Raw genomic sequence first — 115343 nt, forward strand, 5'->3', positions numbered from 1 at the left:
TCGTCGCGGCGCTAATCGCGCTGCTCCGAGGGCTTTCGCTTCACGATCTGGTCGCGGGCATCGGAAGTGGTTTGCAGAGTGTTGTCTTTGCTTCCGTCATTTTGATGCTGGCCGTCACGCTGGGTGATCTAACGCAAAAGATTGGCGGTGGCGCGTATTTGGTTGACTTCCTGGGGGATTCGATCCCTTACTGGATTTTACCAGGCGTGCTGTTTGCGATCTCAATTGGAATTGCCTTCTCGACCGGAACCAGTTGGGGAACGTTCGCCGTGGCGTTTCCATTGGCGATGCCGCTGGCGTTGGCCTTGGCGGCGAATCAAGGCTTGCAGAATGAAGTGCTTTATCTATCAGTCTGCTTTGCCTGCGTTCTGAATGGCAGTGTGTTTGGCGACCAGTGCTCGCCGATTTCCGATACGACCGTGCTGAGTGCGATGACGACTGGCGCCGACTTGATGGACCATGTCTCCACCCAGATTGTGCCAGCCACCGTAGCGGCGGTGTTGGCATTGATCTGCTGGACCTCGATTGTCGTCCTGTTTTGTTGATTCCTTTCTTTCCATCCCTGAACGAATCACGAAAGTTCCTATGTCTTTCCCACGTAACCTGATCTTTGTCGCGGTTTGGGTCGCGAGTATCACGACCGTCGTATCTCCATATATCACGCTGGCACAGGACCTCAAACGCCCACCACGTGAACCGGTCGATGTCGCCGAGAGCACCCAGGGAGTCGTCGTTTCCGACACGAAGGCTGCGTCGGAGATCGGCTCCAGTCTGCTCGCCAAAGGAGGCAACGCTGTTGACGCGGCGATTGGTGTGGCCTTTGCCCTGGAGGTGACCTGGCCGGAAGCTGGGAACATCGGTGGAGGTGGCTTCATGCTGGTGGCTCCGCCGGATGAAGAAGTGATGTGCATCAACTATCGCGAAAAAGCTCCGGCGAACGTGGATCCTCATAGCTTCTCGGAATGGACCCAGCATCGCCATATTCGCATGGCTGGCGTTCCCGGGACGGTTCGCGGGATGGCGCTAGCGCACGAGAAATATGGCAAACTTCCTTGGGCCGAGATTATCGCTCCTTCGATTGCCCTGGCCCGCGATGGAATCGAGGTCGACGCCTATCTCGCCTATTCCCTGAATTCAGTTTTGACGCTGGGCTACATCCAATCGGAACCACGCTTTGCCGAATTCCGCCGAGTGTATGGCAAGCCGGATGGCAGCTTGTGGAAGGCAGGCGATCGACTGGTTCAGCCTGACCTGGCCAAGTCATTGTCTTTAATCGCCGAGCAAGGTTCCCAGGTCTTTTACGAAGGGGAAATCGCGCAGCAGATCGCCAAGGAATCGGAAGCGGGCGGCGGTCTGATGGCGCTGAAAGACTTGAAGCAGTATACCGCTCAGGTACGCCCCGCCATGCACGCCAAGATTGGCGACTACACGCTGTACGGCGCACCCCTCCCCTCGTCTGGTGGCACCGTGGTGTTGATGCAAATGCAAATGCTGCAGGCACTCGACTTTCCGAAAGATACCCAGCAGTACTGGACGACCAAACAGGTTCATCTGATGACCGAGGTGATGCGTCGAGCCTTTCGCGAGCGTGCGGCGTGGCTGGGTGATTCCGACTTCGTCTCGGTTCCTGATCATCTTCAATCGAAGGCCTTCGCCGAGAAGCTGGCAGCCACCATCGATCCCAACCAGGCAACGCCCAGCGAGGCAATTGCGGGTTCGATTGCTTTGAGCGAAGGCCCGGCTGAGAGCATGGAAACAACCCACTTCTCGGTGATCGACAAAGATGGAATGGCGGTCAGCAACACCTACACGCTGGAAGGAACCTTCGGTTGCCGGATTGTTGTGAAGGGAACTGGCATCCTGCTGAACAACGAGATGGGGGACTTCAACTGGTACCCGGGCACCACGAATCGCGACGGCGATATTGGCACCTTGCCGAACCAGTTGGCGCCTGGCAAACGGATGCTTAGCTCGCAGTCGCCAATGATTGTTCGTGAAGATGGGCAGGTCAAACTGATCGTCGGCAGCCCAGGCGGTCGGACGATCATCAACACCGTCACCGAGATCCTGGTGCAAACGCTAATGCTGGGGCGTTCGCTGGAAGATGCTATCGATGGACCACGCTTCCATCATCAATGGTTTCCCGACACGATCCGATTTGAAACAGTCGACGAAGGTGTGTTCGACAACATCCGTCCCGAGTTGAAAGCAATGGGACACGATGCCGAAGACCGCACGGTTTGGCGACAAGGATCGGCCCACGGGATCGTCGTCAACCTTGATACGGGTGAAGCGAAAGGTGTCGCCGATTGGCGCCGGGGTGGCGCGGCCCGTGCGCCTGTGTCGGTGACTTCGCCATAGTCGTTGGCGAATCGGTCCCTCGTTCAAATCCTCTCCATCAGTTGGTTCAGAAAGCAATACGATCGGCCTTATTCTTTAATGTATCGGAGCAAGTGGTAATGAAACGTCCCGTTCCTGGAAGTCGCTCACGAAGTGCCTTCACGCTGGTCGAGTTACTGGTGGTGATCGCCATCATTGGGATTTTGATCGCTTTGCTTCTGCCTGCGGTGCAACAAGCGCGTGAAGCAGGAAGGCGAATGCAATGTCAGAACAACTTCAAACAGATGGGTCTGGCGCTGCATAACTATCACGATGTCTTTGGCGGATTGCCGGCGGCCTATTATCGTGACCCAGACTACTACAATCGAGGCTGGGGCTGGGGATCGATGATCCTACCGCAGTTGGAACAAGAGAACCTCTATAACGTGATGGAGGTCGCGCACGAGCGAATCCCTCGCGATCCCAATGTGAACACGCAAACGGTGCTCAATGCGTTCCGCTGCCCTTCCGACACGGGACCCGATCTGAATCCAGAGCGAAACGATCAAGGGATGTCGAACTATGTCGCCGTCCAGGGAGCCGATTCGGCCGGTGGCTATCGATCGAGTTCAGACGACCTCGGTGACTATGGCGGCTTCATGTTCCAGGTGAGTCACATCAAGTTTCGCGACGCGACCGATGGCCTGAGTAATTCGTTGGTCGTTGGGGAACGAAGCTATTGGAACAAGGCGCCTGAGCGACCTTGGCTTGGTGCCCAATGGGTGGGGGTAACGTACAACGCTGGCTATGCAGGCGTGATGCGCTGCTTGTGGAACAACGACGACTACCAGCTCAACGGCGAGGCTTCGTGGGCTTTCGCCAGCAATCATCCCGGCGGAGTGCAGTTTCTGCTGGGGGATGGCGCCGTGAAGTTTCTACCGGAAACGATTGACGGAACCACGCTGATTCGACTGGCTCAGCGAAACGACGGCGAAGTGATCGGTTCTTTCTAGCCTTGCATAAGAAGTCCCAGGCTCCTGGTCGCGTTCGCGCGGTTAGGGGTCTGGCTCTTTTCGTGATCTCATCCGGTAGAGATGGTCTTCGCTAAACTTTCACTAACACGCAGTGGCTTGTCAGCTTCTTTAGACTGCCCAGCATCCGCTCCTTAAACGTCAGGCTGCCTTCGAGCGGTCGCGCTTTGCAAAACACTCGCACAAAGTCTCAGCCATCTCTCCGAAACCGCTTTGCTGCTTCGGGTTTCATCGTATAATCTTGGCTGTTTCGATGGACCTTACGTCGCTAATGCACCTTGGAGTATGGACGCGATGCAGTCGACGTTCCCGGTTTTCGACCCTGCTTCCCCGCAGGCAGAGTCGATACGTGATCTGTTCGTGCAGGTGCTTTTCATCAGCGCGGGTATCTTCGGCATTGTTGCCGTTTTGATCTGTGTGGCGCTGTATAAGTTCCGTGCCCGCGAAGACGTTCCCAAGCAAGATTTCGGCAGTCATCGGCGTGAAATCGCCTGGATGGCTGGACCGGTCATCATTGTGCTTTGGATCGCCGCGATCAGTATCAAATTGATGCTGACCATCAACGCTCTGCCGGTTCAGTATGCCAAAGGTGGCGAACATTCCGACGACCGAGTCGACCTGATCGTGACCGGGCATCAATGGTGGTGGGAAGTGGAATATGTCGGGACCGACGTTGTCTCGGCTAACGAGATTCACATCCCCACCGGCAAGAAGCTGCGCGTCGAACTTCGCTCGGCAGATGTCATCCATTGCTTCTGGGTTGCGCAGTTAACGCGAAAAATGGACGCCATTCCGGGGCATACCAACTATGTCTGGCTCGAGGCCAACGGACCTGGTGTTTATCAAGGTCGATGTGCGGAATACTGCGGAACGCAACATGCCTGGATGAACTTTCTGGTAATCGCCCACGATCCGGATGACTACGAAGCTTGGGTGCAACGCGAATCGAGCGAGCCCGCGCCTCCCTCGAATGAGCTTGCCGAGAAAGGGAAAGCGGTCTTTATGGACCTGACTTGTTCCCAGTGTCATGCCATCTCTGGTACACCGGCCCAAGAAGATTTCGCCCCCAATCTGACCCACCTGGCAAGCCGCCGACAGATCGGCGCCGGAGTGATTGAAAACTCGAAAGAGAACTTACATACCTGGCTGGCGAATCCACAGGCGATCAAACCAGGCTGCAAGATGCCCAATTTCAAGCTTAGTGACGAGCAACTCGATCAGTTGGTTGCCTACCTGGAGACGCTCGAGTGAGTATGCCGCTAGTCGAAACTTCCTCCCCGGCGACAACTGACGAGGTTGAATCGGGACGATTGCTGTCGTGGGTAGGAACGGTCGACCATAAACGGATCGGAATCCTCTATATCTGCACGGCGACGATCTTTCTGGCCATTGGTGGCCTGGAAGCGCTGTTGATGCGGGTTCAGTTGTTGTTTCCCAACAACACGTTTCTATCGCCCGATTTCTTCAACCAGATGTTCACCATGCATGGCACCACGATGGTGTTTCTGGTGGGTATGCCGGTGCTGGTCGGCTTTGCGAACTACTTTGTTCCGCTGATGATTGGTGCCCGCGACGTCGCGTTCCCTCGTTTGAACGCGATGAGCTATTGGTTGCTGCCGATGGGCGGAATCCTGCTCTATTTCAGTTTCTTCACCGGCAAAGCACCCGATGCTGGCTGGTTCAGTTATGCCCCTCTCTCGACAAAGCCTTACAATCTGCAGGTCGCTCAGGACTACTGGATTATTGGCCTGCTTTGTTTGGGTGTTGGTTCGGTCGCGGCGGGTATCAATATTGTTGTCACGGTGCTGACGCTTCGCGCACCTGGCATGAGCCTGCAGCGCGTTCCGCTGTTTGTCTGGATGAGCTTCATGACCGCGATCTTAACGGTGTTGGCCTTGCCGGCACTGAATGCGGCCTTGGCGATGCTGCTGATCGATCGCTGGTTGGGAGCGGCTTTCTTCGAGCCTGATCGAGGTGGCTCGGCCGTTTTATGGCAACACTTCTTCTGGGTGTTTGGCCATCCCGAGGTTTACATTTTGATTCTGCCAGCGTTCGGCATGATCTCGGAAATTATCCCGACCTTTTCGCGGAAGCCAATCTATGGCTACGCGTTCGTCGCCGGTTCTAGCGCCGTGATTGTGTTGCTGAGCTACGGCGTATGGGCCCATCATATGTTTGCGGTTGGCCTGGGCATGGGGGCCGATATCTTCTTTGCTGTGGGCACGCTCCTGATTGCGTTGCCGACCGGGGTGAAGATCTTCAACTGGACCGCGACGATGTGGGGCGGCTCGATTCGACTGACAACCGCCATGATGTTTGCCGTCGCGTTTCTCTTGGAATTCGTGGTAGGTGGTTTGACAGGCGTGATGTTCGCCGCCGTACCGATCGACTGGCAGTTGACCGATACCTATTTCGTCGTGGGGCACTTTCACTATGTCCTGATTGGCGGGACCGTGTTTGGGGTGTTTGCCGCGACCTATTACTGGTTCCCCAAGATGACCGGCCGTATGCTAAGCGAGAAGCTTGGACAGTGGCATTTCTGGTTGTGGGTGTTCGGCTTGAATGCGACATTTATGTCGCAACACTTTCTTGGCGTGATGGGCATGCCGCGACGTGTTTATACCTATGCCGACAACCCCGGCTGGATGATCCTGAACATGTTCGCCACGCTGGGGGCGTTCGCGATGGGAGCCGGAACGCTGGTCTTGCTCTGGAATATCGGGATGAGTCTCCGACATGGCAAGATCGCTGGAGATAATCCCTGGGACGCCTTCACGCTGGAATGGGCGACCACTTCGCCACCCCCTGCGGACAATTTCAAAACTATTCCTGAAGTCAAAAGTCGTCGTCCGCTGTGGGATATGAGCCAGCCGGAACTGGCCGACTGGAAGCATGGCAAGACGCCCGAGGACAGCGGCCGTCGGCCCAGCAAAGCATTGGTTTGTGCCTGGGCGTTTGTCGCGTCGGAAGCGGTTTTCTTCCTGTTGTTGCTGGTCGGTTACGTCGTGTTCAATTCGCAGCACTTAGAGGGCCCCAACGCTGCGAACTCGCTGGACGTTGCCCGAACTGGGGCGTTCACGGTCTGCTTGCTGGCAAGCAGCCTTTCGTTCTGGTTCGCCGAACTGGCGTTGCATGCCGGCAAGATGGTGCATTTCCGGCGTTGGCTCGGAATGACGATCCTGCTCGGGGCGATCTTCATCGCCGGCCAGATCTGGGAATACACCGGCCTGATCATGAACGACATTACGGTCGACGAAAACCTGTTTGCCGCCACGTTCTTTACAGTGACCGGCTTTCATGGTCTGCACGTGATGGCCGGACTGGTCACGCTTTCCATTCTTTTGAGCCTGGCGATTCGCGAAGACTTCACGTCGAAGCAGATTCAAGTGTTTCGTGGAGTCGGAATTTACTGGCACTTTGTCGACGTCGTCTGGATTGCCGTTTTCTCGATCATTTACCTGGGGCTAATGCAATGATGGCGTTTCTGACCGATCCTGCCCTTTGGCATTGGACTTCGCGAATCTGGTTTGTCGTTCTGCCGCTGCTGGTCGTCGGCTTGTGGCTGCGTCCCAAGCCATTTGCCGCGCGGCAACTGTGGTTTCTCGCAGCATGCTTCGTACTGCTGATGGCGTTTGTGTCGCCGATTGGTGTGCTGGCTCGGGGCTATTTGTTTAGTGCCCACATGATTCAGCACTTGCTGTTGCTACTGATCATCCCCCTTTGCCTCATGTTAAGCCTTCCTCAGGGAGCGTTCGCCAGCATTGCGGAAAGCCCTCGAATGATGTCGCTGCGGAAGTGGTTCGCCCACCCGATGCTGGGCTGGGTTTTGGGCCTCGGGGCAATGTGGTTCTGGCATGTCCCTTCGCTCTGCAGCGCGGCAACGCAAAGCGATCTACTGGGCGTGATTCGTAGCGCGACCTTCCTGCTGGCGGGTTTGGCCTTCTGGTGGCCGATTTACGCCCCGCTGGAAAAGTATCGTCTCGATCCATTGACCTCGGTCGTCTACTTGTTTTCGGCCTGTTTGGGCTGCACGCTGCTGGGGATCTACATCACGTTTACCACGGTTTCGGTCTGCCCGGCGTTTGCCAATCCGGTCGATCGAATCGGAATCTTGACCGCCATTTACCAGGCCGGGCTCTCCCCAAGCGTTGACCAGCAACTGGGCGGACTGCTGATGTGGGTTCCACCTTGTTCGCTGTATGTATGTGCCATCGTCAGCGTGCTCTGCCGCTGGTATTCGGCGGAAAGCAGCATCCTGGAAACGAGCGGACCCAACGACAAGAACCTACCGGAGGCCTCGGCATGAGCGAATCGGAAGCAATTCAAGATGCCGAATTGCCTGCGGCATCCAGCGAAGAAATGGCCGAGATTCCACCGACTTATGCCCCAGCTGCGATGGCGCTGGGCGTGACGATGCTGCTGTGGGGCATCACCACGATGTGGATCATGTCGGCCGCAGGGTTCGCCGTGATGGTTTACGCACTCTGGAGTTGGATCATCGAGATCAGCCACGATTGGAAGAAGGAAAGCACCGGTGAGTGAGCAATCGGAACAACCTCAAACAGCCGGTGAAGACGATCGCCGCGGCTTCTTTGCGAAGGTCAGTATTATTCTGTCCGCCGTCATCGGGGCTGGAATCACGTTGCCCGGGCTCGGATTCGTGCTCGCGCCGGTCTTTGCGCGACCGAAGCAGTCGTGGCGCCGGATTGGCAAAGTCGACGACTACGAAATCGGCAAGACGGTCACGGTCGAGTTCCGCGATGATGTCTCGGTCAAATGGGCTGGCGTCACGGCGATGACCGGTGCCTGGCTGCGACGCGTCTCCGAGAAAGATTTCATCGCCTTTTCGATCAACTGCCGTCATCTCGGCTGCCCGGTCAACTGGGTTGCCGACGCCAAGCTGTTCATGTGCCCCTGTCATGGCGGTGTCTATTACGAAGATGGAGACGTCGCCGCTGGTCCGCCGCCGGAACCACTGGCTCGCTACGAAGTCCGCATCAAAGATGGCTTCGTCGAGATCGAAACCTCTTCCGTGCCTTTAACCACCAACGACCAGGTATAGCGATGATCGGCAAGATTTGGAGCTGGATCGACGATCGGACAGGATTTTCCGATGTCGTGATGCCCATTATGAAACACGTCGTGCCGGACGATGCGCGGTGGTGGTACGTCTTCGGTAGTGCGACCTTGTGCGCCTTCATCGTACAGGTCCTCACCGGGATCGCCTTGGCCATGGTCTATGTGCCCGGGGGCGATGCCGCCTACGAAAGCCTGAAATACATTACCGATGATGCCACGCTCGGATTCATCGTGCGTGGGATGCATTACTACGGTGCGACGGCGATGGTGATGATGGCGGTCATCCATATGACCCAGGTCTTTCTGCATGCGTCGTACAAATATCCGCGCGAAATGAACTGGATGAGCGGCGTGGTCTTGCTGTTCGTGGTGCTCGGCATGGCATTTACCGGGCAGCTTCTCCGCTGGGATGCCAATGGCGTATGGTCGGTGATGGTCGCCGCGGAAATGGCAGGCCGCGTTCCTTTCATTGGCGAATACATTGCCCATTTCATCCTGGGGGGCGAGACCGTCGGTGGTTCGACGCTAAGCCGCTTCTTTGCGATTCACGTCTTCATCTTGCCAGGGTTGATCTTTGCAGGCATCGGCTTGCACATGTGGCTGATCTTGCGGCATGGTATTTCCGAAATGCCGAAGAAGAACCAGCCGGTTGAACCAAAGACCTACAAAGAGAACTACGAGAAGCGTCTCCATAAGACTGGCGTCCCGTTCTGGCCCGACGCGATGTGGCGAGACGTGATTTTCTCGACCATCGTGGTTGGGGTGATCCTGGCATGCTCAGTTTTCATTGGTCCGCCAGCGCTGGGACCAAGTCCGGACCCTGCGAATATTCATGCCAACCCGATGCCGGATTGGTATTTCTGGTGGTACTTCGCCGTACTGTCGATGCTTCCGCCTGCCCTGGAAACATATATCATTCTCGGCTCGCCAGTCCTCGGTTTCGTGATCTTGTTCGTGCTGCCGTTGCTCTCGAACAAGGGACAACGAGCACCATCACAGCGGCCTTGGGCGGTCGGGACGGTCATCTTTGGTGCCACCGCTTTCATCGTGCTGACGATTTATGGCTATTTGAAGCCTTGGTCGCCTGACTTCGATGTGAAGCCACTTCCGCCCGAAGTCGTGAAATCGAACGATCCGAAGATCCAGGAAGGGGCATTGTTAGTTCACCAGAAGGGGTGTCTCTATTGCCACGATATCGATGGCTACGGTGGGCATCGCGGACCGGTCCTGTCCGACATTGGATCGCGACTTGATCGGGGTGAACTTGTGATTCGAATCTCGAACGGTGGTTACAACATGCCATCGTTCGCCGCATCGCTGACAGCGGTCGAGATGGACAAGATGGTCGACTTTCTGCTGACCCGGACCGACCATCCCCAAGAAGAAGAAAAGGCCGACAACTAGTCGGCCTTGGGGACGTTCAAAAGTTGGCAGAACGGCACTTCTAAGAAGTGCCGTTTTCATTTCTAGTCGAACATGATCGCACGCATCAGCAGATGAAACGATGCGTGCGTCCAGCCGCGGTAGTACGGCCGGAAGCCGAACAGGTGGATCGAACCTTCACCGCATTGCACGCGGGTCCATGCCATCTGTCCCTGAATTACTTCCGGCTTGGTCATTGCCCCGGAAAGAAGAACACGCCGCGACGCATAACGTAAAAGTGGTTCGACCTGATAGTCGGCGGCGTCGAGCTCTTCGCTTTCTTTGCTGGTCGTTTCTCTCCACGCTTTGGAATGCGTGAACATGAACGGGATCGTCGCGTTCAATCCATGCGTCAGTTCATGCTCTTGGACTTCCCCTCGCACGACACTGCCGCTGCAAGAGAATCCTTTGGCCTCTTCCGTGACGTCGATCAGCGGCAAGCGAAACAGATCGATCGCCCAGGGGGTCGCGCTTTCCATCACGATCAACTTGCCACCATCCCGCACGAATTCTTCCAACGCGACGGCGCCGTCGGTATCGAGACCACCAGCCATCGCCGCTGCGGTGCTGCTTTCGCTTCGTCCCTTTTCGACAATCGATGAGACGATATCTGGAATCAAGATGACATCGAAGTCGGCCCGCAGATTGCCTGCGCGAACCATCGAGTTACGCACTCGTTGATAAGGGGTCTCGAAGTAATCGAGCGTCCAGCGGAGCCACCCTTCGTCGATGCTGGCACGCCACGGAGCATAGACACCCACACGCGGCATTCGTTCGACACGGTTGGCAAGTTCTGGCTCAAGGCGCGGAGGGTTCGCGGCGATACTCTTTTCGTCCTTGAGCGCGACTTGAAACGGTTCTTCGCTCACCAGATGACGATTCAAGGCGGTCCATTGTCGGCTATCTCGCAGCGTCCAATCTTTCTGCGGATGAGCTTCCGCGAATGCCTCTGGCAGTTTGCCCGTTTTCAGCAGTGACAGTTCCCCTTCCAGCGGCTGAATGACCTCGACGACATGCAAGCCGAAGAGTGTCGGCAGCGACCAGCCGGATACGTCGTAAGGAGTCTCGCCCTTGGGGAACAGCTTCCACTCGAACAAGTCGTTTACCAGTCGCGAGTGGGGCTGGTCGCAGCGAACGACGATGGTGCCGGGTGCGTAGCTTCGTTCGTCGGCGGTCAGGACCGATTCGCTCGTGTGAAGTTCAACGCCCAACTGCTGAAGCGAATCGATCAGTCGCTGGACGGCGCCGATGTCTTCGTTGTCGGTCGTGATCAACCAGGCCTGACGCTTCGACTGTTCGTCGATCGTCGATGCTTGACGCGCGGCGGCCAACTTCGTTTCCAACCAGATCTTCGGTTCACGCCCAATGCTTCCCAGGAGCGAACGGGCAAACGACAACTCGTAGTTCACGATGTCGGCCTGCCGCCACCAGCCTCCTGGCCATGGCGCCACGAAGCGGTTCGAGGCCCGATACTCCGACCGACCAAGTGGATCACGCAGATCCGAGACTTTCAGAAAGACGGGCGAAGCATAGTTCACCGAAGCGGCTTCCGTCAGAATACCAACAATATTGGCACGCGCCGGGACCGAGCGATTCCCGCCATTCCACCAGTTATCGTAAGAGACGCCGGTTGCAATTCCGGTTAGTCCATCCCGTGTCATATCGAGCACCGCCCGGTTACCAATCGCATTCAACGCGGCGACAATCTGCGGATCGATGTTTTCGTTGAGCGGGTCTTTGTAGGGTGGGACGAAGAACCTTTCCCGTGTCGACCCTTGTTGATGGACGTCCCACAAGATTTGCGGATTCCATTCGTCGTACATTAATTCGGAAAGCAACTGCGATTCGACCTGGGTCAGGGCGAAGAAGTCGCGGTTGATATCATGCCCGGCGTACTTCTGATAGAGCTCGGGGAGCGACGAATCTTCGTATGGGGTACCGAGATTGTCCTTGTACCAATGGGCGACGTGATCGATGCCGTCGGGATTGAGGGAGGGGAGGATAACGGTTACCGCTTCGGATCGCATCGACTTCCAAGGCTCTTCCTGGGAGGTTGCCAGGTGCCAGGCAAGTTCCATTCCCATTTCGGTCGCCGCGGGCTCGTCTGAGTGCATCGTGGGGGTAATCATCAAGACCACCTTGCCCTCCGCTACTGTCTTGGCGAGTTGTTCCTCGGACTTGCCACGTGGGTCGGCGATCGTCTTGGAAGCCGCCTTGATCGCCGCAAGATTGGCCAGGTTAGCTTCCGAAGAGATCACCACCGAATAGAAACGACGGCCTTCGGTCGACTGGCCCACTTCGTTTATCTGCACGGTCGGAGCCGTCTTGGACAACTGCTGGTAAAATGACTCGACCGTCGTCCAATCGACCAGTTCAAAGTCGGCCGCTAACGGTCGCTCAAGAAACTGAGCAGGCGAAGCGGGAACCTGCGTGGGTTCCGGCTTCGCTGCCAAGGTGAATGTCGTCAAAGTAAGCGAGAATATCAACGCAAGCGTGCGGTTGGTTCGAATCATAAACTTTCATCCGAAAGGGGAAACGTATTGGATGGTTGGGGACGAGGCTACTGGTCTCCTCGCCCTGCCCAGCGGATCCCTTCCGCCATCAGAGATTCGGGGCCATACTTTTTCTCGGGATGAGGACTAAATGCCACGACGCGGCCTTTTCCATACATCGTGCGGACGATCGCATGCATGCCCACCATGGCTCCTTCGGGAGCACCTTTGGCGGCAATCTCCGAACCATAAGTCGCCAGGATCTCGTACCCTGGCAGGTCGGGGTCGTTCCCAGGGACGATCATGGGTCCCTGACCGTAGTAGACTTCCACCTGATCCTTTGGCATCTTCAAAGTCGAGCAGCCCGAAGGGGTCATCTCGAGCTTCACCATGCCGGTTCCGCGTGCCCAGTGCGCCAGATCCCAAACCTTGGCGTTCACGATACCGAGCGCCCATGGTTTGTACGTCGTGCTTAGGTAAGCCCCGGCACAGATGCCGACATAGCCGCCGCCTGATTTTACGTAACGTCGAACTTCGTCTCGTCCTGATTCTTCGAGGTTCTTGGCTTGTGCACTGGCCATTCCCCCAGGCATCACCAGTACGTCGAAGCCATTCATCAAGACACCATCGCGAATCTCTTGTGGCGTCACGATCGTCATTTGAAAACCATTTTCGGCAATCAAGAACTTGGCAAGATCCTTCGGTCCATTGGCGGTCCCGCCGGAGTGATCGTACACCGCAACCTTGACTGGCTCGATTGCGGTGATGGGCGTGGTTTCTTCTGCCAGGGTTGTGTTCGTCAGCGTGGCCATCAGGCAGCAAGCTGCGGCAAACACGGCCTTCATTCCAGGTAGGGTCATGAGTAGGTTCTCCAGGTGGGGACTATTCGCAGTCAACAGGTAGGTTCATCGTTCGGTTACCGATTCCGAAAGTTCGGTGGCGAGCGTGAAGTCAGGAAGTGGCGCCGAGGTTCGCGTGAGGGCTTCGTTCTTCGTTGCCAGGAAGGCAGCTCGCAGCGTGCCATAAGCAGTTTCCACTTGCTGCTTCTGAAAAGCAGTCAGTTCTTCGGCGGTGAATGGTGCGGTTTGCCATGTGTCACGTTGCTGTAGCGTTTCGGCGAGTAGCTGATCTTCAGTGGCCCACAGTTCCTTCCATAGATCAGGAAGAGCGTCACCTCGGAGGGTCTCTGCTTCCGGGATGTAGTTCCAGGTTCGCAGCGAGTTAGCCAGCTCGTTGATCGGAGCACCCCGTTTCCCGACGAGCTCCGGACTAAGGTCGGTTGTGGCCGCAAAACAAGGCACCGCGAGCGAGAAGACCGGCTCGCCGAGAATCGTCCACATCGTCGTTAGGCGAGGATCCTCACCCGGTAAGACGCCATGGAACACGGCCGCCGATACCGAAAATGAACGACTGATCGTGTTCGCTGTATCAATCTCGGGTGGTAGGCGATTCGCTTTCAGATTCACACTACCCGGCAGCGGCGCGAGTTTCGAGTCGCTCAGATCACGTGTGCAGTTCCGGAGAACATAGGCGACACTAATCTTGTCTCCGGCCAGCGGCTTAAGCAACGAACAAGCACGACGGTAACGGTCTTGCGAAGGTACTTCCACAAGCTGATCAGCGGTTGGGTCGATCGGCAGGTCCCGAACCGTTGTGGCGAAGTTGGCCCGGACAACAATTCCATCGGGGGCCGTATCGGCATCGTTGGCGTCGTACATCACGTGCGACTTCGGACCGACCTCGAACATCGCGGCGCCCCCTGCTCCATCGATCACGCCGAAGTTGCCGATGGTGGTACGCCCGGTTTCGTCCGTTTCCTCCAGCAACTGCTTGAACTCAGCGACCGTGGCACAAGTCTCGAGGGCACGCTTCATCAACCCTCCATTGCCGAGGCCGCTCTTCTTACCAGGGATAGCCAGGTCGCGTGCGACGGAGTTCTCGATGCAGAAGCCAGCTTCGTTGACTCCCATCCAGACCGAATTCGTCTTGCCAGCGTTGACGACACCGATCGCACGGTGCTTTCCTTCGGTTAGCTGCAAAATCTCTTGATGCGTCGTATCACGCGTATCGCGATTCTTCCACAAGATCGGGCGACCATCGCTGGTAGCGCGACCACTGATCACGGCCGTCGTGCACGCTTGGACGGGATTGGAAGAAATAAGCGGTAGCGTGGCGAAGGCGAGCGCAACTGCCGCCAGCATCGGCTTCAAACGGTAAGGCATGGCCAAGTCTCGTGGGTTCAGGAGGGAATGGAAAGGAGTGATTCAGGCATTCAACAACTTCATCAGTTCGTCCGTATAACGTCCGCCAGCGAATGCGCTTTCCGGTGCGACCTTGGCAATCTGTTGCATCTCGGCTTCACTCAATGTGAAGTCGAACGCTTGCAAGTTCTCGCGGAGGTACTTCACCTTCTTGGTCCCAAAGAGCGGAACCATCTGGGGTTGTTTCTTCATAAGCCAGGCCAATGCCAGTTGGGCAGGCGTACGGCCATGGGCATGGGCGACTGCTTGCAATTCCGCGAGCACTTCCAAGTTCTTTTGAAAGTTCTCGCCTTGGAAACGGGGAGAGTGACGACGGTAATCATCCTCTGCCAGGTCGTCGAACGACGTAATTTGCCCGGTGAGAAACCCGCGTCCCAGCGGACTACAAGCGACGAAGAGAATACCGTGCTGACGGCAATAGTCGATCACGCCGATGTCTTCGGCATCGCGACTCCAGATCGAGTACTCGGTCTGTAACGAGTCGATCCGGTGAACCGACTGGGCTCGCGTGAGTGTCGCCACAGATGCCTCGGAAAGGCCGAGGTATCGAACCTTACCAGCTTCCACCAGCTCTTTCATTGCGCCTACGGTCTCTTCGATCGGAACCGCACCATCTACGCGGTGCTGGTAATAGAGGTCGATGGTGTCGATGCCCAGTCGCTTGAGGGAACCGTCGCAAGAGGATTTGACGTAATCGGGACGACCGCATGTGCCCCGCTTTTGTTTGTCATCGGCGTCACGCAGGGTACCGAATTTCGTCGCAATGAAGGCCCGGTCACGTCGGTCGTGGATGGCGTCGGCGATCAGCCGCTCGTTGCTGAACGGACCATACATGTCGGCTGTGTCGAGAAAGTTGAGGCCTGCGTCGAGCGCTGCATGAATCGTGGCGATCGACTCTTGATCGTCCCGTTGGCCATACAGGTCGGTCATCCCGGCGCAGCCCAACGCGACGGCGGAGACTTGGCAGCGATCGATTCCGATGTGAGTAAACTTCATGGAAAATCTTTCTGGCGTCGCGTCCGGTGACCTACAAACGAGTGACGACATCCTTGACTATGCTGACCATTTGCTCGATCTGCGTCGGGGTCATCACGAACGGAGGTGCCAGGATGATCGTGTCGTTCGTCACACGAACCATCAGGCCAGCCTCGAACAGCTTTCTAAGAGCAGCGAAACCGCGCTGCCCGAAACGTTCCGCAGTGGCCAGGTCGATTCCTGCCAACAATCCGAAGCTGCGGATGTCGGTTACCAGTGGCAGCTCTTGCAGCGAATAGACCGCTTCTTGAAATGGCCCGATCAGGTCGGCGGCCTGCTCAAACAGACCGTCGGTCTCGAAGATCTCGATCGTTGCCAGGGCGGCAGCGGTTGCCACCGGATGGGCGGAATAGGTGTAACCGTGGAAGAACTCGATTCCGTTTTCAGGAGCCGCGCTCGCAATGGTGTCGTAGATATGCGTGCCCGCGGCGACGGCCCCCATCGGCATCGCCCCATTGGTCAGCGCCTTGGCCATTGTGATCAGATCCGGCTGTACGTCGAAAGTCTGGGCGGCGAATCGGTTGCCAGTTCGACCGAAGCCGGTGATCACTTCGTCGAAGATCAAGAGAATTCCATGCTGACTGGCAATCTGACGTAGACGCTGAAGATAGCCCTTCGGAGGAACCAGGATACCGACCGATCCAACCACCGGTTCGACAATCACCGCGGCAATGCTCTCGGCTCCATGCAAGTCAACCGCTCGCTGCAGGTCATCTGCCAGATCGTGTCCTGCATCGGCTTGGCCTCTGGTAAAGGTTCCCTTTTGACTCTGGGTATGGCGCATGTGGACCACTCCTGGCAGAAGTGTGCCGAAGCCTTCCCGGTTCTTTACCATTCCGCCACAAGATAGTCCGCCAAAGTTAACGCCGTGGTAAGCCAGTTCTCGAGAAACGAAACGTTGTCGCGACGGCTGACCATTCGCGCGGTGGTACGCGAGGGCCATTTTCATCGCGGTGTCGACCGACTCGGATCCGGAGTTGGCGAAGAAGATGCGATCGAGACCAGGCGGTGTCAACGAGGCAATCTTTTCGGCGAGACGAAATCCGCCAGGATGCGAGAATTGAAAGGGGGAGGTGTAGTCGAGCTTGCGGAGCTGTTCGCTGACCGCCTTGGCGATCTCTGGACGACAGTGGCCAGCCGGGACGCAAAACAAACCGGACGAGCCGTCGAGAATTCGCCTTCCATCAGGATCGATCAGGTGGACTCCTGCGGCTGAAGTGATCAACCGGGGGGCAGTCTTGAAAGAACGATTGGCCGTGAACGGCATCCAGTAGTTCTGCATTTCAAGATCCATCACCACGTTGCGAACCTCATCAATCGGGTTTCGGGTTGCACTTCGCATGGTGGACGACCAGAACCGTCCATCCATACATGCCAATTTAGCCACGGCAACCGAGAGGCTCTTGAACGAGGTCGACTGTTTTGTGCCTATTGCCGACACGTATCTAAAAATGGGAAAGAAGATCGCCAAGGGTTGCGAAAGCAAACAAGGCACAGCCGGCGCGGAATTACATACTGTCGTTCGAGAAAATAGGCACGAGAATGCTCCGTCAAGGGACGAATCGACGGGATGAGGTTAGCGCTGTTGGTCGCTTGGACTGACAGTTTTTGCAAAATGCCTGACACACTCGGATTCTTCCCATCGAATCCCGCATCATGGTGGTCTAATTGAACTCGCCCCAGAGGGCTGGCCACCGTGACTAATAAGCGTCTGCTCAAGACAAATTCAAGTTCGATGGTCGGCCTACGATACATCACCACCTACGAATCATGCCTTTGAAGAACGTATCATCCCTGCGGTGAGTGTTTGCCATTCCCCTTCGGCAAACGCACCGGCAACCAAACAGGTAGAACGATCGTTACCTTGGCAAACAAGATCATCTCTTGGGTCACCGGACGAACATCGGACCAAGCTTGCGAAAGGACGGAAGACAATTTCGCCGTCGAGCAATCACGACGTCCGATCGGTGGAAATGGTCTTCAAATTGAACATTGCGGCAAATCCTTTCAGGTCCATCACGACAATGTGCTGGTACTGAACGATATCAACCTGACGATCCACCCGGGTGAGTTCTTTTGCCTGGTTGGAGGAAGTGGCTGCGGTAAGAGCACGCTTCTGAAAATGATCGCAGGGCTTGAACAAGCAAGTTCCGGCACCATTCGCGTGGGCGGTCGCAAGGTGACCAAGCCGGGACTCGACCGCGGAATGGTCTTTCAAGAGCACCGATTACTTCCTTGGTTAACGGTCCGCCAAAACATCGATTTCGGGCTTCGCGAGTCGGTTAGTAATGGCCGTGAAGCGATTGTTCAAGAACATATTCGGCTGGTGGGTCTTCAAGGCTTCGAGAACGCCTTTCCTGGGCAATTATCAGGCGGAATGGCGCAACGAGTCGGGCTTGCCAGAGCACTTGTTAATCGGCCTGAAGTGCTGCTGCTGGATGAGCCACTAGGCGCTTTGGATGCCCTGACTCGGCAACAGATGCAGCACGAAATTCTGCGGATATGGGAAGCAGAAAAGACGACCATGGTCCTCGTCACGCATGACATTGACGAGGCACTCTTTCTGGCGGATCGCGTGGCGGTGATTGGTGACAAGCCAAGCGTTGTCCGCGACATATTCGAGGTCAATCTGCCCCGACCACGAAGTCGCGGCAACGCCGCTTACGATAGACTCCGGCAAGAGCTTTGGGACGCAATCTTTCGACCCAGTGCAACCAAAGTAGTTGCCACTGGTGCGGAAGCGTTCCCGTCCCATGAAACCGTGAAGACAAAAGCCTCTATCACGTGCCTGGTGAAGTAGGGAGACTCGCGCAATGCAAACCGAAATTTCACCACGCTGGCACTCAGTTGCTTGGATAGTCATCAGTTGTGCGGCCATTGCGATCGAAGGGTGTAGTCCCGCGACAATTGCCCCCGAAGATCAAACGGTCCGTGTCTGCTTACAACCCATTCCAGCATATGCCCCGCTATGGGTTGCCAAACGCAAAGGATGGCTGCAAGACGAACTCAGCGAAAAGGAGCTCGGAAGGGTCGAGTGGTCGACGATGCGGGACGGTCCGCTGCAAAACGAAGCCTTCGCTGCTGGTCTGATCGATGTGGCGCTTACCGCGGATACGCCAGCGATCATCGGACGATCGGCGGGACTCGAATTCAAAGTGGTCGGATTGATCGCAACTTGTCCGCAAAGCCTGGCCGTATTGGTTCCGAAAGACTCTAGCGTCAAGAACATGGCGGACCTGAAGGGTAAAAAGATCGCGGCCACGAAAGGATCATTCTGTCATCACTTGCTCGCGTTGGCTTTGCAGCGCGAAGGAATGAGCCTGGCCGACGTTCGCTTTATCAACATGTCGGGGCCGGAAATTAACACCAGCCTTCAGTCGGGGCATATCGATGCAGGCGTCACTTGGGAACCCTATATTTCGCAAATGATCGGAAGCGGCTCGGCGAAGGTGCTGCTCGACGGCACCGGCCTGAAGAATGGTAACGAAGTGATTGTCGCCACCAATCGCCTCATTGAGACTTCACCACAAGTGATTGATGCACTACTGGAAGTGGCTGAGCGTGGAAAGCTGTACATCGCGGAATACCCGTCCGAAGCCGCTTCACTCATAAGCGACGATGTCGGCATGCCTCCAGAACAGCTGGTCGGGATCTTCAGCAAGAACCACTACCTGCCACCGATCGACGTGGCGACGACCGATGAACTGGACGCCACGCAGGCGTTTCTGCATGACCTGGGCGTCAATCGAAACAAGGTTGATATCAACCAGTTTGTTGAAATGAAATTCCAGGACGACCATTCGTCCGAAGTCGAGGCAACCCCATGAAGAACATTGCCTGGCGAATCTGGTTGCCAGTGGCCGTGATTACTATCTGGCAGGCGTTGTCGAGTGGAGGCGTGATCACGCCGCTGCTTCTCCCGTCGCCGATCACGGTAGCAACGAGTGCCTTGGGACTGATTTTCAGCGGCGAACTGCTGCAACACATTGGTGTCAGTCTGATCCGAGTGTTTGAAGGCTTTAGCATGGCGGCTATCGCTGGCATTGCCCTCGGCTCGGCCATCGGGCTGTGGTCACGGTTCGATCAAACCTGTGATTGGCTACTGCAAACCCTCAAGCCCATTCCACCGATTGGCTGGTTTCCGCTGGCTGTGTTGTGGTTTGGTATTGGTGAAGTGTCGAAGGTGTTCATCATCTTCCTGGGGGCTTTCTTTCCGATTCTGATCAACGTGGTCGACGGTATCCGCCAGACCGACCAACGTTACATCGAGCTGGCTCGGGTGCATGAGATTGGCTGGTGGAAGTTCTTCTCGAAAGTGATCGTGCCTGGGGCACTACCATCGATCCTCACGGGGCTGCGAATTGGGATTGGCTTTGCGTGGACCTGCGTGGTCGCCGCCGAACTGATTGCAGCTGAGGCAGGCATTGGCTATTTGATCGTCGATGCCCGGCTTACCTTTCATGCCGATGTCGTCATTGTCGGAATGTTGACGATTGGCGTGTTGGGGACGCTCATGGATCTCGGGCTGCGGCAGTTGGATACGCGATTGGTGCGATGGAAGCAACCTCTGCGAACGGCGTCGATGTAGACGTGCAACAAATGAACCGATGCGGAACATCGGGAAGAGTTCTCTTGGAGACACGTGGTGATCGGATATAACAAAGCACAATACTCTCGGTTTCAGTCGCAGGGCACGCCCGACTCGGTTGGCTATATGTTGCCGTCACCGATCACGTTCCTGCTGTTGCCTGAATTCACGTCGATTGCCCTCTTTTCGGTTGTCGAGGCATTGCGTGTTGCCAATCGTTACACTCCAACTCAGTTCGAGTGGAACCTGACTTCGCTCGATGGCAAACCGGTGAGCGATTGCAACGGCATCGAAGTGTGCGTCAAGCAAAGCTTTGCTGATCTGGCCCAGCCACCTGGGACCGTGTTGATCGTCGGAGGCACCACGCCCGAGCGATATCGATCGCCGGAGTTGTTCTCGAAGCTACGTTGGCTATCAAGCCAGGGAACGCTGCTCGGCGGGATCGATACGGCCCAGCAGCTTCTGGCGGTTGGCGGATTGCTGGATGGCTACCGCGTGACGGTTCACTGGGAAAATGCTTCAGCATTTCGCGAACGGTTTCGCCAATCGGAGCTGACGTTGAACCTATTCGAGTTCGATCGCAATCGAGTGACGTGTGCTGGCGGTACCGCGGGCATTGATATGGTGTTACATGCGATCGAAGCAGAACATGGTCGCGACATCGCGATTCGAGTGGCAGAACATTTCATGCACGAGCGAATCCGTAACGGCTCGGAAGGCCAACGACTGAAGACCACCGATCGCTGGGACATCCATCACGTCAAGCTGATCAAGTCGATCGAACTGATGGAAGCCGAGCTTGAAGAACCGCTCAGCACGGCGGAACTTGCTTCGGCGGTTTGCTTGTCATCGCGGCAATTATCGCGACTGTTCAAAGAACATCTACAGGTCAGCCCAGGGCAGTTCTACCTGGAGCTCCGTCTGAATCGAGCTCACCAGATGGTGATTCATAGCGAGATGAGTGTGAATTCAATCGCGTTTGCATGTGGGTTTCAATCACAGTCGCATTTCTCGCGGGTCTATCGCGAAAAGTTCGGCGTGTCGCCGCGACAGACGCGCCGACGAGAGGTGAAACGCCAGTTTCCGACGATGCAGGCTCCCAATTAACGAGAATCGGCAGGCAAATGCAGCCTATGGGGCGAGTTGCGGCAGACGTACAGCAGGCAATCCGTCGCGATGCTGGGAGCGGTATTGAGCAGCCTTCGCTAATTCCGCTTCCCATCGCTGCTCTGCTTCCAGATTGTTCTCAGTCGCTTGCCAGGAGGAGACTGCTTTCGGCAAAAGCTCTTTTGTCAACTTTGCCATTACGGGGCGCACCTTCTCAGGCGGAAGGTCAGATGCCACGGCGAACACAATACGGGTCGCAGGGTCGACGTAGATCAATTGCCCACGCACCCCTTTCGCTGCGAACGACTTCTCTCCTTGGGCATCGGGAGCGGTCCACCAGAAATAGCCATAGCCAGTCCCCGTCTGGTCCGAAGTCGCTTCCCGGCACAAGGCAGCATCGAAGATCGTTTCGCCGTTCCATCGACCTTGCTGCAGATAGAGTTGGCCAAGCTTGGCCATGTCGATTGCCCGCAGGCGAAGGCCATACCCGCCTGGCGGATTTCCTTTTCCATCACGAAACATCCAAACTGCGTTGTGAAACTGTAGAGGTGTGAACAGCTTCTGTTCGGCAATCGTGACCAGATTGGCGTCGTAAGCTTCGTGAACGATGGCCGCAACTAACTGGGGATCGTTGTTGTTGTAGGCGAAGGAACTACCTGGACTGCGGTCGAGTGGTAAACCGAGCACGAACCGATTGCGATCAGGTGCATTGTGAACCTGATCGAAGAGCTGACGCAGCGGGTCGGCGTTGGGTCGATTACCACGGGTGACCGGAAATCCAGAGCTCATCGTCAGCAGTTGTTTCAACGAGATCGTTTGCTTGGGATCGGCGTCAACAACATTTTTCGATTGAGAAAGTAAGGTGTCCAGGGTGGCATCGACGCCTGGTACATCACATTCATGGATGGCAATTCCGGCCAGCGTCGCGGCGACACTCTTAGTCACCGAGAACGTGTTGTGGTTGTGCTCCCGGGTTACGTCGGCAGCGTACCACTCCATGACCAGCTTTCCGTCACGCAACAAAACCATTGCCCGAACATCCAGCTTCTCGCGACGAATCCACTGCGACATCTCGCATAGGACATCGCAATCAATCCCCGCGTCGTTTGGAGTGGTTTGAGGCAAATCGGTATCGTCCGCAGCTAGGTTATGGCTGGCCATACTTAAGAGGCATAGCAGAATCGCCCAACGCACTGTTCAGTTTCCTTTCATTGGTTGTCGTATTGAGCGTAGATGTTGCTTTCAGCTTACCTGGCCCATGTTACGGGCAATGCGCTGTGACGGTCAGGAATTGGCCCTTCTGGATGCGTCGTCTAGAAATGGGTAACGGAAAGTTCTTGAAAAACGCGTGAATTTGGAATTGAGGTAACGGCGGGTTCGATAGGCGCTTTTTCTCAGTCGACCCCTCGCTTCTTTGCGACGAAGGCACATTTGTATAGCAATTCGCGCAAAATGGATGGGGAACCTTGCTTGTTCTCGAACTATCCTGAAAACAATTGGGTGATTCCGTTAACCTGGATGCCTGATATCTAGAAGCCACTTGAATGACCCAATTGGGGAAGCCTCGATGAAGCCTTCGGTATTCCTGCCTGCCTTATTGCTCTTACTTGTTCCTGTTCTTAGTTTCGCCCAAGCTCCTCAGCAGACATCGCGTCACGAGGATGGTCTACATCGCCACCCGATCCGTGCTTATGCATTGACCGGCGGAAAAGTGATCACCAAACCAGGGAGCGAGCCGAAAGAGCTGATCATCATTGTCCGCGAATCGAAAATCGAGACGCTGGCGAAAGACGCGAAGATTCCGGCCGACGCGAAAGTCGTTGAACTGGATGGCAAGTTTGTCTATCCCGGTTTCATCGATAGCTATGCCGAGGTTGCTCTCGACCAGGCCGACAATCGCCCGGCCACGGCTTATTGGAACGATAACATCCGGGCCGACTTCGACGTCACCACGGTGCTGACCAAGGACCAGATTGGTGGCAACGATTTGCGGAAGCAAGGTTTCGTGGCGCGGATGATCGCCCCGCGCGATGGAATCATCCGCGGGCAAACGGCTCTGTATAGTCTCGATGGCGGATCGCTTCCCAATAGCCTTCTGGTGGACCGATATGCCTTGGCGATGGAGTTGACGCTGGCACGTCGACGCGGCCGCGGGATTTACCCGAACTCGCCGATGGGAGCGGTTGCCCTTTCACGCCAGGCCTTCTACGACGCCATGTGGTACCGCGACGCGATGCAGGCAGTGCAGAAGAATCCTGATTTGCTATTACCAGAATCGAACGTCACGCTGGCGGCCATGCAGCCTTACGCGACCGGCAAAGCGCCTGTGATGATCGAGACCTCCAACGAACAGTTTCTGATGCGAGCGGACGACTTCGCTCAAGAATTCGACTTGGATCTGATCGTGATCGGAAGTGGTCGCGAATATCGCCGCCTGGCCGATGTCGTGAAGACCAATCGCCCGATTGTTGTTCCCGTTGCGTTCCCTAAAGCCCCGAATGTGGCAACTCCCGAGGCCGCTGCTGACGCTTCGCTGGAATCGCTGATGCACTGGGACCATGCTCCTGAGAACCTGGCGCGGCTGGCCGATCAAGAGGTCGAGATCATGCTGACCACTTATCGTCTGGAATCGACGGGGCAGTTCCTGAAGAATCTGCGAACCGCCGTTGAACGTGGCTTCAACGAAGAAGCCGCGCTGGCCGCACTGACAACCGTTCCTGCCAAGCAGTTTGGTGTGCAGGATCAACTCGGCACGATTGAAGCAGGCAAGCTCGCCAGCTTCGTCGTTCTGGAAAAGCCGCTGTTTGAGAAAGATGCGGAAGTCACCGAAACCTGGGTCAATGGAGAGCGGTTCGAGCATCAAAGCGAACTGCCCGAGGCAATCGCCGGGGACTGGAAGCTAGAACTGGAAGGCGCGCCGAAAGACGCTGAAAAGCTTCTGCTGGTTAATATCAAGGGAGACAAGAACCTGAAAGGTTTTGTCCGACCTGGCGAAACTACGCCCAAGTTCAAAGACAAAAAGGAACTGAAGGACCTGAAGCTGGAGGATGGACGCGTTATCGCTACCTTCATCTCGGATGACTTCGGTGCGAAGGGGGTCGCAACGTTATCGATCCTGTACGAAGAAGACGTCGAAACGCTGCACGGCACAATTCGTTGGCCGGATGGGACCGCTTCGAGCGTGAAGATGTCGGCCTCCGGTATGGAAGAAGCCGAGAAGGAAGAAGAGAACAAGAAAGACGAAGAGCCAAAGAAGGAAGAGGAAAAAGAAAAGAAAGACGAGAAGAAGGTCGTGATGGCCTCTTATCCGATTCAATATCCGCTGGGCTCGTTTGGCCTGGAAACGGCTCCGAAACAGGAAGCCCTGGTCGCCTTCAAAGGAGCCACCGTTTGGACGTGCGGTCCGCAAGGGAAGCTCGAAAACGGCATTGTCCTGGTGAAGAAGGGAAAGATCGAAGCGGTTGGTGCCGATCTCGAGATTCCTGAAGATGCCGTTGTTGTCGACGCGACCGGCATGCATATCACCCCGGGTCTGATCGACTGCCATTCGCATATCGCGACGGATGGTGGCATCAACGAAAGTGGCCAGGCGATCACCGCCGAAGTGAGAATCGGCGACTTCATCGACGCCAACGACATCGACATCTACTGGCAACTCGCCGGTGGTTTGACAACCGCAAACATTCTGCACGGTTCGGCTAACCCCATCGGTGGTCAGAACCAGGTGATCAAGATGCGATGGGGTGCCAACTTCGACGAATTGAAGTTCAAAGGGGCTCCGCTTGGTATCAAGTTCGCCTTGGGCGAAAACGTCAAGCAGAGCAACTGGGGCGAAAACTACACCACCCGCTACCCGCAGACCCGAATGGGAGTCGAGCAAGTCTTCCGGGACGAGTTCCAGGAAGCCCAAGAGTACGCTGCCGCAAAGAAGGCTGCTGCCAAGGCAAAATCAGGTTTACCGGTTCGCGTAGACCTGCAGATGGAAGCGATTAGCGAAATTGTCGAGAAGAAACGTTGGATCCACTGCCACAGCTATCGTCAAGACGAAATTCTGGCGCTGCTACGGGTGCTGGATGACTTCGGTATTCAAATCGGCTCGCTGCAGCACATCCTGGAAGGTTACAAAGTGGCCGACGCCATGGCCGAACATGGTGCAACCGCCTCGACGTTCGCCGACTGGTGGGCTTACAAGGTCGAAGTCGATGATGCCATTCCATACAACGGAGCGATGATGCACGACCAAGGCATTGTCGTCTCGTTCAATTCAGACGACGCTGAGATGGGACGCCGGATGAATCAAGAGGCTGTCAAAGCAGTGAAGTATGGCGGCGTGTCGGAAGAAGAAGCTTTGAAATTCGTCACGCTGAACGCGGCGATCCAGTTGCGGATTGAAGACCGTATCGGTTCGCTCGAGCCTGGCAAAGACGCCGACCTGACCATCTGGTCAGGCGCACCGCTGTCGAACCTCAGCGTCTGCAAGCAGACCTGGATTGACGGTCGGAAGTACTTCGATAAGGACGACGAGCAAGCCCATCGCGATACCTTCGGCGAGATGAAGAACAAGTTGGTGCAGAAGATTCTCGATACCCGAGCCCCCATGATGAATCATGGAGAATCTGCCGAGGACCCGACCAGCCTCTGGCCTCGTCACGACGAGTTCTGTGGTCATCACGAGCATGAACACGAGCACGAGCACGAACACGAACACGAACACGAACATGAGCATCACCATGAGTAACCATCACGGTTTGCATGGCGTTCGTTTCCCATTTGTCTCCCACACTCACGTTCGAGTTTTAACTATGCGTTGTATTTCCTGCCTTCTCACTTCTGCTTTGCTGTTGTTCGTTACTTCGGCTGGTTTTGCATCGGATCAAATTCCTGGTGCGATGCCGAAGGGACCTGTCGCGATCGTTGGTGCAACATTGCATCCCGTGTCCGGGCCCGCCGTAAAAGGTGGAACGATCGTGTTCCAGGACGGAAAGATCACGGCGATCGGAAGCGATGTTGAAGTCCCCGCCGAAGCGACCGTGATTCAGGCTGCCACCCAGCACGTCTATCCTGGCCTGTTCGAGCCATACTCGCGCATCGGCCTGACTGAAATCTCTTCGGTGCGAGCCAGCAACGACTACCGTGAATCGGGCGAACTGAATCCGAACGTCAAAGCTCACGTGGCTGTCAATCCAGACAGTGAAATCGTCCCCGTCACGCGGACCAATGGTGTGCTGCTGACCATGTCTGCTCCGACCGGCGGTCTGATCGCAGGTCAAAGTGCCGTGATGCAACTCGACGGTTGGACTTACGAAGACATGACCGTGAAGCCGGAAGCGGCGATGATCGTCACCCTTCGCAGTCAACATCATCGTGAAGAACTCGGTGAGTTCCTCGAGGAATGTCGTCAGTACGCCAGCGCCAAAGAAGCCGGCATGCAAATCCGTCACGATGCACGTTTGGAGGCGATGGGCGAAGTCGTGGCAGGCAATCAGCCGATCATTATCGCCGCGGACCGCTGGGAAGACATAACCCGCGCCGTCGCCTTCGCTCGCGAGCAGAAGGTCAAGCTGGTGATCTTCGGTGGCTACGATGCTCCGAAGTGTGCTTCTCTTTTGAAAGATTACGATGTGCCGGTGATCGTTTCCTCGATTCATCGCCAGCCAATGCGAAAGGACGACTCGTACGACGCGGCCTATTCGCTGCCGAAGCGACTGAAGGACGCAGGTATCCTGTTCGCGATCTCGGGCTACGATCGTTCGGAAGCCTGGAACGTTCGTAACTTGCCTTACCACGCGGCCACTGCGGCGGCGTTCGGTTTGACCAGTGACGAGGCAATTGAAGCCATCACGCTTTCGCCTGCCAAGATCCTGGGTGTTGCCGATCGTGTGGGAAGCCTGGAAGTCGGCAAAGATGCGACGTTGATCCTTTGCAACGGCAACCCGCTGGAGGCACCGACGGAGATCGAGTCGGCCTGGGTCTTTGGCAAGGCAGTCGATCTGAACGACAAGCAGCAGATGCTGCGAGACAAGTACGAACAGAAGTACGAACAGTCGAAGAAGTAACGGCCGAAGACGGCGATTACAGCTTGCGGTCGGAAACGGCCTTTGACGATTGCAACAAGTGCTCGCGCCGCTCTGGCGCGAGCAACAGCAACCGCTCGAGCAGCATCTCGGCGACTGCTTCGCCTGCGATGATCGAAGGGACTTCTGCCTTCAGCGGATCGCGATTCGCTGTCGTGAAAAGCGAAACATCCGCGATCTGGCTGAGTGGCGAGCTCGAGAAGTTCGTCAGCGCTATCACGGTCGCGCCTTGGGCCGCGGCAACTTCGGCCGCATGCAGAATGTCCTTTGTGGCTCCTGACGAGCTGATGGCGAACAGCACGTCGTGCTTTTTCAGCAGTGTGGCATTCACCGCCATCACGTAGCCTTCGGTCGAGGGGCGCGCGTCAATTCCAATTCGGCTCAGCTTCCAGACCAGGCTCAATACCAGCGGAGCACTGCTGGCAACACCGACCACCAGCACCACTCTACCTGCCAGCAGGTTCTCAGCCGCTTGTTGCAGATGGTCGTCTTCCAACAGTCGGAGGGTATCGGCCAGTTCGTTTGTCAAACGGCGTTCTACCGCGCTGGAAGGTCGATCGTCGCTCCCCTGCTCCGCTCGAACGTTGGCCACCCCTTCGGTCGCGAGCATCAGCTTGAACTCTTGAAAGCCCTTGCAGCCAAGCTTCTGGCAGAACCGGATGATGGTGCCATAGCCGATGCCGCTATGGGCCACCACTTCGCTGATCGAGTGATATGCCGCTTCGGCGTGGCTTTCAAAGTACTCGCCGGCACGCTGCTCGGCGGCAGTCATTTCACCATGCATTCGCCGAAACTTCTTACGCCACGACGGATCGGGATTGCTGTTAGGAGAGGTGTTCATCGAGAAAGATCGATTCCGATCAGTGGAATTCTGACATCAAGGCGAAGCACGAACGAGCGGACTGGAAGTCCGGTCGAACAGGCTGCTTTGATAATCGTCTACAAATGGGATCCCATGTCCAGTGATCTGGATGAAATATCCGTTAAGAGTCTAGCTCGGATATCGCATCCAGTGACGTATGGGTGTATCTTGGCTTTTTGAATTATCAATCGTCACAATCCGGGATATTCGATTCGTATCGAATGGATAGGGAATCCAGTGGCGGTTTAGGCGGTCGATTTGTTCCCTTCCCCTGCTTGGAGATACTCCATGTTTGGTAACCCTGCCTGGGCGATCCGATTCCGATTGTTTGTTCTAGCGAGTTTAACGGCGATAATGACCCACGTTTCCACGTCCGATCTGCCTGCCGCTCCGGCGAAACCATCTGCGGTGACCGCCTACGTTTGGGATTATCAGGATGCGTGGACTAAGCAGACCGGTGCCACCCAGCTGCTGGTGGAAGCGGGTTTTGATGTTCAGCCACTGGCGAAGGATCAATCACCGTGGGGACTTTCGGGAATGATCTTCATTGGCAGCTTTGCCAGCGACGACCCGGCCTATGCCAAGTACATGGAGCAATACTCCGAGGACCTCTACAAGTTCGTTGACGACGGCAATCTGTTGGTTCAGATGACGCAGGCCGATCAAACCGAAAACCGTCCTCCGTTTCTACCCACGACGCTGGAAGCACGACGCTGCGATCGTGACTTTTCGGAACTCCATGTTCTCTCGAGCGCCAACACGCTCGTGAAAGGTTTCCCGGTTGAAAAGAACAAGGTCGCCTGGTCTGGTGAGCGACTTGGCTGGGAGACGTTCGATCGCCAGGGTGGTTTTCAGGTGATTCTCAGCTCGGATGGCAACGCAACCTATCCGGTTCTGATGGAAGGCGCCTATGGCCAAGGTCGCATCGTCCTGGCTGCGATGCACTTGGACAAGTTTCGGAATGCGGATGGCAAGAACGTGGCGACACCGCAGCGGCACGAACTGGCTCAAGCGTTCGCGAAGAATCTGCTACAGCATGCCAAAGATATCGACGCACGCAAAGCGAAAGCGATCGCCGTCACCCCTTCCCCGCGGGTTCAACGAAGCTTCGAGCAAGGATCTTGGACGCTGGCTTTGCTGCCCGATACCCAGGTCTATTCGGTCCGCTATCCTGGTCTCTATTCCGCTCAAACCGCCTGGTTGCGTGCCCATGTTGAAGAACGAAACATCAAATATGCCTTGCACCTGGGAGACATTACCGACAACAACACCGAGACCGAATGGCAACGAGCGGCCGAATCGATGAAGCTGCTTGAAGGTCATCTGCCTTATGTGATCGTCGGTGGCAACCACGATTACGGTCCTTCCGGCGACGCTTCGACCCGCGATACGTTTCTTAACCAATATTTCTCATTTGACGAAACCTCAGCCAGAGAAGGGTTTGGGGGAGCGTACGAGCAGGGCAAGCTCGATAACACCTACCATTTGTTTGAAGCAGGTGGTCATAAGTGGATTGTCGTCGCACTAGAATGGGCGCCTCGGGACGAAGTGGTTGCGTGGGCCAACCAGGTAATGGCGAAGCACGCGGATCGAAAGGGCATTCTGGTTACGCATGCCTACATGTTCTCGAACTCGCGTCGTTACGACCACACCGACAAGACTTCCCCTAACCACTGGAATCCGCACAACTACCGCACGCCTGGTAGTAAGAATGACGGCCAGCAGTTGTGGGACAAGTTGGTTCGCAAGCACAACTTTGTGTTCACGTTCAACGGTCACGTTTTGAATGATGGTACCGGATACCGGGCCGACAAGAACGACGCCGGGAACTACGTGCATCAGATGCTTGCGAACTACCAAATGCGAGAACTTGGGGGCGAAGGTTACTTCCGCCTGCTCGAGTTCACGCCGGATGGCAACACGGTGAACGTGCTGACCTACAGTCCGCTTTACGATCGATATCTTTTGGATCAAGACCAGACCTTCACGATTCGTTTGGATGAAGCCCCAGCCGATCAGCCATTACAGCGTGACGAGCCTGCGAGCGACGGAATCAAACCGCCAAAAAGTGAGTTATTGAAGGCTTCCAGCCAGACCTTGAAGGCAACGCAATGAGCCTGCTGAAATGGGAAACGTTCGTGACTTCTTCGTTAGCCATCTCGTTTCGCATTTTTCTGCACCTGATGCTGGGCGGCATCTCCCTGGTCGGAGTGGCCGCCGCGGCGGAAGACTCTTTGCGAGATGGTACGGCTCAGCGACCACTTCGCGTGATGCTCATTCCTGCTGATACGGGGGCGGATACGACTCTGGACGACTTTCGTCCTGTATTCAACGCCATCACGCGAAACGAAGACCTACACTTCGAGCTTCGCGTAGGTACATCGTACGGATCGGTCGTGGAAGGCCTGGTCGCCAAGCGAGTCGATATTGCTTTCCTCGGTCCGGTGACATTCCTCCAAGCGCAAAAACGGGGCGCCGCCGAACTGCTGGCGGTCGCTGTGAAAGAGAAGTCGAGTTCCTATCGGGCTGCCATCCTCACGCGTGCAGGCAGCGGGATCCATAAAGTCGAAGACTTGAAACAAAAGCGGATTGCTCTGGGGGATGTAAATTCCACGTCCAGCTTCCGCTACCCGCTGGCGATGATCGTTCGCGCTGGTGTCGATCCGGTGCTGGGGGTCAGCCAAATTTCGTTGACCGGAAGCCATAGCAATGCCCTTGCGGCGCTTCGCGAGGGACATGTCGACGCGGCTGGTTGTTCGCTGCATGCCTACGAGAAAGCCCTCAATAGCCACGCGATCGCTCCGGGGGAACTCTCGGTCGTGGCGGTCAGTCCTGCGATTCCGAACCCACCTCTGGTAATGCATCCTGAGTTGGAACCAACCGTCAAACAGCGTCTACTTGAAGCCTTCCGCACGATCCATGAGTCGCCCGATGTTCGGCCTGAGATGATTCGGGGTTACGGTGGCGATCAGTACGATCGCTTCGATGTGGATTTTCCTCAAAAGCAATTTGAGGAGGCAATCAACGATCTTGATCCGGTCAATCCAAGAATGATCGCTACCATTATCGAACGGGCCGCCGATCGCTAGTGTGATCTAATTTCAATCGCCGCCTTCACGTATCAGACGCTCGATGCTTTCTTTGATCTCTGTCAGCAAATCATTCGGTAGAAAGCAACAGTCCGTTCGCGCGGTGGACGATGTGTCGCTTCGGATCGAACGGGGAGAATTCGTGGTGATGCTCGGCCATTCCGGAGCGGGCAAGTCGACGCTGCTGAAGTTGATCAGCGGCCAGTTGCCGGCAGACCAAGGCCAGGTCGAGATCGACGGCGAGCCAATGCTGACCTGGTCGCGACAAAAGCTACAGCATCGCATGGGAGTCGTCCATCAACACTTTGCTTTGGTTCCGCGACTTAGTACGCTCGATAACGTTCTGCTTGGCCGTCTTCCCTGGATTCCCTGGTATCGTTCCATCTTCCGGCATTGGAGTATTGCCGATCGTGAGCTGGCCTGTCAGTGGCTGGAACGAGTCGGGCTGGAACCAATCCATGCGACTCGTGCCGCCGGGCAACTGTCGGGCGGACAACAGCAACGCGTTGCGATTGCCCGCGCCCTCATCCGTCAGCCTTCCTTGATCCTGGCGGACGAACCGGTAGCCAACTTAGACCCGGCGATCGGTCGCGAAATTCTGGAGTTATTGCGAGAAGCCGCTCATCGGTGGAATATTGCCGTACTATGCAATCTTCATCAGCCTGACATGGCGGAAGAGTACGCGGATCGCATTGTTCATATGGCGAAAGGAAAGATCAAGTTCGATGGCACGCCGAGCGAATGGCGACAGAGCTCGGAAATGTCGTCCGACTATCTTCGCCGCGAAGCAAGATCGGTAACGACTGGCCAGGCTGAAAATGCTCTGCAGAATGCTTCGACCAACCGATGAGCGATCAGGAACATGCCATGGATGCAGCGAAGCAAGGTCGCGATCTTTCGGCAGATGTCGCCGATTTACTTCAATGCGGGTGGCCGATCCGCCAGCCAAGCGTGATTCCCAAGCTACTTTGCGTGGTGGCGCTCGTCGGGGTCGCAGCGATGTCGTTTCGTCGCGTAGGTTTAGAGCAGGTTCGTCAGGAGTCAACCAGCGCCTTCTGGGCGATGTTAGGTCACGGTGAATCAAGCCAGGTCCTCGACGGAGCGCAGCGATTTGCTCAGCAGGGTTGGCCTCCGGTGATCTCGCGGCAGCAAGAGGTAAGCCGAATCGAGAACTTCAATCCTGACCAGCTGCCGTGGTTCAGTCACCTCGAATCGAATCAGACGACAAAGATGTCGGTCGAATTCATCGACGGGCAGGTGATTGAGCGAGAAGAAACAATCGAAGAGCATGTCCTGGTCGAACCCGTCGGTTACCTCGTTCGCGTTGGCTGGTTGATGCTGGAAACGCTGGAGATCGCCCTATGGGGAACGATTCTGGCTCTTTTGCTTGGGGTGCCGTTGAGTCTGCTGGGGTCGCGCCGGATCAGCATTGCGACACCAATCGTTTACGCGGCACGCGCGTTATGCAGCTTGAGTCGCGCAATTCCTGAATTGGTGAGTGCGATGTTCTTCGTGCTGCTGTTTGGGTTTGGCCCGGCGGCCGGGGTATTGGCCTTAGGGCTTCATTCCGCGGGCTTCCTGGGAAAGTTTTTCGCGGACGATATGGACAACACAGATCCTGCCCCGGCCCAAGCACTCGCCAGCAGTGGCGTGGGAAGGGTCGGCGTTTTTCTGCACGCTCTGCTCCCACAGGTGTTTCCACAATACCTTGCCTACATACAGTACATCCTCGAACGGAACGTTCGGACGGCGACGGTACTGGGAATCGTAGGGGCTGGCGGCATCGGTGTCGAACTGATGGGAAAGTGGAGCAACTTTCAATACGGGCACGCAACGACTGTTCTGCTGGCGATTTTCTTCACGGTGGTCGTATTGGAACTGTTAACGCAGTCGATGCGAAAGAAGCTGATTCAGGATTAAGATCCGCTCGGGAAGAGTTGAAAGCAGCGAAAGTGACTCGCCTGCATCTTGTGAATCAATGCCTCGCCGGAAGTTTTGTACTGCTGAGGGTGAAGCTCGATGGATCGACGGGCATGGTGTGCCGCCAGGCTGCTGTGCTGAATGTCTTCGTAAAACTGAGCAAGCAGAAAATGGGTCTCGGCGGATGGATTTAAGTCGAGCAACCGCTGATACGCCTCTTCGGCCTCAAAGACACGACCAAGTTTGCGAAGAGCAAAGGCAGTTCCCTGAATCGAGGAAGCCAGAGCCGCGGATGTTGACGGCGACGACGCTTGGTCAGCCCAAAACTTTTCGGCCAATCGAAAGTGATCGAGCGATAATCGCCACTCGCGTCGGTCCTGGTAAAGTGTCCCCAGGACCTGATGGCCACCATGGGCCGCAAACCCGGGAGAATTCTCGTACATGTTAAGCAGGCGTGTTGCTTCTTCCCCTCGGCCCAAGACTGCCAGTTGAATCGCAAAAGGTACGACGCGTTCGATGGGGGCATCGGCTGCCAGCGGCATTGCAGATTGTTGTTGGATTTCGGCGATTTGAAGGGTTAGCTGTTCGACCATCTTTCGCACGGCAATACCTTGATGCTGAAGGCTTGGTTCCAGTACCAGGCAGCTTCGGAGGCGGTCGTTAGCTTCGACGAGGCGAGTCTGCGACAGCTGATCCATGGCGGTATCGAGTTCCGCGTTGCAGCGAGCCTGTTGATAGGTCCAAGGAACCACCAGAAATAACAGGGACGAAACAAGCCACCGCGTGGTAGTCGATGGAGACACGGGAGCGGGAAACCAGGTTGCTCCTAAAAGCGTCAACCCGAGCGATGCGGACAAAGCACCCAGCATTCTCGAAAGTCCCATGCTTTGCGAAAGCAGCATTACCGGGGCGTACTGGTCGACCTGATTCCAGAATAGAAGACGAAATCCGGTCAGCAAGAGTGTACCCAGGAGTAGTTCTCCCCAGATCGAATGAGTGGGATTGTCGAACCGGCGATGAAATTCATTTCGGATCGTCCAGCCAAGTGGCAAGCCGGCGACAATCAACACCACGGCGACGTCGGTCCAGGCAAATGGCAACAGAATGGCTTGGGGGGCCGGTATTCGGGAAAGCGATCCAAGCCAGGTCAGAATGACCAGGATGCCGATTGCCTGAGGGAGCACTTTCAACAGGCGGTGTAACATCTGATCGGCCATCTTGAGTTACTCCAACCCAACGGGCGTAGGACTGATTGAGGGGCTGCTTCGTTTCCACATGACACCATCGAAGCCATAGTGAAGAAAGGCAGCGATCACGTTGATCAGCAGCCACAGCTCCAGGAAGTTGTGCTCCACCATCCAGCCCACCGAGCCGAGTATCAGCATGAAGACCAGAAGCGAGACAGCCCACCGCGATAGCAGCCAGCGAACAATGTCGGAATTGGCATCAGGGCCGCTTGTTTGAGCCTGACCTTTCAATCGCCAGCCGATGACGGTCAAATATTCGCTCGCATGAAACCATGCCGACGCGGTCGTCAGGCAAAGCACCAGCGCCGGATTACCAACGTGCACACTGGTAAGCAGTGCCAGGAAGAGACTGACTACGCTGACCAGGTAAATCAATCCACCCAGGCCCGCACGGCGAAACGATAGTAGCGCGTTTCCCAGAACGATTGCTGGCAGAATTGGCATGAACCAGTCCATCTTGTTCAGCAGATCTAAAGCGAGCGGGGGCTGAATCGAGACCTGGGCAACGCGGAGGATCACGTACAACAGGAAAGCGCGCAGCAACCACTTTTCCACCACGATTGGCAGCATCGTGTGGCGCGAAGCGAGACGGCCGTAAATCCGATAGATGCCATGATGCTGCGCCGCAAAGTGCCACGCATTCCAAAGGTAGTCAATCGCCAACAGGCAAGTCAGGCCGCCGGTTCCAAGGCGAACTCCAACTACGAGTCCTATCACCAGTAAGGTAAATCCAATCAAAAAACGGCGTCGGTTACGTAGCAACTGACGATCCATCAACACCACTGCCAGCGTGCTCCAACGATGGGGCGTGGTGATGAAGTAGATCTGCCAGAACTGAACCGCAGCACGGCCCGTAAAGTCGATGTCGTGCTGCAAAAATACAAGCAAGGGCCAGAAGCAGTTCGAGACCAGAAGCAGATCGATCCACGGTCCAAACAGCCAGCCGGTTCGAGCCAGCGACGATGCTGATTCTGCGGCGGTTTCAGTTCCAGTCGCAGGTCGGTTCCAGATTTGTGCCGGGTGATTCACCAGGGGCAGAATCCTAAGTGGGCTTACGCGTCAGGTCGATTGTCAGTTGGTTGTTGCCTTGTGGTGTGACCTCGACCGTAATCGGCGATTTGGCAGAGTCGGCATAAATCAACGGAATCCGCTGTGACTTATTCACCGTTTCGATCGGACCGGAAGACATCACCGGTTCACCGCCGTCGTCGCTGGCGACCATCGTTGGTTCGGAGGTTGTCGTCTGCATGATGATGACACGAAACTTGCCGGCGACTGACCCATCCCCTTGGCGGTAGGTCGTCATCGAGAACGTTCCATCTTCATTGACCAGCCCGCCTGCTGGCTTGCCCGTTTGAGGCCCGATGGGGATGAACGAAATTGCCCCGCCCCCTTTCATCGGTTCACCTTCGAAGGTGATCAGACCGGTCGTTGGGTAGGCGGTCGGTTGGCTGCTTCCTTGACATCCGATCGTCAGAAGCAGTAGCAACAGGGCGAAAGCAATGGGAAAGCGATAAGACATGGTAGATTCAGGCCAGGTTTGAGTTCCAGAAATTACAGAGCACAATCAATCCCGGCGGACGCCTTCGCGCAAGGGGCGTCCGCCGAGAAGGTGCGTTGACGTTACGGCAGTTCAACCACTTCACGCCCACCTCGGGACCCAAGAGCCTGCCAGATGGCCAGATCAACCGTTTCGCTTAAAAACCGGACCGAGCCGTCGGTCATGGCTCCCATTACGCCGCCTGGGTGATAGCTACGAGCCGCCGAATACATCTCGGTATAGGGGCTGCCGATCTGGGTGCAGGGCATGCCTTCTTCGGGGAAGTTACGGCAACCCCATACACCATCTGGTGTCGTGCTGTTGGGGCCCGTTTTGGTGCTGAAACAGGCGGCGCCCATCGCACCGTATGCCCAGACGCCGCGCGAGTCCTGGTACGAAGGACCGGTGCCGCTGGGAAGGCGGAACTGAAGTTCGCTCAACGAGATCGTGTTGGCGGTGCCATCGGTGACATCTCGCATGCTGAAGCCAGAGTTGTTTCCGAACACGCCTCCTTCGTCACCGTTGTTGGTGTGCACCGCCCCATAGCCTGCCTTGCCGTAACAGGCGACGTAGTTTCCACGCGCCAAATCTTCCAGTCCGGTACCGTTGGCAAGCTTTTCGGATGTGGTCGGATGGGATGGGCAAAGCATCGCATCCAACTGTTCGGATCCCACGTTCATGCCTTGACTGGTGTAGCGACTGTTACCGAGCCAGTCGGCTACTTCGACTTCCGACTGGGCGATCACCATGAATTGATCGTGCATCGCGCTTTGTTCGATATGCGAAAGAATCAACAAGCTCCACGACCCGCCAATCGCCGGCGTGCCACTTCCATGCGCCCCATTGGGGTTGTCGCCCCGGTTGTTGATCACACCGGACGGAAACGCCAGGAACGTGTCGTGGTAGTTGTGGATCGCCAACTGCAATTGCTTCATGCGATTGGCACAATCCATACGTCGAGCGGCCTCTCGGGCTTGCTGCACCGCTGGAAGCAGCAATGCGATCAGTACGCCAATGATCGCGATGACAACGAGCAGCTCGACGAGCGTGAACGCGCCATGTCGACGAGGTACTGCGAGATTGCCGGACTTGGATACTTTCATCGGGAACTCCATGTCTTCTGACTCTTCCAAACAAATACGCGAATGAGGACGGTAGCGGAACCGAGCGGATAGATGATCCAATTCGAGGCAGAATGCGATGCACCAACCCACGTCGAATGCCGTTGGTGGATAATTTATCCGCCCTCGGTCAGATGTCCATTGAAAAGTCGGCAACCACGCGAGCTATTCATGAAACGTTAATCCAGGGGCAAAAACCTCTTCTTGCCGACGAATCCAACACGTTGCCAGCCAATCCGGTTTATGATTCGTGAAGTTTTCATGTGAATAGGATATCCAGTTTTGATTCTGGGCGGTCAGAGTGCCGTTGTGGGCCACTTTGGGACGGCAGAAAAGCCCACAGCGAGTCCTGCTTGCCGCAGCAAGGCGGTTGATACCGATTGCGCGGATGACGCGCCGTCGACCAGAGATGCGGGTAAATCAGAGATGATTCGTTCTTCAGGCCGGGTCTAGCCGAAACAGTAGGCTAGGGTTTGACGGAGTTGGGTTTGATCGCGATTGAAATGACACGAGTTTTGGCATCAAGTTTTGTCGTCATTCCAAGTTTCGTTATCCTGCATCCAGCGAACACGCTCCAACTCGACCCCGGCGTGACCGAAGCTTCGGCGCGTTTTTCCTTACTGATTACGAGGTAGAAGTAATGGCATTGCACGCAAAGAAGAAACTCCGTGAACTCGTCGACGACGATATCTACGCATCGAGCGATCTTTCGTTGCGCATGCCGAAGTACAAGTTCCCGCATGCCGAGCGCGATCCACGTCATGTCTATTCGGTCGTGCATGACGAGTTGATGCTCGATGGCAACTCGCGCCAAAACCTGGCGACTTTCTGCCAGACCTGGCTCGAGCCTGAGATTCACAAGCTCATGGAAGAGTGCCTGGACAAGAACATGGTCGACAAGGACGAATATCCTCAGACCGCAGAGATTGAATCGCGCTGTGTTCACATGCTGGCCGATCTTTGGAACTCGCCGGTCGAGGCCTCCGCGGTAGGCTGTTCGACGACCGGTTCTAGCGAAGCCGCAATGCTGGGTGGCATGGCGATGAAACGTCGCTGGGAGGCCAAGCAAAAGGCCGCTGGCAAGCCAATCGATAAGCCGAACCTGGTGACCGGTCCGGTTCAGGTATGCTGGCACAAGTTCACTCGTTATTGGGATATCGAACACCGCGAGATCCCTATGGAAGGTGACCGTCTGATCTTGACCGCGGAAGAAGCGGTCAAATATTGCGACGAAAACACGATTGGTGTCGTGCCGACGCTGGGTGTCACGTTCACTTGTCAGTATGAACCGGTAGAGGAACTCGCCGCCGCACTCGATAAACTGCAGGTAGACAAGGGTTGGGATATTCCGATTCACGTCGATGCGGCCAGCGGTGGCTTTCTGGCGCCGTTCTGTGCCCCGGACGTCGTCTGGGACTTCCGTCTGCCGCGTGTGAAATCGATCAACAGTTCCGGCCACAAATTTGGTTTGGCTCCGCTGGGTGCTGGATGGGTGATCTGGCGTGAGGAAGCCGACTTGCCGGAAGAACTGGTCTTCTGGGTAAATTACCTGGGGGGCAATATGCGCGACATCGCTTTGAACTTTTCGCGTCCTGGCGGACAGATCGTGTGCCAGTACTACAACTTCCTGCGACTGGGCAAGGAAGGCTATCGCAAGATCCACACGGCCTGCTACGAGACGGCTCAGTTTCTGGCGACCGAGATCGAGAAGATGGGCCTGTTCGAGGTAATCTACGACGGAAAGATGCACGAAGGCATTCCGGCCTTATGTTGGAAGCTGAAAGACGACGCCAAGCCTGGCTTCACGCTCTACGATCTGGCCGATCGATTGCGGACGCGCGGATGGCAGGTGCCTGCCTACTCGCTGCCGCCTAATCGCGACGACCTGGCGATCCAGCGAATACTGGTTCGGCATGGGGTCAGCCGCGATCTGGCAAGCCTGCTGCTGAAAGACATGCGCGAGGCACTCGACTACTTCAAGCAGCATCCGATCCAGGCCCCTCTCACGGAAGAGGAAGCCTCGGGCTTCCATCACTAGTCACTGCGAGCATGACTTCTTCGGACGAAGCCAATTCACTGCACTGTGTCGAGCAGCGCGGACCGCACCCGTTCATTACCTTTCGATTGTTTCACGATCGAAAGGGACGGGTGCGCCGGTGGCGTTCACGGCATCATCGGAAACGACTTGCCCATCCCGAAACACAGCATCCGCATTCCTTGCTGCGAACATTCGTAAAAGCAGCGTGGATGCCCGGCGACTTGAATTGGTGGATCGGGATGATCTTCGCCGTGGGTGCCAGTTTGTTTGCCTTGGGAAGTATCGTGAGCTTGTGGCCGAAATGGACGCGAGCCATCGGTCTGGCCGAAAGCGAGGCTGGACTGATCTTTTTCCTGGGTTCGATTCCGTTTACGACCGCGGCATATCTTCAACTGTTTCAAGCCGCGAATGCTGATCCAATTCCAGGCGATCAACCCTCGACGCCGCAGCGGACTACGTGGATTGGTTGGAAGCCCGGCGATCTTGGTTGGCTGAGTTGCTTTCTCCAGTTCATCGGGACAGTGCTCTTCAACGTGAACACGTTTGACGGCATGATGCCTTCGCTCAGTTGGCAGCAGCAAGATGTTCTGATCTGGGTTCCTAATATCTTGGGATCGATCTTGTTCATGGCTTCCGGCTATCTCGCCTTTATTGAAGCCGCCCACGCCTATTGGAAGTGGGAGCTCGAAGATCTCTCGTGGTGGGTGGTCTTCGTGAACCTGTTAGGCTGCATCGGCTTTCTGATCTCGGCAGTGCTCGCCATTGTGCTGCCCGGAGATACGGGGCCATGGCACGAAACCGCGTCGGTCTGCTTTACGCTGATCGGGGCGATCTGCTTTTTCTGGGGCTCCGTTCTGATGTTGCCCGAAGCGGTTCCGGGGGAAACTTCGTCGCTTTAAGTCTTGGCTGGTGCGACGATTTCTGTTGATTCGAGACCAGCGTCAGTGCTATCCTTAGGAATCCCCCCTGTGGTTGCCTGGTGGCATGTCTGGCGAAGGGGCGTCATCGCGAGATGAAGCCTGCTGCTAGAGCCTCCTTTCCTGCCAAATAACGAACACTCAAGGCCACATCATGGTTCGTTCCTGCCTGGTTATCAGCGCCCTCCTCGTATGCGCCCCACATGCGTTTGCCGGCGAGTTGCCTCCGGCTGCGGAAAAGACGATCCAGTTCGAATCCGACATCGCGCCGATTCTGCAGGCAAAGTGCCACGACTGCCATGGTGAGTTCACGCAGGAAGGCAATCTGAGGCTTGATCGAAAGGCTGCGGTCATTCGTGGTGGTGACTCAGGCGAACCAGGAATTGTGCCTGGCAAGAGCGCCGAAAGCCATCTGATTCGACTCGTGGCCGGGCTCGAGGCGGACTTGCGAATGCCGCCGGAAGAAGAGGATACGCTTTCCAAAGAACAAATCGGGTTGCTACGAGCCTGGATCGATCAAGGAGCCCCCTGGCCGGGCCCGGCAGGGTCGATGGAAATCGAGAAACGGACGACAGATCACTGGGCTTTTCAGCCGGTCAAACGTCCGAGTGTCCCCGAGGCGGAAAGTGACTGGGGCAGAAATCCGATCGATCGCTTCATCCTGGCGAAGCTCGAGGCAAACGGGCTCAAGCCGAGCGAACGTGCCGATCGCAGAACGCTCGCTCGACGATTCTCTCTCGACGTGCTTGGCTTGCCTCCGACACCTGAAGAAGTGGCTGCCTACGCCGACAGCGAAGATCCTGCCGCCACGGAGAAGTGGATTGAAACGATGCTTGCCAGTCCGCACTTTGGCGAGCGGTGGGCATCGCATTGGCTCGATCTGGTCCGCTTCGCCGAAACGCATGGATTTGAAACGAATCGCGAGCGACCTAACGCCTGGCGCTATCGCGACTACGTGATCGATTCGTTGAACGCCGATAAACCGTACGATCAATTCATTCGTGAACAGATTGCGGGCGATAGTTTCGGAAGCCCGGTCGGCCTCGGCTTCCTGGTGGCAGGACCTTACGATCAAGTCAAAAGTCCTGACATCAATCTCACCTTGATGCAGCGCCAGAACGAACTGGACGACATCGTTAACACCACTGGAACGGCCTTCCTCGGACTGACGATGGGATGTGCCCGGTGCCATAACCACAAGTTCGATCCAATTCTGCAGACCGATTACTACTCGATGCAGGCGATCTTCTCCGGGGTTCGCCATGCTGACACTCCCCTCCCCTTCACGGCCGAACAGCAAAAGCTTGCCGAGCAGCTTCGTGCCGAGATCGTCCAGCTGGAAGGCGAACTGGAACATCTTCTTCCGCAGCGACCGACCAGTCGTTTCGTTATGTTGGACGACGATCCCGAAATCGCTGTCGGAAAAGTGAAGCACTTGGTCAAGGCAGTCGGTAACGGGACAAACTTGCCCGGTACCGAGCGTGGTCAGGCCAGTGACCCTGGGGACGAGTCACGTTCGCTGAATGTGAGCGGAGGAAAGTATTCTTGGTGGAAGCATCAGCCAGGCGTCCCAGTCATCTCGTGGACGCCCGCTAGCAAGGGACAGTTTCGTCTTTGGCTTTCCTGGGGCTGCGGATTCACCACGCATTGCCAGGATGCCCGATACGTTATCGACCGTGATGGCAATCCAGCGACAAACGAAGATTGGGAAGTCGTCGCGATCGTCAATCAGCAACAGTTTGCCAACGGCGATCTACAGCTCAAGAGCGAACCGATGTGGAGCGGATTCTTCCAGGCAGGCCTGGTCACCCTCGGCAAGGACGATCAGATTCTTCTCGTCGGAGGGATGACCGGTACCGCATTAACCGCAGATGTGATGGTATTGGAGCACATCCGCGATTCCGCAGGGCCGATTCCTCCCAAACCTTTCTTCCGTGAACCTGTCCGGGCGATTGGCAATGTCGAACATCTTCACCCGATCGAAACACGTTCGGTACGCTTCGTGATTGAAGACACCGTCGGCGGGACGCAGCCTTGTATCGATGAACTGGCGATCTTCTCCGGCGTTCGCAATGTTGCATTGGCGAGCGAAGGCTCGGTGGCGTCTGCGTCGGGAACTTTGCCCGGCTATGAAATCCATCAGTTGAAACATATCAACGACGGGCAGTTTTCGAATCGCAGGAGTTGGATCGCCGATACCCGCCGCACTGGATGGGTTCAGATCGACCTGCCACAAGCGACGACGATCGACCGAATCGAATGGGCCCGCGATCGCGAAGGGCAATTCAACGATCGGCTGGCCATTCATTATCGCATTGAAGCGTCATTAGATGGGGTGACATGGAAAACAATCGCCGACTCATCCGATCGATTGCCCGTGGCGCTTCCCAGTCCAGAATTGATTCCCAGTTATCAATTCGAAAGTCTGCCTTCCGATAAGTCGGAAGCCGCAAAGGCCGCAGTCGCCAGGCTATTGGCGGCAAGGGAAGAATTACAACAGGCCACCACTCGGCGGGAAGCGTATGCTGGCCGATACGAGCAGCCAGGCCCAACGCATCGTCTTTACCGAGGCGAGCCGCAGGAGAAACGCGAGCAAGTATTACCGGACGCCCCAGAGATCTTCGCGAATCTGGCGTTGGCCCTAGATAGCCCCGAAAAAGTTCGCCGCCAGAAACTGGCAGAGTGGATTGCTTCCCGCGAAAATCCGTTGACTGCACGTGTCATCGTGAATCGGATCTGGCAATTCCATTTCGGTACTGGTCTGGTCGATACTCCCAGCGACTTTGGCGCAGCGGGCGTTGAAGCATCGCATCCAGAGCTCCTCGACTGGCTGGCCTCCGAATTGATGGACCATGATTGGTCGCTGAAGCATATCCATCGGCTAATCCTGCAGTCGGCAACCTTTCAACAGGCAAGCCAGCCCGATGAAGCAGGTTTGCGAGTCGACGGCGCCACGCGACATCTTTGGCGCTATCCACCACACCGAATGGAAGCCGAACCGATTCGCGATTCGATCTTGTCAGTGACCGGGGTGCTCGATAATTCGATGGGAGGGCCGGGCTTCACCGCCTTCGAAGTCGAAGCCGAGAACGTGCGTCACTATCACCCGAAGAAGCAGTTTGGCCCGGAGGACTGGAGGCGTATGGTCTATATGACGAAAGTCCGCATGGAGAAAGATGCAATATTCGGCCTTCTCGATTGCCCCGATGCGGCGACGTCCGTCGCGAAACGTTCCCGATCGACGACACCGCTGCAAGCACTAAACCTTTTCAATAGCGCCTTCTTGTTGCAACAAGCCGACCTATTCAGCCAACGCCTACGTTCCGAAGCAAACACGACCGGCGGTCAGGTCCGACTCGCTTTCGAGTTGTGCTATTCCCGGTCGCCATCGGCAGAAGAAGCCGCGTCTAGTCAGCAGTTCATCGAACAAGAAGGGCTCCCGGCATTTTGTCGGGCGCTGCTCAATAGTAACGAGTTCCTCTTCATTCCCTAGCAAACAGGCAACACGTCATGGCGAGCCGCCATCAGCAACCGATCAACGCTCAGCCGACGCCTGGCATGCACCTGCTGGATCGTCGGCGGTTTCTGGGTCAGACAGCCACTGGACTGGGTAGTATTGCTTTCTCGATGCTGCTGGCCGAAGAGCAATTGTTGGCGGAAGGCGCGCGCTCGGTAGGTGGGCTGTCTCCCATCCGTCCGGAAATCGACCCTGGGCAACCATTCGCCCCGCGAAGCCCCCATTTGCCAGCCGCGGCAAAGAATGTCATCGTCATTTTTTGCTCTGGGGCTTGTAGCCATGTCGATACCTTCGATTACAAACCGGAGCTAATCCGCCGTCATGGGCAGCCGATGCCTGGTGCCGATAAGCTGGTGACGTTCCAAGGACAGCAAGGGAACCTGACAAAAAGCCCCTGGAAGTTCCGCCCGCGCGGCCAGAGCGGGAAGATGATCTCGGACCTGGTGCCGCACTTGGGGGAACTGGCGGACGATATCTGCTTCTTGCATTCGGTCACCGGGAAGACCAACACCCACGGGCCCGGCGAGAACTACATGTCGACGGGCTTCACGCTTGATGGATTCCCCAGCATGGGAGCGTGGGCAACATATGCCTTAGGGAGTTCCAATCAGAATCTGCCTGCCTACGTCGCGATTCCCGATCCGCGAGGAACGCCTCAGGCGTCGGTCAACAACTGGGGACCTGGCTTCCTTCCGGCTGCTTTCCAGGGAACCGACTTCAACGCGAACCATCCGATCCGCAACTTGAAACGGCCTGAGGCAGTTGCCCCGGAGAAAGACAAAGCAACGCGAGAGTTTCTGAACGCCTTGAACGCCCGGCATCTGGAACGCTTCCCTGGCGACAACGACCTCGCCGCGCGGATCGCCAGCTACGAATTGGCCGCTCGCATGCAGATGGCGGTGCCGGAAGTGAGTGATCTGTCGACGGAAAGTGCCGAGACGCTACGAATGTATGGCGCCGACGATGCCGAGAACCATTTGAAGGCGGCGTATGCTCGCAATTGTATTCTCGCCCGTCGCCTGGTCGAGCAAGGCGTTCGTTTTGTGCAGCTATTCAACGGGGCCTATCAAACCGGAGGCGAAGGGGTCAGCAACTGGGACGGCCATAAAGCGTTGGAGAAACAATACAGCGTCCATGGTCCGGTGCTCGATCAGCCGACCGCCGCACTTCTGAAAGACATGAAACGTCGCGGGCTTCTGGAAGACACCCTGGTCGTTTGGTGTACGGAGTTCGGCCGGATGCCGACGTTCCAGAAAGGTGCCAGCGGACGCGATCACAATCCGGAAGGCTTTACCTGTTGGCTGGCCGGGGCTGGGGTGAAAGCCCCATATACCTTCGGTGCGACCGACGAATTTGGTTACAAGGCAGCCGAGAACGTGATCGACGTGCACGATTTCCATGCCACCATCTTGCACTTGCTCGGACTGAATCACGAGCGATTGACGTACTATTACAACGGACTGGAACGTCGCCTGACTGATGTGCACGGTCACGTTATCAACGAGATCCTGGCGTAGACTCGTCGGCCGGTATGATCACAAGCCAATTAAGGCATGTGTTCGTCGTAGACATTGGCTTCCCTAAGACCAGCGTCAATCGGCCATCGTTGACATCAACGGTCGTTTCAAACTCGTAAAATGAACCTGCGTCCGTATCGATATGATCTGCGACAATGTCCCCTTCCACGGAAAGGTTCTGTCCTGCTTGTTCGTGCCCGACATCGCCCAGGCAACCGATTACCCGGTAACGACCATTCGGCAGCGCAAGCTCCCACGTATCGATCGATCGCGTGAATACAAACGTGCTTCGCGGCGACGGCTTCTGGTCTTCACGCTGCCGCGTATTCTTGGTGAGGTTTGCCTGCCAACCATAGCCGCGGGCAGCCTCAAACTTCTCGCCAATGTCGGGCAGATATCCTGCGTGTGGTGAAGAACTCTTCCCTGTGAAGTCGAACGCTTGCGAATCCGGAAGCTGCAGGATCGACTCGTCAACAAGACCATCGAATCGAGGATCACTCTTCCACGAAACGGTTCCGGTCGTGAAAGGCAACGCATCGTCGGCGTCTACCAGCCCATCCAGGTCGGCATCTTGTTTCGATTGACGTCTCCAAGGGTGCGTTGGTTGCTGCTGAAGAACCTTCCAAATTGCAACTGCCACGTCGCGTCGGCTTCCGTTCAAACGATCTGAAGCAAGCAAAGTCACGTCGTAGCCCTGTTCCTTGGCATTCAGAAGAATCTGTTCTGTCCATTCCGATGTGGCTGGCGCATCGGCATCGAAGGAAGTACTCGCTGGGCCCAGAGGAAGGAGTCGTCGCAAGGCGAGTTGCTGGATCGCTGCGAACCCTGGCTCAAGCGGATCGACATCCGCGAAGGGCCAAATTGCGAGAGGGGCACCCTGGTCGGTTGCGAGCAGGCCATTCCAAATTTCGGCCAGTCGCTCTCGCTGATCCCAAATGGTAGAAGGCTGCTCTTCGTGGCGAAGACAAACCGCCGCGATGGCTCCGCTGGCCTGTCCAGCATGAATGGATTGATCGTGCAGGCGACAAGAGGAGCTGACGATGCTGGTGTAACCGAGATTCTTCTGCCCACCCAGTAGACCGTCGATGCCTTTGGGGACGAAGCTACGCAGCGGAAAGACGGCCCGGCCGGTGCCGCCGCGCCCGAATCTTCGGTTCCCGCGAAAGTCGGCCTCCCATGGTCCGGCATCCAGTTGATCGGTACGCCATGAACGGTGCGTCGGGTGGAAGTCGAGTTCAAACTGCCACGAGAAAACCGCATCGGGAAACATCGCCGTGGCGTAGTGTGAACGGTTCTGAAACCCGAGGACCTCTTGCTCGCGTAGCACATGCAATGCATCTAAGCGAAGGCTCTCGCGGATGTAAGGTTTCGGAGGCAAGTTATCGGTGGTTCCGAATTCATCGCTCAGGGCCATCTTACGAAACTTAGGAAAGCGATCCTGTAAGTAGTACAGAAACTTGAGCGAATGGTTCTTGGCGTCGGCATAGACAATCGCCCTTTGCTGGTGCGTCATCTCGACGATCGACTTTTGCGATGCCCCCTGCTCTGTCTCTTCGAGTGCCGCAGCCACATCAGCCGGGAAGACATCAAGCGGATAGTCGATAGGCGGCGTGTTAACTAGCAGCAGGTCTGGCCCTTTGATCTGGGCAAATCCTTTGCTGTCGACAAGGCGACGCGACGTGTAGGCGAACTTCTCATCGATCCAGCCCCATTTGCCGGTAAAGTATCGCGGGTCGTAACCAGCAGGTTTTGCAATCCGTGATTCGTTGGCTTGTTCTTCCAGAATCATGCACCACGTGATCGGATTGATGTCGGTGCGGGGCTCGCCTGATTCTGGAGCACTGGGTTCATCATATTCGTGACGAGCATCGAGGCCGACATCCCAGCCAGCCCCTGAGAGTCGAATCACATCGCCCCAGTCCGAAGCATCGATGGTGATCGCCGCCCGGACGATCAACGACGAGTTATCCGCGGTTGAATTGAACTTCACCCCCTGAACGCAATTATCTTCGGTCAGAACAGAAGAAACCTGGTAGTTGGAGAATCGTTGAATCTGGCCGGTCTTCTCGTACGTCGCCAACAGCTCGCGAAAGACCTGCTGGGAAACTACCGGACGGCTAGTGGTGATGACGCGCGTATTACCGGGCCGACGAACGCCGCCGTATCGTTCCGCGTTCTTCGCTTCGATCGCATCGATCACGTCGCGAAAGATTCCACTGCGGGGTATTGGTACGGTGCCGTCGTAGCCATGGCCCCGGTTTTCGTCGATGGCCCCAAGAGCTTCCGCGCTGAATTGTCCGCCCAACCATTCGATGTCGTTCACCAACACGACACGCTCGACGCCCATCCGAGCAGCTTGTACTGCTGCCGCGCAGCCCGACTCGGTTCCTCCAACAACAAGCAGGTCCGCCTCGATCGTTTCAGCCTCGGCACGAAGCGGAATGAAGGCAATTAGGAGAAGCAGAAGCAACGCGGCGCGGCGAGTCAAATTCATGTACGAACCAGCCATGGTAGGACTCCAGAAAAGAGAGAGGAGCGACGTGGGCAAAAGAAGACGCAGGAACACGGCTGGGTGTTCCTGCGTTGAAGTGGGCACTCCGAGGGCTTGCCGCGGGGCCATAATGTTTGCGTGAAGCGTTCTGGCTTAGAACTGGCCGAGTACTTCGCCGTCGCTACGGTCACGGAGGCGTCGGTAGATTGTCAGGTCGATCGTTTCTGGAATGAAGCGAACGGCTCCATCGCACTGGACCGACATGATTCCGCCTGGGTGCGTGCTGCTACTGATCCAGTCGGCACCCCAGTTCGCGCCGGAGCGGTTGATCAGCATGTTGGCACCCGAACCGCCGAAGCAAAGCACGTCGTACGTGTAGACACCCGTATGCCAAGACTGCGTGCTTGGTCCGATCCGAGCACCAATCCAAAGACCTCCAGAGAAGTTACAGAACGACCCACCACAATTCAACGTGCCGGAGTCAGGCGTGGCACAGGCTTCGCCGACCATCATGGTATTCGAGGTTCCATCGGTCACGTCGCGGATGCCCAGCTTCGAAGCCTCGAACATCACACCCTTACCGTCACGGGCCGCGTTGTTGCCTGCGTTGGCTTTGTAGTTCGACTTTCCGAAGTTACCACGGCGGCTGTTCAGCAGCGGCATCGTATCGGATGGGCAGCTATACGCCTCGAGCCCGACCGTGGCGGCATCGATCGGATCGTTCATGGTGTCGTCGTTGTTCTTGTCTTGCCAGTGATAACCGAATCCATTGGTCTGCGTTCCGATTTGATCGTGCAATGCGTTCTGCTCGATGAATGGCAGAATCAATGCCGACCAGGCGAGGCCGTTCCGATTCGACACGCTATCGATTGCCGAATTGAAAACCGGATTGGAATCGACATATCCTGGCGGAAATACTTTGAAGGTGTCGTGATAGTTGTGCAGCGCCAGGCCGATCTGTTTCATGTTGTTGGAACAGGTGATACGACGGGCCGCTTCGCGCGCCTGTTGAACGGCGGGAAGGAGCAAGGCGATCAACACGCCAATGATGGCGATCACCACCAAGAGTTCGACAAGCGTAAAGCCAGACTTCCGCGCGAGGGCGCGAAGAGAGCGGACAGGCATAGGGGCTTCCTGTAGAATGATGGGGATTTATTCGATTAGGGAGGCGATTGGGGTAGGCAGTAAGTCGATTATTAAGACTCGACGATGCATGACTCTGCATTTTTGGGTGGCAAGAGAATTAGCCACCTAAGCAGGGTATCAAATAAACCAGTTAGAGAGAATAAGAAATAACTGGAATTTGTATGAATCAGGTGCCAGAGTCCGTTTTGCTCTCAGCGCTATCCAGAAATTTCAAGCGATCGATGGCACGACCATGCGTTGGCAACTGCTTGAGACACTCGCGGTAGGCCTTGGCGGCCGGTTCAAGGTCGTCGAGATAGAAGTACATCTCGCCAAGGTAGAAGTGTGCCTGACCGTTGGTGGGATCGAATTGAATGGCTTTCTCAAATTGCGGAATCGCACTTCGGATTCGGTTGCGGCGAAACTCGAAGAGGCCTTTCATCATTGCCGCGCGGCTTTGGTGATAATCACTTCGTTCCGGTAACTGTTTTGCGAGTTTTTGATGCAGTGCCTCGGATGGACTGAGTTGAACCGCACGTTGCCAAAGCTGGACCGCTTCCTCGGCGCTACCGGACTGAAGCTTCGCATCCCCTTCCGCTTCAAGAGTCACGGCATCGATTCGTCCTTTCTCACGAAGCTGATCGATCAGTGCCAACGCTTTCTCTGTGTCGTTGGCTTGGATGTAGGCCTTCAGCTGCGCTGACTTCGCCAGGTCTGCTACGAAAACATTATGATCTGCAGCATCGCGGTCGATCGCTTCGGCGATCTCAATGACTTTGGATGTGTCGTTATCCAGGGCGGCCAGGTGGAGTTCGCTTAACCTGCCTGAGAGGCCTGTGCCTTCGTCCAATGGCGCGACATAGTTGGTGTTGAAGTTTTGCGAAACGAGATAGGCTGACCGCTCGACCATCGCCGCCGCGAGATATGCCCTTACTGTATTGCCAAGTTCGGATTGTGCGCGCTGGTCCAGAAAGTGAAAGCCCAGCGAGTACGGAATGTTCGCCAAGTTCTTTTGAATGATCGGCAACGCCTTGTCGGCGTGTCCTGAGCGTATCGCCAGCTTGGCAAGCTGGTATTCTGCGGCCGGGTAGTCTGCGTTCTGCTGGAAGTATCGCTGCGCGTCTTCCGGCGCGTCTTCGCGTTGCGCGTTGCGTCCCATGGCGAACAACGCGTTGATTTGTCCGATTTGTTGCTCTGGCGACTCGGACGGGGCCTGAACCACTTTGCTGTAGGCGACACTGCTTTCCTGCATGCGTCCCATGCGATCGAGGCAGAAAGCCAACCCAAACATCGCGTCGAAGTTTTCAGGATCTTGCCGAAGTGCCTCGCGGAAGGCAGGTTCGGCGTGGGCATAGAAGCCTTTGCCGATTAGGGCTTCGCCGTAGATGCGCCAATCGTTTGCGGTGCCATTGGATGCTTGCTCCGCAAGTGCTTCGATTTGCGGCATGATGGTCGGGTCGGCAAGTTTCTCTGTAGGAACCAGCGGAATCGTACGAGCCGCTTCACCGGACAGGTAAATGCCTGCCCCGATCGCTTCCAGCACGACCAAAATCAGCAAGGCAATCGTAGCGTACTTCATGGCTGCTTTCCTTGCTGATTACGCCAGACGCTCACGCGCCCAAGGTTTCGGTGTGGTCGACGAACATTCAAACTTCCAGAAACGATGTCTGCCGTTCCGTCTCCATCGACGTCTCCGGTGGCCACCGTCACCAGGTGCAGAGGTTCCGCCGCGACCTGCCATGGGGTGAAGTTTTGTTGGCCATCATTTTCGAGCCAGACGACACTGGCGTTCTCTGGATTCAGCCAATTGTTGGTCAGGCTGACCAGCACCACGTCGAGATAGTTATCGCCATTAATATCCGCGACCGAGGCCGCGTAAGTTCCACCTAAATCCGAGATCCGATGCTCGACAAACTTCCAGTCTCCCTGGTTCTCGAACCAATAGCACCCGTGATATGGCTGTGGGTAGGCATCGAAGTCTTCTAAGTTGTCACCGGCAGGCAGGATAAAGTCGAGATCGCCATCCTGATCCAGATCCGCAGCGACCAGACCAGCGCTGCCAAGATCGAGGTTGTACGTCATCCAAAGCAATCGCGGACGGAACTCACCGTCTCCCAAATTCTCGAAGGCCCACAGCTCTTCCTCGTCTTGCGTCACAATCGCTGCGATGTCGAGGTCGCCGTCCTGATCGAAGTCACCCACGGGCACGTGGATCGTCCCAGGGGCACTCAGCAGAAGGTGATCGCGAAACGAGAAGTCACCCAGGTTCTCTAGCCAGAGGATCGAACCTCGCGAATAGCCGAAGACGGCAACCGCCAGGTCGAGGTCCCCATCGCCGTCAAAGTCTCCTGGCTGAACATCCGCCACCCGTCGCACATCATCCAGAATGACATGTCGCTGGAATTCACCATCGTTGTTTTCGAACAGTTCGACGCGTCCAACAACGCTGTCGTCGGGAAGGATATTTCCCAGCACCGAGACAATCACGTCAAGGTCGCCATCTTGATCGATATCAACGACCGTCGCATGCGCTGGCGCGGCGACGTCGGCGATCAACGTCGATTCCTCCCAGCTTTCATCCGGGCGTCGCTTCAGAAGCAGAATCTGACTGCCGAGCGAATCGCACGCGACGATCTCATTCTGACCATCTTGATCGAAGTCGACGACTTGGACATTGGTAATCTGAGGCAACCCACGAAACTGCGGCTGAGTGGGCTCGAAGATGAATGGGACTTTCGTCGCAGGATACGACGTTCCGCCGGAATAGAGTTTCGCGGGATCGATCTTCTGCCGCAGACTGGGTCCGATCACCATCGCGGTGATCGGAATGCCAATCGCAAGTACGATCAACAGAACGAGACGAATGAGCATGGGGGCAATCTTGAAGTAGCGGCATGCGATGCTGCACACTGGTTAGGGCAAGCAACGTTCGCACGGTGAGACATCTTGCGGTAAGTCTCAATCATCGCAGATGAACGGCGCCGCTCGCAAGTCAGGGCCGAACGGCGGTAGAACGCTAATTCGTTGAACGACTGCTCTATTGAAACAGATCGGTCGAGAAATAGCGTTCCATGCGATCTGGGAAGACGGTTAGACAGACTGGAGTTCCGCCCCGTTCTTTGTAGGCGCGGACGGCGGCCAGGTAATTGAGCCCAGAGCTGGGACCGACGGGGAAGCCTGCTTGGATCAAACGACGCGTGGCGACGATGGCGTCTTCATCCGAGATCTCGAATTCAATCAGCTTCTGCAGTTGGGCTTCCTGGAAGATGTCGGACAGCCCGTCGACAACGCCTGGGATGCGTTTGCTGAAGCTGCAACATTCGACGTCGGAGATCAACTTGTTGCTGACCGGACGGGCCAACACCGGCACGACATCGCATCCGGCCGAGAGCAGCCCCTGCGTTACGCCCACCAATGTTCCGCCTGTGCCAACGCCACTGACGAAGATGTCGACATATCCGCTCGGGATCTGACAAAGAACCTCGGCGGCCGTTTCGTCACGGTGAGCTTTGGCGTTGTCGGGGTTCGAGAACTGTTGTGGCCAGAACGCGTCTTGTTCGGCGGCAAGCTTCTCGGCCAACTTAATCGAAGCATCGATGCCTTCATCGGCCGGCGTCAGTTCGACCTTGGCTCCGTACGCCTTGATGATTTTCACGCGTTCCGGACTGACGCTCTCTGGCATGATGGCCGTGAACGAAAGTCCCAGCTGCGCCGATGCCAACGCGAAGGCGATACTGGTGGAACCGCTCGACGCTTCCACGACACGGTCACCTGGCTTCAAACGGCCACTGCGGACCGCTTTCGACAAGATATACCGAGCAATACGATCTTTCGTCGAACCGCTGGGATTGAGGAACTCGAGCTTGCACCACACCGGCACGCCATATTCTGGCAAGGTAATAGGAACCAAAGGAGTCGTAACACGGCTTCCGGCCAGAATTGCAAGTGGATCGATCATTGGCATTCAGAATAGGAAAGGCGTCGCCCGGCGACCTGCGATGCACTCGCGATCACGTTGTGGGCAATTCCGAAGTATAAATTCGATTCGAAACGGGTTAAAGTAAGGAGAACCCCATCGCGGCCCCATTCCGCGTTACTCTTCCTGTCTTCGACGGAAATAGCCACCCACCTTCAACCCAAGAATGGCCCCATGTTGCATTCACTCCCTCGAACAAGCTTGTTCGCCCTCCTGCTCTTGTCGTACGTCGTCGCGCCATCGTTGGCCGAGGAAGTCAAAGTTCCGAAGAAAGAAAACTTTCACCTCTTCCTTTTGATTGGCCAATCGAACATGGCAGGCCGCGGCAAGGTGACGCCTGACGATCAGATCGAGAATCCAAAGGTGTTGATGTTCAACAAGGAAGGCCAATGGGGGCCTGCCGTCGATCCGATGCACTTCGACAAGCCAAAGATGGTGGGCGTCGGACTGGGGCGTACGTTTGGGCTGGAAGTTTCCAAAGCGAATCCAGAGGTGACCATCGGTTTGATTCCGTGTGCTGTTGGTGGTTCGCCCATCGCAAGTTGGAATCCTGGAGCCCGCGACAAGGCAACCAACACCCATCCGTACGACGATGCCATGAAGCGTGCCAAGGCTGCCTTGCAAGCAGGTGAGCTGAAAGGGATTCTGTGGCATCAAGGTGAATCGGACTCGGGCAAAGGTAAGTCCGAGATTTATCAGCAGAAGCTAACCGAACTAATCGCTCGCGTGCGGAAGGAACTTGATGCGGAAGACGTTCCCTTCATCATCGGACAGCTAGGCCAGTTCGAGGAAAACCCTTGGAACGATGCCAAGCGGCAAGTTGATCAGGCCCATCAAGCCATCGCGAAGAGCGACAGCAACAGCGCGTTCGTATCTTCGGAAGGACTGACGCACAAAGGAGACAAGGTGCATTTCAACGCCGAGTCGTACCGCGAATTCGGTCGCCGCTATGCCAAGGCCTATATGGACCTGCAAAGCAAGAGCGGCGATCAGTAACAAATGAACCCGCTGTTACGGCTGACTTGCTTCAGCCGGAGCACGAAAGTTCATGGTTCCCCACAGCCCTGGCGAGAGCATGATCTCGCCGGGGATATCGTCGACCAGCCCGGTGCTCCCGTTCGACCAGTAGCTCCGGAGATTAGTGTCGGTCCCTTCCGCGTTGCCATAGGTCACTCCAAAGTCGCCCTTATAAGCAATCCCTGGCTGTGGATCGAAACCGAGATCTTTCAGCGGGACGGTTGCCGTGACCTGATAGCCGCCGCTGGACTGGCGAACTTCTACGTTGGCATTTTGCAGCATCTGAACATTGTCAACGGTTTCGGCTCGCCAAGGCGACGTGAACTCGATTGCGTTGCCCTGCTGCTTTTCTGGCAGGCGATGCTCGTACAAGACAACCAGCGGTTGGCCATCATGCGGAGCAATCAGCAGGCGTTTGTCTCCTGGGACCGGATCACGTCGTTTGGGGTTGGCTTCAGGGTTCGTGGCAAACTGGAAGTCGACCGAGTCCCCCGTTGCGAAGAGCTTCGTCCAGTCGCGACCGTTGTTCACCCAAGGAGATCGGTCCTGGACCTGCCAGGTTAGTTGCATTTGATCCGCGACGATCTCGGCAGTGACTTCCACCTTGAACTTGCCATCTTTGTCCCAGGCAATCTTGCCAGGGAACTCGGCGTTACGGGAAACTTGTTGCTCGGATGCCTGGCGCAGGGTTTTTTGCTGCGCGGCGAGCACCTGTTGCCGCGTCACCGCGAGCGAGCCTTCCATCCGCTTGGTTTGGCCGAGTCCTTCCAGCTCGTAAATGCGATACGGACCGTGCCCAATCTGGACGTAGAATGTTCCGTCCGACAGCGACCGACCGAAGCTTCCGCCAAAGATCTCGCCGCCGAGGCGGTATTCGTTCATTAAATAGCTAACGCGGACATCGACAAACGCTTCATCGAGGTACAACCCGTCGGTTGTTAGCAGGAAACAACGGCCATGGTTGCCGTTGAGGAAGACCACATCGCTTTCTTCGTCCAGCGGCGCAACGCCTAGATACGCCATCGTTCCTTGCATCACACCAGGCTTGGGTAACGGTGCGTTGTGAGAACCATGTACGTCGCTCCATTGGTTTGGAAAGCTCCAAAGATGGGCACCATTCGGTTTCGGCTGCGAAGCGGCTAACGGCTCAATCCCTGGGCGATCGATCCAATAGGCATTCATTTCAGGATCGGAGTTCAACAGCATGCGACCGAACCGATCTTGAATCGTCGAAACGCCACTTCGTTTGTAGCCTGGGCTGAGATCGATTGGCGTGGCCTTGGCGATCGCGGCTTCGATCGAACCATAGTTGGGAACGCCATTGGCCAGAAAGCCTTGCGGCTCGATCGTCACGATGCTGACCTGGTCGTCGGTTGAGACAGGCATGACAAACGTGAGCGAGTTCTGCAGATGCCCCCAGGCCCCGCCCCCATACTGTTCCCCTTCGCTGAAGTCGAACTCTTCGGCTTGAGAGTTGCCGTCACCATTGCGATCGACCCACAACACGCCCATGCCACGCTGCGACCAGGGCTTCCCTTCGCCTTTGCGGCCAGGCTTCTCGCCAGCACGCTTCTCTGGCCACTTGGCATAGAAGGCGTCGATATACGCTTGCGGTGGATCCCAGTCGCAGCCGTAACCAAAGTGATGCGTGCCAGCTGTTGCCGCTAGATCGTGCAAGGTACCATCGGGCAAGACTTCCGAGATCAACGAAATCTTGCCACGGGCACAAACGAACGTCCGTCCAGCCTGGCGGAAGAATTGGTAGCACTGCGGTTCGTAGTTTCCGAAATGCCCTTCTTCCAAAGAAAGAATCGACGTCGGTCGAGCCGTTCCAGCGGCGATGTCGACATCCCAGAAACAGCCAAGTCCGATCCAACGTCGCGGATTCTCTGGATCGAAGCCAGAGCCATCTCCTCCGTAATGCGGCATGCCAAACTTCTCGTAGACAACATGCGGCTCGCCAGTCAGATCCCACGCAAAAATGCGTTTCGGATTCCAGCGATCTTCGGTAACCCAAAGCTTTCCATCCGGACCGAACGCGAGACCGGCCGGGTTCACCATCCGAGTTGGATCGTATGTCCCTTTGTACGCGCCGCCAGGTGTTCCGAGGGTGGAAAGCTGTTTGCCATTAGCATCGTAGCGGAGGATCTGATGACGACTGGCATCGCTCACCAGAATATCGCCGTTGGCAGCAACCGTGAGCCCGGTCAGGTCCATGTTGGTGGCGTCGACCATCCTTTTTCCGTCTGGCAGTCGAACTACGCCGGTATCGGTGGCGGCGTAAAGTGATGGACCAGACGCCAGATGACGCACGCCTGGGAGGGCGATTTGATCGATCTGTTTTCCAGTGTCGGTGTCGAGTACCAGGACCTTGTCCTCGTCTCGCGAGCCAATGTAAAGCTTTCCATCGTGAATGGCGAGACCGCCCAGGTTGAAGTCGGTCAGATCGGGATGTGCCGAGCCGGGACCAACTTCCATTTCATCGACTTCGATCCCACGCTGCTTACCGGGAAACTCAACCAGTCGACCCGTTTGAATATCGTAACGCACGATCGTCAGCTTCCAGGTCGCCTTCCAGTCATCGCTACCGAGATCGATCCCCTTGTTTCCGCCCCACGAGAAACCATCCTGAGCACAGTAAAGGTATTGGTCGTCGGCCGCGATCGCGTCTTTCTGGATGCCGTATCCGTGAAGGTGTTCGTACCCTTGCACGAAATTCCCATCCTTATCCAAAGCAACCAGTGCCCAGCCACCTTCGGTAACGGGCGCCGCAAAGAAGATGCGTTCTCCGTTGCTGGTCGCACAGCGGAAGGTGCTGTGGTTTGGGCCCCAGGAAGCGGTCGTCGGTTCACCGCCGTTGGCAAAGTTCATCTTGTACTGCGGTGCGATGCCAGGATGCGTGATCCCACGCCAATGGTAGTTGCCCGGCGAGACCAGTTTGCCCGCCTCATCGAGACCATCCCACTGCACCGTATGTCGGCCTGCGATAAAGCTTTGGCCAGAAATCAGATTGCGAACGCGATTCCCTTTGGCGTCTTCAATGACGATTGTTGCTTTGCCAGAAACAGGCTGCTCGAAGGTGATCCGGATTTCCTGCTTTCGGGCCTCGACCATTTCGTGATAGGTCGTCAGGTCAAAGGCACCCCAGGTCGCAGGGTTCGCGTCAAATGCGGCATGCAGCGGCGCTGAGTCGATGAAACCGAAACGCTCTTGTTCGGTTGGAAGCGTAAGGGAAGCGGCCAGGCGAATCGACTTCCATTCGGTTTCGGGCAGACGGAAGTGGTAGAGGCCTTGGTTCTGCGTCGCTTGATCGCCGGTCAGAACGTAAGCCCGTTCCGCGTTAGCGATCCCGACTTGCAGCGAAAGATTCTCGTTTTCAACCGTACGAAGGGAAAGCGTAGTGCCGGTGTTATCGGTGATCAGGGCAACCTCTAGCGACAGACCGCCAGGACGCCCCAGTGATTGAAAATCGGCTTCGCCAGGGAGTTGGTTTTGCGGGATCCCCGTGTTCGAGGGAAGCTTGCTAACGGTGAGATCGGGCGCTGCTTCTGTCGCTTCGCGTAGGAGTTTGACGATGCGCTGCCTTCCTGATTCGTAGACAATCATGCGATTGCCGGAGATGGCGACGTGTGTTGGGTGATCGAGCGAGGTGAACTCGCCGTTGGGGGCGTCGAGTGAACGATAGGTTCGGACAGTCCCTGCGGCCGTGTCGCTAATGGCGAGCGTGGTTCCATCACTATGAACGTAGAACTTGCCGTCACCATGTTGCAATGGGGCGAGCTTCTGCCAGTTGTTCTGATCATCGCGTTGATAAACGTCGACCTGGGACTCGTTGCCCGCGACCAGTTGGTTCTGAAACCAGGCAAGACTTGTACAGCCGCTCAGACCGGTGATCTTCGCAGGTTCCGGTTTGCCGCGCGGTAGGCCGGAATTCGTAACCCCCATCTGAAACGCATTTCCGTCCGTATCGACAAACAAGATCGCCAGGCCGTTCCCGTCCGGAATCAGCGTCGCCCCGGAGACGTTCTCGCCCAGGTCGAAATCAGCAATCCCCTTCGTTTCAAAGTGGGACCAGCCATTCGTATCGAAGAACGGCCCCGATGAAAGCTGCACGTAGCTGTAGTGCTTCTTCAGCAGGCAGAGCGTTTTCCCGTCGATGACTGTTGGCTGAGCCATGACGTCGGGAACCTTATCGCCGAGGGATGCGGCATCAGCACTGTTGGCATCCCACCGCCAGCTTCCACGTGGCGTCCAGATGTTGCCAGATGCATCCAGGGCGAGGCCTTTCAACGAAGGCAGGGCCCCAAGTCGGCGGACCGGCTGGAAGGTTTGCTCGCGATCACTCCACTGGAGAAGTTGAACGATTCCGTCCAAGCCTGAAACTGCGAAGATGTCGCCCCGCACGTGCGTGAGGCCGCGACCGTTTTCGATATCGACGCTTTGCGGCAAGTAGCCAATGAACGAGCCGGAAGCTCCGCCGAGGACCACCCCTGGCTCTGGCTCCCATTGCTCGTTGAAACGCTTCACCGTGCCATGCCAGGCAAAGCTATACCAATAGTCTCTGACCTTGATCGGACGCTCGCCATCGATCTTCTTGGGAAATCCGTTGAGAAGCTGCCCTTCTTTCCAGGCATAAATCTGGTTGCTGCGCATTCCGTACAACGTTCCATCGTCGTCGATCTGAAGCGTGTCGGTCGGAACGTCCGTTTGCAGGAAAGGCGTTTCTTCGAGCGTGGCGGGATTAAACCACACAATCGCGTCTTCCCCCTTTTTCGAGATCGCTACCTTGCCATCGACGGCGTTGACCGACAGTGCTTCGACATTCCCCAGCACACGCGTTGGTTCGGTTCCGCTGACGCTGTTCACTGGCAACACGTACAGCGCGTCTCGAATCTTCATTATCAGCTGCTCGCCTGCCAAGGTAATGCGATCGAAGCGGCGATCGTGGTGGCCAGGCAGCGGAAAGCTCGCCAAAAGACGCCCATCCAGGGCATAGCGGTTTAACTGCTTTTCGCCTGCGCGCTCCCATAAGGTCGAATGTGAATCGAGGACTGGGCCAAAGCCAGAGGCCTCGTTGCCGGTAAACTCGACCAGCGATTCTCCTTCTGCTCCCGAATTGCCGATCGAACCTTGAAAGGTCCATGGCTCGGCGACGGAAACAGAAGTCAGTAGCAAGCATAAACAAAGGGTCGGCGCAACAAGATGCATATCGCGAACTCTCTTGGAGGAAGACGGGCGGTGCGTGGCCAGTTGTCGGCGATAGTGGATCGTGACAGAAGACCAAGCGATGGGGACGATGGGGGTCAGATCGAAGCGCGATAGATGTCTGACCAGGTGGGCATTACGAAGCGAGCCGTTGAAATCGTGTGATCCCAACGGCTCGGACAAAGTCATGTTAACAGGCTGCGGCAGCCGTTGTCATCGCAAAATGCGCGATCTAGTCACGCGAAAACGGGAAATTCGCTCGCTGCGGGAACGATTTCTCGGGAGATTCACCTTCCCCCTCGGTAGCTTCTTCCTCCGACGTTTCCGCAGGCGTTAACCGCTCGGATACCGAGTCGGGGTTATCGACTGCTTCGCGATCGGGCGTCACGAGCAGCGACCAGCCGTGCAGCACACCGCTACGTTCGCTTCGACTGCCCCGAATCATCAACTGCCAGGTCCCCTTCAGGTTCTTGCCACGGAAGTGGTTCAAACCAGGCTGACGTTTTTCAAGAGCCTCGGGACGGAACGTTCCTTGGAATGGGGCACGTGCTCGGGTGATCCGCTCGCCGGTGTCGTCGTCGAAGATCGTTTTGTCGAAGTGATCGTCACTGCCACCGATGCCGGTAAACAGTTCGATCCGCTGCCCATCTGGACCAATCAGGTAGCCATCGAGCTGCTCGACATAAGTGTGGGTGATCGAAAGCTGAATGTTGAGGTCGCCGATCAGGTAGTCGTCGGCAACTTCAATCTCGGAAACGACCGTCGAGCGTGGCAGTAACAGGTGAGCCTGAGTGTTGGAGAACTGACCCCCGACAACCGTCTTCGAGGTCAAGACTTCGTCGATGGTGATGATGCCATCCTGGTTGTGATCGTAGGAAGCGAATTCGTCGAGCTTCTCTTGGTCCCACTCCTCGGTGAACTCCGACATTAAAATCTGCTTGTCACCATCCTGATCGCGTTCGAAGAACCAGGTCGGAATCGCTTCCTGGCGTTGGCTGGCTTCCCGTTCGAGGGCCTCGTTCAGATAGCGGGCAAATTCTTCTTTGTCGATCGATCCATTCCGGTCGTAGTCGACCTTCGAGATGGAAATGCCGATGCTCGACATCTCTTGCGGATCAAGCTGGTCGTTGCGATTGAAGTCGTAACGTTCCATCAGGCTATCAGCCAGGGAAGCACTGCCGCGGTCGCCGTTGCGCGAACTACCGGCTCGCATCCGATCACGCCAATCCTGGCGATCGTCGCGGCGATCTTCCGTTGAAGGAGGAAGTCGCGAGCCAAGGCTGCGAACCGTGCTATGGGCCTCGATTCTTCGTTTGGCGTATCGTTGGGCCAATTCCAGATGCGTGAGGTAACCGTCGTTGTCGAAATCGGTATCGAGAGGCGGATGGCCAGTCCACCGGCCCCGTTCAATTTCCTCAGGACTGAGTCGACCATCTCGATCACGATCGTAGCGACGCAGTTGCTGTTCGACCTCTTCCAGGTCTGCCAGCGTGTAAGGATACTTCACCTCCGCCAGGCCGAACTCCGGCAGGAGCGGCTTGTCGGCCGGTGGGCCAAATTCGCGCATCGTTGGCGAGTCGGCACCGGTGACTGCAGCTGGGGTGTCGCCGTTTTGTTGACGCTGGGCATGAAGGCGCGCCGCTTGCTCGAGCTTCTTCACGGAATTCGGCCGCGAGAGACTCAGACCGTAAGGAACGGCGAACTCCTCGAGGTATCGACGCGACCGATCCGAGATTTCGTCCGGCTCGACAAAGCCATTGTTGTCGCGGTCGATACGATGGATCCACTCTCCTTGTGCCCAAACCCATTGCGGCATTAGGGTCAAGAGAAGAAGTGGCAGGAACGTAGGAAGTCGATAGCTTGCCGACTGCATTTATCGACCTCGCGAGTTATTCGAGCGGGTAGGCGTACTGCTGCGCGGACGGTTGTTCGAGCGAGGACGCTGCGAAGCGTTGCTCGACTGTTCGGATAGAATCTGCTGAATCGTTTCCAGATTGACGCCACTCCCTGCGGTGATCACGCGAACGGCCCGCTCGCTACGTTGATCGACCGATTCGACCAACTGCTGTACTTCCGCGAAAAGTGAGTCTGGGGCCGTAATCACCAGCGAGTTACTCGCTTCGTGGACGGCGACAGCCATCACCGGCTTGTTGCCACGGGTCGGCTTGTCGTCAACACGACGCTGCTCTTCCTCACCGCCGCGTGGATCATTCGTGGGACGAGGAGCATTCTGCTGTTGTGCTTGTGGATTACCACGCTGCGACGAAGTATCGACGCGACCTGGAAAAGCCTCGCGGATCATTTCGGCGACTTCTTCGGCCTTCGCATGACGCAGGGCGATGATTCGCGAGCGGCCAGCCGTTTCGATCTCGGTGATGCTGGAATCTTTGTCGATGATCTTCATATAGTTTTCGATCGTCGCAATGTCCTCTTTCGTCCCTTGAACAATCAAGCGATTAAGACGGGCATCGGAAACAATCGTTGCGGTCCCGGCGGTGACCGTCGTCATGCCATCTCGATCGAACAGCAAGCTGCCGTAGAAAGTACCTAGTCCACTCACCGAACCTCGAACAAGCGTATCGCCTGGCGTATCACTGAGGGCGTTGCCGCCGTCCAGCAGGTCGGCCAGCATCTTTACGGCTTCCTCAGCCGAAACGTACTTTAGGTAATAGACGATCGTCGGCGAGATCGCGTTGCGTTCGTGCGAGGAAAGCGATCGCAGATGACGCTCGAACTGGTCGAGTGCTTGAACGTCGTCTGATTGCAATAAGATCCCATTGGGAACCACCTGGGTACGAATCGGAGGAGTCGACTTGCTGGTAGGAACCGACGTCGGAATGGAAGGCTTTCGACCCGACCATGCGACCAAGTCGTCCTCGTTTAAGGAAGGCTTCGTACTTGGTGTCTTGCGAGGCGCCGGGGTCATCTTGGCAGGCGACTGCGTGGGAACGGTCGCTGCTGGTTCCGTGGTGGTGCCTGATTCGGGATGCAGCGTTCGCTCGATGACTGGGTTCTGCGTCGATTCACTGGTTGGCAGAATCTCGAGACGGTTGTTGCCATCCCACGACTGTTTGGCCGACTCAAGCAACTCTTCGCGGGTTGCTCCGGTGAGAGGAACGAATCGTAGATCGGTTCCGCTGTTACTGGGAGAACGAGTTTCGAGGCGGGTTACCAATTGTTCAATCTGCCGAATCTGATCGGCGGTACCACGCACAAATAATCGACGGTTGCCGGGATCGGCATCGACCTTAGGTGGAGCCACCTTCGGTTCTGGCTCACCCTTCTTGGGAATCTCGTTCGGGACGCCGAACATTTCGCCAATGAGTGACACCGCAAAGTAAGGATCGACGGAACCCAGTTCGACGACCGAAAACTCCACTGAAGGAGCTTGCAATTCCGTAATCGTTTCGCGAATCAGTTGATGAACTTCAGGATCGGCCAGAGCGACGATCGTGTTGCTCTCTTCCTGCCGTGTCAAACGCAGGTTCTTATCCGCCAGAATCGTCTGTAGTACATCGTAGATCACCTGCAGGTTGTCGCCGGTGACAGGATGCGAAACGAGCTGCTGCTGCGATGGTGCCAGTTCCGCTTCGTCCGGAACGTCGACGACTTTGAGAAGCTGCTCCAGACGATTCAGCTTTTCTTCCGAGCCGACCACAAACAAACGCTTGCCAGTCAGGTCGGTGGTGATCGTGATATCGATGCCGCTCATGGCGTTCTCGGGAATGCCAAGGTGGGTCGCGGCAACCATCAAGACGGTTTGCGCGTCGACATGCTTCAAATTGAAACGGCGGATCGATTCGGTACTTTGCTGCGGCTGCTGCATCGAATTGAGGACGTCCAGTGCGCTTCGCAGGTTCTTCACCGTATCGGTGATGATCAATTGGTTCGACTTAGGCAGCGTGACCGGAGTGGTCATTAGCGAAAGGGGCTGCATTTCGCTGATCGCTTCGGACGCGACCACCTGGCCCAGCGGGACGAAGCACTTCACGACTTCGTGCGGGTTCAAGCCTTCCAGGCCGTCGGAGGGTACCACCTTGGCCATCGCATCCAACTGCTGCAGTCCTCGAGGGTCACCGAGGTTGATGACCGAAAGCAATTCATCCCGGCGAACGAGTGCGTAGCCGCGGGGAAGCAGGAACAAGTTCAGCCGAGCGACCGCTTCGTCGACGGTGTACTGCTGACGATCGGAATAGGTGAAACTTCCGGTGGGAACGTCGTCGACATACAGCGAAAGCTCAGCAGCCTCGGCCAGCCAGTCCAGAACTTCGCGCCAGGAGGCACCGCTGAACGAAAATCTTAAGCGGCTTTCGATGCCTGATGCATCGTTGGTGACCGATTCTTCCACAACAGGGGCCGCAGGCTCAACGGTTTCCTGCGACCACGCAGTGGTGGTGGCGAAGGCTGACAGCAGCAAAGCTGGCAACAACGAAAAGGAAATCGGAGCAATGGACGAAGCGCGTTGCATGGTTGGTTCCACCGGTGAAAGGTCCCGGCTTTGGTACAAGATCGGCGGGCGGTTTGGAATTTGGGGCGATATCACGATCTACGAGGAAATCTCGAGAAAAGTAATCCGCAGCAACAGGTGGGGAGTAACTGGAAGGCTATGAAACGCAAAATATCTCAATCTAATTGATTGAGAAGTGGCTCAGGCAGGGCATCGAAGACTCAGGTGGGGCGTAAGGCAGGTCAACAAAGTTACCTAATTAGACCGTTTTAGAAGGTGGAGACGTTTACGTCAATGTTTTCTGCTAAGGGGCGGTAAGTTGCCGCTAAAGAACCGGGGCTATTTCTTGGCCGATCCTTTGCTGGAATACAGTAGATAGGACTGTCGTCGCTTCATGAAATCTTCGAGCCCGGCCTGATAACTGTGTTTGATTTCGGCGGGAGTCTTGGCATCTTCAATCATCTGGGCAATTGTGCGGTTGCCGAGCAAGACTTGAAGCCGTTCCGCGTTCCAATCGACCGGGTAAAGCTTTCGCAGACTCACGGCTAGGGCCCAAGTCAGGTCGAGCGGACGGAATTCGTTCCAATCGGTGATGATGAAATTCACTCCGCCGCACAGCTCGCCTTTGTACTTGCTGCTCGATGGGGTGAAGTCGATGCCAATCACTTTTACGCCTGGGACACCATAGGCATTGATGGCATTCGCCAGCTTGGGGCCATCGATCCAAGGAGCTCCGACAATCTCGAACGGTGTCACGGTTCCCCGTCCGACCGACAGGTTGGTCATTTCCAGCAAGCCAACGCCAGGATATAGCATGGCCTGGGTGAGGCTTCGCATGTTCGGTGAAGTATTTCGCCAGGGCAAGCCCGTTTCAAACAAGCGTTGGCTGCGATCCCATCCTTCCATGGGGACGACGGTCAGATCGGTTTTCCAGCCGCGTTCCGCGTTCATTAGCTTGGCAAGTTCCCCCAGCGTCAGGCCATGCCGAACCGGGATCGAGTGAAAACGAACGAACGAGCGGAAGCCCCCTTCCAAAAGTGGTCCTTCAACGACGTCGCCACCAAGTGGGTTGGGCCGGTCGAGAACGACGAAAGGAATCCCCTGCTCTGCCGCGGCTTCCATCGCCTGGCCCATCGTCGAAAGATAGGTATAGAAGCGGCAGCCAATGTCTTGGATATCGAACACCAGGATGTCGATTCCCTTCAATTGATCAGGAGTCGGTTTTCGGGTCTTGCCATAAAGACTTTGAATCTTAATGCCGGTCAATGGATCAACCGTGTCGTCGACGAGCTCTTGATCGAGATCGCCCGTGAAGCCGTGTTCCGGGCTAAAGATGGCGACCAGATCGACCTTGGTTGACTTGGCCATCAAGACGGCTGTCGAGGTCCCTGACTTATCGCGACTGGTATGGTTGGCGATCAATCCGACCCGTTTTCCAGCGAGAATATCAAACTGCTTCGCCGATAGAACATCGATGCCGAGCTTGGTTTCTGAAGGGGACGCGGTTTTCAGCCCGGCCAAACAGGCATCGGCTGCGATGGTACCAATGCGGCCAGCCAGTTTGTTGACTGAACCTTTGCCATGCGGGTGGACTCGATTGCTTAAGAACAAAACGACCAACTCTAGATCAGGATCGATCCACATCGCTGTTCCGGTGAAGCCACCGTGACCAAAAGCAGACGCGGTCATCGTCTCGCCACGATTGCTGGAGTAGCTGCTCTTCTTGTCCCATCCGAGACCCCGTGTTTGACCGGCGGCATCGTAGGCGGTGTTCATCGTTTTCAAGGTCTTTGGTTGAAGCAGATGCCCGGTTCCTTCCTGGCGTGCATCGAGCATCGCCTGCGCGTAGGTCATCATGTCGGCAGCCGTACTGAAGAGGCCCGCGTGACCTGCGACGCCGTCGCAGTAGCGAGCGCGGGGATCGTGTACCGTTCCTTTCAGCCAAACGCCATCTTCCTGAGTTGTGGTCACGGCCCGTTGGCTTAATTGTTCGCTCGGGTTGTAGCCCGAGTCTTTCATGCCGAGCGGCTGAAAAATATGCTGCTGAGCGTATTGGTCGAGCGGCATCTTCGAGACGCGTGCCACGACTTCACCCAGCAGAATGAATCCAACATCCGAGTAACGAAATCGCTCGCCCGGTTTCGAGAGCAACTTCAGCGCACAGATCTTCTTGTAAGCAGTTGGCCAGCCTTCTTCGTAGTCGGACAACGCGTTATCTGGCGTCAGGCCACTGGTGTGCAGCAGAAGCTGCTTGATCGTGATCGTTTCTTTGTCGTTGCCGCGGAACTCTGGTAGGTAGGTGACTACGGTGGCATCCAAGTCGATCTTGCCTGCTTCGACTAGTTGCATAATGCTCGTCGCCGTGACAACCGGTTTGGTGAGCGATGCCATGTCGAACAGCGTATCGACCGTCATCGGTTCCACCGCAGGTTCCACGCGGCGGTTGCCATGGGCCTTCTGATAGACCACCTTGCCGTTCCGAGCAACAACGACCACACAGCCTGGCATCTGCTTGGCATCCAATGCGGCGCTGATCTCGGAGTCGATCTTGCCAGCCAGGTCCCCCACCATGCCAACCGACTGCGGCGAAGCCTCTGGTAGAGCTGCAAGAGCGAAGCTGGGGAGGCAACAGGTCAGCAAGATCACGAAGAACAAGCGCTGGTTCATGGAGAGTCCTCGAACGAGGTGATTTCGGCAGAGGGTGGGCTTTTGCGGAACAACATTCCGAGGATGCCTGTCGCCAGGAAGGTAGTGGTCGCGCAAATGAAGGAATACCAGTATCCGCTGACATTCGTCTGGATTGCAACCACCGATATGGTTGAGGCCCCGATCAGCAGTCCCAAGTTCGCCGCCATGCTGGAAACGTGCGGGATCATAATCGCCAGTAACATCAGCCCTAAGAGTAGCCCCGCCGAAAAACCTGCGATGGCCAAGGCCTGATTGACGACCGAGTCGGCAAATTGACCGCGGTAGGCCCCCACCGCGACGATTGCTTGAAGCAATGTGAACAGCAGCGTAAAGCCGCGTGCCAGTCGCAATCGGCGTTGATCGCTGAGATTCGGATACAGGCCAGTCACCCAGTCATCGAGTAGCGAGCTGGAAGAGGAATTCACCGAACTGGAGAGTGTCGACATGGCTGCCGCGAAAACGGCTGCCAGGACGATTCCGGTGATTCCGATCGGAAGTTGTTGCACGATGAACTTCGGTAAGGCTTCATCGCCAGCGATCGTGGCGAGATCTGGGTCGATCTGCTGATAGAAATATGCCAGGCCAACGCCGATGGCAAGAAAGATAGTGAATTGAACGAATACGATCGGACCGCTCCAGAACAACGCCCATCCGGCCGAACGCTGATTCGCCGCACACAGGTAACGCTGCACGATCAGTTGGTCCGCACCATGTGTTGCCAGGCTCAAAGTGGCACCGCCGATGAGGCCAGACCAGATCGTGATGCTGCCATCCTGCGGAAACCAACGCCAGTCGAACATCTTCCAGCGACCTGTTTCCTGGGCAAACTGCAGGTACTCGCTCACGCCGCCAGGAATTTGCTGCACGATCAACATCATGATGACCACGGCCCCAGCCATGTAGACGGCAAACTGAAGGCAATCGTTCCACACCACCGACCGCACGCCCCCCAGCAGCGCATAGAATGCGGTGACGATTGCCAGGATGGCAACGTTTGCCTCGAACGGCATATTCGTCACTTGCTGTAGTGCCAGTGCCGCCAGATACAAACGAAGCCCATCCCCCAACGTTCGAGCGATCAAGAAGAACAACGATGCCATTCGCTGCGTCGATGGACCGAAGGTTCGTTGAAAAACCTGATAGGCGGTCGAGGTCTCTTCGCGAAAATAAATTGGCAAGATGAAGATCAAAACAAGGATTCGGCCGACGATGTATCCGAGCGCCAACTGCAGAAATGCAAAGCTCCCTCCCGGCTGAAAGGCAACGCCTGGGATGCTGAGAAAGGTTACAGTGCTGGTCTCAGTCGCCACGATTGAGAGAAGTAGCGCCCAGGTCGGCAGGTTCTTTGATCCGAGAAAGAAATCGCCGGACGAATGGTTGCCGCGCCCCAGGTACACCCCCAAGATCGCAGTCCCCAAGACGTAGAGGGCGATGATTGTCAAGTCGATGGGAGTGATCGCCAACGTTGCGAAAAACGACATTTAGGCAGATAAGCTAACTGGCGGTCTTGTTAAGGAATTACAAACGACAGGTGAACCTTCTTAAGTCTATCTGCCACAAAGGCTCTCGCTAGTTGCCGACGCGCATATTAATATCGGTTTTGCGCAGCGACTCTATTTTATCGATCTCGCCACATCTAAACTGGCAAGCAGGCAAGACCACAACGTTGGTCTGTCCACGATCCCCCTTGCGATGGAATTTGGCTGCCTGTGATGCTCGAACATTTGACAACCGAGGCGCATAATCCAGCGTCGGAACATCTCGATCAGTTGTCGACACTGGAGGTGGTCCAGTTGATCAATCAACAGGACGCGTTGATTGCCGACGCGGTCGGACAGCAGTCGTCGCAGATCGCCGAAGCGATCGACGTGATTTCGCAGCGATTGTCGATCGGCGGCCGCCTGATTTATATCGGTGCGGGAACTTCCGGCCGACTAGGGATCTTGGATGCTGCCGAGTGCCCGCCAACCTTCAATTCCGATCCGAAACAGGTCCTGGGATTAATCGCGGGTGGTCCAACAGCAATGACCACGGCAGTTGAAGGTGCGGAAGATCGACCCGAACTCGGCGCAGCGGACCTGCAGCATATCGCCTTGGGCGCATCGGACGTCGTGGTTGGCATCGCGAGCAGTGGCCGCACACCCTATGTGATTGGTGGCTTGGCCTACGCTCGTAGCATTGGCGCGTTCGCGATTGGGCTAACCTGTAACGACAACTCCGAACTTCTGCCACACTGCGATTTGGTAATTGCTCCGGTCGTTGGTGCCGAGGTGCTTAGCGGATCGACCCGGATGAAAGCCGGAACCGCGACGAAAATGGTTCTGAATATGTTGAGCACCGGCGCGATGATTCGCCAGGGAAAGACCTACGGAAACTTGATGGTGGATCTGCGTGCCACGAATATCAAGCTGACCGATCGAGCACGCCGTATCGTAAGAGCGGCAACAAAAGTTACCGATCAACGCGCTTCTGAACTACTCCGGGAATGCTCGGGCGAAGTGAAGACTGCGATCGTCGTCCATCAGACTGGCCAGTCACCAGAGGAAGCAAGATTGCTTCTAAGTGAAGCTCAAGGGCACTTACGCGAAGCGATTATGGGAGCAACCAGGGAATGCGAGTCTTAATGGCGACTTCCAAGCAGTCGAAGCTTTCGATCTCGACACCACCTGCCGTAGGTGAGCTGATTCTAGCGGTCGATGGTGGTGGTACGAAGACGCGCTGCACCCTGGCAGAGGTCGGTCCGTTGGGAAAATGGCGCGTTCTGGGAACCGGCAATGCCGGGGCGTCTAATCCACGTGTGGTCGGTGTCGATGCGGCCGCCGCCGCGATCAGCGAAGCCGTTCAGATTGCCAAAGCGGAAGCAGGACTCGACTCGTTTCCTTGTCACCGCGGACTTTTCGCGATCGCGGGGACGCTTCATCTTCCTATCCGCCAGGCACTCAGTGAACGACTCGCCCAGCTTGAACTGGCCGATCACGAAGACGTGATGCCAGACCTTCTTCCTTTAATTATGGATGATACGAAGAACGAAGTTGTGGCGCTCGTTTCGGGGACTGGGTCGGTTGGCGTTGGGCGCGATTTGCAAGGCAACGTTGCGATTGCTGGAGGCTGGGGACCTTGGCTCGGAGACGATGGCAGTGGATTCTCGCTAGGCCGACAGGCACTTCGACAGACACTGCGGGCGCTAGAATCGGGAACGCCGCTTTCGCCAATGCAAGTCGCCATTTGCGATGAACTGGAAGCTGAGAATGCGATTGCCATCAAAACGAGACTGGCGGAGGCGAACGATCAGCGAGAACTGTTAGCGCGCGTTGCGCCCGTGGTCCTTTCAACTGCGATGCAGAACGAACCAGATGCTCAGGCAATTGTCGCCCACGGCGCCGAAGAACTCGCGTCGTTGGTGCAATCGGTGCAAAGTCGGTTACGGCTGAAGCAAAATCCGATGCGGATCGTGGTCTCTGGCGGGATCTTTCAGGCAGGCGGGTACCTGCGAGACGCATTGCAGAAATCGCTGGAGCAGAAAGGTATTACGCCTAAGTTCACCCCGATCGACGACCCGACGACGCCGATTCTGAAAATGCTCGTTCGCGGAATGACCTCGGACGACTATCAGATATTGCCGTAAGCATTACGGCGTGACGAAACCGCCCGTCGTGGGAAGCGAGCATCCGGTCGTTTCCGGAATGGTGAGGGGCAGCTTCTTGATGCTGCGAACCGCCAGCCAGGCAAAACACTCAGCTTCCAGCGTGTGTGGGTTCAAGTGACGCTGGTCGATTGTCTTCAGCATCGAATAGCGATCTCGCAACAGTTTCATAATGAGCGGATGCCGAGCTCCACCTCCGGTCACCCAAAGCACGCCCAAGGGGCCGGGCAGTTTGTCGATCGTCTGCTCAATCGATCGAACAATAATCGAGCAAAGCGTTGCCGCGCCATCTTCGACGCTTAAGCCTGAGACGTCGATATGATCGAACTCGTAGCGATCGGCCGATTTGGGAAGGCGTTTACGAAAGTAATCTGACTGAAGCCATTCTTCGACCAGGTCTTCATGCACTTTGCCTTGCGAGGCCAGTTTCCCTTCGTTGTCGTGGCTGAGTCCTGCCATCTCTTGGACCCATTCGTCCAGCAGGCCCACGCCAGGACCGGCATCGCCTGCCAGGATCGAACGATCGGGACCGAGCCATGTAAGATGGGTCAGGCCCCCAAGATTCAATACGGCAATAGGCCGGAACGAATCGTAAAATAGCGCTTGATGAAAGAACGATGACAACGGTAAACCACGCCCACCACGGGCCATATCGCGTCGGCGAAAGTCGGAGACCACTTGCTTGCCGGTACGTTCGGCCAACAGCCAAGGATTGCCCAGTTGCATCGTCACGCCGTCCTGCGGCAGATGGCGAACCGTGTGGCCGTGAAAGCCAATCAACGTAGCTGTACTGGCCACTTCACCCAGCTGCCGTTGCAAGGCAAAGACAGCTTCCACATGGTGAAGCGTCACTTCGCGTTCCAGAAGTAGGAGTTCATCCAGCGAGATATTGTGCTGCGACGCTTCTAGAAGCTGGGCCCGGAGGTCTTCGTTGTACGGCAAACGAATTCCGCCATGATGGCGAATGGAAGACTCTCCGTCGGTCGTCAGCAGGGCCGCGTCGACCCCTTTGGCCGATCCGCCGCTCATCAATCCTATGACGGTGCGAAGTTCTGGAACACTCACGGAAGAGGCACTTTCTGGAGGAATCAAATTGCCCGAGGCACTGTGGCAATTCCCCGCACGGGCCGCCGACTCTGATGATGTTCCAGCTTACTGCCCTGCCAGGCGCACGAAAGCCCCCTCGCTATGACGTCGGTGCAAAAATGAAAAAAACTATCGTATATGCGCAAATTTGAACGATGTCGAAGGTAAGATAAAGGGTCTGATTCTACGTGTTAACCCTTAGTCGTCTCGTATGCCGATCACCGTAACCCAACCCGAAGCCACGTTGCCGATGGAATCGATCGCCGTGCTGGTGGAAACCGAAACCAGTTGGGGGCGTGAAGTCATCCGCGGCATCGCTAAATATGCCCAGAAGCATGCGTCGTGGCATTTGCTGATTGATCCACGCGACAACGAGCAACGGCCCGCGCTACCGGACGGGTGGCAAGGAAAAGGGGTGATTGCCCGGTTATCGTCGCGGCAGCAAGTCGAACAAATTCGACGTCGTCGATTGCCAGCGGTTGATGTCGACGACGTGTACGAATCGATCACGGGAATTGGTCGGGTGAACACCGATGAAGATGCCCGGGCCGAATTCGCGCTCGATCATCTATTGGCTCGTGGATTCACGCAGTTCGCTTACTTCGCGCCGCCAAGTCATCGTTATTCAACACGCCGAGGGGAAGCCTTTCAGCAGGCGGTGCTTGAGCGGGGCTACCGATGCGATAACTACCGTCCTGGGTACCGGGCAGGACGCAAGATGTCGTGGGGGGAACAGCAGCGCCGGGTGACGCGTTGGCTGAACTCGCTTCCCCGGCCGATCGCCATCTTCGCGGTCGATGCCTATCATGCCCGGCAATTGGCTGAGGTGTGCCATTTTTCTTCGATTCGAGTGCCCGATGAGTTTGCGATTCTAGCCGGTGATTCGGACGAGCTGCTTTGCGAAGTGTCGTATCCCCCGCTCTCTTCCGTTTCGGTGGCGAGTGAAAAGATTGGCTACGAGGCAGCTGCCATGCTGCACGCCATGTTAGAAGGAGAGGCGGCGCCACAGCAGCCGATTATGATCCCACCGCAAGGTGTCATCAGTCGGCAATCTACCGACTTTCTGGCGATCGACGACGCGATGATCGTTCGTGCCCTGCGTTTTATCCAGGCCAACACTGCCCAGGGAATCGGGGTCGAGGACATCCTACGGGAAGTCCCCCTCTCGAGACGGAGCCTGGAAATCCAATTTCGGAACACGCTTGGCCGGACTCCGGCCGAGGAGATACGTCGCGTTCAATTAGAGCGTGCAAAGGAACTGCTGCTCGATCAGGAACTTTCGATTGCGGAAGTCGCCGCTCGGGCCGGTTTCAGCAATGCGACCCGATTCGGGATTGCCTTCCGGAAGAAGTTTGGCGAGACGCCGCGCGACTTCCGGAAAACACTACGTGCCGAGTAGTTCTTCTCTGCGGGACACTTTCTAACACGACCACTTAACCTGGTTGCCCGTTTTCTACGCGTTGGTTGTAAGGGGATGGCTTTCTGCCGGAAGTATTCCCCTACTCTCCCCCCACGGTTGATCCGAACCACCACGCCTACCAGCTTAGGAAACCGGTTATGTCTTCTGACCATCAACAAGATCTCCGCCAGGCGATCCAATTCGTCCGGCAAAATCTAAAGGATTGCCAACTCGAAGCGCCTGTGGCGGCCTACTACGACGACTGGGAAAGTCGCATTGAAGGCGAAGTGGAACGTTGTCCATGGCTACGGGAACCCAAAGATAACGAACCACCCTCGGGATCTGGCCAGCATTGGCGATATCGGGCGTTTCTCGAACATGAGCTTGGGCGACACATTGAAGCTGGTCGCCTGTCCGAAGAGTCGGTCGCCAGCTTGCGCGCCGAAAACCGTCGAATCGGTATGCTTCTGAACGAACAAATGGAATCGCCAGTGACCGCCGAGGCGGCCGCCCCAATCGCGGCAGAGCCATCGCCGGGCAATTTGCTGGATACGATCCTTGACCCCCGTAGCCTCCAATATCTGATGATGTTGGGGGCGAGTGTGTTGATGGTGGGGCTGGTAATCTGGCTGGCAACGCAAGGCTTCTTCGATAATCCACTGACCGTGGCGATCTGCGGCGGTGTTGTCAATCTGGCAATTTTGGCGACTGGAGCGTGGTTCCTGAAAGGAACGAAGTTGGAACTGGCGGGGCGCGGGCTTTGCCTCTTGGCCTGTTTAATGATGCCGCTGCATCTATGGTTCTACGACTACCAGGGGTTGATCGTGCTGAATGAAGGAGGCCACCTGTGGGTTCCGGCGCTGGTGATCGTTGGACTCTATGGTCTCTGCGCACTACTGATTCGCGATCGAATGTTCGTGTATGCCTTGATTGGCGGCGTGACGTTGACTGGGCTTATGATTCTCGGCGATCAGAGCGTCGGGAAATTCTGGCAAGGTGCCGCGACTTCCACGCTACTGATTGTGATCGGGGCGTTGGCGATCCATGCTGAACGTGCCTTCCCGAAGGGAGAAGGCCCCTTCACCCGCGAAGAGTTTGGTCAGGCCTTCTTTCGTGCTGGGCATGTCGTCTTGATGGGCGGTCTGCTGGTGATGCTGAGCTGGAATCTTTGTGCTTGGACCTACGATGGATTGCTGAGCGACATATATTTTGAAACCTGGCGTCAACCTTTACCTTTCGAATTGCCAACGCTCGCAAATAGCACGCAGTTGAAACTGCTGGCCGTCGGTTTGATGCTGGTAGCGACCTACCTTTATGGTTACTCCTACGCCCTGGTCCAGCGTAACCTGGCATGGATCGCCGGAGCATTCGTCACGCTGTTGTGGGCCGAGGCGATTGCGGTCAGCTTCTTGCCGGTTTCGATTAGCGAAGAGCTTGTCGTAGCAATGTTCGGACTGACTGGTTTCATCGCATTGTTGGCTGGCAAGTTCGCCGAGTTCTCTGATACGTCGAACCAGGAGCAAGCCTCTCAAAGCAATCCGATCAACCAGGTTGGCCACTTTGTGATTGGCGTCGCAGGCGTGGCAGGGATCTTGCTTTCCTTGAATCGCATGGCGGGCGATGGACTGATGGCCTCGACAATGGCAGTCAGCCTGGGACTATTAGCTGTGACCTTGGTCGCTCGTTTGACAACCTCGAATCGTCCAATGCGGCAATGGTATGCTGTGCTGGGGATCGCTCAAGCTGCCAGCGCCGTGGTGCTGGTCGCCTTCGGCTTGGATCTGTTGATCTGGCAGAAGCTAGAATTGTTGCTGATGGCGGTCGGTGCAATTTTGCTGATGACGAGCCACATTGGATGGGCTCGGGAACGTGACCAGCGCGAAGATTGGATCACGGTTACGATGATGTTCGGCAGTATGTTTCTGGTCGCCCCGGTGCTCATCGGATTGGTGGGCCAGCGATTGGGCTACTACGACGGCGATAGCGCATGGCGAATGGTTCACGACATCGGGACGCTATCGATTGGGTTATTGCTGCTGGGGAGCGGGATCCTGCTTCGCCTGCGGGCCACTACGATCACCGGTGCCACGGCGATGGTGTTGTACCTGGCAACGTTGGTGGTCTACATCCGACTGCCAGAGCAACTGCAAGGTGTTGCGGTCTATATGATGATCGGCGGCGGCGCTTTCTTTGTGGTGGCGATCGTTCTGAGCATCTTCCGCGACTATTTGTTGTCGTTGCCGAAGCGGTATCACGACCGAAAAGGATTGTTTCGCGTGCTGAACTGGCGATAGATGCTCAGGTTTCTGTCACGAATCGAAACGTTGTACACGGCAGGCTCGAATCAATCGGGCCTGCCTTTTTCGTTAGGTGTGCTCAACCAACGGAACGGCGACAGAAGCGTTCTGGCGATAGGCGAAGTAACGTGATGCCGCAAGCAGACCAACTAACGAGAGGATGACTGCCAGCCAACTGAAGCCGAGAAAGTAGTCCAGAAAGTTCGATCGTTCGACGATAAGATGTCGCGTAAACATCACCACGACAAAGCCAAGGTAGCCGAAAGCATCTGCCAGATACACCAGGAAGCCGAGGTTCCCTTTTTCACGAGTCATCGCAAGCAGGCGTTCAAACACCGTCGTATGAATCGCCACGTAGGGAACATACAGACCAAATCCAATCAGGACCATGAACGAGAAAGGACCGATGGCATCGAACTGCTGAGCGATTAGTGCGATCGCCACCGCGATGAAACCGAGACCACAGATACCCAGCGAACGGAAAAAGGCAAGTCGGTTGTCGCCAATACAAACCGCCAGGCCGTTCACCACCGTCACGCCAATGGCAACCAGCATCTCCGAACGGGTAAATAGTAACGGGTCGACCTCGTAGCCGAGTCCCTGCCAAAGCTCGGGAGCGAAATCGGCGCGAATGCTTCGCATCACAGTCGTCAAAAGGTAAACGCCCACCAGGATCGAGAGCCCGGGTGCGTACCGCAGGAACAAGTTTCTCCGGTCCTGAGCCGTCATCGAGTCGCGTGCTGACCGAGCGCTTACGTCTTGTTCGCTCGGCGCAGGGATCAGCGTCAACATCGCCACGAAGAGGCACAGTGGCAGACAGAAGAACAAGCCGGCTGTCACCGGCATCCAATCTTCTTGAACGCCTTGATCCAATAGCCACGCTCCGACCGACTTGGTTACGCCATCCGAAATTATGAAGCTGGTGCATAGCCCGGCGACCAGGGCCTCGGTCAGGCGGCGTCCTTCCAGAAATCCCAAGACGAGCCCAAAGACCATTCCCAGTGATAGTCCATTCAGGAAGAGGCCTGCGACATTCCATGGTCGTGGCAACAAGCCGAAAAGCGCCAAGGCCATCTCGGCGAAGATTATCAACCCCAACAGGGCCGTTGCTCGCAATCGGGGCGGCATCTCCGAGATCGTCTTGATGCCGATGAACTTCGACAGCGTATAGCCGATCACCTGGGTCGAGACCGCGATCGTCTTATAGTCGATCCCGACGAAAAAGCTGTCGGCGTATTCGGCGACGGTGAATGGCTTGCGAAAGCCATACATGCAAAAGTATGTGCCGAAGGCAGCCACCACGGCCCACACACCCCAGAACAGATCGGACTTGGTTGACGAAGGCTTCGGCGTGGCGTCGAACGAGTTCATCGGGATACGATTCGTTTGGGGGATTAACCAGGTAGGTACGTGTTGAAAGTGAGGTGGACTAAGGACGCTCGCCTTGTGCCATCCGTTGATTGATCTTCTGAATTACAACGGGAAGCTCTTCGAGGGAACCGATCGTGAAATGGCTTCCGACATCCTTGAAGACCCGCATGGTCGAGGCGATTCGTTCCTGCTGCTCTGCGGCCGTCTGTTGCTGAAAGTCTTCGTAGGAGAGACCGGTACTACTGCTGCTGTCGCAGACACCCACGGTCCAGCAACCAGCGTTGTGCCCCGCTTCGATGTCGGCGACCGTATCACCAATCTTCACGACGCAGCGAGCCGGATAGATCGTCAGTTGCTTCATCACTTCATAAATCATCCAAGGAGCAGGTCGACCTTCTGGAACATCATCCGCACAGATGTTGGCATCGGGCACAAAGCCTTGCTCGCGAGCCGCGGCGGCGGTCGCTTCCGCGGCCGCTTTGAAGTAACCGGTCGTACCGCCGATACGAATGTTGTGCTGGCGGAGGTGTTGGACGACTTCATTCAGTCCTGGTACCAATTTCGAGCTCTCTTCAATCGCCTGAAGCTGGTAGGGGATGAACTCTTCGTAGAGTCGCGAAACGTCGTCCTCGGTCCAGGCCTTGCCGTTGGCGGCAAGCCACTGCTGGGCGATGGTTTCGGTTTGCAACATCCGGACAAGGTGCTCGCGTTTGTTGAGACCCATGGGCGCCCGGGCTGCATGATCGGACGCTTCGACACCATGGGCGGCAAACACTTTGCGGAAGGCGGCAGCCGGGGCACACGAACCGAAGTCGATCGTGGTTCCGGCCCAGTCAAAGATGGCGAGTTGAATTTGGTCAGTCGAATCGGTCATAGCAAATCTTTACAGGTGCCACAGGGCATGTCGAAATGGGAAACATTCAGAGGCTTGTCGCGCGGGGAGCCACACCTAGAGGGCGAGGCATCGGCGATAAGTTAGTGCGAACTTTCAGCATCGAGACAAGATCGTCATGACTGGCCGCTCGCGGGTTATTGGAAAGACGATCGGTATTCACACGGCTGGCAAGCAGGTTCAGACTTTCGTCTGACGTGATACCGGCCGCGAATGGTGTGGCGCTGCAGCCGAGCGAATCGACAAACGATTCAATCCGCTGGCAGGCCAGATCGACGCTAGGGACTTCGAGGATCTCTAAGATCAAGTCAAGCTGCTTTTGAACGTAAGCCAAGCCACGTCGATCGGCGCAATCGCGAGCCGAGACACCAAAGTTGAACGCCATCACGCTGCTTAACGTGGTGGCGACAGCCGCACCGTGCGGCAATCCATAGTCGGCGGTGATGCTGTACGAAATCGCATGCGGCAAGGTCGTTTTGCTGATGTTGATGGCCTGACCGGCGAGATTCGAGGCACAGCACATCGCTCGACGCGCTTCCGGGGTTGGGCGATGGGTCGCCTCCGGCAGATATCGCAAGGCAAGCTGCGCAGCCTCTTTGGCGAACTCGATCGATTCAGATGTCGCACCAACCGCCCAGATCGATTCGATTGCCTGACAGAACGTATCGAGCCCTGTCGCGGCAGTCATCGTTGGTGGAAGGCTGTAAGTCAGTTGGGGATCGATCAACGCGAACGCCGGCAAAAGGCAAGGGTCGGCGACCGAGTACTTCTCGCCATCGACATAAACCACAGCGAAGTGCGTGGCCTCGCTACCGGTGCCAGCCGTGGTCGGAATCGCGATCAGGGGCAACGTTCCACGTTGAAGAGGAAGTCCCTTCACGGCGATGTCGCGGGGAGACTCCTCCTGCAAAGCCATTGATCCGATCATCTTCGCCAGATCGATGGCGGTTCCTCCACCCAGAGCCACCACAAGATCAGGTTTTACGGAACGGCACTTCTCGACGCCACGCATGACATCTTCAAGCTTCGGGTTCGGCTCGAAATCCGTAAAAAGCGTCACGGCGTCCGGTGGCAGAAACTGCCGCAGGGCATCGGCCGCTCCGGAAAGGCGATAGGCGATCTCGTCGACCACCAGCAGCAAGTGCCTGGCACGAAGTGTCTCACAAATCTTCGGCAGTTCGGATAACGCTCCTTCGCCAAAGATGGTGCTCGGAGTTATTCCTCGATCGTTCAATCCTGGGGATCCTTCGTTGCGAAACGCCAGATGTAGCATCGTTGACTTTAAGCAGGTGTCAATTCGTCGGCGGTCAGGGTGATATCCCACATCGGCTGATCATCCATCTGGACCCACTCGGCATGCAGCTTGGCGGGCGACTGCGTTGTGTCGACTTCCAGTCGCATCCAGACATGCGGAATCGCTTCCCCACGAACCAGATCAGGGTGAGGCACATTCAAGGCTGGGATGACGCGATCGTGGATTGGTGAAACAATAAACTGGTGCATCGGATAGCCGATCGTTTGTTCGGTCTTGTATTTCAGCAGTCGCGAACAGTGGATATCGCCTCCGATCAGCACGACCCCAGCGAGTTTGTTGTCCGCAATGAACTGATAAACCGCGTCACGCTCGTGCGTATACGTTCCCCAATCATCCGATTCACCGCTCTCTTTGTCATCCCAAATCATGCCACACGTCAACAATTTGAACGGAGCGGTGGAAGCGAGAAGTGACTCTTGCAGCCATTTCCACTGCTCTTTGCCCAGGAGCGTTAGCTGCGAAGGATCGGCAAACGACTTTTCGGTTCGAGCAAACCATCGCGTGTCCAGCAGGAACACATCGACCGGCCCATACTCGAACTTCGTATAGATTCCTGATTGATCGTGACCGAACTCCCGAAGGGCCCGATATTCGACGAATGCTTTGCGAGTATTCTCTTTGCCCTTCAAGCGACCATCGGAGTCATTCCGGCCGAAGTCGTGATCGTCCCACGTTCCCCAGGTTGGCGTATGACGAATCATCGCAGCCAACTCTGGGACCTGCAGAAATTGACGATGCTTACCGCGGGCAACGTCGAGCTTCGTTGTGTCGATGTAAGGTGTGTCGCCAAGCAGGACCAGTGCCCCTGCCCCTTGATCCTCCATTTGCTTCCAAAGCTTCGATGGATTGTTGCTGGCACATGAACCGAATGCCAGGCACACCTTGCCAGGCTTTGTGGGCTCGGGACTGGTAGTGAAGTAGCACTGGTCATCCGAGTACGTCTCGCCATCGGGGCCGGTGATGCTGTATTGATAACGCGTTGCTGGCGATAGGCCTGGGACGTTCCACTTCACGCAAAAGTCTTCATCGGCATTGGCTTCGGCCAGGATCGTTTTAGTGCCAAAGTTCGCAGAGCCTTCCACCTTCAAAACAAAGCTTCCCGCTTTGCCAGGTCGCAGCCAAAGCTGGCTGGACGTTGTGGTCGTGTGACCAACCATCGGTCCGGCGATCTCGGAAGGAGACACTACAGGGGCGGCAAGTGCGGGCTGTGCGAGAAGCGACGCCGCGGACACAGCGAGCATCGAGCGGCGGTCGAGGTGGTGAGACATTCGCGAGTTCCTGTCGAAAAAGGCGGGGCCCATGCCTGGGCATCAGACGGTAGGTCTCGAAGGACGAATGTCGACAGACACTGCAACTGATCCATCAAGCCGCGACGATGCCTGTCAACTGTTTCCTCATTCTGGCTGAAAGTTGCCTAGCAGTCAACAAACGGGATATTAAGTCAATGTGAAGAACAGTTTCTTTTCGCGCAGACCGTGGGCTCTCAGTTCCCTATGCAGTGGGGATTCCGGGGCAGTGACGCAGTTAGAAGCTCGCCACGCAGGTGGCAAGTTGCCGCCTAGGCTTGCGGCGACTGGAAGATGCACAGAACGACCGCCGGTCGCTTATAGGTGTTCAACAGCCGATGCGGCACGCTGGCATCGAAATAGAGACTGTCGCCTGCTTGAAGCTTGTAGAGATCGCCGTCGTACTCGAAGTCGACGTTGCCGTTTTGGACGAGCAAGAACTCTTCGCCCAGGTGAGGCAGAGCTTCTTCGCGCGCCACCCCTGGGGGAATGGTGATTAAAAAGGGATCCATCGAACGCGATTTCCGCCGGTGGGCGAGCGACTCGTAGATCGAGGTATTCGCATCGGACTGGTCACGCTCGACCACTTTTCGCTCGTTTTTCCGAACCATGGTCAGCGATGGCTTCTCGTCCAGTCCTTCGACCAGCTTGGAAGTCGTAACTCCGAGTGCCTTCGCGATTTCCGCCAATGCCGGGAGCGAGGGAGTCACACGAAAGTTCTCGACCTTGGACAGCCAACTCCGGGTCAGACCGGTGCGCGAAGCGACTTCTTCCAGCGTTAGACGCTGGTCAATGCGGAGAGATCGGATTCGTTCTGCCAGTTCGACCAAGTTCATCGCGGTATTATATTCTCCGGGTTTGTAGCCGCAACCTGCCTGATAGGAACAGCTTTTTGCTATTCACGAAATGTTCTTCCACTTCGTAGCCATTCCTTAAAACAGCGGGTCAGCCATCTGTCGATTCAGGTTTTGCCACTATTGAACCCTCGTTTCTTGATGCTTGGCACTCTTCTGCCTGAAGTATCGCCTGTTTCTAAGAATTTTCCGTGTTGCAAGATATTTGCAGGAGCGTATTTGTTGCCTTTAGAGGACTCGGGGGACTATACTTGCATGAAATGGTGTAGATGCGGCTGAACAATGAATTCCAGTCTAGGGCGTTGTGAGGAGTGCGTGAATTTCGCCAACGCCATGGTAACAACGATTGACGACTGGCCCCCCTTGAAGCAAAATTCCACGAGGTTCGGTCAGATTAGCGGCGACCGGTTTGGACAAGTGTTGTGAAGCGAGTTCTCTCAATCCGAAAGTGTGCTGCATGGCTTTGCCTTGCTGTGATCCTGTTTGGGTCCGGCGGAGCACAGCTGCTGCATGCAATTCCTGGGTTGGGGCACCACGATCACCATTGCTGTCATTCCCATAGCTATGCCTCAGAACATGCCCACAAGCATTCTCATTGCGGCCATGGTCACGATCATGGCCATCATAGCCACGCATCTGCCATAGTGCCGCCTGTTGAGTCTGTAGCGGATTTGAGCGGCCAGCAATGGAGCGTTGAGCATCACTGCGTGCTGTGCGAAATCATCGCAGTACTGCACCATGGGACGCTGTTGATCGATTCTCCGGAAACTTCGACAGAGGTTTTCAGCGGACAGTTCTATCTTTGCGAGGCGTCCCAGCAGAATTGGCGTCTTTGGGGCGTGCCGGCCCCCCGCGGACCGCCTACCTCTTAGCCTCTGTAGCAGATGATCCTTCAACTGGGATGAAACATGCGCGCGATGCGTTTCCCGGCCAGGCATCTGATCTTTTCATGTGGATTGAACGGAGAACTCCCTAGCGATCCGTCCCAGCGGGATGCGCCTGTTGCTCGTGGAATTCTAGTTCGATCTCTCTGAAGGTAAGCAAATTCCAGAGAACCTCTTCGCATAGACAGGCGAAGCGGTTGCGCCACCGTTCTTCGTAGATATCGGAGACACCGGAGTCTGCGCTGGTCCGCAAGCTCTGTACGCCAACTCCTTAGGAATTTCTAGGATGAGTAACACTCAAACGTCTGCCAGCCGTTGGGCCTGGCTGACCAGTGACTACACTCCATGGGCGAACAAGTACGTCTATTGGCTGAAGACGCCGATCGGCATTTTGTTGGCCTTGGCTGCTGTGGCACTGGCCATGGGGATCTTCGTAACACCGCAGGGATACGTGCTACTACTGACGATTCTGGCCGTTGTTGGGCTGGGCGTTGTGTGGCCGTGGGTTGGGTTGCGAGGCGTTGCGTGCGAATTGAAGTTCCGCACGCGTCGTTGCCGCGAGGGGGAGAAGGCAGAAGTGATTGTCGAAATCGTCAATCGTTGGCCTATCCCCGTGTGGGGACTAGCGATCGAAAATGGCTTCTTTGTTGAGGACACGGCGAGCGACGCCGCAGTGGCGCTAGCCCGCATTCCTGGTTGGTCGCGATGCGAGTTTATCTGGCGGTTTCAACCACTCCAGCGTGGCGTCTACCCACAGGCTGCTCCGAGGATTGTTACTGAATTCCCCTTTGGACTATGGAAAGCCAAGCGACCCGTGAAGGTCCAGCAGGAGCTGACGGTCTGGCCGAAGACGTATCGCCTGTCGAACTTTCCACTACCACAAGGCAACCATCGCAGCGTAACCTCCCCCAGCGATCAGCGGACCGGCCAGGAAGGAGAACGCACCGGCGTTCGACCGTTTCAGCAGGGAGATTCACTCCGCACCATTCACTGGTCGCTGACTGCCCGACATGGTCGGTTCATCGTATCGGAGCGACAAGGTTCCGCTCAAACTCGGGCACGCATCTATGTCGATCTTGATCGCAGTTCGCATCAAGGATTCGGGCCCGATAGCACCTTCGAGTGGGCGATCCGCATTGCGGCGAGTATTGCGACCGAACTCGTTCAACAGCACAACGTCGTCGTGCTGGATTTTGGAACACACGAAGAGCAGATGACCGGCGCCCAGGCCAGCATGCATCGGACCATGGATCGCTTGGCTCGTCTCAAGCCAACCCAAGAGCCAGCAACCATGCGAAGGGCTGGCAATGGGTGCGACTGGTCGATTTCCATTTCTACCGACCTCAGCCAATCCGAGAAGCCAACTAAACGGACAATCGTGCTTCGAAGCGATGGTTTTCGTGCGGCGAAAGACGCTTGTGAGAGGCAGGCGGTATTGGCTCCTGTGAAGCCTTGGATTTGTGTTGAAGACCATGACAACGCGCCTCGCCAGTTGCTTTCGCAGTGGGCCATGAAAGGACGGGAGGCTTGGTGTGGTAGCTGATAAATTCACCCAAAGAATTCATCTCGCGATGGTGCTGACTGCTGCCTTGGGCATGCAGTTGGCAATTAGCCATGGTGAACTTGGGTTCTGGGGGCAGTGGTTGGAAGTCGCGATTGTCGCTGCGGCTGCTTGGCTGTGTGGCCGTTACCTATCGCCAACTGAGCCGCTACGTGACACACGGGTGATGGGGTTACTGGTTGCCGTGGTCGCCGGTCACTTCGTGCTGGAACAAGTTCTCTACCAGGTGTTTCCTCGATCAGGACAACTGTTCGAGGGTCAGGTTTCCCTCGCGCTGCGCAACCTCATGATTGCGTCTCTGCCGTTTCGATCGGAGAGGCGGATTGCCAATTTGGCTACTCTGACGAGCCTGGCCCTAATGGCGTTTAGCGTCTTCATGAGTGTTTGCTGGTCAGTGACGATCTGTGGAATTGTTTACGCCGTGCTCGGCGTGGGTTGGCTCGTGACCTCGTACTGGGATCGTATCTCTGGAAGGTTTCCGGAGGGAACGAAGTCGGAAATTCCTCGTGGCGCCGTCGGGCTCGCTTTCTGTCTGGCCGTTTTGCTGGCGGCAGGTGCAATTGGTATCGCCGGTACGAACCACGCGACACGGGCCCTGGCTGGATTCATGCCCAGTTCCGGAGGGAACCGAGTTTCTGACGTGCGATCTCAAGGTGGTGTTGGCGACGGGGATGACTTAGTTCAAGGTACCAAAGATGCCATGAGCTTCGGTCCGACCGAAAGCGAAGTCTTTCTCGAATCGAAGATGCCGAGCTTATTTGACGTGTTCGATGACACCTACGACGCTCCGGTGATCAAGCAGAAAACACTCCAAAAGGCAGTCAGCCTTCCCCCATCGAAGTTGGAGCATCGCCACTCGCGCGTTGCGACGACCAAATCGAAGGGAAACGATTTTAGCCTGCTGCGCAAGAATGAGGCTCGGCGGCAGAAGTCCCTCGATGACAAGAAGTCGCCGGCACTGTTCTATGTGAAAGGACGCGTGCCACTGCATTTGCGGACGACGATCTATGATCAATTCGATGGCGTTAACCTACAAGCAGCCGATAGTCACGATGAGCCTCCTATCAAGTTGATCAAGGAGGATGGAGTGCCATGGTACAATGTCTCGTGCCCCTTGTCGGACGAACACCTCCATTCGACCGAAGAGCATCTGCTGAAGTTCATCAATCTAAAGACAGATCGCATTCCGTCCCCTCCGCGTCTGGCACGCTTTCAGATCAAAGATGTCGATCGAGAGGATATGTTTGGCCTGGCCGTCGATGGGCATCCTCGGATAACCGTGGACTTCATTCCGCAGCTTACGGTCATGCGGGTACAGTCGTTCCTTGTTAGTACGCCAACCCTGCTCGGCGACTACGCGACCAGCAAACTTCAGACAAGCATCTCGCTTCCAGATCAGGAGACTTCGGTTCCACGAATTCGTGAGCTTGCGCACCAGATAACCGCCGGGCTGGAGCCTGGATGGCAGCAGATCTCTGCGGTGCGAGATCATCTTCGAAGCGACTACACACATGCATCCGATAGCCAACTGAGTGAAGATGTCGAGTTCCCCGTCGAGACGTTTCTTTTCGATACGAAGCAGGGGCCTGACTATCTCTTTGCTACGGCCGCTTCTCTTCTTCTACGTGAATTGGGGTACACGTCGCGCGTGGTGAGTGGATTCTATGCGGATCCACAGTACTTTGATGCTGGAACCTGGCAAACTCCGGTCGGGAAGGAAGACGTTCACTTCTGGGTGGAAGTCTCCTGGGATGGAAAAGTATGGCATCCCCTTGAACCCACCCCTGGATACGAACTGTTAGCACCGAGGCTCACTCCTTGGCAGCGACTTCAGGCTGCCTGCACGGCTGTATTCAAGTGGTGCGTCAGCAATTGGATAGCACTGACCGTTGCCGCCAGCCTCGTTGTCATTGTCTATCTGGCGTTCGCAAGTCTGGCGGATGTCGTTCTTCGCCTGGCCAATCGGTATGCCCGGTTTGGTAGTGATCGAAATCGAATCCTCTGGACGGCGCGTTTATTACAGTGGCGAGCGAGGATTCAGGGACACCGTCGTCCGCCAGGAAAGCCCTTTGCCCGTTGGATTCAAGAGTGCTGCCAACCGATCTCGCAGGATTTTGTCGCTGCCACGAATTGGGCGCTCTATTCACCGACGTTACGTTGTCCATTTTCCCATTACGAAATCGATCGTGTTTGCAACGAAGCATTCACCACGTTTGTTCACTCGCCTCCCCCGAAAAGTCCAGCATCCGCTTCCAAGGAGCTATCGTGAAAACTGTGTCCGAAAATGATTTGCAAGTTCTCGTACCTGAAGGAGAGTGCGAATTTCAGCCGATGATCGACGGCATTCGCCAGGCGTTAAATCAGACCCTGAAGGGAAAGCAAGACGTCGTGGAGAAAGTGATTGCCTGCGTATTGGCTCGGGGGCACATCCTGCTGGAAGACCTGCCGGGGTTGGGAAAGACCACCCTGGCCAAGGCACTCTCGACGGCCATCGGAGGTGACTTTGCTCGTGTGCAGTGCACGCCAGACTTGATGCCCAGCGACGTGACTGGATTCAACATGTTCAACCAGAAGTCGCGCGAGTTCGAGTTCGTCCCAGGGCCGGTCTTTTCCGACGTACTGCTCGCCGACGAAATTAATCGCGCCACGCCGCGTACGCAATCTTCGCTGTTTGAAGCGATGGCGGAGCGGCAGGTGACCATCGACAAGCATTGTCACCGCCTGTCGGAATCGTTCTTCGTGATCGCCACCCAAAACCCGGTCGACAGTCATGGGGCCTATCCCTTGCCAGAGGCCCAGCTCGACCGTTTCGCGATGCGGCTGAGCATTGGCTACCCCGCTAAAGAGAACGAAATTGAGATGTTGGCCTCCAACATCCATCGTGGCGATCGAGAGCGGGCAGATGTGGAGGCCGTACTTACACCCAGGCAATTGCACAAACTTCAAAACCATGTTTCCCAGGTGCATATCGAAACGAACTTACTTCGGTACATGGTTGAACTAGCCGAGTTCACCCGCAACCGTAGCGAAGTGACGCTGGGCGTCAGTCCCCGTGGATTATTGACGTTGCAGCGAGTGGCCCAGGCTTGGGCTCACCTGAATGGCCGCGACTTCGTCACCCCGGACGACATTCAAGAGATGGCGCACCCCGTGCTGAGTGTCCGCTTGTCGGGTGAATTCGATGATTCCGCGGAACTCATTGAAGAGATGTTGCGTACCGTTCCTGTTCCGGTGACGCGGGGTTGATTCATGTCATTCGGTGATTTCTGGCAGACATTCTCGGTCGAACAGTCGGTAGTCACGCTGCTGATAACGACGGTCCGAATTCTTGTGGAGTCGTCCGCCACGATTCTCATCGGAATCCTTGGCGCGGCGGCTATTCGCGTCAGCGGTGGCTACAACGTCGTTCAGAAATGGCTAGGACCGGCAGGCAGCCTGGAGCGAACGTTTCGTCTGCTGGCAGCGTGTCTATGTGTGCCGGTGTGTGCGCTCGGAGTTATTCCAATCGCGAAAGAACTTTCTGATGGGGGAATGCCACGCCGCGACTTGGCTGTGTTGTGGCTGGTTGCACCACTGCTCAACCCCTTGTCGATCCTCTACGCGATCAGCGTATTGCCAATCTGGCAATGCGGTGTATTTCTGCTCGTTGCTTGCGTATACGCCGTCGTCGTCGCCGAGGTTGCCGGGCGGTTCTCCGAAGAGCCCCAAAACAGTCAACCAAGTTCTCTTCCCGAGGTAACCAACGGCACAACCAGACTCTGGAACGTTGCCATCGCGGCTGGGCAAATCGTGACCGGGTGGTCGATCGCCTACATCTTGCTCGGAATGATTATCTCGGGCCTGGTTGTCGGCCTGATTCCATCGGGAGCGTTTGAGAAGATCTTTTCGTATCAGAATACGACTGGCCCTTTGGAAACGATAACGTTGACCGGGCCGCAGATGGTGACACCCATCACGTTCACCATGGCGGTGTCTGCCATTCATTCCACACATCTCGCATTTGCGTGTGCCATCGTTCTGCAATTACTTGGTGTTGCGTGGTGTGGGGGCACCGTGCTGGCGATGCGTTCCGTTTGGGGAATCCAGCGTACGCTGGCACTGCTCTTAGTGACACTCGTTTTGGCGACGACCGTCAGCTATGGATCTTACTCCGTGTTCCCACCGGCCCCTGGTGAAGAAGAAGAAACACATGGCCTCGATACACTGGCCCGCCCCTACCATGCGACCTTCGACCAGTTCTCTTTAGCGTTAAGTCAACAACTGAACCATACCGACCTGATCATGCAGGCCGGCACGACGCTACTAGGAATTCTGGCGTTGTGGGGCATCGTAGTTCGGTCCCGGAGGCTTCGCTTTCGTGAGGATCCCATCCCGCAGGCCGTGGCAAAACCGTCCACTGGTCGCTGGAATGTCGAGTTGACGCCGGGACAAGTTGGCATGTCGCTTATTGGCGTGGCCGGGTTCGGAATGATCATGCTGATGTATTCCATCTTTCCTGGCGTGGAGGAATCGTTCGAGCAAATGAAAAAGGTATCTGCCGACGCAGTGATCGCGGTGAAAACCAACAAGACGCATGTTGCCCAACAGAAACTTGCCGAGTGGGATACGGTTGCGGCACGGATGCCGGTTGGGTGGGTTCTGAGGATGGGCGTTCCCAATTCCCAACAGGCGTCAGAAATCCGAGCCCTTCGAGAGTTGCTTTGGAAAACGCAAAAACAGTTCGCTCAGGCCGAATTGACAGATGCTGAGGTGAAAGTACGAGGAGCCGAATTGATCGATCAATTTCAATCGTGCCGAGTCGTCTGCTTAGGAGGCAAGACATGAGTAATGTTCCCGAGCAAGACGCACACGCTTTACCTTCCCCTGAGGTTCGTGCCTGGATCGGTCAGCTTTTGTGGATGGTTGGCATCAGTGCCGCATTGACCTTTGGCTATGCATTCTACAGTGAGTCGGCCCTGTTTCGCGGTCTGGGGATTCAACTGCTGTTGACGGTCGTTCTGTTGTGGGCGACTCGTCGGTTGATCGACATTCAAGCATCAGCCTCGCCGGGCCAAACCAAATCGATCGAAGCCTGGTCGCTGCATACGATATTCACGGCTGGGCCTTTGTTCGTGCTATTGATTGGCGTGATCATGTCGCTGCTGGTCGGTCGAGTCGAAGTCGCTCGTCCACTCTCCCCGCAAGAGATTGCGACCTCGGCGATTCTCGCTGTGCTGATGGCAAGCCTGTGGACTGCGTTGGGGAAGATGACTCAGGGGATTTCCGAACAGCCATCCAGCGATCTAGCAACCATTCGACTAGCACTCCACGAAGCTCGCGTAGGGTGGTTCCTCGCTGCGGCAGCTCAGTTGGCATCGACCGTGCTGGCGAGTATCCCCCAGTGGCTTGCCGTCATTATTCATGTCTATCTGGCCATCGTAATTGGCGAGAGCGTACTGCGATTGTTGATTGCCTGGTTCCAGTTGGAACGCCTTAGCGGTGCTGATCGCGGAGAGTTGCCGGATCCCCTCGACTCGCTCTTTCGTGAAGTCTTGCTCTCATCACTAAATCCTCTCGACACGCTGTTTCAGATTGCCGAGCGGCGTTTTGGATTGAGTCTTCGCTCGTCCTGGTCGATCCGATTCTTCCGCCGCGCAACGCCGGTAGCTTTGCTCGTATCTATACTCGTATTCTGGTTGTCGACTTCGCTTGTGATCGTACAGCCTGATCAGTTGGCACTCTCGGAAGTATTGGGACAGGTCCAATCGGAACCGCTCCAGCCTGGATTGCACACCAAGTATCCTTGGCCATTTGGGAGTGTGCGACGTGTATCGGTAGGCGAGATCCGTACACTTCAAATTGGGTTCTCGCAGCCGGTGGATGAAAAGGCCGTCGTCGCTGTCGAGCCGCGGTCGATGCTCTGGACCGAACCTCACGCCAATGAGTTCGCCCTGGTGTTGGGGACCCAAGCGGAACTGGTTGCCGTCAACGCCCAGATCTATTACCAGGTTGGTAACACCGTCGATCAACTGAAGAACTATCTCGTTCGACACACGGACCCTGCCAAGGCGCTCGAGGCGGTCGCCTACCAAGTACTTCGTGAAGAAACGGAGAATGCGACTCTCGACCAGGTGCTGACCGAAGATCGCCAGGCATTTGCTCAGCGAATTGCGAACAAGGTGACGGCGAAGTCTCGGGACATGCAACTGGGGATCGAGATTGTGGATGTCAGCTTGCTAAGTTTGCATCCGCCTGTCGAGGCGGCCGATGCCTACTTGGATGTCAGCAATGCCGAGAGCGATGCCGCCCGGCGAGGCATTCAAGCACGCGGCGACGCTCAAGCCAAGCTCCTGGGGGCAGAAAAGGAATCCGCAGCCCTGGTCGCGTCCGCGAAACAGGCTGCCGCCAAACGGGTCGGGCTGGCAGGCCAAGAAGCATCTCACTTTGCCGAGGCCAGCAAGGCGTATCACGCGGCGCCCGAAACCTATCGAACGCGGCTTTGGTTCGACACCTACGAAAAAACCCTGCCTGGCCGGCAGGTCTACGTCATCGACTCCCAGCTTCAGGATGTTCTCGTAACCGACTCGAACAGCCAGTTAAGTCCAACCATTATTCCACCACTCAAATCATCGTCCCCATAACTCGCCGGCTCAATACTGCTCATGGAAAACGCAATCGAACATCAATCGACTCAGGCGGCGCCACTTTGGACCAAAGTGGTGCGGATCGGCCTTGGCCTTTCGATCTTCATCCTGCTGGTGGCCTATCCTTGCTACGTTCAGGTATCGGAAGGGACATCCGTGGTTGTCACTCGCTTCGGCAAGCCAACTCGGCAACTGATGCAACCTGGGGCCTATTTCAAGCTTCCTTGGCCCGTCGAAGATGCCCGTGTTGTCGACTTGCGGCAACATGTCTTCAACACGCCTTATACGGCAACGTTGACGCACGATCGCCGCAACGTCGTCCTCTCGACCTATGTGGTATGGAACGTAGCCGACCCACTGCTGTTTCTACAATCCGCAGGAAGCGTCGATGCCGTGTCGGCCAAGATCGATGGCATGGTAACCGCCGCCAAGAATACTCGGATGGGAGGCTACGACCTGTCCGCATTAGTTTCAACCGACTCGGCTCAACTACAGACCCAACGCATCGAACAGCAGCTTTTGCAAGACGTTCAGCAGGATGCTCTCGAAAAGTTTGGCATTCAGATCCTTCAGATCGGGATCAATCGAATTGCCTACGAGTCTTCCAATGTCTCGGCTGTCCTAGCTCAAATGAAGGCCGAACGGGAAGCCGCAGCGAAGCAGCTGCGAGCACTGGGCGAGAAAGATGCCAACGCGATTCGCGATGATGCCGTCGTGCGGAGTGAAGAGATTCTGCGAGACGGCCGATTGGAAGCAGGCCGCATTCGTGCCGCCGCCGAGCAAAAAGTTTCGGAGATCTACGCCCAAGCCCATCTACGAGATCCAGAGTTCTACCGGTATTGGCGTTCGCTGGAAGCCCTCAAGCGAAGTCTTGGCAGTGACTCGACGATTATCCTGCGAACCAACGAAGGGTTCATGGACCTGCTCACGGAGCCGCCTCCGGTACCCCAAACTGCCTCTCCACCCTCGCTATCAACAACGTCGGAAGACCGGACAGCTCCGTTCCCTCTCAGTAATACCCAGGCAACCACGGAGAGGCAGCCATGAGCGATCAGCGTACCTTCTCGCCACCACCTCCACCGAGAGAGAATCGCACCCGACGTTCCGAGCAGATCGGTTTAGGCGTCGGTGCCGGCATGCGGATCATTGGGTTACTCGCCGCACTGCTGATGATTCTGTTTTGGTGCTCTGGCATCACCATGGTTCAACCGAACGAAGTTGCCTTGTTGACTCGCTTTGGCAAGCTGGTCGGCAACACACCAGGAGAGCAGGTTCAGCCACCGGGCATTCTGTTGGCGTTGCCCTATCCTATCGATGAGGTCATTCGCATTCCTGTCAAAGAGGAACGCGAAGTTTCGATTGATCGACTGAAACTAAGTTCTGGTGGTGGCAATACAACCGCCCTCGATCCCATTCGGGATGGTTACGTGCTTTGTGGCGATCAGCACATTCTGCAGACCAACGTTCGTGTGAAGTATCGGATCTCCGATCCGATCGCCTTTCACTTTCAAGCTGATCAGCCGGAACGGCTTCTAAAGGAAGGAGCTGCAGCGTCGATTGTCCAGACGATCGCCGGTTGGAATGCGATGGATACTCTGCGTCTGCAGCGTTCTTCTAGCACGGAAGAAGTCGAGCGTCTGCCGATCTCGGTTCGCGAGAGCCTTCAGAGGCGACTCGATCTACTTGGGCTCGGCATCGAGATCAGTGCCGTTGAATTCCGCGAAATCATTCCTACGCCGCAACTGGCGGAAGCATTCGAGAATGTTCAAAGCGAACAGATTCATATTGAAACGCGAAAACGCGAGGCCGAGGGCTTTGCGGCCCGCACGCTTCCCCAAGCCGAGGCCGATCGCTACACGCTAGTAAACGAGGCAACACGCTTCCAGACCGATGTGACTACCAAAGCAGACGAGGAAGTCACCCTCTTCGACAAAGTCTATACCCAGTATCTCGCCAATCCTGAACTGGTCTGGTCGCGTCTCTACCTGGAATCAATGGAGCAGATTATGCAGTCGGTGGGACGGCTCAAGTTTGTCGCCCCTGGGACGCGGATTGTCATCTCTCCGAAGAGTTCTGTGGAGAAGTCTCCTTCTGTTGTCAACGAACCAACCAAGGAGCAAAGCCCATGAGTTCCGTATCGGTAGCGAAAAGAATCCAGACCGACCTCGACGCTGGCCTTACCGCGTACGAGAAGTGGCGCATGAGCATTCGCTTCAGCACGGCTTTGGTCGCGGCGTCGCTGCTTGTGGTTGGCATTCTGATTGAACGCTGGATGCCTGCCGAGCAGCTTTCCCTGGGGGCCGCATTTCAGGCAGCGGCAGCGCTCCTGGTGCTTGCTCCGATCCTATGGGAAGCACTGTGGGGACTATTTCGCGAGTCGCCAGAATACTATAGCGCCCAATTGGTAAGCATCGCGGCGCTGGCCGCATTCGCGATTGGTGATTTTGCTACCGCGGTTATCGTCCCGGTGATATTGAGCGTGGCATTTTTCCTTGAAGAGCGTAGCATCCTCGGCGCTAATTCCGCAATTGCTGGTCTTCAAGCGTTGCAGTCGAACCTTGCCCGCAGAATTGCCGAAGATGGAACAGAAGTGTCCATCGCGGCCTCAGAGCTGAAGATCGGCGATACGATTATCATTGCTCCCGGTGAAAGCATTCCGGCCGACGCGGTCGTTTTGCATGGGCATGCGGCGATTGACCAGTCTTCAATCACCGGCGAATCGACTCCGGAAGAAGTCAGCCCTGGCTCGAAAGTGTTCGCCGGTTCCATGAACTTGAACGGATTGATCCGAGCACGCGTCACGTCGGCTGGCGACGACACGACGCTCGCCAAGGTTCTGGACCTGTTTCAGGAAGCCGAGCGGTCTAAGACGCGTGTACTTCGCTTGGTAGAGCAGTATGCCAAATACTTTGTCTTAGCGGTCCTGATGATCGCTGGGATTACTCTCTTTCTGACGCACGATGTGACGCGCGCGATCACCGTCCTGGTGGTGGGTTGTCCCGGTCCGTTTCTCATCGCAGGTCCCGCGGCGATGGTCGCTTCTCTAGCCGTTGCCTCGCGGCATGGGATTCTCGTAAAGAATGCTCGCTTCCTTGAGGCCCTCAGCGAGGTCAATAGTGTTGTCTTTGATAAGACGGGGACCGTGACCACCGGGCAGTTGGATGTATGTCGCGTGGTCCCATGTTCCGGAGAAGAGATAGCGGTTATCCAAGCCGTTCTGCCTGGCGTCTCCGTCAACCAACATCCGGTGTCGAAGGCCATTGCCCGGTATGGTAAGCAGCAAGATCTGTCGTTCATTGAAGCCGAGGAGGTTGAAGAAGTCCCAGGGCTCGGCATTCGGATTCACTACCCCGACGGGCGAGTCATCCTCTTGGGTCGTGAAAGCTGGCTCAATCAGGAAGGAATCGAGACGGAGTCAGTCGACCACTCTGGCCCCATGGTTTGGGCCGCAGAGGACTGTGGTCAGGCCAAACGACCGCTTGGATGCATCTGTCTTTCCGACCATGCCCGGGCCGACTCGTCGCAGGTAATCCAGTTACTGCGTGATCTGGGGGTCGAACGTACAGTTCTACTCACAGGCGACCGAACGGCGGTTGCCCAGCTGATCGGCCAAGAGGTCGGTGTCGACGAGATTGTTTCCGAGGTGCTCCCTTCCGAGAAATTACACGTCGTCGAGTTGGAAAAGAAAGCGGGCTACAACGTCTTGGTTGTGGGGGACGGCATCAATGATGCCCCGGCACTCGCCGCAGGAAATGTCGGTGTGGCGATGGGCGTCGGCGGGGCAGACATCACGATGCGCAGCGCCGACATCGTCCTGATGACCCATCAACTGGATCGACTGCCCATGGCCATGGTTCTAGCCGCTAAGACGAAAACAACGATTCACCGAAACGTGCTCATCGGTGCGGGACTTACCCTGGTGATGCTGGGGATGGCGTCGGCCGGAACGATTACTCCCATCGCCGGTGCGGTTCTTCAGAATGTTGGAGAAGCATTTGTGATCATCAACAGTGCCGCGATCCTGCGCTGGAAATGGCAGCCCGTTAGCCAACCGATTTCATCCTGAGTTGTGGGTAGCTTCCCGCCCCGTGCATCAGCGATCCGAGAGTTCCGGGAGTTACGGCACAAAATCCAGCCGAACGGGATCATTCGTCGCTTCAAATCGGGTTTGCAATCCCCTGACGTCCGCAGCACCGGAATTGTTCAGTCGATTTCGGATGACTCCACATCCGGTATGCCTACAAACGATCCCATGGCTGATTTTGTGTTGCGAAAACGCAAACTCGATGTCCGCGATAGCTGTGTTCTCGTCCGATCGCCTGCTGCGCGTATCGATGATGCAATGTGCTGGATTACGAAGAGTCTCCCTGGCAGTGCAAACGACACATCACCAAGGGACTGAAGACGCCAATTGCCGCGATGGGGGGATTCGCCTCCAGCAGGTAGCGAACCAGGCGAAATCTCCGCGAAGAATTGTCATGGCAGGATTGTCGTTTGGCATTACTCGACTCCCATAATTAGGCTAGGGAAGCGAGGAACCTTCTGCGGAGTGATTCTGATGACTTTCTTGCGCTGCGGATTCTTGCGTCGCTTGATCTACTCCACGCGACTTGAGTAACGCCGTTGCAGCGTGATACCTTGACTGAACTCCCGGTTGCGGAAACACGCCCCCGCCGATGATCAATACCACCATCACCAAGATCGTAAGACGTTCCGTCGGTCGGCATACCAGCGACGCGGTTGCGATATGTGGCGTACCGGTAAAGACATGGAAGTAAGCTTTGACGATCGCAATGCCATTGAGCGCCGCCGCCAGAACCACGGCGAATCCGATCAGGGGATAGACGTCAACGACCCCTTCGACCAGCAGTTCCGTGCCGATAAAGCCGATCGTTCCAGGGAAACCAATCGAGGCCAGCCCCGTCAGTAGAAACATGTTGGCGAGGAACGGAGTATGTTCGTAGAGCCCATGGAATCCATCGAGTGAGAGGCGTCCCGTTCGCGCCTCGACGGAACGCAGCGCCAAACCGAACCCTAACAACGAGATTCCCACAGATAGCCAAACATACAACGCCCCTGTCAAACCAATCGGATTTGCCATCTCCAGCCCAACCAACACCAGGGAAGAATGGCTGAGAAACAGGTAGCAGAAGAATCGGCGCGTTTCATGCTGAACCAGGGCCATGCCGGCGGCATAGATCGCCGTCATCATCGACAGCATCGCGATGCTTTGCAGGGCCCACGCAGGGGCAATGGGGAAAACGAGCCGCATCACCACGTAGGCGCCGGCCATCGGAGTGACAAACAGCAGCGCCGTACCGAACGTCGCCTTCTCGAATAGATCGGTCATCCAGCAGTGTAGTGGGCAAATGCCGCTTCGAATCAACGCGCCCGCCGTCAGCAGGCAGCCCGCGAGGATCGGAGGATTGTCGGCGCTCGCGTCGGTTCCGACCAGCCACTGTCCGGCGATCAGTAGTCCCACGGATAGTCCCATATGCAGGGAGTACACCTGTGTGGATTGGCGGCGTTTGCGGAGCTCGATCCAAGGGGGAACCACGCCGACCGCCAGCAATAGAATAACCAACCAAGGGTCGCGACATCCGAGCGTTGCCAGCAGCACTGACTCGGAGAAGAGCGCCCAACCGAATGAGAAGCGATTCAGCTTGGTACGAAGCGTGGTTAAGACCGTTGCGAGATAGAGCAACGCGCCGAGCGGCAAGAGCGGAGCGCTAAGTTCGTCTACCACAAACGCATCGGCCGGACCAAACAACTGAAAGACGTTCCAATGATCGTGCGCCTCGAAGGACTGCAGCGTCACAAAGTCAATCCACTCTCCGATGGCACATAAGAACGTCGCCAAACAAATCGCAACGCTATAGTTCCTTGCGCGCTCACGATCCTTTGTTAATGACGCGATAATGGCGCCGATCAGCGGCAGCAGCACCGACAAGCCAAGCCAGGGCATGTGAAGTTCCGGCATTAGGCCACGTCCTCCAGCGAGTCTTCGTACGGCGCGAGACGATCCGACTCGCGCGACTCGCCGCCGGAAAGCAGGCTCGTCCAGCGTCTTTCCAAGGAGTCGAAGCTCCGAAATGCGAACAGGAACGGGTCGACGATCCAGACGTTGAGGAAAGCGTCGAGAAAGCCACGCTCGAGTGCGAAGCGATATAGCCACAACTGGAGCGAAGATGTGGATTGGGAACGCCCCGCCTTATCGCCGCTCAACGAGGAGCCGACGGCATTCTCCAACATCCGGTAGTCTTTCAGGACGGAAGGAGCTCGTAATAGTTGGAATGTTCTCAGGCAAGCATGGCCAATCATATGTATCAGGGCGACGTATTGCAGCCCGAGTCCAATTTCCACAGTAATGATTCCGACCTGGGTCAACGAAGCGTACGCCAAGGCGTTCTTTACGTCGCTTTGGACGCGGCATGCCGTCGCTCCAAAGATCGCCGTCACGAGCCCCAACACAACGACCGCAACTCTTAGCAGAACCGAAGCGTCTAGCAAGGGGCTAACGCGGAGCAAGAGAAACACACCCAGATGAACCGACAAGGCTCCGTAGAACACAGCGCTGGATGGCGTTGGGCCTTCCATGGCGCGAGGAATCCAGCCCGAAAACGGCACCATTCCCGACTTGCCTGCGGCGGCCAGCAGTAGCAGAAGTCCGACCAAGAGCGCCGATGTGGAATCGATCGCGGCGACACCGTCGGGCCAGGGCCCAGAGCCCATCAGTCCGTCGAAGTCTCCACCGCCTGTTAAGTGATGCAACGTTAAAGCGGCAATCAGAAAAGCAGCATCCGCAATACGATAAATAGACCAGACGCGCAGACCATTGCGCACCGGAGCAGGCCGCTCATGGAAATAGGCAACGAGCAACGCCGACGATAGGCCGACCAACTCCCAGCCAAAGAACAAGGTTTCGATTGTGCCGGCCAAGGCCGATACCACCATTCCTAGTTGGAAGAGAGCGTAAAGGAGGAAGAAGCGTCGAAAGCCGCGATCCCGATGCAAATAGACGGAAGCGAACGCTCCAACGGTGCCGCACAGCACGAACGACAAAATTACGAATGGGACCGAAAGCCGATCAAAAACAAATTTCAAGTGGAAATGAAAGTGCTCTTGGGGAATAGAGGCCCAGTTCCCGAATTCAATTGGCACATGCCGCGATCCCGTGACTAGCATTACTCCCAGTATACAGACCGCGGCCGTTAATCCCGCGACAACGCTTCCCTTCATCAGTCTCGACTGTACGGTTTCGCTTAGTCGAATTCCAATCAAGAGCGGTAGACCGAGAGCTGTTAATAAGACTACCGGGCTTCCAACGACGACGACTCCCAGGGCATGTAGGATCGGCTCGACCATCATTGCCGCTCCTCTGTCGCCGTGATCGAGAAAAACGGCAAGTTGTCGCGGCAGCCACGATAGCAATCCCGAGAGAAAGATGCCGTACGAGGAGCGGCGCCGTTGAATTCATACGGTTCAAACTGGCCGTTTCTGAAAACTTGCACCGTTGAGTCCGTTGGTTGAATGACGGCGAGATGGATCCAATCGCCGCGGCAAAGCCGGCCGATGGTCGGGTTGTCCTGCATGATGGAAAGTAAGGCCTCGGGAGTTGATTCAATTACAAACAGTATTCTGAGCGGCTCGTGAATCTCTACCATTTGTTGATAGAGACCGGTCCTCAAGTCGCTCGCCGTCCCTTCCATTACTCCCAACAGAGATACGATGTTGTGCGGCAACTTCGATCCGGAACCGTAGACCGCATGATCGACTCGTGAGAAGTAGTACTCGAGGTTGATCCCAGCACAAACGGGAATCGCCGCGGCCAGGATGCGGGCGAGAATTGAATGCCGGTCGTCGTCTTGGGCCGGATCGTACGACGTCAGGAAGGACCGCCGATCGAGAAATAGGCCGCGCGACCAATCGCGTCGTCCCACAACGCAAAGCGCGTTCGTGGCGTGGTTGTATTCTGGGCGAGCTTGTGAAATGTCCTGAGCTCGGGCTTCGACATGCCGAACGGCCTCTTGCGGCGAGATGGTCAGAGGGGCAGAGTCGAACCGTCGACAACGTTCGTGGGCATTTCGACGACGCGCCTCTTCAATGGCCTCGCGAGCCGCCTCGAAGTCGTCATGATGTGACGGCGGCAGCGAGTCCAGATCAAAAAAGACCACCGAGTCGTCGCACGTATTGTGGTAGGCGCCCACGAACACCGTATCATCGGGAATCGAGACGCCTGCCTGCTTGACCAGAGTACGCACGCGCCAGTCGTTAGCCATCTTGGCGAATGCTCTCGCGTTGGGGCCGCCTCGTTTTCCTGCGCATGCTCCACAGCAATAGGCCGACTCGTGGGGATTATTGAGGCTCGAGGAGCCATGCCCGCAGACAACGAACAAGCGAGAAAACGCGTCTGGTTTGGTTACGCCGATATCCTGCAACAAACGGATGACGACGCTCGCCATTTCCTCGCAGGAGAATCCAACGTGACCATTCTCGGGGCCAGGCTCCTCTTGATAGCGTTCCAATTGGAGTGTCGTCACCGGAGGAGGTTGAACCAAGCTCCCCAAATGTTTGCGAATCCTGGCCGTCAGATGCGGAAACAGGACGCTCGCGACCAGCGGGGCCGTCGCCAGGGAACCGATGATGCCAGTAAAGATGCCTCCCAAGAACGTCCGACTGCGCATATGAAAGGCATGGCTCGCCAGGCCCAGGCGTCGCCTTAACTCTGCCCGTTCCAGATGCATTCCCTCGAACGTATAGCCAACGTCCTCCTGAACGTAGTGCCGCGGAGTGATCACGTTGGGACATAGCGGTTGGTAAAAGCTGTCAGCTGCCCCACGATAGTAGATCGCCACCGCGAAGAATCCTGCGGCGCCAAACGTTTCGCAAGCGGGATGCGTTTCTTCCAGGTGACGTCGAAACGACTCTTCCCGATCGTCGATACATGTCAGGACTTGAAAGTCGGGACGATGGGGCTTTTGCCGGGCCGAGATCTCATCGAAAGATTGCGTGTGTGAAATGAACGCGTCGAGCGCCTCGCGCCGGTATTTTCGCTCGAACGCCTCGTGGTATATCCGACGGCGCTCGAGCGCCGAAAAAGCTTCGGCTTCCGCATCCAGTTCTTTCCACTGATCGTTGGTTAGCGCGAGTAATTGCTGTGGCTGCCAACCAAGCGTTTGCGCGGCCTGAAACAAGAGAAATGCTCGGCGTTCAATGTTAAGGGGGCGTTGTTCCGACAGCTTCCTCTGAGCGAACTGCAATACGTCCCCAGCACCGCTGCGCCGACCGGTTTTGTCGAACCCAACGTCAACAATCGCAAAACGCTCAAGAATCAACTGGATGGCCACCAGCCCGAGCAGAGAGCCGGAGGGGATCGAGTGGACGACCGGACCGGCACCTGATTCCAACTGCCAGATCATTCCGGCCCAGCCCCGTAGGCCAAGCAGTGTCTGGGTTACGAATTCTTCTCGATCGTCGTCGGGCACGCCCAAGTCGCGGATCGATTCTTCAATCGATGCTTCTGGCGTTACCCCAGAAGCTTGCAACCGACGCAGTTCCTGGGAAAGCCCACGCGTCCAGCGGTCGGCACACCAATTTGACTGAGTATAGAGCGTCAAAAACGCTTCGTAAAAGCCCTTGTCCCGCGTGGGGAGTTCCCAGTCGGAGTAGCCCTGATCGACGTACGCCGCGCAGAATCGGATGAGCAGGTCATGCACGTCTTGGTCGATATCGTCCCCGAACGCTTTCAGTAAAAGATCTCGTGGACGCACGTAACGAACAGAGGCGATACGGGGCGGCGTGGACTGAATTCCAGTACGGCAGATGCGCCACAAGAGGTGCAAGGAAAACGCTTCCCAGGCGTTTTCCCCCCATTCCTCATATTTTCGGCCGAACTTTACCAAAAGCCCGTCCAAGTCCGCCGAGGTTGAGCGTTCCGTCGCCTGACGACTGCGGAGCCACTCTTTTGCGCCGACGACCACTCGATCGCGAAGGTCCTGGGGGACTTCTGAATGAAACCGCTCAAGTGCGTCGGTCTCTGCCACAATCCACTTCAGCTCGGCATCGGGACCAACGTGGACAGGGTGGCGAAGCATCGCCAGGCGAATTTGCCCGCGCGTTCCCAGACCGTTGATTCTTTCCTGATCCTGCTGTCCAAGGTCTTCTTTCAGAACGGCCCGGAGGTCTTCATCCGTGATTCGGCCTTTCCGAAATAGCTGGCGATATTCTTGTTCCAGCAAATAGGGCTGGGCGCCATAGCGTGCCAACCCCAGCTTTACAGCTTCATGAAACGGGAGATCCTCGAATGCGTGAAGCGTATTGTGATGAACAAAGACCTCAATCGGCCCTTGCGATGGTAACAGGTGGGCAGCGTGCTCCACCAACTTACGTATCGCCTCCGGTCCGGAATCGTCGGAGACCATCTTGGTCAAAGAATCTGTGGTGCGTTCCAAAGTTGGATCGGCCCTAGTCAAATAACATGCAGGCGAAACAGCGCGCTTTGGCGATCCATGCCGCTGATGGGGAGGCGGGTTCGCGTTTCGATTGGCATTTTCCATCGCAAAAATTATACCGAGAAAGCTGCCAAACCTTTACCGCGATGTTTGCCCCCCTGCAAACCATTGAGAAACGCAGGTGAGGCCGAAAGTTTTGTTTGCGAAAATCTGCAAGTGAGGCAGTCAACTCAACCCCCGGTCGATAGAATCTGGAGATGCCAATGATGCAAATTCTTGCACGTTAGATGCAAAATCTTGCACACACAGACGTTTTGAACCAAGGAATCGATCGATGCAGCAACTAGTTCAGGGGATCCATCGCTTTCAACGCGAACAATTCAGCCAAGACAAGAAGCTGTTCGAAACGCTTGTCGACGGCCAGCACCCGCTGGCGTTATTTATTACCTGCTCTGACTCGCGTATTGACCCTAATCGGCTTACTCAGACAAAGCCTGGCGAGCTATTCATTCAGCGTACCGCTGGCAATATTATCCCTCCGTACGGGGCGGTTCTTGGTGGCGAGGCGGCGACGATCGAATATGCGGTTGCTGCGTTAAAAGTCCGCGATATTATCGTATGTGGACATTCCCACTGCGGAGCGATGGCCGGCCTGCTGACTCCAGAATCGGTCGAAAGTATGCCGGCGGTTCGCGCCTACCTGCAACATGCGGAAGCGACGCGTCGCATCGTCGAGGAAAACTACTCTCACCTGACCGATCCTGCCAAGCGACTGACGTTGACAGTCGAAGAGAACGTCCTGGTGCAGCTCGAGAGCTTGAAAACCCACCCCTCCGTCGCGGCCGCCGTTGGTCGAGGCGACCTGAAACTGCATGGTTGGGTTTACAAATTCGAGACGGGGGACGTATTCACCTTCGATCCGGATCAGAATCAGTTTTTGCCTCTCCGAGACGTGGCGTCACCGTTGAGTGAGACGCAACGAACGCTCCCGCCGATCTAAGCATTGGCGAAGCCAAATTGATCGTCGGCGTGGTATTCCTGCAGCACGCCGCTCGTATCGACACTCAGGCAATTTACAAGCATCGTTGGAGTAGCCGCCTTGAGGCGGCTTTTATTTACTTGTTTCTATGTTTCGTACCCAATCTGTCGGTACCGGTAAGGGGTACCGACTTTCTATCGCCGGGTTACTACTACTGAGCTTGGCTGCTCTGGCCATCACTATCTGGACGATGTCCGACTTCTTGCGGGAACAAGACATCGTCGAGGAACTGACGCGAAAACTGCCCCGCGACTCGACAGCGACCGCCAAAGAATTGGTGGTCGAACTGGGGTGGCAGTTCCGGCTTTCGATCCTCGTCGTGCTGAATCTTATCGCGACGGGGCTGGCGCTCGTTTTACTTTCGCGCGCCTATCGGTCTTCCCAGGAGTCGCTTCGGGACATCAAGGCCCTGGCGGGCCATATCCTCAGCAGCGTCGATCAGGCGGTCATTACCACGAATCGAAACGGCATCGTCACCAGCATCAATCGTCACGGCATGGAGTTGCTCGGAGCCAAGCTCGATTGTATCGATAAGCCGGTAAAGGAGCTTTCCGCCGACTTGGCACTTGACCAGTTCCTGGCCGATTGGCAGGCGAAAAAGCCTTCCTCTCTGACCAGAGATTTTCACATCGACGCCGACGGGAGAACTGTCCGCGCGACGTGCCAATCTTTGAACGACGTGGAGGGAAAGCAGATCGGCAAAGTCTTGCAGCTGCGTGACGTTACGGAACGCATTCTCCTGGAAGAGCGGATGCGACGGATGGAACGCTATATGGGACTTGGTTCTTTGGCGGTCGGCCTCCACCACGAAATCCGAAATCCACTTGCAGCGCTGTCGCTCCATGTTCAACTGCTGGAGGAGCAACTCGAGGAGAGCCAGGTATCCGAGGAAGTGCAGCAAATGTTGGCGGTTATCAAGGCGGAAATGACGCGAATTGGGGGAGTCTTGGAGGGGTTCCGCGATTTTGCGTCGATGGAAAACCTGCGGCTTGAGGAAGTCGATCTCGCCAAGCTAATTCAGCGACAAGTCGATCTAGCGGTACCTCAGGCAAATCAACAAGGGATTGACGTCAGATTCGTTCGCCCGGAATCTCCGTTGCCGAATATCACGGCCGATCTGGTTCGTTTGGAACAAGCTTTGCTGAACCTGTTCGTCAACGCGATGCAAGCCATGCCCAACGGAGGCGAACTTACCATCGCCGTGACGGCAACTGCCGACTCGGTTCGTATCGAAATCGCGGATACAGGCAGCGGAATTCCAGAGGACCTTCGCAGCCAGGTGTTCGACGCCTACTTTACGACCAAGAGCGAAGGAACCGGTTTGGGGCTTGCCCTCTGCGACAAGATCGTCCGGCAGCACAATGGCAGCCTTGATTTTTTGAGCAATAAAGAGGGAACGACCTTTGTAATGACGTTACCAATTCAACAAGCGGCGATTTTTGCGGACTAGCGTCATGGAAGAAGCCTTTCGCATCTTAATTGTCGATGATGAGCCCAACATTCGGTCGGGGTTGGCCAAAGGGTTGGAAAAAGAAGTCGACCTTATCGATACGGCGAGCGGCGTCAACGAGGCGCTCGACAAGTTCGATACAGAGAGCTTCCAAATCGTCATCGCTGACGTTCGATTGCCTGGGGATCGCGACGGCCTGGAGCTGTTGTCGCTGATCCAGCAGCGCGAACCGAATACGACGATGATCATGATTACGGCCCATGGAACGGTCGAAATGGCAGTCGACGCGATGCGCCGCGGTGCGTTTGATTTTATTACCAAGCCGGTTGACCTGAACTTGATCCGTCAGCAGGTCGCCAAAGCCGTAGAACACCATCGGTTGCAGACCGAAAATCGTTTCTTGAAAGATCGGCTGGCGGTTGCCGGCGAGTTGCCCAATATCATTGGGAATTGCCACGCACTCAATAATGTGCTGTCACAAATTCGCCAGGTTGCCGATACGGACGCGACCGTGCTGATTCACGGCGAAAGTGGTACTGGGAAAGAACTGATCGCCAGGGCGCTCCACGATCTAAGCAAGCGTTCTGCGTTTCCGTTCATTCCGGTCAACCTCGGCGCGTTACCGGTGAACTTATTGGAAAGTGAATTGTTTGGGCACGAGAAGGGTGCCTTTACAGGGGCCTCTCGCCAGAAACCTGGCTGCTTTGAGCAATCGATGCGAGGGACGCTATTTCTCGACGAGATTACCGAAATACCGATGAAGAGCCAGGTCGATTTGCTGCGTGTGCTCGAAACGGGACAGTTCACCCGAGTGGGAGGCGAGGAGACGCTTCTCTCGGACGCTCGCATCGTGTCGGCAACAAACAGAGACATTCCGCAACTGGTCGAAGATGGCGTTTTTCGAGAGGATCTCTATTACCGTCTCAATATCATTCCCATCGAAGTGCCGCCGCTCCGCCAGCGCCGCGATGATATTGTTCTCTTGGTGGACCACTTCTTGAATCATTTTTGCGTCCGACACCATCGAGCGCCCAAGTCGATAGACCATGAGGCGTTGCAAGTGCTCGTCTCGGCGAATTGGCCGGGCAATGTACGTCAGCTTCGCAATGTAATCGAACGCTTGGTCGTCACGGTGGACAGCGAAAAGATTAGAGCGAAGCATTTGCCCGCAGAGCTAAGTGCGGTCGTTAGAAGCGCCACCGCAAGTGAAGTACGCTCATTGGCCGACGTTACGGAGTCGGCTGAGAAGGAAGCAATTTTGATTTCTCTTGCGGCCAACGATTTTCACCGTGAGAAAACCGCGAAAGTCTTGGGAATCAGCGTTCGTACGTTGCAATACAAAATGAGTCGCTACGGACTGCACTAGCTAATGCGAAGGGGCGTTCGCAGTTTTTCTCGAAGGTGAATTGCGAGGATGCCGAAAAAACGCTGATTTGTTGGAAACCTCGATCCAAGCCGATGAAGTCTCTCTGAAGATCGTCGGCGACCAGTAGTAGCACGTTAGGCAATTGAGGCAGTGAAGCGTCCGCAGCCTGAGAACCGTTCGCCAGTAACGCCAGCCAAAGCATCACAAAACCCAAAGGCTTGCAGTGGCGAATGAGGCAGGAGAGCATCGGCGACGTTCCTGAATGAAGGTTCTGCGGTAAAAGCTATCGCAGCGAAATACCCCATCTATGAGGGAAATGAAGTCTCCTAGCTTAGCGAAGTTTGCTTGACGGAAGCAAAAATTCTATGGATATTTAAGACTCCTTCCTGACGCCTCTAAGCGAGGCATCACTTCCCTCCTGAAGTACGCGGTAGCCATGGACACACAACACACCGGTCCTGGCTTCTCTTGATAGGTGGACCTGATGAAATCGCTTCGTATTCTACTTCTGTTCCTAACTGTCACCAGTTGCTGGGTTTACGCTGAAGCAAAGGCGAACGAACCGGTCGTATTCTGGGAGTTCGGTGCCGAAGAAGAGACTCCGTTGATTGCCCATGGTGGCGTGCACCGCGATGTGCCAGGCCCCCGGCCACCGGTCTATCCTGACTTCGATAACGGCAACACGGCAGTGAAATTCGATGGTCGAGGTGCCTATTTCTCGTATGCGGATCCTGGGGCCCTCAGTCCTTTCGACTTCACCAATGGCGATCAGATCACGATCGAGGCCTGGGTGAACGCACGTGATTTGAAAGATGGCGAGAACCTCTACATCCTTGGGAAAGGCCGCACCGGCAGCCCGGAATTTGCCCCGGACAATCAAAACTGGGCTTTGCGACTGCGAGGCGTTAAAGGGACCGCGTGCGTTAGTTTTCTGTTTGCTACGCCACGCCAAGGCGCCGGCACGCCTTGGCACCGCTGGACCACGAACGATGGTTTCATTCCGCGAACTGGCTGGCACCATATCGCCGTGACGTACGAGTTCGGCAATCCTGAAAGCATCCGTGGCTGGGTCGATGGCCGAAGCATCCCCGGTAACTGGGACATGGGTGGACCGACAACGGAAGCCCCCGTCGTCGACGACGATAGTGTTTGGATTGGATCGTCGATGGGTGGCAGTGCATCGAACTCGTTTCGGGGTTACCTCGACGCCGTGGCACTACATCGCGTGACGCTTGATGAAGAAACGCTGAAGTCGCGATTTCGCCGGGTGGGCGATGCCCCCAAGCCGGAACCGCTGCCGGAAGCCATGCCAAAGATCGGTAATTTGCCGAGCGATCGCGTGACGGTCACATTTCACGAAGGATTGGACGCGCACAATCGCTGGCTCGACTTCGACGAGACCTACCCCAAAGAAGTGATGCGGTGGGAAACGAACGAGTTCCTGACGCCTCGGTTGCCAGTTCGCTACGATAGCTGGGGCATCCGCGACAGTTGGAAAGCTCCGGTCTTGGTTCGCATGGCGGCCGATGTGGCCCTGGACGAAGGCGAACAAACCTTCCTGGTACGTGCACGTGGCCTCACTCGCTTGTGGGTCGATGGAAAACAAGTTGCCAAAACTGGGGCCCTACAAGGATCGCCAAGTGGTGAAGAACCGATTACGCCGGTGGCCGAGCCGCCGCTGCCCGGGCACCGTATCAAAGAACATCGTCTGCATGAGTCGACTGGAACCTTCCAAGCGCCCAAGCGAGGTGTTTATCGGGTCGTGGTCGAAACGATGGCTGGCGGTAAGAAGTTCCGCCCTGAGCCAGGCGAGTTCACCGTGGCGAAGCTTTCGGCCGATGGCCAGCAATATCACGTGCTAGTCCCAGCTCAAGCCGTCGATGCCCCACTTCCATTAACGGACGAAGCGTTCGAGGGTGCCCTCGCTCGTATCGAAGGTGCATTGACCCAGTTCGATGACGACAATCGCCGTGCGGCCGCTGCTTCGCGCGAGGACTTCTGGAGTCGCCGTCATGAAATGGGACGAAAGTGGGTGAAATCCAATCCAGGCCCGGCCATCCCGAAAGCGGATGGCAACTCCAATCCGATTGATGCCTTCGTCGACCAACGAATCGCGGAAGCGAAGAAGTCGATGCAAGGAACTTCGCCCGATGCCGCCAAGAAGTTTCACACGGAAGTGCTCCCGATTTTGCGATCAGAATGCTTTCGCTGCCATGCCGAGAAGGACTCTGGTGGGCTACAGTTGAACTCGCGCGAAATGGCTGTCTCTGGTGGCTTCTCAGGCCCAGCCATCGAACCTGGCGACGCCGAGGCGAGTGAACTGATGGTTCGGGTGAAGCATGAAGATGCCGACATGCGAATGCCACCTACTGGCAAGCCGCTCAGCGAAAAGCAAATCGCGACGCTCGAAGCCTGGATCGAAGCTGGGGCCGAGTGGCCTGAGTTGCCGCTGTCGGCCGAAGAAACCGACCTGGCACCGACCATTACCGACGCTCAGTTCATTCGACGAGCCTATCTCGACACGGTTGGCGTCATCCCCACGGAAGCGGAAGTCCGAGCATTCCTCGCAGATACTTCTTCCGACAAGCGAGCCCAACTGATTGACCGCCTGTTGGAAGATCCTCGCTGGGCCGATCACTGGATCAGCTACTGGCAAGATGTTCTGGCCGAGAATCCCACCCTGATCAATGCCACGCTGAATGCGAGTGGCCCTTTCCGCTGGTTCCTGCTGGATGCCTTGCGAGACGACAAGTCGCTCGACCGCATGGTGACCGAGCTGATGATGATGCGTGGTAGTTCGTACGACGGCGGCAGTGCTGGGTTCTCGATGGCAGCGCAGAACGATTCCCCGTTTGCTGCCAAGGGACATGTCGTCGCGAATGCCTTCCTGGGAATTGAACTGCAATGTGCTCGTTGCCACGACTCCCCCTATCACAGTACGACGCAAGAGGATCTGTACGCTTTGGCTGCCATGTTCGCCCGCAAGCCAATGTCGGTGCCGAAGACCAGTTCCGTACCAGCGGCGTTCTTCGAGAACAAGGACCGTCAGGCGTTGATCGAAGTCACCTTGAAGCCAGGTCAGGCCGTCCAGCCGAAATGGCCATTTGCGAAAGAGACCGGCATCGAAGATAACGAGGCCCTCGCTCGCTACATGGAAAACGAAAAAGACACACGCGAACGACTGGCAACCCTCGTTACCGCGCCCGAAAACCAACGTTTCGCAAAGATCGTCGTGAATCGAATCTGGCGACGCCTCATCGGCGCCGGCATCGTCGAGCCACCGCACGACTGGGAAGGGACCCAGCCAAGCCATCCCGAACTGTTGGAATGGTTGGCGAAAGATTTCATCGCCCACGATTACAGTGTGAAACACACGACCAGCGTGATTATGAACTCGCGACTTTACCAGCAGGCAGCGATCGGCAACCAGAAGGATGTCGATCCAACGCGACGCTTGTTTAACGCTCCGGAACGACGCCGGATGACCGGCGAACAGGTTGTCGATTCGTTCTTTGCAGCGGCCGGTAAAGAGATTGAGATCGAAACGATGACGCTCGATCCGGATGGTCGTCGCCCGGCAAGCAATCGCAACAATCTGGGCGAAGTGAAGCGTGCCTGGATGATGGTCAGTTTGTCGAACGAACGCGATCGTCCGAGCCTGACGCTACCTTATGCCGCTGTGATCGACGACGTGCTGGTCGCGTTTGGTTGGTCGGCGGAACGACAGATCCCTCGTACCGATCGCGAATCGGAGCCGAACGTTCTGCAACCGGCAGTGATCGCCAACGGCACGATGACGATTTGGCTGACGCGGGCCTCACACGAAAGTGCCTTGGCCGATCTTGCCGTCGAGGCCGAGTCGCCGGAAGCATTGGTCGAGTCGGTATTCCTGAGGTTCCTCAGCCGGATGCCGACCACGGAAGAGAAGACCTTCTTCGCCGATGCCTTGCGAGATGGATTCGATCAGCGACTGGTTCCAAAAGACAAGATTCAGCCCGTGAAGCCGCTGGAGCGTTTGCCCCAAGTTACCTGGTCGAACCACTTGAAATCAGAAGCCAATACAATTCAACAAGAACATGCCCAGCGTGCACGGAGTGGCCCGCCGGTCGACCCCCGGATTCAGCCTGAGTGGCGCGAGACGTACGAAGACTTCGTCTGGAGTGTTGTGAATCTCCGCGAATTCGTCTGGATGCCGTAAGCTCTTTCGCTGATCCTAGCCTTCCCATCACCACGTTCCCCCAACCTTTTGAGTCACCATGAGCATTTTTCCAACGAACTCCGGCGTAAATCGACGACAGTTCCTGGCAGCGTCGGCTGCTACGGCCATGGCAACTTCGATGGCGCATGGCATGCCCCACTCGGCGCCGCTGAAGGGACAAGCGGAACATGTGATCTCGATTTGGCTCGGTGGCGGGATGGGGCAGATCGATACGTTCGATCCCAAACGCAAAGGGGATCCGAAGGCCAAAAAGCCAGGTGGCTACTACAATCCGATCCCGACCGCCGTCAGCGATGTCGAAGTGTGCGAGCATCTGTCGAAGCTGGCCCCGCTCATGGATCGCGTGACGGCTGTTCGCACGGTGAATCATGCAGTGATCGACGAACATGCGGCTGCGACCAATTGGATGCACATCGGCCGCCCGGTCAGCGGGACAGTCGTTTATCCTTCCATCGGTTCTATCGTCGCTCATGAGCGTGGCGCCGCATCAGACGACGTCCCGGCTTACGTGTTGATCGGCTACCCCAACGCCACGCGCGGCCCAGGGTTCCTCGGGGCTCAGCACAGCTATCTGTATTTGACCGAAACAGGGCGAGGCCCTGCAGGTCTTTCGCCACCGGAAGGCATTACTGACAAGCGCAAGCTCCGCCGCGAACGTTTCCTTTCCGAGCTTCGCGGAATGCAGCCGGATGCGAAACAGGCCCGCATCAAGGATTACGAAGCGACCATCGATTTAAGTCTGAAGCTCAGCGGACCGGAATTCATGAGCAGCTTTGAACTCGACCGCGAATCGGCTGACCTGCGAGAGTCGTACGGGGGCGAGTTCGGACAACGCTGCTTGCTGGCCCGGCGTCTTTGCGAACGGGGCGTGCGATTCATCGAGGTCTCGCACAATTTGAACTTCCTGAACGGTGCTGGCTGGGATGTCCATAACGGCGGCATCCTTGAACAGCACAAGTTGATTCAAGAGCTCGACACGGCAATGTCAGCTTTGATTGTCGATCTGGAAGCTCGGAAGATGCTCGACAAGACGTTGATTGTCATCACCACCGAGTTTGGTCGTCCGCCAGAATTCGATAGCGGCGGCGGTCGAGGGCATCAAGGTTCCGCATTTACCTGCGTGCTGGCTGGTGGCGGATTGAAGCACTGCGGTGCGTATGGCGTGACCGACGAACTTTCTAAGAAGATCGTCGAAAACCCCGTTTCAGTGCCTGACTTCTTCGCGACGATTCACGCATCGCTGGGCATCGATTACGCCAAGTCGCTCTACGATGGCGATCGCCCGGTTCCGATCACGGACAATGGCAATCCGATTGCAGCGCTGTTCACCTAGAACTCGTTTCGGCCTGGGGATCTCGCCTGCGACGATCGGCTGCTCCATAATGAGGAGTAGTCGTGATTCCATATTTGCAGGCGATCCTATGTGCCATCGATACAACATCCGTGCCACTTCGACCGAAATCGCGTCGTGGTTCGGCGCCGAAATTCAAAAACCATTCGATCCCGCCCAGAAGACGCTTTTTCCGCTGGCGGACGTTCCGGTCGTGCTCGATACGAGCGAGGGCCGCGTTGTCACGGTGATGTCGTGGGGGCTGGTTCCCTTCTGGTGGAAGCCTGGCAAGAAGACCTGGAAAGCGACGGCTCGTTCCTGCTTCAATGCCAAGAGCGAGACGGCGCACGAAAAGCCATCGTTCCGCAAAGCCTTCAAGACGCAGCGTTGCCTGATTCCGGCGACATCGTTCTTCGAGAAAGATCTCGACTTCCAATTGAAGCAGTCCAACTACTTTGCCATGGCAGGTCTGTGGGATCGCTGCCAGATCGATGGCGATGAACATTTGAGCTGCACAATTCTGACCACCGCCCCCAATAGCTGCGTTGAAAAGGTCCATCATCGCATGCCGGTGATTCTGGACGATGACGACAAGATCCGGCAATGGCTAAGTCCCGATATCCACGATCGCCAGCCGCTGGAACGTTTGTTCGAGCCGATCCCTGGCGAAACGATGTCGACGCAGGCTGCCGAGTCGTGATCGCTAAGCGGTTCGCTGAATGGTCGTCCCGCTGGTTCGTACGATGAGGCGTTTCATTTCCAGGATCGAGAGGGTCGACAGCACCCGGTGAACCGGCAATTGCGACCGGGCTACCAGCGCGTCAAGTGACATCGGTGCCAGGTCGATATGCTGCAGGACCGTTTGCTCTTGATCGTTGAGCTGTAGTTCGGCAGGTGCAAGAACCGTTTGCGTTTCCGAGACCTTCAGCGGTTTTCGGAGTGGGCCAAGTTGCTCCAGCACGTCGTCCACCGATTGAACCAGTGTGGCGCCATCGCGGATCAGGCTATTCACACCGCGGGCAACCGGATTGTCTATCTGCCCTGGGATCGCGAACACCTCGCGGTTTTGCTCCATCGCCATGCGAGCGGAAATCAAGGCTCCACTTCGCAGTGCTGCCTCGATAATCACGACGCCGAGGCTCATTCCGGTGATCAATCGGTTCCGTTGCGGGAACGCACCCGCGATTGGGCTGACCAGAGGAGCTGCCTCGCTAACGATCGCGCCGCTTTGCGAAACTTCCTCGGCCAGGTCAACATGCTCTGGCGGATAGATCTTAGAGACGCCGCCCCCGAGGAATGCGATTGTGCGGCCCCCGGCCTTGATGGCTCCGCGATGGGCAGCCGCATCGATGCCTCGTGCCAGACCGCTCACAACCGTAAAGCCTGCCTTCGCAAGTTCATAGCCAAAGCGTTCGGCTTGCTTCTTTCCGTAATGCGTGGCATGACGGGTGCCGACGATGGCGACTGCTAGTTCATCGCTGGCGAGAAACTCTCCTCGAACGAATAGCAGCGTCGGAGGATCGACGATTTCGCGAAGTAGGCCGGGAAAGGCTTCATCGGAGCGGGTCAGGATTTGAATCCCAAAGTCGCGACAATGATCGAGTTCGCGCTCGATATCGAGCGTATTGGCTTCGACGATTGTCTTTGCAACCTTCGGTCCAATGCCGGAGACCTCCTGCAATTGCCGAGCGGTCGCCTGAAGTGCGGCAGCGAGCGACCCGAAATAGGCTTCGAGGCCCTGAATCTTGGCAGGACCAATTCCCGAGCTGAGTGCTAACCGAATGGCCGCCTGAAACTCAGGATCTTCTTCACGATCAACGTCCGACATCGTCATTCTGGCCGACACCTCTGAGTAGGGAGAATTGCTCCGCTATTGTAGGGGGGCCTACTCGTGAGTGTCGAGCGAAAAGTTGCTAAGCGGAATGCCCTTCTCGCCAGGCCGACATGGCGACCTCGCTGTCGATATCGGCCATCAGCTCTACTTTGCCGATCTTAAGGGGAACGATGAACCGCAGCTTGCCATGCTCGACCTTTTTATCGCGCTGCATCGCCGCCAGGATGGCCGCTTCGTCGAGCTGGGGCGTGTCGACCGGAAGACTCAATGCCGATAGCAACGCATGTTGTCGCTGGGTCGACGGGGCGTGGAAGACGCCTAGCTTTTCTCCCAGTCGCGAAGCACATAGCATCCCGACCGAAACTGCTTCGCCATGCAGAAACTCGCCGTAGCCGGCAACCGTTTCCAAGGCATGGCAGTAGGTGTGACCGTAATTCAATATCGCCCGCAGGCCGGTTGTTTCGCGTTCGTCTTCGGCGACGACCTGAGCTTTCAGTTCGCAGCTGCGGGCAATGATCTTTTGCAAAGCTGCCGGTTCGCGATCGAGGAGCGGTTGGACGTTTGCTTCCAGATAGTCGAAGAACGGCTCATCGAGGATCACGCCATACTTCACCACCTCGGCCAGGCCGGAAAGGTATTCGCGCCGTGGCAACGTTTCGAGAACCGCCGTATCGATCAGCACCCCTTTGGGTTGCCAAAAGCAGCCGACGATGTTCTTTGCCGCAGGGAGATTGATGCCGACCTTGCCGCCGACACTGCTGTCGACCTGGGCGAGTAGCGTGGTGGGAATCTGAAAGAAGTCGAGCCCACGGGTCATGGTCGCGGCGATGAAGCCTGCGAGGTCGCCGATCACGCCGCCGCCAAGAGCAACGACAATCGACTTGCGATCGACGCGATCTTCCAGGGCGGCTTCCCATAGCTTCTGAGCAGTCGCGACCGACTTACTAGGCTCGCCGGCGGGAACGACCAGGCTCGTTACTCGAATCCCTTCGGCCTCGAGAGCCTGGTGAACAGGCTTTTCGTAGTGAGCGGCGACATTCGTATCGCTGATCAGCACGGCATGGGTGACGCTTCGCAGCGAAGTGATCCACTTGCCGACTTGGGCCAGATTGCCAGTGCCGATGGAGATATCGTACGAGCGTTCGGCCAGGGGCACATGAACGGTTTGCGGTGGGACCTGGCGAGGATTGCTGGTTGGCATCGGTGACGATCTGGGGCTGAATGACGGTTGCGGCTTAAGTGGCGTTGCCGAGACGGTCGAGGTCTGCGGGCGTCACCGTGATCTGGCGGCAAAAGCCGGTAGGGAGGCGAACATACTCCAAGTGCTCGCACGCGGCCGCATTGCCATGGAGCTTTCGAGCGAGGCTCTCGCGCTTTTCAAGCGGAACATCCGCCAGCTCTTCGGGCCAAATCGTCTTTTGTTCGACGATCAATGCTTCGCGATAGGGATCGAATTTGTCCGCCAAGGGACTTATCCTTTGAGAGTCTGATCAGATGAAATGGGTTCGCTTGCCCACCGGCGGGCAACTATTGAGTATAAAAAAACGATCCGCTCCCGAACATTCCCGATTGAGGCAGACTTTGGAATCCGAATCCGACGCAACTTCCCCCCAGGACAAGCCCTCGACCTCTGGAACGCTGGTCGTGGCCGTGATTATTGCGGTCGCGGTGGCGGTTTCGCTGGTGACGGTATGGCATCACTGGAATCGCGGATATGCTTCAATCGCCTATTGGGGAGCTCTCAACGGCGAGAACATTCGCTACGCTCCGAAGGTCGAACTGCGACATGACGGTCAATCGTTCGATATTTCTAAGGTGCGGGGATTGGTCCATTTTCGCCAGGCTTTGATCGAGGATTCTAGCTTCGAGGGGACTTTGCCAACGGACAAGGCCGCTCCGAACTGGACGCACCAGGTCGATTTCACCCCCGATGGCGCTGAACCTGCGACGACGGTCTGGCTTGATCTCGATCAGGGATTCGTTGGTCTGGCCGATAGCAAGTCGGTATTGGTTCCCAAGCCGAACCCAACGGCAAGCGGCATTCGCCAATTTGTCGCCGATGCCCTGGCCCAACAGGCTTCCAAGTAACTCAAAAGCAAATTTGCTTCGTCTATGTGGTACGACTTACTCTTTCGCCGTGGTGACCCAACCAACGATTGGCAGCGTGCCAGCAGTTTGAAACTGAATGCCGATCTCGACGTCCCTTCGCTCCTCGGAGTTCCGTTAGGGGGCGCGTTCGACCGGCTTTTCTGTCTGGGGCGGAGCAGCAAGGGCGATCCCTACAGCGTCGAATACTTCGACCTGGGCCTTTGTCTCGATCGCGACGAGAACGGGAACCTGTTGGAGTTTCAGATCGTGCTGGACGACGACGTCAGCAAGTGCCAGCCTTATCCAGGAACTGTTTCGTGGGAAGGCATTCCGATTCCGCTAACTGGTTTGACGCTGGATAAGGTGCCAGACATCTTCGGAGAGTGGTTCTGGCTCGATGAAGATGACCACGAGTTCATCGCCTTCTACGAGTACCCAGCCTACGAAATGCAGATCGAATGCTTCAAAGACCGCCGCGTCAAACGATTCCTGGTTTGCCAAGAACCGCTCATGGCATTTGAAGAACAGCGTGAGGCTTTCAAGGTGACTAAAGCCTGGCCACCTGAGTTTCCGTCGCGGTAGTCTAGCGGCGCATTATCGCGGCGACATATCCAAGGCCCAGTCCTGCGACCAGACCGCCGGTGTGGGCCAAGTTGGCCACGCCACCCATCATGCCGAACCAGCAGAGAAAGAACCACACCATTAAAATGACGACGGACGATTGGTCCATGCGCAGTCCGAAGGTCAAGTCGTTGTTCGAGCGTGCCCAGATATAGCCAAACAGCCCATATAAGACGCCGGAGTATCCGAGAAAGCTAACGCCGCCGTAGTAGCGTTCATAAACCGACAGATCGGTTCCATACAGCAGCATCGGTATGACCCCTTGGGCCAGGTTCGATGCGATCGCCAAGGCCAGGTTCAACAGCAGGAAGTGTAGACTGCCAATCCGCCGTTCGAGCGTCGGGCCCAGCATATACAGCATGTACATGTTGAAGCCGATATGCAGAATCCAGCCCATGCCTTGATGATTGGGGGCAGGTCGCTGATGCAGGATCGCTGGCGTGATCAGACGCCATACCTGGCCCCGTTCGATCGTTTTCAGCGAGTTCGGTTCGGGCGAGTTGAGATAGGCAAACAGATCTTCCGGTGAAAGAAACGAGAGGGCGTTGTAAACCTGGTCACCGATGCCGGGCTCTTGCAGCGAGTAATTCGAGTCGAAGACACCCAGTAGCAAAATACCAATGCAGAGCGCAAGAATCCCCCGGGTCACTGGGGCCCCGGTCGTTCCAGTCCCCATGCCAGGCGAACGGTGCTTCACCTCGTGAATGTTCTTGCGACGCTCCTTCTCGCGGAGCTGCTCCATCTTGCGGATGCCGGCTGCTTCGTCGCTCGCCTTGCGATAACGGGCATCGTCTGGGTTCGAGCGGAAGGCCTCGAGCTCGGTCCGGGCCTGTTCGACCTGGTTTTCTTCGTGAATCCAGACAGACCACTCCCCTTGCTGTGCAGGATCCGCCTTGGAGTGGATTCCCAACGTCAGCAGGTAGTCGGTGAAGCGGGCTGCCTCGTTTTCAGAAGAAAGTTTGCCGATTTGGCGCATTGGTCTGTCAGATCTATTGAACGTCCCCGGATTGAAGCCGCCGATGCGCCTCCTCAACTTCATCGTAGTAAGAACGGCGTTGCAATTGCGAGGCCGATTCCTCGTCCAGAATTACGACGACGTCTTGATGAAATTGTAGGGCGCTTCCGGTGACTTGTGCGGTCACTGGTCCTTCAACCGTGGCCGCGATGGCTTCGGCCTTCTCTTTACCGAAGGCCAACAAGATACATTTTTTCGATTCGAGAATCGTACCAACCCCCATGGTGATCGCCAGACGGGGTACCCCTTCTTCCGATCCAAAAAAGCGGGCGTTGTCTCGGATCGTCTCGGGAGCCAAGGTCTTCAACCGTGTTCGGCTTCCGAGCGAAGATCCAGGCTCATTGAACGCGATATGTCCGTCGCGACCAATTCCCAGAATCTGCAGATCGATGCCGCCTGCCTCGTTGATCATGGCTTCGTACTGGCTGCCATAAGTTTCGTAATCGAGGGCGCGGCCGTCCGGCACATGGGTGTTTCGGATATCGATATTAACGTGCCGGAAGAGATTCTCCGTCATGAAATGACGATAGCTTTGCGGGTGCGTCGGTGGCAGGCCGACATATTCGTCCAGATTGAACGAGGTGACACGCGAAA

79 protein-coding genes and 1 pseudogene (2 of these 80 cut by a window edge) are annotated in these 115343 nt (G+C 56.3%); 44 read left to right on the top strand and 36 right to left on the bottom strand.

Features of this window, described 5'->3' with window-relative positions; all coding sequences use genetic code 11:
• From ABD890_RS01440 to ABD890_RS01480, 9 genes are all read left to right on the top strand, one after another.
• Positions 1-545, top strand: partial view of a Na+/H+ antiporter NhaC family protein gene (locus ABD890_RS01440; RefSeq protein ID WP_345084886.1) — the 3' portion only. It extends 1243 nt beyond the left edge of the window; the window shows 545 of its 1788 coding nt (coding positions 1244-1788); the start codon falls outside the window, past its left edge; it ends in the stop codon at positions 543-545.
• A 40-nt stretch (positions 546-585) separates the two neighbouring features.
• Positions 586-2361: a gamma-glutamyltransferase gene (gene ggt / locus ABD890_RS01445; RefSeq protein ID WP_345084889.1), complete on the top strand. Its 1776-nt coding sequence runs from the start codon at positions 586-588 to the stop codon at positions 2359-2361.
• Positions 2362-2459: 98 nt separating this feature from the next.
• Complete coding sequence (locus ABD890_RS01450; protein ID WP_345084892.1) at positions 2460-3332, top strand: DUF1559 domain-containing protein; 873 nt, start codon at positions 2460-2462, stop codon at positions 3330-3332.
• Between the two features lie 312 nt (positions 3333-3644).
• A complete protein-coding gene (coxB, locus tag ABD890_RS01455) occupies positions 3645-4601 on the top strand; it encodes a cytochrome c oxidase subunit II (protein ID WP_345084894.1) in 957 nt (318 codons plus the stop codon).
• Positions 4602-4603: 2 nt separating this feature from the next.
• Positions 4604-6826, top strand: coding sequence for a cytochrome c oxidase subunit I (gene ctaD / locus ABD890_RS01460; protein ID WP_345085297.1), 2223 nt, complete (start codon positions 4604-4606; stop codon positions 6824-6826).
• A complete protein-coding gene (locus ABD890_RS01465) occupies positions 6823-7656 on the top strand; it encodes a cytochrome c oxidase assembly protein (RefSeq protein ID WP_345084897.1) in 834 nt (277 codons plus the stop codon). Before ctaD ends, ABD890_RS01465 begins: the two co-directional genes overlap by 4 nt.
• On the top strand, positions 7653-7892 hold the full coding sequence (locus ABD890_RS01470; protein ID WP_345084900.1) for a hypothetical protein: 240 nt from the start codon (positions 7653-7655) through the stop codon (positions 7890-7892). Before ABD890_RS01465 ends, ABD890_RS01470 begins: the two co-directional genes overlap by 4 nt.
• Positions 7885-8412, top strand: coding sequence for a QcrA and Rieske domain-containing protein (locus ABD890_RS01475; RefSeq protein WP_345084903.1), 528 nt, complete (start codon positions 7885-7887; stop codon positions 8410-8412). Before ABD890_RS01470 ends, ABD890_RS01475 begins: the two co-directional genes overlap by 8 nt.
• 2 nt (positions 8413-8414) lie before the next feature.
• Positions 8415-9833: a cytochrome b N-terminal domain-containing protein gene (locus ABD890_RS01480; protein ID WP_345084906.1), complete on the top strand. Its 1419-nt coding sequence runs from the start codon at positions 8415-8417 to the stop codon at positions 9831-9833.
• Positions 9834-9895: 62 nt separating this feature from the next.
• On the opposite strand, the gene ABD890_RS01485 is transcribed toward ABD890_RS01480, so the two are convergent.
• From ABD890_RS01485 to aptA, 5 genes are read right to left on the bottom strand one after another with little or no spacing between them, the layout of a single operon-like run.
• Positions 9896-12364, bottom strand: coding sequence for a M14 family zinc carboxypeptidase (locus ABD890_RS01485; RefSeq protein ID WP_345084909.1), 2469 nt, complete (start codon positions 12362-12364; stop codon positions 9896-9898).
• 47 nt (positions 12365-12411) lie between these two features.
• Positions 12412-13203: a BPL-N domain-containing protein gene (locus ABD890_RS01490; RefSeq protein WP_345084912.1), complete on the bottom strand. Its 792-nt coding sequence runs from the start codon at positions 13201-13203 to the stop codon at positions 12412-12414.
• 45 nt (positions 13204-13248) lie between these two features.
• On the bottom strand, positions 13249-14565 hold the full coding sequence (locus ABD890_RS01495) for a carcinine hydrolase/isopenicillin-N N-acyltransferase family protein (RefSeq protein WP_345084915.1): 1317 nt from the start codon (positions 14563-14565) through the stop codon (positions 13249-13251).
• Between the two features lie 42 nt (positions 14566-14607).
• Complete coding sequence (locus tag ABD890_RS01500) at positions 14608-15600, bottom strand: aldo/keto reductase (RefSeq protein WP_345084918.1); 993 nt, start codon at positions 15598-15600, stop codon at positions 14608-14610.
• 31 nt (positions 15601-15631) lie between these two features.
• On the bottom strand, positions 15632-16981 hold the full coding sequence (aptA, locus tag ABD890_RS01505; RefSeq protein WP_345084921.1) for an omega-aminotransferase AptA: 1350 nt from the start codon (positions 16979-16981) through the stop codon (positions 15632-15634).
• A 522-nt stretch (positions 16982-17503) separates the two neighbouring features.
• Here aptA and ABD890_RS01510 point away from each other — a divergent pair.
• From ABD890_RS01510 to ABD890_RS01525, 4 genes are read left to right on the top strand one after another with little or no spacing between them, the layout of a single operon-like run.
• On the top strand, positions 17504-18439 hold the full coding sequence (locus ABD890_RS01510; RefSeq protein WP_345084924.1) for an ABC transporter ATP-binding protein: 936 nt from the start codon (positions 17504-17506) through the stop codon (positions 18437-18439).
• A 13-nt stretch (positions 18440-18452) separates the two neighbouring features.
• Entirely contained in the window at positions 18453-19466 is a 1014-nt protein-coding gene (locus ABD890_RS01515) for an aliphatic sulfonate ABC transporter substrate-binding protein (protein ID WP_345084926.1), read from the top strand.
• Positions 19463-20227 carry an ABC transporter permease gene (locus ABD890_RS01520; RefSeq protein ID WP_345084928.1) on the top strand — a complete coding sequence of 255 codons (765 nt, stop codon included), beginning with the start codon at positions 19463-19465 and terminating at the stop codon, positions 20225-20227. The genes ABD890_RS01515 and ABD890_RS01520 overlap by 4 nt, the downstream gene beginning before the upstream one ends.
• Positions 20228-20284: 57 nt before the next feature.
• Positions 20285-21334, top strand: a complete 1050-nt coding sequence (locus ABD890_RS01525; RefSeq protein WP_345084931.1) for a GlxA family transcriptional regulator — start codon at positions 20285-20287, stop codon at positions 21332-21334.
• A 24-nt stretch (positions 21335-21358) separates the two neighbouring features.
• On the opposite strand, the gene ABD890_RS01530 is transcribed toward ABD890_RS01525, so the two are convergent.
• Positions 21359-22528, bottom strand: coding sequence for a serine hydrolase domain-containing protein (locus ABD890_RS01530; RefSeq protein ID WP_345084934.1), 1170 nt, complete (start codon positions 22526-22528; stop codon positions 21359-21361).
• 373 nt (positions 22529-22901) lie between these two features.
• Between ABD890_RS01530 and ABD890_RS01535 the strand changes: the two genes are divergently transcribed.
• Positions 22902-26072: an amidohydrolase family protein gene (locus ABD890_RS01535; RefSeq protein ID WP_345084937.1), complete on the top strand. Its 3171-nt coding sequence runs from the start codon at positions 22902-22904 to the stop codon at positions 26070-26072.
• A gap of 229 nt (positions 26073-26301) precedes the next feature.
• Positions 26302-27390 carry an amidohydrolase family protein gene (locus ABD890_RS01540; RefSeq protein ID WP_345084940.1) on the top strand — a complete coding sequence of 363 codons (1089 nt, stop codon included), beginning with the start codon at positions 26302-26304 and terminating at the stop codon, positions 27388-27390.
• Between the two features lie 16 nt (positions 27391-27406).
• Here ABD890_RS01540 and ABD890_RS01545 read toward each other — a convergent pair whose 3' ends face one another.
• Positions 27407-28249: a MurR/RpiR family transcriptional regulator gene (locus ABD890_RS01545; RefSeq protein WP_345084943.1), complete on the bottom strand. Its 843-nt coding sequence runs from the start codon at positions 28247-28249 to the stop codon at positions 27407-27409.
• 375 nt (positions 28250-28624) lie between these two features.
• Between ABD890_RS01545 and ABD890_RS01550 the strand changes: the two genes are divergently transcribed.
• The 4 genes from ABD890_RS01550 (at position 28625) to phnE (ending at position 33279) form a co-directional block, all read left to right on the top strand.
• The gene (locus ABD890_RS01550) at positions 28625-30385 is read left to right on the top strand and encodes a metallophosphoesterase (protein ID WP_345084946.1); all 1761 of its coding nucleotides are present in this window, start codon (positions 28625-28627) and stop codon (positions 30383-30385) included.
• On the top strand, positions 30382-31359 hold the full coding sequence (locus ABD890_RS01555; RefSeq protein ID WP_345084949.1) for a phosphate/phosphite/phosphonate ABC transporter substrate-binding protein: 978 nt from the start codon (positions 30382-30384) through the stop codon (positions 31357-31359). Before ABD890_RS01550 ends, ABD890_RS01555 begins: the two co-directional genes overlap by 4 nt.
• 112 nt (positions 31360-31471) lie before the next feature.
• Entirely contained in the window at positions 31472-32209 is a 738-nt protein-coding gene (locus ABD890_RS01560; protein WP_345084952.1) for a phosphonate ABC transporter ATP-binding protein, read from the top strand.
• A gap of 17 nt (positions 32210-32226) precedes the next feature.
• Entirely contained in the window at positions 32227-33279 is a 1053-nt protein-coding gene (phnE, locus tag ABD890_RS01565; RefSeq protein ID WP_345084955.1) for a phosphonate ABC transporter, permease protein PhnE, read from the top strand.
• On the opposite strand, the gene ABD890_RS01570 is transcribed toward phnE, so the two are convergent.
• The 4 genes from ABD890_RS01570 to ABD890_RS01585 form a co-directional block, all read right to left on the bottom strand.
• Positions 33276-34496 carry a tetratricopeptide repeat protein gene (locus ABD890_RS01570; RefSeq protein WP_345084958.1) on the bottom strand — a complete coding sequence of 407 codons (1221 nt, stop codon included), beginning with the start codon at positions 34494-34496 and terminating at the stop codon, positions 33276-33278. The genes phnE and ABD890_RS01570 overlap by 4 nt on opposite strands.
• A 6-nt stretch (positions 34497-34502) precedes the next feature.
• On the bottom strand, positions 34503-35555 hold the full coding sequence (locus ABD890_RS01575) for a hypothetical protein (protein ID WP_345084961.1): 1053 nt from the start codon (positions 35553-35555) through the stop codon (positions 34503-34505).
• Between the two features lie 13 nt (positions 35556-35568).
• A complete protein-coding gene (locus tag ABD890_RS01580) occupies positions 35569-36048 on the bottom strand; it encodes a hypothetical protein (RefSeq protein WP_345084964.1) in 480 nt (159 codons plus the stop codon).
• Positions 36049-36149: 101 nt separating this feature from the next.
• Positions 36150-37169 (bottom strand): DUF1559 family PulG-like putative transporter, encoded by a 1020-nt coding sequence (locus ABD890_RS01585; RefSeq protein ID WP_345084967.1) that lies wholly within the window; start codon positions 37167-37169, stop codon positions 36150-36152.
• 658 nt (positions 37170-37827) lie between these two features.
• Between ABD890_RS01585 and gad the strand changes: the two genes are divergently transcribed.
• The 4 genes from gad (at position 37828) to ABD890_RS01605 (ending at position 45176) form a co-directional block, all read left to right on the top strand.
• The gene (gene gad, locus ABD890_RS01590) at positions 37828-39225 is read left to right on the top strand and encodes a glutamate decarboxylase (protein WP_345084971.1); all 1398 of its coding nucleotides are present in this window, start codon (positions 37828-37830) and stop codon (positions 39223-39225) included.
• 209 nt (positions 39226-39434) lie between these two features.
• Positions 39435-40124, top strand: a complete 690-nt coding sequence (locus ABD890_RS01595) for a hypothetical protein (protein ID WP_345084974.1) — start codon at positions 39435-39437, stop codon at positions 40122-40124.
• Between the two features lie 172 nt (positions 40125-40296).
• The gene (locus ABD890_RS01600; protein WP_345084977.1) at positions 40297-43635 is read left to right on the top strand and encodes a DUF1553 domain-containing protein; all 3339 of its coding nucleotides are present in this window, start codon (positions 40297-40299) and stop codon (positions 43633-43635) included.
• 17 nt (positions 43636-43652) lie between these two features.
• The gene (locus ABD890_RS01605) at positions 43653-45176 is read left to right on the top strand and encodes a DUF1501 domain-containing protein (protein WP_373356925.1); all 1524 of its coding nucleotides are present in this window, start codon (positions 43653-43655) and stop codon (positions 45174-45176) included.
• Here ABD890_RS01605 and ABD890_RS01610 read toward each other — a convergent pair.
• The 5 genes from ABD890_RS01610 to ABD890_RS01630 form a co-directional block, all read right to left on the bottom strand.
• A complete protein-coding gene (locus ABD890_RS01610; protein WP_345084980.1) occupies positions 45157-47685 on the bottom strand; it encodes an FAD-dependent oxidoreductase in 2529 nt (842 codons plus the stop codon). The two genes, ABD890_RS01605 and ABD890_RS01610, sit on opposite strands and share 20 nt — an antisense overlap.
• A gap of 135 nt (positions 47686-47820) precedes the next feature.
• A complete protein-coding gene (locus ABD890_RS01615) occupies positions 47821-48792 on the bottom strand; it encodes a DUF1559 family PulG-like putative transporter (protein WP_345084983.1) in 972 nt (323 codons plus the stop codon).
• A gap of 187 nt (positions 48793-48979) precedes the next feature.
• Positions 48980-50371 (bottom strand): tetratricopeptide repeat protein, encoded by a 1392-nt coding sequence (locus tag ABD890_RS01620; protein WP_345084986.1) that lies wholly within the window; start codon positions 50369-50371, stop codon positions 48980-48982.
• Positions 50368-51663, bottom strand: coding sequence for an FG-GAP repeat domain-containing protein (locus ABD890_RS01625; protein ID WP_345084989.1), 1296 nt, complete (start codon positions 51661-51663; stop codon positions 50368-50370). The genes ABD890_RS01620 and ABD890_RS01625 overlap by 4 nt, the downstream gene beginning before the upstream one ends.
• 166 nt (positions 51664-51829) lie before the next feature.
• Positions 51830-52750: a PLP-dependent cysteine synthase family protein gene (locus ABD890_RS01630; RefSeq protein ID WP_345084991.1), complete on the bottom strand. Its 921-nt coding sequence runs from the start codon at positions 52748-52750 to the stop codon at positions 51830-51832.
• A gap of 192 nt (positions 52751-52942) precedes the next feature.
• Here ABD890_RS01630 and ABD890_RS01635 point away from each other — a divergent pair, with 192 nt between their 5' ends.
• Positions 52943-53764: a sialate O-acetylesterase gene (locus ABD890_RS01635; RefSeq protein WP_345084994.1), complete on the top strand. Its 822-nt coding sequence runs from the start codon at positions 52943-52945 to the stop codon at positions 53762-53764.
• Between the two features lie 15 nt (positions 53765-53779).
• Here the strand turns inward: ABD890_RS01635 and ABD890_RS01640 are convergent, their stop codons facing one another.
• The 5 genes from ABD890_RS01640 to ABD890_RS01660 form a co-directional block, all read right to left on the bottom strand.
• Entirely contained in the window at positions 53780-58993 is a 5214-nt protein-coding gene (locus ABD890_RS01640; RefSeq protein ID WP_345084997.1) for a FlgD immunoglobulin-like domain containing protein, read from the bottom strand.
• 229 nt (positions 58994-59222) lie between these two features.
• Positions 59223-60863 carry a proprotein convertase P-domain-containing protein gene (locus tag ABD890_RS01645; RefSeq protein WP_345085000.1) on the bottom strand — a complete coding sequence of 547 codons (1641 nt, stop codon included), beginning with the start codon at positions 60861-60863 and terminating at the stop codon, positions 59223-59225.
• The gene (locus ABD890_RS01650; protein ID WP_345085003.1) at positions 60864-63458 is read right to left on the bottom strand and encodes a secretin N-terminal domain-containing protein; all 2595 of its coding nucleotides are present in this window, start codon (positions 63456-63458) and stop codon (positions 60864-60866) included.
• Between the two features lie 318 nt (positions 63459-63776).
• Positions 63777-66104 (bottom strand): exo-beta-N-acetylmuramidase NamZ domain-containing protein, encoded by a 2328-nt coding sequence (locus tag ABD890_RS01655; RefSeq protein ID WP_345085005.1) that lies wholly within the window; start codon positions 66102-66104, stop codon positions 63777-63779.
• Complete coding sequence (locus ABD890_RS01660; protein WP_345085009.1) at positions 66101-67606, bottom strand: sodium:solute symporter family transporter; 1506 nt, start codon at positions 67604-67606, stop codon at positions 66101-66103. Before ABD890_RS01660 ends, ABD890_RS01655 begins: the two co-directional genes overlap by 4 nt.
• Positions 67607-67837: 231 nt before the next feature.
• Here ABD890_RS01660 and murQ point away from each other — a divergent pair, with 231 nt between their 5' ends.
• Positions 67838-68749, top strand: a complete 912-nt coding sequence (gene murQ, locus ABD890_RS01665; RefSeq protein ID WP_345085302.1) for an N-acetylmuramic acid 6-phosphate etherase — start codon at positions 67838-67840, stop codon at positions 68747-68749.
• On the top strand, positions 68749-69750 hold the full coding sequence (locus tag ABD890_RS01670; protein ID WP_345085012.1) for an N-acetylglucosamine kinase: 1002 nt from the start codon (positions 68749-68751) through the stop codon (positions 69748-69750). Before murQ ends, ABD890_RS01670 begins: the two co-directional genes overlap by 1 nt.
• Before the next feature lie 3 nt (positions 69751-69753).
• Here the strand turns inward: ABD890_RS01670 and ABD890_RS01675 are convergent, their stop codons facing one another.
• Positions 69754-70833: an anhydro-N-acetylmuramic acid kinase gene (locus tag ABD890_RS01675; protein ID WP_345085015.1), complete on the bottom strand. Its 1080-nt coding sequence runs from the start codon at positions 70831-70833 to the stop codon at positions 69754-69756.
• A 232-nt stretch (positions 70834-71065) separates the two neighbouring features.
• Between ABD890_RS01675 and ABD890_RS01680 the strand changes: the two genes are divergently transcribed.
• Positions 71066-72253 (top strand): AraC family transcriptional regulator, encoded by a 1188-nt coding sequence (locus tag ABD890_RS01680; RefSeq protein ID WP_345085018.1) that lies wholly within the window; start codon positions 71066-71068, stop codon positions 72251-72253.
• 158 nt (positions 72254-72411) lie between these two features.
• Positions 72412-74547, top strand: a complete 2136-nt coding sequence (locus ABD890_RS01685; protein WP_345085021.1) for a hypothetical protein — start codon at positions 72412-72414, stop codon at positions 74545-74547.
• Between the two features lie 72 nt (positions 74548-74619).
• Here the strand turns inward: ABD890_RS01685 and ABD890_RS01690 are convergent, their stop codons facing one another.
• The 5 genes from ABD890_RS01690 to ABD890_RS01710 form a co-directional block, all read right to left on the bottom strand.
• Complete coding sequence (locus ABD890_RS01690) at positions 74620-75921, bottom strand: DUF5690 family protein (RefSeq protein WP_345085023.1); 1302 nt, start codon at positions 75919-75921, stop codon at positions 74620-74622.
• A gap of 58 nt (positions 75922-75979) precedes the next feature.
• Complete coding sequence (phnX, locus tag ABD890_RS01695) at positions 75980-76795, bottom strand: phosphonoacetaldehyde hydrolase (protein ID WP_345085026.1); 816 nt, start codon at positions 76793-76795, stop codon at positions 75980-75982.
• A gap of 46 nt (positions 76796-76841) precedes the next feature.
• A complete protein-coding gene (locus ABD890_RS01700) occupies positions 76842-78047 on the bottom strand; it encodes a phosphonoacetaldehyde reductase (RefSeq protein WP_345085029.1) in 1206 nt (401 codons plus the stop codon).
• Between the two features lie 47 nt (positions 78048-78094).
• Entirely contained in the window at positions 78095-79396 is a 1302-nt protein-coding gene (locus ABD890_RS01705; protein ID WP_345085032.1) for an alkaline phosphatase D family protein, read from the bottom strand.
• A gap of 290 nt (positions 79397-79686) precedes the next feature.
• Positions 79687-80250: a helix-turn-helix domain-containing protein gene (locus ABD890_RS01710; RefSeq protein ID WP_345085037.1), complete on the bottom strand. Its 564-nt coding sequence runs from the start codon at positions 80248-80250 to the stop codon at positions 79687-79689.
• Positions 80251-81438: 1188 nt separating this feature from the next.
• Here ABD890_RS01710 and ABD890_RS01715 point away from each other — a divergent pair.
• The 8 genes from ABD890_RS01715 to ABD890_RS01750 all read left to right on the top strand — a co-directional run bounded on the left by ABD890_RS01715 (position 81439) and on the right by ABD890_RS01750 (position 93402).
• On the top strand, positions 81439-82695 hold the full coding sequence (locus ABD890_RS01715; RefSeq protein ID WP_345085040.1) for a DUF58 domain-containing protein: 1257 nt from the start codon (positions 81439-81441) through the stop codon (positions 82693-82695).
• A 28-nt stretch (positions 82696-82723) separates the two neighbouring features.
• Positions 82724-84982 (top strand): transglutaminase-like domain-containing protein, encoded by a 2259-nt coding sequence (locus tag ABD890_RS01720; RefSeq protein ID WP_345085043.1) that lies wholly within the window; start codon positions 82724-82726, stop codon positions 84980-84982.
• A 62-nt stretch (positions 84983-85044) separates the two neighbouring features.
• On the top strand, positions 85045-85959 hold the full coding sequence (locus ABD890_RS01725; protein WP_373356957.1) for an AAA family ATPase: 915 nt from the start codon (positions 85045-85047) through the stop codon (positions 85957-85959).
• Between the two features lie 3 nt (positions 85960-85962).
• Entirely contained in the window at positions 85963-87537 is a 1575-nt protein-coding gene (locus ABD890_RS01730) for a permease (RefSeq protein ID WP_345085048.1), read from the top strand.
• Positions 87534-89333, top strand: a complete 1800-nt coding sequence (gene hflK / locus ABD890_RS01735; protein ID WP_345085051.1) for a protease modulator HflK — start codon at positions 87534-87536, stop codon at positions 89331-89333. Before ABD890_RS01730 ends, hflK (ABD890_RS01735) begins: the two co-directional genes overlap by 4 nt.
• Before the next feature lie 21 nt (positions 89334-89354).
• Positions 89355-90383 (top strand): protease modulator HflC, encoded by a 1029-nt coding sequence (gene hflC / locus ABD890_RS01740; RefSeq protein ID WP_345085054.1) that lies wholly within the window; start codon positions 89355-89357, stop codon positions 90381-90383.
• Complete coding sequence (gene hflK / locus ABD890_RS01745) at positions 90380-91465, top strand: protease modulator HflK (RefSeq protein WP_345085057.1); 1086 nt, start codon at positions 90380-90382, stop codon at positions 91463-91465. The genes hflC and hflK (ABD890_RS01745) overlap by 4 nt, the downstream gene beginning before the upstream one ends.
• Positions 91462-93402, top strand: a complete 1941-nt coding sequence (locus tag ABD890_RS01750) for a heavy metal translocating P-type ATPase (RefSeq protein WP_345085060.1) — start codon at positions 91462-91464, stop codon at positions 93400-93402. The genes hflK (ABD890_RS01745) and ABD890_RS01750 overlap by 4 nt, the downstream gene beginning before the upstream one ends.
• A 51-nt stretch (positions 93403-93453) precedes the next feature.
• Here the strand turns inward: ABD890_RS01750 and ABD890_RS25485 are convergent.
• The 4 genes and pseudogenes from ABD890_RS25485 to ABD890_RS01765 all read right to left on the bottom strand — a co-directional run.
• A pseudogene (locus tag ABD890_RS25485) lies at positions 93454-93684 on the bottom strand (carbonic anhydrase); the annotation flags it as partial.
• A 174-nt stretch (positions 93685-93858) separates the two neighbouring features.
• Complete coding sequence (locus ABD890_RS01755; protein ID WP_345085062.1) at positions 93859-95316, bottom strand: proton-conducting transporter transmembrane domain-containing protein; 1458 nt, start codon at positions 95314-95316, stop codon at positions 93859-93861.
• Positions 95316-96497: a proton-conducting transporter transmembrane domain-containing protein gene (locus ABD890_RS01760; protein WP_345085065.1), complete on the bottom strand. Its 1182-nt coding sequence runs from the start codon at positions 96495-96497 to the stop codon at positions 95316-95318. The genes ABD890_RS01755 and ABD890_RS01760 overlap by 1 nt, the downstream gene beginning before the upstream one ends.
• A 203-nt stretch (positions 96498-96700) precedes the next feature.
• Entirely contained in the window at positions 96701-99892 is a 3192-nt protein-coding gene (locus ABD890_RS01765) for a DUF2309 domain-containing protein (protein WP_345085068.1), read from the bottom strand.
• A 229-nt stretch (positions 99893-100121) separates the two neighbouring features.
• Here ABD890_RS01765 and ABD890_RS01770 point away from each other — a divergent pair, with 229 nt between their 5' ends.
• The 6 genes from ABD890_RS01770 (at position 100122) to ABD890_RS01795 (ending at position 109891) form a co-directional block, all read left to right on the top strand.
• On the top strand, positions 100122-100787 hold the full coding sequence (locus tag ABD890_RS01770; protein ID WP_345085070.1) for a carbonic anhydrase: 666 nt from the start codon (positions 100122-100124) through the stop codon (positions 100785-100787).
• Between the two features lie 316 nt (positions 100788-101103).
• Positions 101104-102276 carry a two-component system sensor histidine kinase NtrB gene (locus ABD890_RS01775; RefSeq protein WP_345085306.1) on the top strand — a complete coding sequence of 391 codons (1173 nt, stop codon included), beginning with the start codon at positions 101104-101106 and terminating at the stop codon, positions 102274-102276.
• 4 nt (positions 102277-102280) lie between these two features.
• A complete protein-coding gene (locus ABD890_RS01780; protein WP_345085073.1) occupies positions 102281-103642 on the top strand; it encodes a sigma-54-dependent transcriptional regulator in 1362 nt (453 codons plus the stop codon).
• A 484-nt stretch (positions 103643-104126) separates the two neighbouring features.
• Positions 104127-107840 (top strand): DUF1553 domain-containing protein, encoded by a 3714-nt coding sequence (locus tag ABD890_RS01785; RefSeq protein ID WP_345085076.1) that lies wholly within the window; start codon positions 104127-104129, stop codon positions 107838-107840.
• Between the two features lie 58 nt (positions 107841-107898).
• A complete protein-coding gene (locus tag ABD890_RS01790) occupies positions 107899-109194 on the top strand; it encodes a DUF1501 domain-containing protein (RefSeq protein WP_345085079.1) in 1296 nt (431 codons plus the stop codon).
• 88 nt (positions 109195-109282) lie between these two features.
• On the top strand, positions 109283-109891 hold the full coding sequence (locus ABD890_RS01795; RefSeq protein ID WP_345085082.1) for an SOS response-associated peptidase: 609 nt from the start codon (positions 109283-109285) through the stop codon (positions 109889-109891).
• A gap of 3 nt (positions 109892-109894) precedes the next feature.
• Here the strand turns inward: ABD890_RS01795 and dprA are convergent, their stop codons facing one another.
• The 3 genes from dprA to ABD890_RS01810 all read right to left on the bottom strand — a co-directional run bounded on the left by dprA (position 109895) and on the right by ABD890_RS01810 (position 112491).
• The gene (dprA, locus tag ABD890_RS01800; protein ID WP_345085085.1) at positions 109895-111019 is read right to left on the bottom strand and encodes a DNA-processing protein DprA; all 1125 of its coding nucleotides are present in this window, start codon (positions 111017-111019) and stop codon (positions 109895-109897) included.
• 85 nt (positions 111020-111104) lie between these two features.
• A complete protein-coding gene (gene aroB, locus ABD890_RS01805; protein WP_345085088.1) occupies positions 111105-112226 on the bottom strand; it encodes a 3-dehydroquinate synthase in 1122 nt (373 codons plus the stop codon).
• Positions 112227-112260: 34 nt separating this feature from the next.
• A complete protein-coding gene (locus ABD890_RS01810) occupies positions 112261-112491 on the bottom strand; it encodes a hypothetical protein (protein ID WP_345085091.1) in 231 nt (76 codons plus the stop codon).
• A 178-nt stretch (positions 112492-112669) separates the two neighbouring features.
• Here ABD890_RS01810 and ABD890_RS01815 point away from each other — a divergent pair, with 178 nt between their 5' ends.
• Complete coding sequence (locus tag ABD890_RS01815) at positions 112670-113113, top strand: hypothetical protein (RefSeq protein ID WP_345085094.1); 444 nt, start codon at positions 112670-112672, stop codon at positions 113111-113113.
• Positions 113114-113137: 24 nt separating this feature from the next.
• Positions 113138-113695, top strand: coding sequence for a hypothetical protein (locus ABD890_RS01820; protein ID WP_345085096.1), 558 nt, complete (start codon positions 113138-113140; stop codon positions 113693-113695).
• A 1-nt stretch (position 113696) separates the two neighbouring features.
• On the opposite strand, the gene ABD890_RS01825 is transcribed toward ABD890_RS01820, so the two are convergent.
• Together ABD890_RS01825 and nagB are read right to left on the bottom strand one after the other, a co-directional pair.
• The gene (locus ABD890_RS01825; RefSeq protein ID WP_345085099.1) at positions 113697-114710 is read right to left on the bottom strand and encodes a rhomboid family intramembrane serine protease; all 1014 of its coding nucleotides are present in this window, start codon (positions 114708-114710) and stop codon (positions 113697-113699) included.
• Between the two features lie 13 nt (positions 114711-114723).
• Positions 114724-115343, bottom strand: partial view of a glucosamine-6-phosphate deaminase gene (gene nagB / locus ABD890_RS01830; RefSeq protein WP_345085101.1) — the 3' portion only. The gene runs 172 nt beyond the window's last position; 620 of the gene's 792 nt are visible here — the last part of the coding sequence; its start codon lies off the right edge, out of view — the gene reads right to left on this strand; the stop codon is at positions 114724-114726.

This window comes from Bremerella cremea (assembly GCF_039541315.1).
In the GTDB taxonomy this organism is placed as follows: Bacteria; Planctomycetota; Planctomycetia; order Pirellulales; family Pirellulaceae; genus Bremerella; species Bremerella cremea.

Bases quoted from the DNA above. Each gene is read 5' to 3' on its own strand.
- ggt (WP_345084889.1), top strand. From the start codon at position 586: ATGTCTTTCCCACGTAACCTGATCTTTGTCGCGGTTTGGGTCGCGAGT.
- ABD890_RS01450 (WP_345084892.1), top strand. From the start codon at position 2,460: ATGAAACGTCCCGTTCCTGGAAGTCGCTCACGAAGTGCCTTCACGCTG.
- coxB (WP_345084894.1), top strand. From the start codon at position 3,645: ATGCAGTCGACGTTCCCGGTTTTCGACCCTGCTTCCCCGCAGGCAGAG.
- ctaD (WP_345085297.1), top strand. From the start codon at position 4,604: ATGCCGCTAGTCGAAACTTCCTCCCCGGCGACAACTGACGAGGTTGAA.
- ABD890_RS01465 (WP_345084897.1), top strand. From the start codon at position 6,823: ATGATGGCGTTTCTGACCGATCCTGCCCTTTGGCATTGGACTTCGCGA.
- ABD890_RS01470 (WP_345084900.1), top strand. From the start codon at position 7,653: ATGAGCGAATCGGAAGCAATTCAAGATGCCGAATTGCCTGCGGCATCC.
- ABD890_RS01480 (WP_345084906.1), top strand. From the start codon at position 8,415: ATGATCGGCAAGATTTGGAGCTGGATCGACGATCGGACAGGATTTTCC.
- ABD890_RS01485 (WP_345084909.1), bottom strand. From the start codon at position 12,364: ATGATTCGAACCAACCGCACGCTTGCGTTGATATTCTCGCTTACTTTG.
- ABD890_RS01490 (WP_345084912.1), bottom strand. From the start codon at position 13,203: ATGACCCTACCTGGAATGAAGGCCGTGTTTGCCGCAGCTTGCTGCCTG.
- ABD890_RS01495 (WP_345084915.1), bottom strand. From the start codon at position 14,565: ATGCCTTACCGTTTGAAGCCGATGCTGGCGGCAGTTGCGCTCGCCTTC.
- ABD890_RS01500 (WP_345084918.1), bottom strand. From the start codon at position 15,600: ATGAAGTTTACTCACATCGGAATCGATCGCTGCCAAGTCTCCGCCGTC.
- aptA (WP_345084921.1), bottom strand. From the start codon at position 16,981: ATGCGAAGTGCAACCCGAAACCCGATTGATGAGGTTCGCAACGTGGTG.
- ABD890_RS01515 (WP_345084926.1), top strand. From the start codon at position 18,453: ATGCAAACCGAAATTTCACCACGCTGGCACTCAGTTGCTTGGATAGTC.
- ABD890_RS01520 (WP_345084928.1), top strand. From the start codon at position 19,463: ATGAAGAACATTGCCTGGCGAATCTGGTTGCCAGTGGCCGTGATTACT.
- ABD890_RS01535 (WP_345084937.1), top strand. From the start codon at position 22,902: ATGAAGCCTTCGGTATTCCTGCCTGCCTTATTGCTCTTACTTGTTCCT.
- ABD890_RS01545 (WP_345084943.1), bottom strand. From the start codon at position 28,249: ATGAACACCTCTCCTAACAGCAATCCCGATCCGTCGTGGCGTAAGAAG.
- ABD890_RS01550 (WP_345084946.1), top strand. From the start codon at position 28,625: ATGACCCACGTTTCCACGTCCGATCTGCCTGCCGCTCCGGCGAAACCA.
- ABD890_RS01555 (WP_345084949.1), top strand. From the start codon at position 30,382: ATGAGCCTGCTGAAATGGGAAACGTTCGTGACTTCTTCGTTAGCCATC.
- phnE (WP_345084955.1), top strand. From the start codon at position 32,227: ATGGATGCAGCGAAGCAAGGTCGCGATCTTTCGGCAGATGTCGCCGAT.
- ABD890_RS01570 (WP_345084958.1), bottom strand. From the start codon at position 34,496: ATGGCCGATCAGATGTTACACCGCCTGTTGAAAGTGCTCCCTCAGGCA.
- ABD890_RS01580 (WP_345084964.1), bottom strand. From the start codon at position 36,048: ATGTCTTATCGCTTTCCCATTGCTTTCGCCCTGTTGCTACTGCTTCTG.
- ABD890_RS01585 (WP_345084967.1), bottom strand. From the start codon at position 37,169: ATGAAAGTATCCAAGTCCGGCAATCTCGCAGTACCTCGTCGACATGGC.
- gad (WP_345084971.1), top strand. From the start codon at position 37,828: ATGGCATTGCACGCAAAGAAGAAACTCCGTGAACTCGTCGACGACGAT.
- ABD890_RS01595 (WP_345084974.1), top strand. From the start codon at position 39,435: ATGCCCGGCGACTTGAATTGGTGGATCGGGATGATCTTCGCCGTGGGT.
- ABD890_RS01600 (WP_345084977.1), top strand. From the start codon at position 40,297: ATGGTTCGTTCCTGCCTGGTTATCAGCGCCCTCCTCGTATGCGCCCCA.
- ABD890_RS01605 (WP_373356925.1), top strand. From the start codon at position 43,653: ATGGCGAGCCGCCATCAGCAACCGATCAACGCTCAGCCGACGCCTGGC.
- ABD890_RS01610 (WP_345084980.1), bottom strand. From the start codon at position 47,685: ATGGCTGGTTCGTACATGAATTTGACTCGCCGCGCCGCGTTGCTTCTG.
- ABD890_RS01615 (WP_345084983.1), bottom strand. From the start codon at position 48,792: ATGCCTGTCCGCTCTCTTCGCGCCCTCGCGCGGAAGTCTGGCTTTACG.
- ABD890_RS01620 (WP_345084986.1), bottom strand. From the start codon at position 50,371: ATGAAGTACGCTACGATTGCCTTGCTGATTTTGGTCGTGCTGGAAGCG.
- ABD890_RS01625 (WP_345084989.1), bottom strand. From the start codon at position 51,663: ATGCTCATTCGTCTCGTTCTGTTGATCGTACTTGCGATTGGCATTCCG.
- ABD890_RS01630 (WP_345084991.1), bottom strand. From the start codon at position 52,750: ATGATCGATCCACTTGCAATTCTGGCCGGAAGCCGTGTTACGACTCCT.
- ABD890_RS01635 (WP_345084994.1), top strand. From the start codon at position 52,943: ATGTTGCATTCACTCCCTCGAACAAGCTTGTTCGCCCTCCTGCTCTTG.
- ABD890_RS01640 (WP_345084997.1), bottom strand. From the start codon at position 58,993: ATGCATCTTGTTGCGCCGACCCTTTGTTTATGCTTGCTACTGACTTCT.
- ABD890_RS01645 (WP_345085000.1), bottom strand. From the start codon at position 60,863: ATGCAGTCGGCAAGCTATCGACTTCCTACGTTCCTGCCACTTCTTCTC.
- ABD890_RS01650 (WP_345085003.1), bottom strand. From the start codon at position 63,458: ATGCAACGCGCTTCGTCCATTGCTCCGATTTCCTTTTCGTTGTTGCCA.
- ABD890_RS01655 (WP_345085005.1), bottom strand. From the start codon at position 66,104: ATGAACCAGCGCTTGTTCTTCGTGATCTTGCTGACCTGTTGCCTCCCC.
- ABD890_RS01660 (WP_345085009.1), bottom strand. From the start codon at position 67,606: ATGTCGTTTTTCGCAACGTTGGCGATCACTCCCATCGACTTGACAATC.
- murQ (WP_345085302.1), top strand. From the start codon at position 67,838: ATGCTCGAACATTTGACAACCGAGGCGCATAATCCAGCGTCGGAACAT.
- ABD890_RS01670 (WP_345085012.1), top strand. From the start codon at position 68,749: ATGGCGACTTCCAAGCAGTCGAAGCTTTCGATCTCGACACCACCTGCC.
- ABD890_RS01680 (WP_345085018.1), top strand. From the start codon at position 71,066: ATGCCGATCACCGTAACCCAACCCGAAGCCACGTTGCCGATGGAATCG.
- ABD890_RS01685 (WP_345085021.1), top strand. From the start codon at position 72,412: ATGTCTTCTGACCATCAACAAGATCTCCGCCAGGCGATCCAATTCGTC.
- ABD890_RS01690 (WP_345085023.1), bottom strand. From the start codon at position 75,921: ATGAACTCGTTCGACGCCACGCCGAAGCCTTCGTCAACCAAGTCCGAT.
- phnX (WP_345085026.1), bottom strand. From the start codon at position 76,795: ATGACCGATTCGACTGACCAAATTCAACTCGCCATCTTTGACTGGGCC.
- ABD890_RS01705 (WP_345085032.1), bottom strand. From the start codon at position 79,396: ATGTCTCACCACCTCGACCGCCGCTCGATGCTCGCTGTGTCCGCGGCG.
- ABD890_RS01710 (WP_345085037.1), bottom strand. From the start codon at position 80,250: ATGAACTTGGTCGAACTGGCAGAACGAATCCGATCTCTCCGCATTGAC.
- ABD890_RS01715 (WP_345085040.1), top strand. From the start codon at position 81,439: ATGAGTAACACTCAAACGTCTGCCAGCCGTTGGGCCTGGCTGACCAGT.
- ABD890_RS01720 (WP_345085043.1), top strand. From the start codon at position 82,724: ATGGTGCTGACTGCTGCCTTGGGCATGCAGTTGGCAATTAGCCATGGT.
- ABD890_RS01725 (WP_373356957.1), top strand. From the start codon at position 85,045: ATGATCGACGGCATTCGCCAGGCGTTAAATCAGACCCTGAAGGGAAAG.
- ABD890_RS01730 (WP_345085048.1), top strand. From the start codon at position 85,963: ATGTCATTCGGTGATTTCTGGCAGACATTCTCGGTCGAACAGTCGGTA.
- hflK (WP_345085051.1), top strand. From the start codon at position 87,534: ATGAGTAATGTTCCCGAGCAAGACGCACACGCTTTACCTTCCCCTGAG.
- hflC (WP_345085054.1), top strand. From the start codon at position 89,355: ATGGAAAACGCAATCGAACATCAATCGACTCAGGCGGCGCCACTTTGG.
- hflK (WP_345085057.1), top strand. From the start codon at position 90,380: ATGAGCGATCAGCGTACCTTCTCGCCACCACCTCCACCGAGAGAGAAT.
- ABD890_RS01750 (WP_345085060.1), top strand. From the start codon at position 91,462: ATGAGTTCCGTATCGGTAGCGAAAAGAATCCAGACCGACCTCGACGCT.
- ABD890_RS01755 (WP_345085062.1), bottom strand. From the start codon at position 95,316: ATGCCGGAACTTCACATGCCCTGGCTTGGCTTGTCGGTGCTGCTGCCG.
- ABD890_RS01765 (WP_345085068.1), bottom strand. From the start codon at position 99,892: ATGGAAAATGCCAATCGAAACGCGAACCCGCCTCCCCATCAGCGGCAT.
- ABD890_RS01770 (WP_345085070.1), top strand. From the start codon at position 100,122: ATGCAGCAACTAGTTCAGGGGATCCATCGCTTTCAACGCGAACAATTC.
- ABD890_RS01780 (WP_345085073.1), top strand. From the start codon at position 102,281: ATGGAAGAAGCCTTTCGCATCTTAATTGTCGATGATGAGCCCAACATT.
- ABD890_RS01785 (WP_345085076.1), top strand. From the start codon at position 104,127: ATGAAATCGCTTCGTATTCTACTTCTGTTCCTAACTGTCACCAGTTGC.
- ABD890_RS01790 (WP_345085079.1), top strand. From the start codon at position 107,899: ATGAGCATTTTTCCAACGAACTCCGGCGTAAATCGACGACAGTTCCTG.
- ABD890_RS01795 (WP_345085082.1), top strand. From the start codon at position 109,283: ATGTGCCATCGATACAACATCCGTGCCACTTCGACCGAAATCGCGTCG.
- dprA (WP_345085085.1), bottom strand. From the start codon at position 111,019: ATGTCGGACGTTGATCGTGAAGAAGATCCTGAGTTTCAGGCGGCCATT.
- aroB (WP_345085088.1), bottom strand. From the start codon at position 112,226: ATGCCAACCAGCAATCCTCGCCAGGTCCCACCGCAAACCGTTCATGTG.
- ABD890_RS01820 (WP_345085096.1), top strand. From the start codon at position 113,138: ATGTGGTACGACTTACTCTTTCGCCGTGGTGACCCAACCAACGATTGG.
- ABD890_RS01825 (WP_345085099.1), bottom strand. From the start codon at position 114,710: ATGCGCCAAATCGGCAAACTTTCTTCTGAAAACGAGGCAGCCCGCTTC.